Source organism: Streptomyces sp. NPDC027663 (assembly GCF_055566415.1).
Map to the genome: position 1 here is coordinate 1 of NZ_JBVHSK010000015.1, position 114665 is coordinate 114665.

Annotated in this window: 102 protein-coding genes, 2 tRNA genes and 2 pseudogenes (1 of these 106 running past the window's edge); 68 read left to right on the top strand and 38 right to left on the bottom strand. The window is 70.5% G+C overall.

What is annotated here, in order from left to right; genetic code table 11:
• Positions 1-610: 610 nt before the first annotated feature.
• Positions 611-1232, top strand: a pseudogene (locus ACZ4SF_RS30390) (LacI family DNA-binding transcriptional regulator); the annotation flags it as partial.
• Between the two features lie 607 nt (positions 1233-1839).
• Entirely contained in the window at positions 1840-2961 is a 1122-nt protein-coding gene (locus tag ACZ4SF_RS30395) for an SRA domain-containing endonuclease (RefSeq protein ID WP_468390554.1), read from the top strand.
• A gap of 65 nt (positions 2962-3026) precedes the next feature.
• On the opposite strand, the gene ACZ4SF_RS30400 is transcribed toward ACZ4SF_RS30395, so the two are convergent.
• Positions 3027-3833: a DUF6602 domain-containing protein gene (locus tag ACZ4SF_RS30400; RefSeq protein WP_468390557.1), complete on the bottom strand. Its 807-nt coding sequence runs from the start codon at positions 3831-3833 to the stop codon at positions 3027-3029.
• A gap of 406 nt (positions 3834-4239) precedes the next feature.
• On the opposite strand from ACZ4SF_RS30400, the gene ACZ4SF_RS30405 reads away from it, so the two are divergent.
• Entirely contained in the window at positions 4240-5211 is a 972-nt protein-coding gene (locus ACZ4SF_RS30405; protein WP_468390560.1) for a DNA cytosine methyltransferase, read from the top strand.
• Positions 5212-5295: 84 nt separating this feature from the next.
• Positions 5296-5709: a very short patch repair endonuclease gene (locus ACZ4SF_RS30410; RefSeq protein WP_468390948.1), complete on the top strand. Its 414-nt coding sequence runs from the start codon at positions 5296-5298 to the stop codon at positions 5707-5709.
• Positions 5710-5937: 228 nt separating this feature from the next.
• Here ACZ4SF_RS30410 and ACZ4SF_RS30415 read toward each other — a convergent pair whose 3' ends face one another.
• The 5 genes from ACZ4SF_RS30415 to ACZ4SF_RS30435 all read right to left on the bottom strand — a co-directional run bounded on the left by ACZ4SF_RS30415 (position 5938) and on the right by ACZ4SF_RS30435 (position 9078).
• Positions 5938-6876 (bottom strand): reverse transcriptase family protein, encoded by a 939-nt coding sequence (locus ACZ4SF_RS30415; RefSeq protein ID WP_468390563.1) that lies wholly within the window; start codon positions 6874-6876, stop codon positions 5938-5940.
• Positions 6877-7013: 137 nt separating this feature from the next.
• Entirely contained in the window at positions 7014-7703 is a 690-nt protein-coding gene (locus tag ACZ4SF_RS30420; RefSeq protein WP_468390566.1) for a hypothetical protein, read from the bottom strand.
• A 121-nt stretch (positions 7704-7824) separates the two neighbouring features.
• On the bottom strand, positions 7825-8217 hold the full coding sequence (locus ACZ4SF_RS30425; protein WP_468390569.1) for a hypothetical protein: 393 nt from the start codon (positions 8215-8217) through the stop codon (positions 7825-7827).
• A 100-nt stretch (positions 8218-8317) separates the two neighbouring features.
• Positions 8318-8539 carry an HNH endonuclease gene (locus tag ACZ4SF_RS30430; RefSeq protein WP_468390951.1) on the bottom strand — a complete coding sequence of 74 codons (222 nt, stop codon included), beginning with the start codon at positions 8537-8539 and terminating at the stop codon, positions 8318-8320.
• Positions 8461-9078: a YDG/SRA domain-containing protein gene (locus ACZ4SF_RS30435; RefSeq protein ID WP_468390572.1), complete on the bottom strand. Its 618-nt coding sequence runs from the start codon at positions 9076-9078 to the stop codon at positions 8461-8463. Before ACZ4SF_RS30435 ends, ACZ4SF_RS30430 begins: the two co-directional genes overlap by 79 nt.
• 194 nt (positions 9079-9272) lie before the next feature.
• Here ACZ4SF_RS30435 and ACZ4SF_RS30440 point away from each other — a divergent pair.
• Both ACZ4SF_RS30440 and ACZ4SF_RS30445 read left to right on the top strand, forming a co-directional pair.
• Positions 9273-9373: pseudogene (locus ACZ4SF_RS30440) on the top strand (helix-turn-helix domain-containing protein); the annotation flags it as partial.
• Positions 9371-9640, top strand: coding sequence for a hypothetical protein (locus tag ACZ4SF_RS30445; RefSeq protein ID WP_468390986.1), 270 nt, complete (start codon positions 9371-9373; stop codon positions 9638-9640). The pseudogene ACZ4SF_RS30440 and the gene ACZ4SF_RS30445, both read left to right, overlap by 3 nt.
• Before the next feature lie 733 nt (positions 9641-10373).
• On the opposite strand, the gene ACZ4SF_RS30450 is transcribed toward ACZ4SF_RS30445, so the two are convergent.
• Both ACZ4SF_RS30450 and ACZ4SF_RS30455 read right to left on the bottom strand, forming a co-directional pair.
• Positions 10374-11048 carry a YdcF family protein gene (locus tag ACZ4SF_RS30450; protein ID WP_468390575.1) on the bottom strand — a complete coding sequence of 225 codons (675 nt, stop codon included), beginning with the start codon at positions 11046-11048 and terminating at the stop codon, positions 10374-10376.
• Positions 11045-11839, bottom strand: coding sequence for a GntR family transcriptional regulator (locus ACZ4SF_RS30455; protein ID WP_468390577.1), 795 nt, complete (start codon positions 11837-11839; stop codon positions 11045-11047). The genes ACZ4SF_RS30450 and ACZ4SF_RS30455 overlap by 4 nt, the downstream gene beginning before the upstream one ends.
• Positions 11840-12290: 451 nt before the next feature.
• Here ACZ4SF_RS30455 and ACZ4SF_RS30460 point away from each other — a divergent pair, with 451 nt between their 5' ends.
• From ACZ4SF_RS30460 to ACZ4SF_RS30515, 12 genes are all read left to right on the top strand, one after another.
• Positions 12291-12557, top strand: coding sequence for a DUF6284 family protein (locus ACZ4SF_RS30460; protein ID WP_468390580.1), 267 nt, complete (start codon positions 12291-12293; stop codon positions 12555-12557).
• Complete coding sequence (locus ACZ4SF_RS30465) at positions 12554-12859, top strand: DUF6303 family protein (RefSeq protein WP_468390583.1); 306 nt, start codon at positions 12554-12556, stop codon at positions 12857-12859. Before ACZ4SF_RS30460 ends, ACZ4SF_RS30465 begins: the two co-directional genes overlap by 4 nt.
• Positions 12856-13857, top strand: a complete 1002-nt coding sequence (locus ACZ4SF_RS30470) for a DUF2637 domain-containing protein (protein WP_468390586.1) — start codon at positions 12856-12858, stop codon at positions 13855-13857. Before ACZ4SF_RS30465 ends, ACZ4SF_RS30470 begins: the two co-directional genes overlap by 4 nt.
• Positions 13854-14192: an RRQRL motif-containing zinc-binding protein gene (locus ACZ4SF_RS30475; RefSeq protein WP_468390589.1), complete on the top strand. Its 339-nt coding sequence runs from the start codon at positions 13854-13856 to the stop codon at positions 14190-14192. The genes ACZ4SF_RS30470 and ACZ4SF_RS30475 overlap by 4 nt, the downstream gene beginning before the upstream one ends.
• 27 nt (positions 14193-14219) lie before the next feature.
• Positions 14220-14720, top strand: coding sequence for a hypothetical protein (locus tag ACZ4SF_RS30480; RefSeq protein WP_468390592.1), 501 nt, complete (start codon positions 14220-14222; stop codon positions 14718-14720).
• Between the two features lie 19 nt (positions 14721-14739).
• Positions 14740-15258 (top strand): plasmid transfer protein TraA, encoded by a 519-nt coding sequence (traA, locus tag ACZ4SF_RS30485; RefSeq protein ID WP_468390595.1) that lies wholly within the window; start codon positions 14740-14742, stop codon positions 15256-15258.
• A gap of 13 nt (positions 15259-15271) precedes the next feature.
• Positions 15272-17317 carry a plasmid transfer protein TraB gene (gene traB, locus ACZ4SF_RS30490; protein ID WP_468390598.1) on the top strand — a complete coding sequence of 682 codons (2046 nt, stop codon included), beginning with the start codon at positions 15272-15274 and terminating at the stop codon, positions 17315-17317.
• Between the two features lie 167 nt (positions 17318-17484).
• Positions 17485-17943 (top strand): hypothetical protein, encoded by a 459-nt coding sequence (locus ACZ4SF_RS30495; protein WP_468390601.1) that lies wholly within the window; start codon positions 17485-17487, stop codon positions 17941-17943.
• Between the two features lie 90 nt (positions 17944-18033).
• Complete coding sequence (locus ACZ4SF_RS30500; RefSeq protein WP_468390604.1) at positions 18034-18903, top strand: bifunctional DNA primase/polymerase; 870 nt, start codon at positions 18034-18036, stop codon at positions 18901-18903.
• Positions 18904-18905: 2 nt separating this feature from the next.
• Complete coding sequence (locus tag ACZ4SF_RS30505) at positions 18906-20384, top strand: ATP-binding protein (RefSeq protein WP_468390607.1); 1479 nt, start codon at positions 18906-18908, stop codon at positions 20382-20384.
• 463 nt (positions 20385-20847) lie between these two features.
• Positions 20848-21186 carry a helix-turn-helix domain-containing protein gene (locus ACZ4SF_RS30510; RefSeq protein ID WP_468390608.1) on the top strand — a complete coding sequence of 113 codons (339 nt, stop codon included), beginning with the start codon at positions 20848-20850 and terminating at the stop codon, positions 21184-21186.
• Between the two features lie 57 nt (positions 21187-21243).
• Positions 21244-22752, top strand: a complete 1509-nt coding sequence (locus tag ACZ4SF_RS30515; protein WP_468390611.1) for a tyrosine-type recombinase/integrase — start codon at positions 21244-21246, stop codon at positions 22750-22752.
• A 120-nt stretch (positions 22753-22872) separates the two neighbouring features.
• Here the strand turns inward: ACZ4SF_RS30515 and ACZ4SF_RS30520 are convergent.
• The 3 genes from ACZ4SF_RS30520 to ACZ4SF_RS30530 form a co-directional block, all read right to left on the bottom strand.
• Positions 22873-22946 (bottom strand) — tRNA-Pro (locus ACZ4SF_RS30520).
• Positions 22947-23012: 66 nt separating this feature from the next.
• A complete protein-coding gene (locus ACZ4SF_RS30525) occupies positions 23013-23771 on the bottom strand; it encodes a Pr6Pr family membrane protein (protein ID WP_468390614.1) in 759 nt (252 codons plus the stop codon).
• 288 nt (positions 23772-24059) lie between these two features.
• Positions 24060-24986, bottom strand: a complete 927-nt coding sequence (locus ACZ4SF_RS30530) for a metallophosphoesterase (RefSeq protein WP_468390617.1) — start codon at positions 24984-24986, stop codon at positions 24060-24062.
• A 94-nt stretch (positions 24987-25080) separates the two neighbouring features.
• Here ACZ4SF_RS30530 and ACZ4SF_RS30535 point away from each other — a divergent pair, with 94 nt between their 5' ends.
• On the top strand, positions 25081-25548 hold the full coding sequence (locus ACZ4SF_RS30535; RefSeq protein ID WP_468390620.1) for a GatB/YqeY domain-containing protein: 468 nt from the start codon (positions 25081-25083) through the stop codon (positions 25546-25548).
• 161 nt (positions 25549-25709) lie between these two features.
• On the opposite strand, the gene ACZ4SF_RS30540 is transcribed toward ACZ4SF_RS30535, so the two are convergent.
• A complete protein-coding gene (locus ACZ4SF_RS30540; RefSeq protein WP_468390623.1) occupies positions 25710-28064 on the bottom strand; it encodes a transglycosylase domain-containing protein in 2355 nt (784 codons plus the stop codon).
• Between the two features lie 572 nt (positions 28065-28636).
• Here ACZ4SF_RS30540 and wblA point away from each other — a divergent pair.
• A complete protein-coding gene (wblA, locus tag ACZ4SF_RS30545) occupies positions 28637-28975 on the top strand; it encodes a transcriptional regulator WblA (protein ID WP_067116510.1) in 339 nt (112 codons plus the stop codon).
• Positions 28976-29141: 166 nt separating this feature from the next.
• Here the strand turns inward: wblA and bagB are convergent, their stop codons facing one another.
• Together bagB and bagA are read right to left on the bottom strand one after the other, a co-directional pair.
• Positions 29142-30548: an ATPase BagB gene (gene bagB / locus ACZ4SF_RS30550; RefSeq protein WP_468390626.1), complete on the bottom strand. Its 1407-nt coding sequence runs from the start codon at positions 30546-30548 to the stop codon at positions 29142-29144.
• Positions 30545-31522: an ATPase BagA gene (bagA, locus tag ACZ4SF_RS30555; protein ID WP_468390628.1), complete on the bottom strand. Its 978-nt coding sequence runs from the start codon at positions 31520-31522 to the stop codon at positions 30545-30547. The genes bagB and bagA overlap by 4 nt, the downstream gene beginning before the upstream one ends.
• A 106-nt stretch (positions 31523-31628) precedes the next feature.
• Here bagA and ACZ4SF_RS30560 point away from each other — a divergent pair, with 106 nt between their 5' ends.
• The 4 genes from ACZ4SF_RS30560 (at position 31629) to ACZ4SF_RS30575 (ending at position 34121) form a co-directional block, all read left to right on the top strand.
• Positions 31629-31790 (top strand): DUF4177 domain-containing protein, encoded by a 162-nt coding sequence (locus tag ACZ4SF_RS30560; RefSeq protein WP_003975360.1) that lies wholly within the window; start codon positions 31629-31631, stop codon positions 31788-31790.
• Positions 31787-32251: a RidA family protein gene (locus ACZ4SF_RS30565; protein ID WP_468390631.1), complete on the top strand. Its 465-nt coding sequence runs from the start codon at positions 31787-31789 to the stop codon at positions 32249-32251. Before ACZ4SF_RS30560 ends, ACZ4SF_RS30565 begins: the two co-directional genes overlap by 4 nt.
• A 65-nt stretch (positions 32252-32316) precedes the next feature.
• A complete protein-coding gene (locus ACZ4SF_RS30570) occupies positions 32317-33294 on the top strand; it encodes an NUDIX hydrolase (RefSeq protein WP_468390634.1) in 978 nt (325 codons plus the stop codon).
• Positions 33291-34121, top strand: coding sequence for an MBL fold metallo-hydrolase (locus ACZ4SF_RS30575; RefSeq protein WP_468390637.1), 831 nt, complete (start codon positions 33291-33293; stop codon positions 34119-34121). The genes ACZ4SF_RS30570 and ACZ4SF_RS30575 overlap by 4 nt, the downstream gene beginning before the upstream one ends.
• A gap of 109 nt (positions 34122-34230) precedes the next feature.
• Here the strand turns inward: ACZ4SF_RS30575 and ACZ4SF_RS30580 are convergent, their stop codons facing one another.
• A complete protein-coding gene (locus ACZ4SF_RS30580) occupies positions 34231-34905 on the bottom strand; it encodes a Crp/Fnr family transcriptional regulator (RefSeq protein ID WP_201841107.1) in 675 nt (224 codons plus the stop codon).
• A 342-nt stretch (positions 34906-35247) separates the two neighbouring features.
• On the opposite strand from ACZ4SF_RS30580, the gene nth reads away from it, so the two are divergent.
• The 3 genes from nth (at position 35248) to ACZ4SF_RS30595 (ending at position 38304) form a co-directional block, all read left to right on the top strand.
• Positions 35248-36258 carry an endonuclease III gene (nth, locus tag ACZ4SF_RS30585; protein ID WP_468390641.1) on the top strand — a complete coding sequence of 337 codons (1011 nt, stop codon included), beginning with the start codon at positions 35248-35250 and terminating at the stop codon, positions 36256-36258.
• A gap of 55 nt (positions 36259-36313) precedes the next feature.
• Positions 36314-37009 carry an NUDIX hydrolase gene (locus ACZ4SF_RS30590; RefSeq protein ID WP_468390644.1) on the top strand — a complete coding sequence of 232 codons (696 nt, stop codon included), beginning with the start codon at positions 36314-36316 and terminating at the stop codon, positions 37007-37009.
• A gap of 95 nt (positions 37010-37104) precedes the next feature.
• Positions 37105-38304, top strand: coding sequence for a MarP family serine protease (locus ACZ4SF_RS30595; RefSeq protein ID WP_468390647.1), 1200 nt, complete (start codon positions 37105-37107; stop codon positions 38302-38304).
• A gap of 127 nt (positions 38305-38431) precedes the next feature.
• Here the strand turns inward: ACZ4SF_RS30595 and ACZ4SF_RS30600 are convergent, their stop codons facing one another.
• From ACZ4SF_RS30600 to ACZ4SF_RS30625, 6 genes are all read right to left on the bottom strand, one after another.
• The gene (locus tag ACZ4SF_RS30600) at positions 38432-38611 is read right to left on the bottom strand and encodes a hypothetical protein (protein WP_468390650.1); all 180 of its coding nucleotides are present in this window, start codon (positions 38609-38611) and stop codon (positions 38432-38434) included.
• Between the two features lie 168 nt (positions 38612-38779).
• Positions 38780-39715 carry an alpha/beta fold hydrolase gene (locus ACZ4SF_RS30605; RefSeq protein ID WP_468390652.1) on the bottom strand — a complete coding sequence of 312 codons (936 nt, stop codon included), beginning with the start codon at positions 39713-39715 and terminating at the stop codon, positions 38780-38782.
• Complete coding sequence (locus tag ACZ4SF_RS30610; protein ID WP_468390655.1) at positions 39712-40200, bottom strand: phage holin family protein; 489 nt, start codon at positions 40198-40200, stop codon at positions 39712-39714. The genes ACZ4SF_RS30605 and ACZ4SF_RS30610 overlap by 4 nt, the downstream gene beginning before the upstream one ends.
• Before the next feature lie 183 nt (positions 40201-40383).
• On the bottom strand, positions 40384-41826 hold the full coding sequence (nhaA, locus tag ACZ4SF_RS30615; RefSeq protein ID WP_468390658.1) for a Na+/H+ antiporter NhaA: 1443 nt from the start codon (positions 41824-41826) through the stop codon (positions 40384-40386).
• A gap of 236 nt (positions 41827-42062) precedes the next feature.
• A complete protein-coding gene (acs, locus tag ACZ4SF_RS30620; protein ID WP_468390661.1) occupies positions 42063-44018 on the bottom strand; it encodes an acetate--CoA ligase in 1956 nt (651 codons plus the stop codon).
• A gap of 92 nt (positions 44019-44110) precedes the next feature.
• Entirely contained in the window at positions 44111-46477 is a 2367-nt protein-coding gene (locus tag ACZ4SF_RS30625; RefSeq protein ID WP_468390664.1) for a SulP family inorganic anion transporter, read from the bottom strand.
• A gap of 338 nt (positions 46478-46815) precedes the next feature.
• On the opposite strand from ACZ4SF_RS30625, the gene ACZ4SF_RS30630 reads away from it, so the two are divergent.
• Positions 46816-48078: a polysaccharide deacetylase family protein gene (locus tag ACZ4SF_RS30630; RefSeq protein ID WP_468390667.1), complete on the top strand. Its 1263-nt coding sequence runs from the start codon at positions 46816-46818 to the stop codon at positions 48076-48078.
• Positions 48079-48081: 3 nt separating this feature from the next.
• Here the strand turns inward: ACZ4SF_RS30630 and ACZ4SF_RS30635 are convergent, their stop codons facing one another.
• Positions 48082-49062, bottom strand: coding sequence for an ATP-binding protein (locus tag ACZ4SF_RS30635; protein ID WP_468390670.1), 981 nt, complete (start codon positions 49060-49062; stop codon positions 48082-48084).
• 101 nt (positions 49063-49163) lie between these two features.
• On the opposite strand from ACZ4SF_RS30635, the gene ACZ4SF_RS30640 reads away from it, so the two are divergent.
• Entirely contained in the window at positions 49164-50027 is an 864-nt protein-coding gene (locus ACZ4SF_RS30640) for a Fic family protein (protein WP_468390673.1), read from the top strand.
• Positions 50028-50359: 332 nt separating this feature from the next.
• Here ACZ4SF_RS30640 and ACZ4SF_RS30645 read toward each other — a convergent pair whose 3' ends face one another.
• Entirely contained in the window at positions 50360-51190 is an 831-nt protein-coding gene (locus ACZ4SF_RS30645) for an HAD family hydrolase (RefSeq protein WP_468390676.1), read from the bottom strand.
• Positions 51191-51779: 589 nt separating this feature from the next.
• Between ACZ4SF_RS30645 and ssd the strand changes: the two genes are divergently transcribed.
• The 7 genes from ssd to ACZ4SF_RS30680 all read left to right on the top strand — a co-directional run bounded on the left by ssd (position 51780) and on the right by ACZ4SF_RS30680 (position 57364).
• A complete protein-coding gene (gene ssd / locus ACZ4SF_RS30650) occupies positions 51780-52886 on the top strand; it encodes a septum site-determining protein Ssd (protein ID WP_468390679.1) in 1107 nt (368 codons plus the stop codon).
• Entirely contained in the window at positions 52883-54082 is a 1200-nt protein-coding gene (locus ACZ4SF_RS30655) for a TadA family conjugal transfer-associated ATPase (RefSeq protein ID WP_468390682.1), read from the top strand. The genes ssd and ACZ4SF_RS30655 overlap by 4 nt, the downstream gene beginning before the upstream one ends.
• Positions 54083-54135: 53 nt before the next feature.
• Positions 54136-54951: a type II secretion system F family protein gene (locus ACZ4SF_RS30660; RefSeq protein WP_468390954.1), complete on the top strand. Its 816-nt coding sequence runs from the start codon at positions 54136-54138 to the stop codon at positions 54949-54951.
• 155 nt (positions 54952-55106) lie between these two features.
• The gene (locus ACZ4SF_RS30665) at positions 55107-55886 is read left to right on the top strand and encodes a type II secretion system F family protein (RefSeq protein ID WP_468390685.1); all 780 of its coding nucleotides are present in this window, start codon (positions 55107-55109) and stop codon (positions 55884-55886) included.
• An 80-nt stretch (positions 55887-55966) separates the two neighbouring features.
• Positions 55967-56167 carry a DUF4244 domain-containing protein gene (locus ACZ4SF_RS30670; RefSeq protein ID WP_468390688.1) on the top strand — a complete coding sequence of 67 codons (201 nt, stop codon included), beginning with the start codon at positions 55967-55969 and terminating at the stop codon, positions 56165-56167.
• A gap of 25 nt (positions 56168-56192) precedes the next feature.
• Positions 56193-56531 carry a TadE family type IV pilus minor pilin gene (locus ACZ4SF_RS30675; RefSeq protein WP_468390957.1) on the top strand — a complete coding sequence of 113 codons (339 nt, stop codon included), beginning with the start codon at positions 56193-56195 and terminating at the stop codon, positions 56529-56531.
• Between the two features lie 407 nt (positions 56532-56938).
• Complete coding sequence (locus tag ACZ4SF_RS30680; protein WP_468390960.1) at positions 56939-57364, top strand: Rv3654c family TadE-like protein; 426 nt, start codon at positions 56939-56941, stop codon at positions 57362-57364.
• Here the strand turns inward: ACZ4SF_RS30680 and ACZ4SF_RS30685 are convergent.
• On the bottom strand, positions 57255-59783 hold the full coding sequence (locus ACZ4SF_RS30685; RefSeq protein ID WP_468390691.1) for a DEAD/DEAH box helicase: 2529 nt from the start codon (positions 59781-59783) through the stop codon (positions 57255-57257). The genes ACZ4SF_RS30680 and ACZ4SF_RS30685 overlap by 110 nt on opposite strands.
• Positions 59784-59864: 81 nt before the next feature.
• Between ACZ4SF_RS30685 and bldG the strand changes: the two genes are divergently transcribed.
• The 11 genes from bldG to ACZ4SF_RS30740 all read left to right on the top strand — a co-directional run bounded on the left by bldG (position 59865) and on the right by ACZ4SF_RS30740 (position 77168).
• Positions 59865-60206 carry an anti-sigma factor antagonist BldG gene (gene bldG, locus ACZ4SF_RS30690; RefSeq protein WP_010986038.1) on the top strand — a complete coding sequence of 114 codons (342 nt, stop codon included), beginning with the start codon at positions 59865-59867 and terminating at the stop codon, positions 60204-60206.
• A gap of 158 nt (positions 60207-60364) precedes the next feature.
• A complete protein-coding gene (locus ACZ4SF_RS30695; protein WP_468390694.1) occupies positions 60365-60796 on the top strand; it encodes an ATP-binding protein in 432 nt (143 codons plus the stop codon).
• 305 nt (positions 60797-61101) lie between these two features.
• The gene (locus tag ACZ4SF_RS30700) at positions 61102-63507 is read left to right on the top strand and encodes a sodium-translocating pyrophosphatase (protein WP_468390697.1); all 2406 of its coding nucleotides are present in this window, start codon (positions 61102-61104) and stop codon (positions 63505-63507) included.
• Between the two features lie 195 nt (positions 63508-63702).
• Positions 63703-64353, top strand: a complete 651-nt coding sequence (locus tag ACZ4SF_RS30705; protein ID WP_468390700.1) for a small secreted protein — start codon at positions 63703-63705, stop codon at positions 64351-64353.
• Positions 64354-64547: 194 nt separating this feature from the next.
• The gene (locus ACZ4SF_RS30710; protein ID WP_468390703.1) at positions 64548-66068 is read left to right on the top strand and encodes a DUF7059 domain-containing protein; all 1521 of its coding nucleotides are present in this window, start codon (positions 64548-64550) and stop codon (positions 66066-66068) included.
• A 390-nt stretch (positions 66069-66458) separates the two neighbouring features.
• Entirely contained in the window at positions 66459-66656 is a 198-nt protein-coding gene (locus ACZ4SF_RS30715; protein WP_468390706.1) for a hypothetical protein, read from the top strand.
• A 257-nt stretch (positions 66657-66913) separates the two neighbouring features.
• Positions 66914-69748, top strand: a complete 2835-nt coding sequence (gene topA, locus ACZ4SF_RS30720; RefSeq protein ID WP_468390709.1) for a type I DNA topoisomerase — start codon at positions 66914-66916, stop codon at positions 69746-69748.
• Between the two features lie 202 nt (positions 69749-69950).
• Entirely contained in the window at positions 69951-73514 is a 3564-nt protein-coding gene (tmk, locus tag ACZ4SF_RS30725) for a dTMP kinase (RefSeq protein WP_468390712.1), read from the top strand.
• Between the two features lie 535 nt (positions 73515-74049).
• On the top strand, positions 74050-75255 hold the full coding sequence (locus ACZ4SF_RS30730) for a DNA polymerase III subunit delta' (RefSeq protein WP_468390715.1): 1206 nt from the start codon (positions 74050-74052) through the stop codon (positions 75253-75255).
• A gap of 125 nt (positions 75256-75380) precedes the next feature.
• Positions 75381-76985, top strand: coding sequence for an alpha/beta hydrolase (locus ACZ4SF_RS30735; protein WP_468390963.1), 1605 nt, complete (start codon positions 75381-75383; stop codon positions 76983-76985).
• Positions 76986-77091: 106 nt separating this feature from the next.
• A tRNA-Thr gene (locus ACZ4SF_RS30740) sits at positions 77092-77168 on the top strand.
• 13 nt (positions 77169-77181) lie between these two features.
• Here ACZ4SF_RS30740 and ACZ4SF_RS30745 read toward each other — a convergent pair.
• Positions 77182-78987, bottom strand: a complete 1806-nt coding sequence (locus tag ACZ4SF_RS30745) for a SpoIIE family protein phosphatase (RefSeq protein WP_468390718.1) — start codon at positions 78985-78987, stop codon at positions 77182-77184.
• A 281-nt stretch (positions 78988-79268) separates the two neighbouring features.
• Here ACZ4SF_RS30745 and ACZ4SF_RS30750 point away from each other — a divergent pair, with 281 nt between their 5' ends.
• Together ACZ4SF_RS30750 and ACZ4SF_RS30755 are read left to right on the top strand one after the other, a co-directional pair.
• The gene (locus ACZ4SF_RS30750) at positions 79269-80162 is read left to right on the top strand and encodes a glycosyltransferase family 2 protein (RefSeq protein ID WP_468390721.1); all 894 of its coding nucleotides are present in this window, start codon (positions 79269-79271) and stop codon (positions 80160-80162) included.
• Positions 80163-80570: 408 nt separating this feature from the next.
• Positions 80571-83735: an AfsR/SARP family transcriptional regulator gene (locus ACZ4SF_RS30755; RefSeq protein WP_468390724.1), complete on the top strand. Its 3165-nt coding sequence runs from the start codon at positions 80571-80573 to the stop codon at positions 83733-83735.
• 19 nt (positions 83736-83754) lie between these two features.
• Here the strand turns inward: ACZ4SF_RS30755 and ACZ4SF_RS30760 are convergent, their stop codons facing one another.
• Together ACZ4SF_RS30760 and ACZ4SF_RS30765 are read right to left on the bottom strand one after the other, a co-directional pair.
• Entirely contained in the window at positions 83755-85443 is a 1689-nt protein-coding gene (locus ACZ4SF_RS30760) for a bifunctional 3'-5' exonuclease/DNA polymerase (RefSeq protein ID WP_468390727.1), read from the bottom strand.
• 63 nt (positions 85444-85506) lie between these two features.
• A complete protein-coding gene (locus ACZ4SF_RS30765; protein WP_468390729.1) occupies positions 85507-86253 on the bottom strand; it encodes a Clp protease N-terminal domain-containing protein in 747 nt (248 codons plus the stop codon).
• 194 nt (positions 86254-86447) lie between these two features.
• Between ACZ4SF_RS30765 and ACZ4SF_RS30770 the strand changes: the two genes are divergently transcribed.
• Positions 86448-87557, top strand: coding sequence for a DUF2786 domain-containing protein (locus ACZ4SF_RS30770; protein ID WP_468390732.1), 1110 nt, complete (start codon positions 86448-86450; stop codon positions 87555-87557).
• A 3-nt stretch (positions 87558-87560) separates the two neighbouring features.
• Here the strand turns inward: ACZ4SF_RS30770 and ACZ4SF_RS30775 are convergent, their stop codons facing one another.
• Together ACZ4SF_RS30775 and ACZ4SF_RS30780 are read right to left on the bottom strand one after the other, a co-directional pair.
• A complete protein-coding gene (locus tag ACZ4SF_RS30775; RefSeq protein WP_468390966.1) occupies positions 87561-88076 on the bottom strand; it encodes a DUF4232 domain-containing protein in 516 nt (171 codons plus the stop codon).
• 210 nt (positions 88077-88286) lie between these two features.
• A complete protein-coding gene (locus tag ACZ4SF_RS30780; RefSeq protein ID WP_468390735.1) occupies positions 88287-88769 on the bottom strand; it encodes a hypothetical protein in 483 nt (160 codons plus the stop codon).
• Positions 88770-89295: 526 nt separating this feature from the next.
• Here ACZ4SF_RS30780 and ACZ4SF_RS30785 point away from each other — a divergent pair.
• The 4 genes from ACZ4SF_RS30785 to ACZ4SF_RS30800 all read left to right on the top strand — a co-directional run bounded on the left by ACZ4SF_RS30785 (position 89296) and on the right by ACZ4SF_RS30800 (position 91079).
• Positions 89296-89670 (top strand): VOC family protein, encoded by a 375-nt coding sequence (locus ACZ4SF_RS30785; RefSeq protein WP_468390738.1) that lies wholly within the window; start codon positions 89296-89298, stop codon positions 89668-89670.
• 7 nt (positions 89671-89677) lie between these two features.
• Complete coding sequence (locus tag ACZ4SF_RS30790; protein ID WP_468390741.1) at positions 89678-90025, top strand: ArsR/SmtB family transcription factor; 348 nt, start codon at positions 89678-89680, stop codon at positions 90023-90025.
• A 152-nt stretch (positions 90026-90177) separates the two neighbouring features.
• A complete protein-coding gene (locus ACZ4SF_RS30795; RefSeq protein ID WP_468390969.1) occupies positions 90178-90663 on the top strand; it encodes an SRPBCC family protein in 486 nt (161 codons plus the stop codon).
• Positions 90664-90809: 146 nt separating this feature from the next.
• A complete protein-coding gene (locus tag ACZ4SF_RS30800) occupies positions 90810-91079 on the top strand; it encodes a DUF397 domain-containing protein (protein WP_468390744.1) in 270 nt (89 codons plus the stop codon).
• Between the two features lie 122 nt (positions 91080-91201).
• Here ACZ4SF_RS30800 and ACZ4SF_RS30805 read toward each other — a convergent pair whose 3' ends face one another.
• Positions 91202-91699, bottom strand: a complete 498-nt coding sequence (locus tag ACZ4SF_RS30805; protein WP_468390746.1) for an ATP-binding protein — start codon at positions 91697-91699, stop codon at positions 91202-91204.
• A gap of 343 nt (positions 91700-92042) precedes the next feature.
• Here ACZ4SF_RS30805 and ACZ4SF_RS30810 point away from each other — a divergent pair, with 343 nt between their 5' ends.
• The 6 genes from ACZ4SF_RS30810 (at position 92043) to ACZ4SF_RS30835 (ending at position 97600) form a co-directional block, all read left to right on the top strand.
• Positions 92043-92867, top strand: coding sequence for a helix-turn-helix domain-containing protein (locus ACZ4SF_RS30810; protein WP_468390972.1), 825 nt, complete (start codon positions 92043-92045; stop codon positions 92865-92867).
• 69 nt (positions 92868-92936) lie between these two features.
• Complete coding sequence (locus tag ACZ4SF_RS30815) at positions 92937-94397, top strand: aldehyde dehydrogenase family protein (RefSeq protein WP_468390749.1); 1461 nt, start codon at positions 92937-92939, stop codon at positions 94395-94397.
• Between the two features lie 140 nt (positions 94398-94537).
• Positions 94538-95077: a DinB family protein gene (locus ACZ4SF_RS30820; RefSeq protein WP_468390752.1), complete on the top strand. Its 540-nt coding sequence runs from the start codon at positions 94538-94540 to the stop codon at positions 95075-95077.
• Between the two features lie 51 nt (positions 95078-95128).
• Positions 95129-95770, top strand: coding sequence for a PadR family transcriptional regulator (locus tag ACZ4SF_RS30825; RefSeq protein ID WP_468390755.1), 642 nt, complete (start codon positions 95129-95131; stop codon positions 95768-95770).
• A 73-nt stretch (positions 95771-95843) separates the two neighbouring features.
• Positions 95844-96803 carry an ATP-binding cassette domain-containing protein gene (locus ACZ4SF_RS30830; RefSeq protein ID WP_468390758.1) on the top strand — a complete coding sequence of 320 codons (960 nt, stop codon included), beginning with the start codon at positions 95844-95846 and terminating at the stop codon, positions 96801-96803.
• A complete protein-coding gene (locus ACZ4SF_RS30835; RefSeq protein WP_468390761.1) occupies positions 96800-97600 on the top strand; it encodes an ABC transporter permease in 801 nt (266 codons plus the stop codon). The genes ACZ4SF_RS30830 and ACZ4SF_RS30835 overlap by 4 nt, the downstream gene beginning before the upstream one ends.
• Before the next feature lie 109 nt (positions 97601-97709).
• Here the strand turns inward: ACZ4SF_RS30835 and ACZ4SF_RS30840 are convergent, their stop codons facing one another.
• Together ACZ4SF_RS30840 and ACZ4SF_RS30845 are read right to left on the bottom strand one after the other, a co-directional pair.
• Complete coding sequence (locus ACZ4SF_RS30840) at positions 97710-99116, bottom strand: glutamate decarboxylase (RefSeq protein WP_468390764.1); 1407 nt, start codon at positions 99114-99116, stop codon at positions 97710-97712.
• Between the two features lie 28 nt (positions 99117-99144).
• Positions 99145-100431 carry an ion channel protein gene (locus ACZ4SF_RS30845; protein ID WP_468390767.1) on the bottom strand — a complete coding sequence of 429 codons (1287 nt, stop codon included), beginning with the start codon at positions 100429-100431 and terminating at the stop codon, positions 99145-99147.
• Between the two features lie 240 nt (positions 100432-100671).
• On the opposite strand from ACZ4SF_RS30845, the gene ACZ4SF_RS30850 reads away from it, so the two are divergent.
• Complete coding sequence (locus tag ACZ4SF_RS30850) at positions 100672-101436, top strand: MerR family transcriptional regulator (RefSeq protein WP_468390770.1); 765 nt, start codon at positions 100672-100674, stop codon at positions 101434-101436.
• 15 nt (positions 101437-101451) lie between these two features.
• Here ACZ4SF_RS30850 and ACZ4SF_RS30855 read toward each other — a convergent pair whose 3' ends face one another.
• Entirely contained in the window at positions 101452-101817 is a 366-nt protein-coding gene (locus ACZ4SF_RS30855) for a YbjQ family protein (RefSeq protein WP_468390773.1), read from the bottom strand.
• A gap of 147 nt (positions 101818-101964) precedes the next feature.
• On the opposite strand from ACZ4SF_RS30855, the gene ACZ4SF_RS30860 reads away from it, so the two are divergent.
• On the top strand, positions 101965-103008 hold the full coding sequence (locus ACZ4SF_RS30860; RefSeq protein ID WP_468390776.1) for a DedA family protein: 1044 nt from the start codon (positions 101965-101967) through the stop codon (positions 103006-103008).
• 89 nt (positions 103009-103097) lie between these two features.
• On the opposite strand, the gene ACZ4SF_RS30865 is transcribed toward ACZ4SF_RS30860, so the two are convergent.
• Both ACZ4SF_RS30865 and ACZ4SF_RS30870 read right to left on the bottom strand, forming a co-directional pair.
• Positions 103098-104753 (bottom strand): threonine/serine exporter family protein, encoded by a 1656-nt coding sequence (locus ACZ4SF_RS30865; RefSeq protein WP_468390779.1) that lies wholly within the window; start codon positions 104751-104753, stop codon positions 103098-103100.
• Positions 104754-104889: 136 nt separating this feature from the next.
• Positions 104890-105381: an inorganic diphosphatase gene (locus tag ACZ4SF_RS30870; protein ID WP_046730908.1), complete on the bottom strand. Its 492-nt coding sequence runs from the start codon at positions 105379-105381 to the stop codon at positions 104890-104892.
• A 79-nt stretch (positions 105382-105460) separates the two neighbouring features.
• Here ACZ4SF_RS30870 and dacB point away from each other — a divergent pair, with 79 nt between their 5' ends.
• From dacB to folE, 6 genes are all read left to right on the top strand, one after another.
• Complete coding sequence (gene dacB / locus ACZ4SF_RS30875; protein ID WP_468390782.1) at positions 105461-107104, top strand: D-alanyl-D-alanine carboxypeptidase/D-alanyl-D-alanine endopeptidase; 1644 nt, start codon at positions 105461-105463, stop codon at positions 107102-107104.
• Positions 107105-107194: 90 nt separating this feature from the next.
• Entirely contained in the window at positions 107195-108316 is a 1122-nt protein-coding gene (locus ACZ4SF_RS30880) for a zinc-dependent metalloprotease (RefSeq protein WP_468390785.1), read from the top strand.
• 202 nt (positions 108317-108518) lie between these two features.
• Entirely contained in the window at positions 108519-109577 is a 1059-nt protein-coding gene (tilS, locus tag ACZ4SF_RS30885) for a tRNA lysidine(34) synthetase TilS (RefSeq protein WP_468390788.1), read from the top strand.
• A gap of 86 nt (positions 109578-109663) precedes the next feature.
• The gene (gene hpt, locus ACZ4SF_RS30890; protein WP_030342680.1) at positions 109664-110224 is read left to right on the top strand and encodes a hypoxanthine phosphoribosyltransferase; all 561 of its coding nucleotides are present in this window, start codon (positions 109664-109666) and stop codon (positions 110222-110224) included.
• A gap of 195 nt (positions 110225-110419) precedes the next feature.
• A complete protein-coding gene (ftsH, locus tag ACZ4SF_RS30895) occupies positions 110420-112456 on the top strand; it encodes an ATP-dependent zinc metalloprotease FtsH (protein WP_468390791.1) in 2037 nt (678 codons plus the stop codon).
• Positions 112457-112590: 134 nt separating this feature from the next.
• Positions 112591-113196, top strand: a complete 606-nt coding sequence (gene folE / locus ACZ4SF_RS30900) for a GTP cyclohydrolase I FolE (protein WP_468390794.1) — start codon at positions 112591-112593, stop codon at positions 113194-113196.
• Positions 113197-113221: 25 nt separating this feature from the next.
• Here the strand turns inward: folE and ACZ4SF_RS30905 are convergent, their stop codons facing one another.
• The 3 genes from ACZ4SF_RS30905 to folB form a co-directional block, all read right to left on the bottom strand.
• The gene (locus tag ACZ4SF_RS30905; RefSeq protein WP_468390797.1) at positions 113222-113710 is read right to left on the bottom strand and encodes a DUF3180 domain-containing protein; all 489 of its coding nucleotides are present in this window, start codon (positions 113708-113710) and stop codon (positions 113222-113224) included.
• 81 nt (positions 113711-113791) lie between these two features.
• The gene (gene folK / locus ACZ4SF_RS30910; RefSeq protein WP_468390799.1) at positions 113792-114403 is read right to left on the bottom strand and encodes a 2-amino-4-hydroxy-6-hydroxymethyldihydropteridine diphosphokinase; all 612 of its coding nucleotides are present in this window, start codon (positions 114401-114403) and stop codon (positions 113792-113794) included.
• Positions 114400-114665, bottom strand: the 3' portion of a protein-coding gene (folB, locus tag ACZ4SF_RS30915; protein WP_468390802.1) for a dihydroneopterin aldolase. 94 nt of this gene lie beyond the right edge of the window; the window shows 266 of its 360 coding nt (coding positions 95-360); its start codon lies beyond the right edge, outside the window; its stop codon occupies positions 114400-114402. Before folB ends, folK begins: the two co-directional genes overlap by 4 nt.

Consider the following 114665-nt stretch of genomic DNA (forward strand, 5'->3'; position numbering starts at 1 on the left):
TAGCCACCATGCACAACCTCGCCATGGCAGGGTGAAACAGCAGGCCAGCTATCACCCAGACATGCCCGCCGCCAGGCCTTCTGCAACACCCTTTAGGCCGCACTCGACTTGCTGAGTTGACCCCGCCCGCCACAGAAAAGAAGAGCCCGGGGCCCTCTCTGTCAATGTAGGTCGATCCATTCATACTGGATGATTCATCGAGTCGAGGGCGGAGAAGGAGTAGTGCTCAGGTGGCCAGCACCAACGACCACGAGGCCCCGGATCCGCAGGTGGAAGCCCGTTCGATGGGACCGAGCCGGTGCTCGGCGGAGTACAAGGCGAGGATCCTGGCCGAGTACGAGAAGCGCTCGACCGGCAGGGCAAGGGAGCCCTGCTGCGTAGGGAAGGCCTGTACTCGTCGCTGATCTCGAACTGGAGGGAGCAATGCGACCAGGGGGCGAAGGCGGAGCACTCGCGGCGCCGGCCGGGCGGCCGAAGGCCGACCCGCGAGACAAGGAGATCGCTCGCCTCAAGGCCGAAAACGCCAGGTTGCAAGAGGACCTGGGCAAGGCCCGCACCGTCATCGAGGTGCAGGGAAAACTCTCCGCGCTGCTGGACCAGCTCGCCACGGCATGTCGGCGCAAAGCTGGTCGACGTCGCCCGCCGCGCTGAGGTCTCTGCGGCAACAGTCTCGAACGTGCTGAACCGTCCGGACATGGTCGCGGAGCGAACGCGGATCAAGGTGGAGACAGCCATCGCGGAACTCGGCTACGTCCGTGCCGGCCAGACGGGAGAGACGGCCGCGCACTGGCGCCGTACCGGTTTCGCGACCTGGCTGTTCCACCCGGCCACGACGGGGTGGTACCCGAAGAAGGCACCGCAGGAGGCGCGTCCTGTACCCGTGATGGCGCAGCCCTGGCCCGGGGTGCCGGCGCGAGGCCGGAACACCTCGGGCCGTGCGGACGCGTGCTGGCTGCCGATCGCACGGGGTCTCACTCCGCACGGGCTCAGGCACACCCATAAGACAGTCATGGAGGAACTCGGGACCCCGCCCAAACTCATGGATGAACGGCTGGGACACGAGGATGGCTCGGTGCAAGCCCGCTACTCGCACATCATGGCCCGGATGAGGAACCGGCTCATGGACGAACTGACCGAGCAGTGGGAGGGGGGCGTTGGCAGCACGGTCTGCCATGCACCTGCGGTCACCGGCCCGCGCGCTCGGTGCGCTGCTGGGAGCACATCAGGGGTGACGTTAGGGAGTTGGTTTCCTTGATCCACTCACCGTTCACTCCCCAGAAGTTCGGCTGAACGAGTCAGGGCAGGTTTCCCGTGGAAGGAAACCTGCCCTGACCTGGTGTTTCGGCTGTCGGGGTGGCGGGATTTGAACCCACGACCTCTTCGTCCCGAATTAGGCCCTGGAAGATCGCTGACCAGGTCTCCATGCCAAAAATGCAGGTCAGAGCGTTGGGATTTGTCGGTCTCTGTTGGCGCTCCAGGGTCTCAATCTCAAGATCATCTCCAGGATTTCTCCATGGACCTCCGTAGACGCCTGGCCAGTCCTTTCAGCTGCCATGCCGCGTGACACACGGCTCTGGAGTGATGTCCATCGACTTCCCCCGATCCGTCGTCAACGGTGACATTGAGGGGGCCACCGTACGGGCCGCACCCGGTCTCCCTGATCGGGGGCATCGAGAGCTCACCGGAAGACACATTTCCTGAAGCTCACAGGTTCGCGCCCCGTCGGCTGGGCCAGCTTCTCGACGTCTTGGGAGCACTGACATCGGGTGTGTGGACGGTGAGTTGGCCTCTCGGTGTGATACTGGTGGGGCTGTCAGTGCCGTCGCCTAGGGTCAACTCATGACCGCTAGCGTTGAAGTGATCAACCCCGGTGATGTCCGTACGCGGGCGCAGATTCGTGCAGTGTTCGGAGGGAGCCCGCAAGGCGGGATCTGCCCCTCGACGTCCAAACACAGTGTCAACGTCTACTCAGACCCGGACGTGGGCGAGCGAGTGGGCTACTACGACGGCTGGTTGGCCGAGGAGGACGAGCTGGGAGCCGTCTTCGAGTACACCGGCGCGGGCAAGTCCGGTGACCAGACCTTCGAAGGCACTGCTGGCACTGGGAACCGGGCGATCCTTCAGCACGCTGAGGAGGGCCGGGTGCTGCGAGTCTTCACGCGAGTAGGCAAGGTGCGGGGGAGCGCTACGAAGACACACCGGTACCTGGGGTCGTTCACGCTGGACAGCATGGAGCCCTACGTGTGGCGAAGGGTTCATGATGAGGGTGGCCGGGAACGCAATGTCATTGTCTTCCGGCTGCGTGCTGACGGTGACGTGCAGCGTGTCGAGCAGGATGTGATCCCTCCCGCTGAGAAGACCGTGGGCGAGTTCGTGCCGTTTCGGGCGGTCACTGCTGCAATGTTCCAGTCCGAGCCGGCGACCAGTGGCTCCTTGCCGCTTCCGAAGCAGCGCGTACGCAAGGGGCGCACCCCGCGAAAGCCTGCTCCCAACGCTGAGACCAGCGGTACCTTCGTGGTCCCTGAGGCCTTTGGCACTCATTTGAGTATCCGGGCTGCGACCGCCGCCACGGTAGCCATCCGTCATGAGGCTGAATTAACGCAGGCGTACAAGGCTCACCTGGATGCTGCCGGGCGACAGACCGGTGCCTACCAGATCAAGGTGAAGGGCCTCACTTCAACGCTCCGTGCGGACCTGTACGACGCCACGGCTCATGTGCTGTACGAGGCGAAGGGATCCAGCTCCCGGGAAGATGTGCGGATGGCTCTCGGTCAGATCCTGGACTACAGCCGCTACGTTGACATGCCTGAGCACGACGGTGAGCCCAAGCGGGTCGTCTTGTTGCCGGCCGCCCCTGCTCCTGACATGTACGCCCTCCTTGACCGGTACGACGTTGGGGTCGTGTATCGATCGGACGACGGTCGGTTCGTGGGAGATGCGGTTCCCAACCTCGGTCATTAGGCCGAGTTTCCCTGTGCCGCTCGGTCGTGAAGGATTGAGCAGCACAGGGACTCACTGCTTTTCGGCTAGATCGTCCAAGTCCTGCGACTCTTCCCCAGCGGTGTGGCTCCGGAGTAGGGGAGGAGATCGAGTGGATTCATCCATGCATCAGAGAAATGGATGTTGAGGTGAATTGCTAGAGGGAGAAGGATGTCTTGGTCGGGGTCGGCATCAATCTGAAAGAGCGACGCCCCGGCTGTCGGGGACCTGAAGAGTGCTCCAGTGCGTGGATCACCCCACTGGAGGTGCCCCTTCCCGATAACCCACACGCTGTCAGGCCACTCACTCGGGTGGCGACTCTGGCACCACTTCACTAAATGGTTTCCAATGGTTTCCAGGCGAAGACTTTTGAACGCAATAATCATGCCCGAGGTCGGGAAGTAGTTGTGTTTTTTTCCGTATGCCGTCGTAGTGCGGGGAATCACTCCGGAGATGGGGCGGTACGCAGTCTTGGGCATTCTGCGCAACTTGCTGATCTTTTCGCAGGCGTCAGTCAGTTGAGTTGCGTCCAAATTCGTTTTGACTTCGATCATTCCGTATACGCATTCATTTGGAATGATCCGGAAGCCTTGGAGGCTGGTGAATGGCGGGGTGCCGCGGTCGATAAGGATGATGTCAGACTGCGGTGAAACATCGCCGTTGGCTGCGATGACCTCTGCGTTATGTACCGCTTCGACGTGAGCCGGCAGGTAGCCAGAAAGAAATTGCTGGACAAGTAACTCGCGAGATGTTCCAGCCTCACCGTTATGATTGAAACTCTGCGACTGCTCAAAGTCGGCGTGCATTCTCTTTGCCACAGACCTGAGGATCTTTCCCAATTTTTCTGCAGTCATCCATGGATTATAAGTTGCTCCGGCTGGGTGTGGCGCTAGCTCCGGTGTTGGTTCGGCCCAAAATCAGGTCCCCAACCATGGCTTGTGCGAGCTTTTGCGGTTATCTAGGAGGTTTTGGTGTGAATTCGTGGAGATAGTCATCTCTCGACGTCTCCCGGGCCCGTAGACGGACTGGACCCCGGCTTCTTGGTCCCGTGAATCCGGTGTGCAACGGCCTGTGCATGCCTGCTTCATGGGTGAGACGAGGCGGCGCGCTCCTGACCTACTGGAGAGTGCTAGGCACTTCATCGGTCATAGGCGCAGCCTCCCAAGAGGCAATGACGCCGCCCCGAGCGGACCTGGTTGGACTTTCTTTCAACTACCCTGGTCGGGGGCGCCAGTTGGGGCGATCCGGGAGTGAGGGATCGTGGCAAGGTACGAGCTCGTTAACTTGTTTGCCGGGGCAGGCGGCCTGGAGCTGGCTGCTCGCGACTTGGGCGTGCCGGGAGTTGGCATCGAACTCGAAGCGAGTGTCTGCGCTACACGCCGCGCCGCGGGACTGGCAACGGAAGAGGGCGATGTTCTTACGTTCAAGCCCAGCGACTTTCCCTCCGCCAACGTCCTAGCAGGTGGACCGCCGTGCCAGACGTTCAGCCTCGCCGGCTCCGGAGCAGGGCGGCGCGCTCTCACGGAGGTGCTGCACTTCGTGCAGCGCATGGCGCTGGGTGAGGACGTTAGGGCGCCCTTGGCGCAGCTGGAGGACAAGCGCATGGGTCTGGTACTGGAGCCGCTCCGGTGGGCTCTCGCCGCGGTTGGTGGCGGCTACCCCTATGAAGCGGTTGTGCTGGAACAGGTGCCAGCTGTCTTGCCGGTCTGGCGTGCCGTGGGCGACGTGCTGTCCGGTAAGGGCTATTCGGTGGTGTCCGGCGTGTTGTTGAGAGCCGAGGAGTTTGGAGTCCCCCAGACGCGTCGCCGCGCTGTGCTGATCGCGCGTCGCCGCGGAACGGCAGCACTTCCCAAGGCAACGCACCAGCCGTATGGCAAGAATGCCTTCGCTGCTCCCGACCCTGCACTTCCGCCGTGCGTGACCATGGGCGAGGTACTGGACCGATCCGAACCGTTCTTCGTGACCGCCAACTACGGCATCGGTGGAGACCCGAGGACTCGCGGCCGGCGAACCTCCGCAGAGCCAGCTTTCACCGTCACCGGCAAGTTCTCCCGGTACAAGGTCACGACTGAAGACGGCACCACCCAAGAGCGGCTAACTCCCGCTGAGGCAGGTCGGCTTCAGAGCTTTCCGGCTGACTACCCCTGGACGGGCAAAGACACAGCCCAACAGATCGGCAACGCCACCCCGCCCCTGCTGGCTGCCCACATCCTCACCGCCGCGCTGGCTTGACGCCCCCTCGCCCGTACGCGCCCACCCCGGCAGAATGCCGATGTGACTCAAGGCATCCCTTCCTCCCCGGCTGTTTCCGCCCGCATGAGTCGCCAGGGCTCCCGCGACACCACTCCCGAGCTTGCGGTCCGACGCCTCCTGCACGCGGCGGGCCTGCGCTACCGGGTGAACGTTCCGGTCCCCGGCTTGCCCCGTCGCACGATCGACATCGTCTTCACCAAGAACAAGATCGCAGTCTTCATGGACGGCTGCTTCTGGCACGGCTGTCCCGAGCACGCAACACAACCGAAGGCAGACGCGGAGTGGTGGCGAGCCAAGCTGGACAAGAACATGGCTCGGGATGTCGAGACGACCGACCACCTGACGGCTGAGGGATGGACTGTCCTACGGTTTTGGGAGCACGAGTCTCCCGAGTGCGTTGCCGATCGGGTCGCCACTTGCGTAGCGGGGCGGAGAGATAGCCAGTCGCTCGAAGGGGTCAGGAGCAAGAAGTTCTGATCTGGGGGGTCTGGGGAGCTACCTACGAGGAGTCGAACCCGAGACCAACGCATTACGAGTTGTCCGATCTTGGTCCGGGATCGTCCACACTCATACGAAGCAGCAGCTCAGCAGCGACTTCGAACAGCGACGGAGCTATGCGGACAGCTACGGAAGAGGCGGCAACCGAGACCACAAGTGAGACCCGGACAACCGCCCGGTTCCGCAGCGCCCCCGGGGCTTCGGAGGCTAGAGGAGATCGTATATATCCTCATCCGGCTCCGGAACAAGCTCATCGAATGCCCGCAGTAGTGGGTAACCTACGTCTGGCTCGACTGCGGCGATATAGCATGCCCAGCCCAACAGACGACGCCGAAGCATCACCTCGTCCGCGCCGCCGAACTCTTTCATATAGGTGTAGTAACCGAATTTCGATATCACGTGCAAGATCCATCGCATCTTACGCTTTACCTGACGCGGGATCCGCGGCCCGTCCGATTCGCCGACATACAAACCGGTTACGTATTGCGGACCACCGCGGCGCATGAAAGCGGTTTTGCGCGTGTTCACCGACCAGCCGGCGTCGTCGAGGATTTGAGCGATATCCGCTGAATGGCGGTCAGTGACATCGCCAGAGAATGTTAGATCGTCCACATAACGTGTAAACGACAAGCCCTCTGACTGTGCATACTCGGCGAGGGATCGGTCAGTGCTCAGGAAGGCCAAATTAGACAAGAGGGGTGAAGTGCTAAGTCCGATTGGTAGCTTGCCGCCGATAGTGACGAGATTGACGGCAATGTCTGCGGCCTTCTCTTCGTAACCTTGCTCTCGCAACGTAGCCTTTATTGTTGCGGCGCCAATTGACGGAAAGAAATCCTCAAGATCCATGCGCAAAACGCACGGTTTTGCTAGGTGCTGACCGGCATTGCTGATCGTGGAACGCCCGCGAACAAATCCGTGAACATGGCTGGGCGGATCATACGAGAACAGGTGCAGAAAGCTTCGATGCAAATTCTTGCTAACGAAATCGAAGGGTGACTTCGGATTAAATACTTCTCGTATGCCGCCGTGCTTCTTGCGGTATATCCGCTGATCGTAGAACCGCCCGGCACCCGCAGGAACAGCCAAGGACAGCGCTTCTAGAATTTCGACCGATACGCCGGCTTGCTCCGCCAGGTCATCAACCAAGTATGGCACTGCCCCCCCCCTGTAATGGGACAAAAAGAGGTAGGGCCGCACTCCCATGCAAGGACTATCATGCAACGCACGCGAACTCGCGTACAACGTTGACCGCGACCCCACCTCGCCCGCAATTGTATCATACTTCAATGAAGTGGGTCCTTCCGGCTGGAGATGCGACCGTGCTCGAATGAATAGAGCATAGAAATGGACGGCTCGATCTCGCGGAATGCCCTATAGGCCCAGTCTTTCGGTTTTGTGGTGCAGCTCGCTTGGAGCCATCTACTTACTGCTGCCATGACATAGTCGATGATGGCCGTAGGCATGTAGTCCCTCTTGGCGACCATTGTGATCTTCATCTGCGGCAATGGTGTGACTTTGCCGATCGTTTTGTAGGCCTGCCTGGCGACGTTATCGGGAAGTCGGCGAATAATTGCCGCCATGCCCTCGCTCTGCTCTATGTAGCAAAGCAACTCAGATTCGTGGCGATGACGGATCAATAGATCACTCAGCAATTTCACATACATGGACTCGATCGCCCCGGATTCCGTGTCGCTAGGGGCACCCGTTCGATCGGTTACGACCATGTATGATCGAAAGAAGATGGTCCGCATGAGCTCTAGAAATGGACCGGAGACTTCTAGCGGATCGGTTGAGCTGTGAAAACCGTTCTTGCGAAACTCTTCGAAGCTGGGAAGTCCGACCAGGCTACTCTTCGCAGATAGCCTTTTATGCAAATCTCGAATCTTTCCCTCTATGTCATCTGCATCTTCACCGAGTTCAACCGCGCCGACGATCAGCGGCTGGGAGGTATTCCCGTTTCCTGACTCGTCCATAAATAGCTTCACCGCAAAGAGCCTTTCGTGAGGCCTGCCGCAAGGCCGTCAAGCCATCCGCGTCGTCGCGCTGGTAGCGACAGCCGCGAGAGTTGCACCTTCATCGGATACGGGACAACCCCTAGGCCGTTCCCCGTTGGCTCGGAACGGCCATGTATAGCTGTTGGAGTCCAAACAGACCGGCATGGAAGGCAGCCGCGATCTCGCGTGCCTTCTCCTCGCTCTCGATCGCCCTCATGGAGATGTAGTCAGCCGCAATGTTGGCCTGCGTCACTGTGCCAGCGAGTACCAATGCTTCAGCCGCGGACTGCAGGACTGCCACTGCCTGGTCCGGGATGGTGGGCCCGCTGCTGGCCATGGCGTCAAGCTCCACCTTCCAGCGCCGGCCCTGGCGAGCGATGCACACAAAGATCGCGTCGTTGGTCTTGGCGCTTCTGTAGGCCGCGTGGTGGGCTTCCGGTTTGGTGCAGTCGGGGATGAGTGCAGCTTGGAGAGGCATTCCAGGCGTCGGCATGCGCACATCGTCGCACGCGATTTTCCGCTTCCGACTCGATACGTGGAACACCTGGGGGAACAGACCAGATTCTGCCCGCGCGACTGACTGCGACCGTGGCCTACCGGCGCCAGCGTTCGCGGTGGTGACGGACGCACTCCAGGTCGATGGTGTGCCGCGGGTCGGTCCTCAGGGTGCCGGCAGGCTGGCCACCGCGGATCACCGAGAGGTCGTCTTCGATGACGATGGCGCCGGCGTCGAGCATCACGTGGCAGTTCGGACACAGGCACAGGACGTTGCCGGTGGTGTCCGGGCCGTTGTGAGGGGACCCGAGGGCTCGAATGTGAGCGCCTTCGCTGTAGCTACCGCCGGGACGTCGATTCGCAGGTCGCAGACTTGGCACCGGTTGTCGTGCCACGCTTTGACCTGTCGCTTCACGGCGCTACTTCGAACGATGCGCTGCACGGTCGAGGTGATACGTTCCGGGGTCTCGTTCCCCGTGACAGCGGCGGACTCCAACTCGGCGCGCGCGTGCGGGAGCTCCGGCTGCTGTGCCACCTGAGGTGTGGGGGTGTCGTCATAGGCTTCGAGGCGGAACTGCCAGATGAGGAAGCCGTCGATGCCGAGCTTGCTGCCGTAGCTGGTGACTCGATAGAGACCGTCGTACCGGTACCCAGCCGCCGGCGCGTATGGAGCATCACCCTGGTAGCCGCGCAGGACGCGGACGGGCAGTCCTTCGAGGTAGCTGGTCACGAGCGCCGCGTTACCGGAGTCGTCCAACGACTGGTCGCTCACCTGGTTGCCGGCGCCGTCCTGCCCGCCGTGGCCGGTGTAGACGATGACGTCCCCGTAGTCCTCGTCATCCTTGTAGCCGCCGGACACGACGATCGACTCTGCGCCAGTCCTCTTGATGAAGTAGGGGAAAGTCTTATCCCGCTGGGATGAGTCGCCGTGTGTCTTGTCTCGGTTGATGCTTGACGTTGTGGCTTCACCTGATGCTTGACACCGCTTGCCTCGGCTTGGCTGTGCGCGTCTGACAGGCGTGTGCAGGGAGGGCCGGGGCCGTGCTGGTGGAGTTGAACGTGGTCGAGCAGCGGTATCACGCGGTGATGGAGGTCGCCGCGGGGGTTCCGGTCACGCCATCGCGCGCCGCCTCGGTGTCCCCCATCGCACCGTGGCGCGCGACCTCGACGCCATCGAGGAGCCGCCCACGTCGGTAGATGCGCCACCGGCCGCGCCACCCGCTCCGGCCAGCGGCGCAACCCGCGCGCCGCGTCTCCTGTACGACCTCGACCCGGCACTCATCCAAGACATCAACGTCCTCACCGACGCGCGCACCGGCGCACTCATCGCGCCAGTGCGCCAGTACATCCGCGCCGCAGCTAACGGCCGTCGCGCCGCACTCGTCGACTTGGCTCACCGCGTCGCTACCGACGAGACCTAGACGTCGCTGCGCTCCGCCCGTTCGCCGGACGGAGCGCAGCACTGGCAAGGCACAGTCAGGCCGTGACGGACCCGCCCGCCGAGAGCCGCAGCCAGCGCGTTACGAGCAGGGGCAGGATGCTCCCTAGCACGGTCAACAGCGCCGCGAGTAGCTGCCCGTTTAGCCACGGAGCAAGCACCACGATGACGATCACAATCACAGGTGCTGGCCAGTACCGCACACGCCGACGACGCCTGCGAGGCTCTCGGTCACCGCACCCAGGAGAGTCAAATTCGGACACACGAGTCCCTTTCACACTTGCCGTACAGGACAGAGATGCCGGCGCCGGCGTCCGGGATAACTCTGCGCCTCATACGCGTTGGCTCTCGCTATTTGCGCCGATTTACTGAAGTTGTTCGCAACCTCCGGAAAAGTAGGGTATGGCGCACCGCCTGACCAGCGCGAACCCTTCGCGCCGTTACCAGCGCTAGCCCACATTTTTGGGGTACATGGTGCAGCCGTTCGCGATCAGCTACCCGGGTTCCGTCCGCATGTTGCGCCGTTACCTTTTCGCGATCTATGGTTGGCCGCGTCTTCGGCGTGCCCGCATACGGGCCGCGCGCACCAACGCGAACACTCCCGCGAGCGATCACACGCAGCGGCGGCGTTCGCATGTACCGCGCAACCATCACACCGCTCTCGCGTGTCACAACCCCCGAATCATCCGGATGCAGTCCTGCCGCCCACGCTGGCCTTACGCACCAGGACGGGCGGCAACATCGGCTGGCAGGAGTCGGCTGGTGAAGCCCTCCACACACAGCCGCTCGTAGGCGGCAACGACGGAATCCGGCACTTCCTGTTCGATGGCCAGACCCAAGCCGGGGAAGACGAGCACGCGTTGCAGGGCGCCCACGATCATGTCGATCACCATGTGAGCGTCTCCGATGGAGTCGGCGTACTCCTCCAAGTCCATCGGCGTGGACGCGCACACTACTTCGGTCTCGGGCCAGAGTTTCCGCATCATGGCGTACGAGCGTCGCTCTTCGTACGGCTTACTCACGAGCAGGACGGACGAGACCTTGACGCCGGCCTCTGCCAGCACCGCTTTCGTGAACTCGATATTTTCACCGGTGTTCGTCGCGCGCGGCTCAAGGAGTACGGCCGAAGCGGGCACGCCGCGCTCCAACGCTCGCTCGCGGTAGTGGACAGCCTCACCGCGCGGCATGCGGGCCCGAGTTGTGGGGCTGGTGGACCCGGTGAACACGATGACCGGCGCCATGCCTTGGTGATAGAGCTCCGCCGTCACGTCAGCCACCCCTAGATCGTGACTGCCCAGACCGACGGCCACCGAACAGGGCCGTGGGTCGTGGTGCATGCGGTGGTAGTCCCACAGAAGCCGGGCATCCGCCCACGCCTGTGCCGAGATCATTCCTGCCCCTTCTTCTCGTGTGCTGAGTCCGGAACCTTGAAGTCGTACTCCCACGCGAATCGAGAAGCCGAGTGGATGCCCACCGCGAACTCGACCACCGTGCCGTCTGCCGTGTACGTGGTCCTATGCAGCTCGACTACCGGTTCACCGGCGGGGAGCTGTAGGAGCTGTACTTCGTCAGCCGTGGGGTTGCGGGCGAACAGGGCCTCTCTCATGTGGTCGATCTCGTATCCGGCGTCGTAGAGGACCCGGTAGCCACCACCGCGGCCGGCAGGGCCCGGGGTCGGGTCGACAATGCGTGTTCCCTCGACGTGCTCCGGTCTGTAGTAGCTGGTCAGGGTGTGAGTCGGCTGCGTCCCCTCCTTCACGAGACGCGCTCGCGCGTACACCTCCGAGCCAACCGGGACGCCGAGCCCCTCCGCTACAAGGCTGTCCGCCTTGACGCGGCTCACCGTCTGCGTCTGCTCGTCGCGCTTGTACGCGCGACCCGATGCGACGCGGTCGGCAATGAAAGCGACCTCGTCGCCGTCGCGCCACTTCGCCTTGTCGTACCGCGCAATGCCGAGCCGCTTGAGCGGAGTACGCGGACGCACCACGGTGCCGTGTCCGCGCGTCGAGGTCACGAGGCCTTCAGCCTCCAGCGCCTTGTACGCCTTGTGGACGGTCTCCTTGGAGCCTTCCCCCGCCTCGACTAGGTCTCTGATCTGGGGCAACTGGGCGCCCGGCAGATACTCACCGCTCTTGATCTGCTCCGCGAACCTGTCCGCCAGGTCGCGCCACTTCGGTGCCACGCAGAACTCCTCTCAACGCGAACCAGTGAAGCACAGTCCTAGGACTGTTGACAGTCCTAGGACTGCATGTCATCGTCTCCTCAGGCCGCTCGCAGTCCTAGGACAGCGAGCCGGAAGGGGTCTTCTTTGGGCTGCCTTCAGGCCGTGCGGTTCCGGATAGCTCGCTTCCACATGGGGCCCTGAGCTGCTGGGTCCTTGACAACCTCACACAGGGAACAGCCGGTAACCCGTGGTCCGCCTGCCCGAAGGGGTCGGAAACAAGGCGGAAAAGACCGGCGTGCCCCGTACGGCAGCCCGACCGGTTCGAGTCCGGTCCGGGGCACTTCGGCCGCTACCCAGCGGTCGGGCCGCGTGAAAGCGCGGCATTCTCCCTCAACGGCGCGCACCCCCCGGAGGGGCAACTCCGAGGGGTGCTGTTCGGGCCGTTCCACCTCGAAAGGAACTCGACCCAATGGAGCACATCGTCACTGTTCAGGAGGCTGTTACCGCGTTCGCCGACTTCATGGAGCCGACGGATGCGGAGCTGGACGGGATCGAGCTGGAGATGCCCGCGATCCTGGCCGACGTCGAGCTGCTCGACGCGCAGATCATCACCCTTGACCGCACCCCGACCGAGCTGGACGCCCGGCGCATCCGCCGGAGCCGCCGCCGGGTGCTGGCGGCGCGTTGCGCGCTGGTCAACCGCATCGGGGACGAGAACCGGGACGGTGTGGCGTGAGGGAGCCGGAGAAAGCACGGGAGTTCACCGCGCAGATGTCCGTGCGGGATGGCCGCTGGTGGCTGTACGTCGTCCTGCTCGGCACGACGCAGCGGTGGCCCGAGTTCACGTTTGCTGGTCGACGGCGACCTGTACCGACGCTCACGGAGCGTTCACGGGCGCTCAACGTACTCGGGTTCGAACCGGTCGCGGGCAGTGAGTGGGCGTGGTCCGAGGACAGCGAGATTCCCGACGACCCCACCTCCCCGGTCGTTCTGATTGCCGCGATCCGGGTGCGTTCACGGACGGGGGTGGTCGCGTGAACGCCGAGCAGATCCGTTCAGCCGAGCGCGCGCTGTCGGCCGGCACGTGGCTGATCGTGGCGGGGGCGATGCTGTACTCGGTCCTCACTGTCACGCCGCTCGCGGCCCAGCACACGCCGGAGCGGTGGGACTGGACCGCCCCGATTCTGCCGCTTGTGGTTGATGCGGCGGTGGTCATCGTGGTCCGCCTGGACGCGGTACTCGCCCGGCTCGGCGGGCACGGCGGAGGGTGGCCCGTCGCGCTGCGGTGGATGACCGGCTGCATGACCCTGGCGCTCAATATTGCCGACTCGGCACTGAAAAACGACCTGGTAGGCGTGGCTGTGCATGCGGTCGCGCCGCTCCTGCTCATCGTCACTGCCGAGACCGGACTCGCCTACCGACGCTCTATCGCCGCCGCCGTGACGCGGCTGGAGACCGAGCAGCGCGCGGAGCGGGAAGCGCGTGAGCGGGCCGCGGTCGAGCGCCGTGAGGCAGCGGACCGACGGGCCCGTGAGGAGCGCGAGCACAAGGCCCTGTTGCTGCGTGAACAGCGTGAGCACGAGGCCCGGCTCGCCCGTGAACAGACCGAGCGCGAGGAAGCCGCCCGCCGTGCGGAGCGGGCCGAGCGGGAGGCGCGGGAGCGGGCGGAGCAAGAGGCTCGTGAACGCCGTGAGCGCGAGCGTGAACAGCAGCAGCGCGAGCGTGAACGCGTCGAACGGGAGGCCGCTCAGCGCCGTGAGCGTGAGCGGCTGGAGCGCGAGCAGGAAGCGCTCCGGCAGCGGCAGGAGCGGGCCGAGCGTGAACGCCGTGAACGCGCCGCGCTGCTGGCCGCCGGGCCGGTGAGTGAGAAGCTTCCTGAGGATCGGGCCCGCGTCGTGGTGCATGCGGCATTCGGTGAGGGCCTGCCGGTGCGAGCGGCTGCGGAGCTGTGCGGCTGGTCGGTTGGCTGGGTCTCCGCCCGCTACCAGGAACACCGCGACGGCGCCGGACTCGTGCTTGAAAGCGCGTCGTCGTGAGCGCGCTGCCCGTCTACCGCTGGCGGCTCGCCCCCGAAGGTTTAGCCACGCGCCGGCAGCTCCGTGCAATGGGGCTGCGACCAGGTGGTCAGGACGTGGCCGCCGAACTCCAGCGCCCCCGTCGACGGCGGGGCCCGCTGGTCGCCTACCTCTATCGCGTCGACCGCGCCCGGCCGGTTCGCCCGATGACCGCGGCCCGCGCTGCGGCACTGGCCAAGGCTAACCGCGCCCGACGCACCTGCCCTGCCTGCCGGCGTGACGCCGGATACGTCATCCCCGCCGCGCTCGGCACCTGCGTGCCTTGCGCCTACCCCGAAGAACAGCGCGCCGCCTGATCCCTTCACCTTCCTGGGAGTACTGCTGTGTCCAGTCGTACCCGTACTCGCGGCGTGAAGACAGCCGCGGGCATCCACACCGTCCGTATCCCGCGCCAGCGCGGTCGCCGCGCCACACAGCCCTTCGTGGTCGTCATCCCCGAAAGCCCGTCCCTGACCCGTGAAGCATTCGGCTTCCTGGGGCGGATGCTGTGGCGCTTCCGCGTCGTTCTCGCCCCCACCAGCCTGGGCCTGCTCGCCCTCGCCGTGACCGCAATCCTGCACACGATCGCCTGGTGGTCCGGTCTGCTGCTCGCCCCGCTGGCCGCTCTGCCGGTGCTGTGGCTGCTCGTCATGCAGCGCCGCCGCCCCGCCCGCGCCTCGGTGCTCGCCTGGCGCGCTGGGCTGACCGTCCTGACCACCGTCGCCCTCGCCTGGGCAGCACTCGCCGCCGGGTTCGGGCCGCTGGCCGGCCCGCTGGAGCTGATCTGGCTCCTGCTCTGGCTGACCGCGCAGACCGCCTGGCTCATCGTCCGCCGCTCACACTGACCCGAAGGGAAGTCGTCTGATGGCAACCGCCCACGCCGCGCCCGGCGCTGGAGCCAACGGCTCCCAGGCCAAGAGCGCGATGAACAGCAAGACCTGGTTCGCGCCCGGCTTCACCGTCAACATCAACGCCAACAAGACCAACACCGGCGTGTCCGCCGCCACGAACGGCACGGGCGGCGGCGGGCAGGTGCTGCTGCCGGCGCCGGAGTTCACCTCTCCGGCCCAGGTCCGCGAGTACTGCAACAGCCTGCGCGCCTCGGCGGTGACGCTGTCCATCGAGGTGGCCATGGCCTCCGAGATCCTCAAGGGCGTCCTGGCCGCCGTGCCGGACCCGGAGGGTCGGCCGTTCGGCTCCCGTGCCCGTGCGTCGAAGGTGGCCCGCAAGATGCAGAAGTCCGCCGACGCCCTGCGGGACGCCGCGAAGAACGCCGCCGCCTGCTACTCGACCTTCCAGCAGGAGTACGAGGAAGAGATCAACCGCGTCCGTCACCGTGCCCGCAGGCCGCAGCAGCCGGTCATCAACTGGGCCCAGCAGTAAAGGGAGGTTCGTGATGGTCGAGCGCAGCGCACAGCGGCAGGTTGCTGAGCTGCTCGAACTCCAGCTGCAGGGCGGCTCGGACGCGGGCGGGGTCGGCAGGTACCTGCTGCACCGAGCCAAGCCCCACCTGCCCCCGTGGCTGGGCTGGGTCGGCACCGGTGTGGCCGGAGCTCTTGGCAACTGGCGGTGGGCCGACAGCGCCGCCGCCGGCGTCGGCCTCACCCTCGCCTCCGTCGCCCTGACGGGGGCGACGTGGTGGGCGGGCAAATCGACCAGCCAGCAGCGGCGCCTGCACTCCGCCATCACCGTGGCCGCAGGCTCCGCCTGGCTGACCGCCGCCTGCCTCGCCGGGCCCACGGCCCATCCGGTCGGGGACCTGTACCTTATGGGCGGCCCGGCACTCGCCCTGTCGTGGAACATCCGCATGGTCCTGCGGCAGAACACCGACCCTGCTGGCGAAGGCTCCGACAAGGGGCTGCTGGAGAAGGTCGGTCTGGCCCGCGCGCAGCTCGGGGCGGCGAAGGTCGAGCCGAACCGGGTCACCGCCCCGCTCGCGGTGGAGGCCGGGGAGCAGACCAACGACGACGTGGCCAAGAGCCTGGGCCGGATCGCCTCCGCCTTGGACCTGCCCACGTCCGCCGTCCGCTACAACCCCGACCCCGGCTCCTCGCGTCGCGGGGAGCTGGTCATCGTCCCTGAGGACATGCTCGCCGAGGTGGTGGAGTGGGAGGGACCGTCGAACCTGGGCGGATCGATCGCCGAACCCCTGGTCATCGGCCGCTACGACGACGGCTCCCCGCTCGTGATGTGGCTGCCCGGTGACCCGGATACGGGCCGCAACTCCACCCACGGCCTGATCGCTGGCGGCACGGGGTCGGGCAAGGGCGAGACCGCCCTGAACCTGCTCACGGAAATCCTGTCCCGCAGGGACGTGATCGTGTGGTTCTCCGACCCCAAGGCGTTCCAGGACTTCGCCCCGCTGCGGCCGGGCCTGGACTGGGCCGCCGAGGGCGGAACCCCAACGGAGGTCATGGTGGCCGCCGTCGAAGCGGTCATCCCCGCCCGCACGCGGTGGCTGGGTACCCACGGCTACCGGCAGTGGGTACCCCAGGCCGCCGAGCAGCAGACCAGCAGAGAGCACACCTGCAGCTCCGACGGGCGGGCGTGCGGCTGCGCGGGGATGCCGTTCCTGGTCACCTGGTTCGAGGAAGCCGCCAACACCCTGCGCAAGATGGGCGACGACGCCTTCACGGGCATCGCCCAGGAAGCCCGGTCGGCGGGCGTCTCCCTGGTCGTCTCGCTTCAGCGGCCGTCCTACGACCAGATGTCCACCTCCACCCGCGCTTCCCTCCCCTCCGTCATCGCGCTCGGCTGCGACCCGCGCGACGAAGGATTCGTCCTGCCGGACGAGGTCCTGGCGGCGGGGGCGCATCCGGGAGCGTGGGGAAACCGGCGGCCCGGCTACTGCTACGTCGTCTCCCCCGGCATCCCCGAAGACCGCTACGCCTCCCCGGCCCGCACCTTCCGCTTCAGCCACCGGGCCACGAACGTCATGGAGCTGCTGGCCCAGTGGGCGCAGCGCAACGGCGCCACCGCTGACCCGATCACCGCCGGCGCCGCCTCCAGCGTCGCCGGACGGGCCTACACCGGTCGGGCCGTGCCCGGCGTCGAGCAGCCCGCGCAGCTCCGCGCGGTCAGGGAGGACGACGACATGGACGACCCCGGTCTGCTGGTGGACCCCGAGGACACCGACATCGACCCCGAAGCCGACCTCCCCGGCTCCGAGCAGGGCGACGACACCCCGATCTTCGGACAGGACACCGGCCGCAAGCCCTCCCCCGAGGAAGCCCGACGCCTGTTCGCACAAGCGCTGGAGGAGTTCGAGCGCGAGGGACGGATGATCGTCGGTCCGGTCGACTTCAAGAACTGGTGCGAGCGCAACAACCTCTCCCGCCCCTGGGTCTCCGCTCAGCTCAAGGAGGCCTACAGGCAGGGCCGTCTCGAAGCGACGAACCAGACCGGCCGGTGGCGCATCGTCCCCGCCCTGACGGCCGCCTGACGCCTGACACCGTCACACCCCGCCTGACACCCAAACCCCTAGGCAAACCCGGTGTCAGAAACGCGTGACGCCCCCCTCGTGACACCCCTGACACCCGCCTGACACCCGCGCGGGCCCCACCACGCACGCCCGTGCACGGGCCCGCGCCTCACCCGGAGGAACGTGTCATGCCCCACCCCGAGCAGCCCACCGCCCTCATCACCCACCACCCCGCAGCCCTCACCCCGTACGAGCCGACCGCCACCGCGATCGAGCTGTCCCAAGAGCGGGGGCCGGTGGTGTGGGTGCCCGATGCCTACGGCCGCATGGTCCCCATGCCCAAGCACCTCGCCCCGCCCCCAATGCCCATGCCCGAACCGCGCGACCTGACCCCGCTGCCCCTGCTCGATCCGATCGCGCAGCGCCTCCTCGCCGCCGGCATCGGCGGTGGCGCCCTCGCGGCCGGCGTCGGCTACGGCGCCGCCGAAGTCATCGACGCCGCCACCGGCTTCGGCTCCGGCGTCCTGTTCTGGCTCGCCGTCATCGTCCTCGCCCTCCGTACCCCCAGCCGCGCCATCACTCAAGGGGCCGGGACCACGGTCAACATCCGCAAGGCCGTGATCAAGCGCAGCTACTTCTACGGCTAGCAACGCCAAGGGCGGCCCCCACCTCTCGCCAAAGAACGCGGGGCCGCACTTGCCATCCAGCACTCTCGCAAAGAACTGGAGACATTCAGGATGACCCAAGCCACCGACATTCTGCGAGTGCTCGCCCCGACCAGCCACCTGCGCATCGCGCTGTACCTCGCGGCGGCCGGCGTGCCGGTGCTGCCCCTGCGGGCGGGAAAGGTGCCGTTCGGCAACTGCCCGGCATGCGCCCGAAACGCGTGCGGAGGTCGGCCGAACATGAAAACGCCGGGCCCCTGCGCCTGCCCGGCGCCCTGCCACGGCTGGGCCGCCGCCACCACCGACCCTCACATCATCAACTCATCGGCGTGGGCGCGGGCCTGGTCCGGAGCAGCAGCGGTGGCCTACCACCCCGGCGGCGCCGGCCTCACCATCGTGGACCTCGACAACCCGGCCGCCGTCGCCTGGGCTCGCGAGACACTACCGGCCACCCAGACCGTGCCCACCACGCGCGGAGAACACTGGATCTACCGGGGCGTGATGCAGTCCGCCAACGGCGTACGGGACGGCGTCGACATCAAGTCCACGATGGCCTACGCCCGGTGGCTCGGACCCGGCACCGGCACCATCATGGCGCTGCCGGGGGTCGTGCGCGCGCTGGCCATGAAGGAACCCGCCACGTTCCGCCCGACGCTGCGTCCCATCGCCGTGCCCGCGCAGCCCGGGGAGTGCCGTCACCGCACGCCCGCCTACCTGGAACGCGGGATCGCCATGGCCGAACAGCGCATCACCGAGGCCCGCAGCGCCATCCACACCACCGTCTACCGCACCTTCCTCGCGGTGCTGTCGACGCACGGCCGGTGCGGCTGCCTCACCGAGGCGCACATCTCGCGGCTGTTCACCGCCGCTCAGGCCAAGGGCGAATCGCCTCGGCACTGCACCGACGCGTGGACCAACGCCCGCACCGCACTGGGGATGTAGCCATGTCCGAGGACGAGAAGACCCCGGCCCGCCAGATCATCACCGACTACGCACAAGCGCACTTCCGCTACTTCCGCACCATCGACGGCACCGTCTACGCGCAGAAGAACGGCCACCCCGTCGCCCGGCCCATCCGCTCCCAGGGCACGACCGGGAGTCACCGGCAAGAACTCATGGTCGGCCTCTTCAAGGACGGGATCGGCGTGTTCAACGGCACGGCACTCAAGGAGGCGTTGGACTTGATCGAAGCACTCGCCCTGACCGAGGACGTACAGCCCACCCACATCCGCGTCGCCCCCGGATTCGACGGCGCGACCTGGCTCGACCTGGGCCGCACCGACGGCAAGTCCGTCCGCATCCACCCCACCGGCTGGGACATCCTCACCCCCGACCCGCAGGAAGTCTGCTGGCGGCGCACCCAGCTCACCGGCGAACTCCCCCTGCCCGCCCGGGACACCGACGGCAAGGGCATCGACCTCCTGCTCCGCCTGTGCAACTTCGCCAGCGCCGAGACCGAGTGCCTGGCCCTCGCCTGGCTCATCGGCTGCCTGGAGCCGTCCATGCCCGTCCCCGCCCCCTTCCTCACCGGCCCCCAGGGGGCGGGCAAGTCCACCGGCGGCCGGATGCTCGTGCGGGTCATCGAGGGCATGAGTGGCGACCTGCGCAGGGCGCCGAAGGACGAGGAGAACATGATCACGGCCGTCGCCGCCGGATGGGTCACCGCCCTGGACAACCTCTCCCATCTGCCCCCGGACCTGTCCGACCTCATGTGCTGCATCGTCACCGGCGCCGAAAGCATCAAGCGCGCGCTGTTCACCGACGGCGACGTCGTCCGCTCCCGCTACCGGCGCCCCATGCTCCTGACCGGCATCGACGTCGGCGTCATCCGCCCCGACCTCGCCGAACGCCTCCTCCCGCTCCGTCTCGTGCGGCCCCGCGTGCGACGCACCGAGGCAGAACTGTGGGCGGAGTACGCGGAGATCCTCCCCGTCGTTCTCGGCTCCCTGCTGGACCTGACGGTCAAGGTGCGGGCCGCCCAGGCGGACACCCCCACCGACCTACGGATGGCCGACTTCGCCCACCTGTGCGCGCAACTCGACGCGGCTACCGGCTTCGGCTCGCTGGCCGCGTACCGGGCCAGCCTCGACGACCTCAACGACGACGTCATCGAGGGTGACCTGTTGGCTCAGACGGTCCTGAAGCACGCCGCGGGGCTGGAGGCAGGCGCGGAAGTCCGCATGACGTCCTCGGAGTGGCTGCACTGCCTCACCACCCTCTACAGCGGCGAGGAGTGCCGCCCCCTGCCCAAGGGCTGGCCCACCACCGGCAAGGTCCTCTCCGACCGGCTCAAGCGCCTCCAGCCGACCCTCGCCGCCCGCGGCGTCCTCATCGACTGGGGCCGCACCAGCTCCGCCCGCTACATCGAGATGACCCGCTGCCCCGCGACAACGCTCCCGCACGAGCAGGAAGCAGCGTTCTGAGCCGCGCCACCCGGCGCCGCACCGAACAAGCAAGAGGAGCACCTCCCGGCCCGCCGCGGTGCTCCTCTTGTTGTTCCGGCGGCCGTGCCGCCGCTGCACAAGTCGTGCCGCGAAGCGGCTCCTTCTTCACGCCCTGAGCCGCACCAAACCACCACAGACACCACCCCTCTCTCTGTCCTAAGAGAAGAGACGCTGCGTCACCCACGTCACCACGGACCAAAAAACGGGCCCTGGCCTGCGACTAGATCGGTGACGCACATGACCGACACCAGCGTCATTCCGCGTCACCCGCGTCACAGATGACAGAACCCCGCCACGCCCTGTGACACGTCCCCAGCAGCCCGCGTCACCACATAACCGCAGGTCAGAGTGACAAATGACGTGCGTGACGCGATGACGCAGAAATCTGCACCTCGGACAGATCCGGGGAGTCGGAACCCTGGAAGTGAGCCCAAGAGGAGACATGAAAGTGCGTCAGAAGGTCACTGACTTGCCTCAGCTCTACTCCGCTGCGGATGTTGCCCAAGCTCTCCGGTGCTCCGAGTGGTGGGTGAAGGAACAGGCCCGCAAGGGACGCATTCCCTTCACCAAGCCCGGAGGTAGCTACCGGTTCACGGCTGAGCACGTTACGGAGATCACGCGCATCTTCGAGAGCCGTCCCACCGAAAGCCGCAGTGCTGCCGTGCCTGTCTCACAAGCGCCGCGCCGCCGGGCGGCCACAACAGCGGTGTCCGTCACCCCACTGAAGGCAAGGACCCCGCGCAGGGCACGACACGGCCAACCGCGGTCCACCGCAGCATGATTCCGTGCGCCGCCCGGCCCTCCAGACGGGCGGCGCCCCGCCGATAGGGAGAGCAAGTTGGGTTACGCCGAGAACCTCGGCAGCTACTGGCGCGGCCGGTACAAGCTCGCGCCCGGCAAGTACGCCACTGTGCGCGATGCTGATGGTGACGCCATCCGCTTCCGGACCAAGGCAGCGGCAAAAAAGGCAGCGGACGCCGAAGAAGCGAAGCTGTTGGCCGGAACGAAGAAGGCGCCTCCTGAGCGGATCACTTTTGGCGCCTATGTGAACCGCTGGTACGCCGCCCAGGACTTGGCGGCGTCCACCATGCAGAACTACCGGCGGCACATCGAAGAGCACTTGCTCCCTGCATTTGAGGATTTCGCCATCGCCGACATCCTGAGCACCGACATTGCCGCTTGGGAGAAGCGCGAACGCGCCGTTCCCTACGCTGCTACCAGCGTCAAGACATGGCGGGCGACGCTGCACCTGATCCTTGCCGACGCCGTTGACGAGGGGCTGCGCGATTCCAACCCGGCAACCAAGCGGCGAGGACGAGGGAAGCGCGCCGGTCGCTCGCGCAACCGTGGTCCGGAGAAGGCGGTGACGACAGCACTGGGCATTCTGCTGCTCGCTGAGCGGATGGCGCTGCTGTCTGGCCGGGACGATGAGTTCGTTGGCGGCATCCTCAAGGGCTACACGGGCATGCGCTGGGGCGAGATCGTTGGCCTTGAGGCCGAGTACGTCCGGCCGAAGAGCATTCGCGTGGAGTGGCAGCTCTACGAGCTGGATACCGGCGAACTGCACCGTTGCCCGCCCAAGGACGACTCTTACCGGGACATCGACGCTCCGGATTTCCTCGCCGCACTCGTTGCGGGCCACATTGCCCGGACGAAGCCGAAGCCTTGCGAGTGCCACGGCCTGGCCTACGTCTTCCGTGGTCACGGCGCTGCCAACGGCTCGGCGAGTCGCCCGGGAGCGAAGCTGGTCGACGTGGCTCGCCGCGCCGGCGTCTCGACAGGCACGGTCTCCAACGTCCTCAACCGCCCGGACGCTGTGGCGGAGCCCACTCGGCTGAAGGTGCTGGAGGCCATTACCGATCTCGGCTACGTCCGTAACGCGGGATCGGGGGAGTCGGCAGCGCACTGGCGGCGCTCCGGATTCGCCACCTGGCTCTTTCGACCGGCAGCCACGGGGCGGTACCCCGGGCGCGGCAATCAGGAGGAGCACCCTGTGCCGGTGGTCGCTGAGCCGTGGCCCGGGATTCCGGCCCGTGGGCGAGGAGCCTCCAAGCGGGCTGAGGCGTGCTGGGTGCCGATCGCTCCGGGCCTGACCCCGCACGGGCTGCGCCATACGCACAAGACCCTGATGAGAGAGGTGGGGACCCCGCCAAAGCTCATGGACGAACGCATGGGGCACGAGGACGGCTCTGTGCAGTCCCGCTATGACCACATCACGCCCCGGATGCGGCAGGCGCTGATGATCGCGCTTACCGGGATGTGGGAGGAGGCGTTGGACGCGCGTCGGGCGATGAGCCCCGGCTCGCCCGTGGCTGCTCTGGATGCGCTGCTGAGAGCCCGCGGGTAGGCACTGGCCTGGAGACGAATTTCCAAGATCTTCTCCAGGATTTCTCCAGAGAGCCCCATGGAAGCAGGTCAAGGCCACCTACTAGTCACTAGTAGGTGGCCTTGACCTGGTACTTCACTGTCGGGGTGGCGGGATTTGAACCCACGACCTCTTCGTCCCGAACGAAGCGCGCTGCCAAGCTGCGCTACACCCCGATGTCGCTGCTTCTCGCGGCGACGACGTTTACTTTAGCCCACCGGTGGCTGTAGGCGAAATCCGGTTTAGCGGCGGTGGCGGGACGGGCCCGGGCGCGTGTGGTCCAGGGCCACCAGGAGGACGGCCAGGGCGTACATCGCGAGGCCCAGGAGGAGGGCGTTGGCCAGGCTGCTGCGGTAGCCGTGGGCGGCCACGTCCAGGAAGGGGTAGAGGTAGCGGGACGGGCTGGACCGGGGGATGAAGGTCGCGCGGGCCAGGGTGAAGACCAGGTAGGCCATGGGGTAGAGCAGCCAGGCCGCGGCTTGCCGCAGGCGTAGGCGGGCCGCGGGGGTGAGGAGGAGCCAGTCCAGTACGACCGCCGCCGGGACCAGGACGTGGAGGACCTGGAGTGCCGCCCACTGGGCGTGCCAGCGTTCCGGGGCCGTCGTCGCTCCGGTCATGGAGAACGGGGGCGTCGTGTGGTCCAGGAGCAGGTGGTAGACCAGGGCCGTGATCACGGCGTAGAGGAGCGTGGCGCCTGTCATGGCGGACGGGAGCGGGCGGCGGGCCCGCCAGGCGCGCCGCGCCGACATGAGCATGACTATGGCTACCAGGGCGTTGGTCTGGACGCTGAAGTAGCTCAGGGCGAGGGCCGGGCTGCTCAGCAGCAGTTCCAGGGCGACGCCGCCGGCCGCCGTCACGGCGATCAGGAGGCGGCACACCGCGGTCAGGGGGCGCGGCATCGGGGGCACCACCGCCGTGGCCGGCACCGGTGCGGGCAGCAGCAAGGGCGGACCGGGGACCGCGGGCAGGTCCGGGATCTCCCTGGGTATCGGAGCCGTCATGCTCCCCACGCTAGGAAGGGGGGAGGCGGGCAGCCATGTGGGTTGGGCCAGGCGGGTTACGGCCGGACGGGATGCGGCCGACCGGATTACGGCCAGGTGGGATACGGCCGGCCGCATCCCGCCAGGTGGGTCACGGCCGACCGGGTTGTGGTTCGGGTGAGGTCACGGGCGGCCGGGTCGCGGCCAAGCGGGATACGGCCGACCGGGTCACGGCCGACCGGGTGACGGCCGGCCGTCACCGGCGTGCAGGCCCCGCTGCCCCTGCCCCCCCCCCGCTGCCCCTGCCCCCTACTCCCTCCCCACCAACGTCAGCAACGTCGCCTCCGGCGGGCAGGCGAACCTCACCGGGGTGTAGCGGTTCGTGCCGCAGCCGGCCGAGACGTGGAGGTAGGACGTGTGGCCCTCGGAGGTGTGCGTGGAGAGGCCCTTCACGCGGTCCGTGTCGATGTCGCAGTTGGTGACCAGGGCCCCGTAGAAGGGGATGCACAGCTGGCCGCCGTGGGTGTGGCCGGCCAGGATCAGGGGGTAGGCGTCCGCCGTGAACGCGTCCAGCACCCGCAGATAGGGGGCGTGGACGACGCCGAGCGAGAGGTCGTACGACTCGGAGGGGCCCCCGGCCACCCGGGCGTAGCGGTCGCGCTTGATGTGGGGGTCGTCCAGGCCGGTCAGCTCGATGGAGACGCCCTCGATCTTCAGAGCCCCGCGCGTGTTCGTCAGGTTCAGCCAGCCCGCCGCGTCGAAGCCGTCCCGCAGGTCCTCCCACGGGTTGTGGATCGCGCCGACCGCCGGCGGGTTGCCGTTCAGGCCGTGGCGTCCGCTCGCCTTCTCCAGCAGATAGCGGGCGGGGTTGCGGAGCTTGGGGCCGTAGTAGTCGTTGGAACCGAAGACGTACGCACCGGGGAACTCCATCAGGGGGCCGAGCGCGTCCAGGACCTCGGGGACGCCCTCCGGGTCCGACAGGTTGTCACCCGTGTTGATCACGAAGTCCGGGCGCAGGCCGGCCAGCGACTGCAGCCAGCGCTGCTTCTTGCGCTGCCCGCTCACCATGTGGATGTCGGAGACCTGCAGGACGCGCAGCGGGCGCATGCCCGGGGGCAGGACGGGGACGGTGACCCGTCGCAGGCGGAAGGAGCGGGCCTCGAAACCCGCCGCATACACCAGGCCGGCGGCGCCGGCCGCCACGATTCCCAGGGGTACTCCGTATCGCGCGCGCATGTGTCCATCGTGTCAGACCCGTTGACCGCCGTGAGAAGGGCCGCCGGATAAATGAGCGGGCACAGCCGGTGGTACACCTGCGACAATCGTGGCCATGACCACCTCGCTCAAGTCGAAGCTGCACGCCGACCTCAACGCCGCGATCAAGGAGCGCGACGAGCTGCGCTCCTCGACGCTGCGGCTGACGCTCGCCGCGATCACCAAGGAGGAGGTCGCGGGCAAGGAGAAGCGGGAACTCTCCGACGACGAGGTCCTCAAGGTGATCACCCGTGAGGCGAAGAAGCGCCGTGAGGCGGCCGACGCCTTCGCGCAGGGTGGTCGTGCCGAGCAGGCCGAGCGGGAGAAGGCGGAGGGCGAGGTGCTCGCCGGGTACCTGCCCAAGCAGCTGTCCGACGAGGACCTGGACGCGATCGTCGCCCAGGCCGTGGAGGAGGCCAGGGCGGCCGGCGCCGAGGGGCCGCGTGCCATGGGCGCCGTCATGAAGATCGTGAACCCGAAGGTGGCCGGCCAGGCCGAGGGCGGCCGGGTCGCCGCCGCGGTGAAGAAGCTCCTGCAGGGCTGAAGCGGCTACTGCTTGCTGCAGCCGACGGCCACGCCTGCTGGCGCCGAAGGGCCACGCCCACCGCTGCCGGTACGGCTGCACGGTTGGCACGGCCACGGGGCCGCACCCCCCTCCGTGGGAGGTGCGGCCCCGCTGTCGTATCGCCGTTCGGCGGGAACTCGCTAGCCCCGGCCGCCACCGTTGCCGGTGCCGTTGTTGCCGCCGTTCCCCTGGCCCTGGATGAAGTTCTCGGGGATGGAGAACGTCGGAGTCGGGAACGTGCCGCCGATGTCGCCGCCGGTCACGCCGCCCGGCGTGCCGCCGCCGGGGGTGCCGCCGTCACCGGTGCCGCCGTCCGTCAGACCGCCGATCAGCCCCCCGATCACCTGTCCCGGGTCCCCGTTGGTCCCGCCGTTCTCCCCCCGGTCGCCTTTTCCCGGATCATCCCCCTCGTGGGTGTCGTCCGGGAGGTCGACCAGGTTGAACTCGGGTCCGGGCTTGCCCTCCAGCGCGCCGTTCATCATGTCGCGCCAGATCGGGCCCGGGACCTGGCCGCCGTACACCTTGGCGTGTCCGACGCCGCCGATGGTGATGTTGACCATCCGGCGCTTGTGCTGCGGGTCGCCGACCCACACCGCGCCCGCCATGTTCGGGGTGTAGCCGACGAACCAGGCCGCGAAGCGCTCGTCCGTCGTACCCGTCTTGCCTGCGCTCGCGCGGCTGTCGAGACCGGCCTCCTGGCCCGTGCCGTCCTCGACCACGCCCTTGAGGAGCGTGCTGATCGTGTCGGCGGTGTTCTGCGACATCGCTCGCGAGCAGGTCGACTTCGGCACCTCCAGCGACTTCTGCTCGCTGCCGACCTTCCGGCTGATCGAGTCGATGGCGACCGGGGTGCAGTACATCCCGCGCGAGGCGAAGGCGGCGTACGCGCTCGCCATCGTCAGCGGGGACATCTCCTGGGTGCCGAGCGCGATCGAGGGAGCCTGGTCGATCTTGCGGCCGTCGGCGCGTGCCACGCCCATCTTCTTCGCCATGTCGATGACCGGGCAGATGCCGATGTCGCTGATCAGCTGCACGTAGTAGGTGTTGACCGACTTCGCGGTCGCCTCCTCCATGCCGTACGGGCCGTGCTCCGACTCGTTCTCGTTCTTCAGCTTCTCCGGCTTGTTCGGGTTGTTCCGCCAGGTCTTGCCGTTGCAGGCGGCGACCGGGCTCGGGTAGGGCATCTCGTACGGCGACGAGTACTCCTGCCCCGGGGACTTGCCGCCCTCGATGGCCGCCGCGGCGACGATCGGCTTGAACGTCGAACCGGGCTGGTAGCCCGCGCCGCCGCCCATGTCCTGGTTCACGGACAGGTTGATCGTCGTCTCGTGGTTCTTGGTGTTCACGCCGTACGGACGCGACTGGCCCATGGCGAGGATCTTGCCGGTGCCCGGCTCGACGATGGTCGCGGCGGTGGCCACGGCGTCGCTCTTGTAGACGTGCTCCTTTATCGACGCCTGCGCGGACCGCTGGGCCTGGGGGTCGAGCGTCGTACGGATCGTCAGACCGCCCTGGTTCCAGAGCTTGGCCCGCTCCTCCTTGGTCTTGCCGAAGACCGGGTCGGTCAGGAGGATGTCGCGGACGTAGTCACAGAAGAAGCCGGCGCCCTTCGCCGCGGTGATGCAGCCGTTCTTGGGGCGGCTGGTGTGCAGGCCGAGCGGCTTCTCCTTGGCCTGGTCGGCCTCCCGCTGGGAGATGTCGCCGAGTTCCGCCATGCGCTGCAGCACGATGTTGCGCCGCTTGGTGGCCTCCGCCTCGTCGTTGACGGGGTCGTAGCGGCTCGGGGACTGCACGATGCCGGCCAGCAGCGCGGACTGCTGCAGGTTCAGGTCCTTGGCGTGCTTGGAGAAGTAGCGCTGGGAGGCCGCCTCGACGCCGTAGGCCTGCTCGCCGAAGAAGGTGATGTTCAGGTAGTTCTCGAGGATCTTCTTCTTGCCGAGCTTGTCCTCGATCTGGATCGCGTACTTCAGTTCGCGGATCTTGCGGCCGAGGGTCTGCTGGGTGGCCTCGGCGACCTTCGTGGGGTCGTCGCCGGCCTCCTCGATGAAGTAGTTCTTCACGAGCTGCTGGGTGAGCGTGGAGGCGCCCTGGGCGACCCCGCCCTCCTGCGCGTTCTTGTTCAGGGCACGCAGCACGCCCTTGAGGTCGACCGCACCGTGCTTGTAGAAGCGCGAGTCCTCGATGGCGACGATCGCCTTCTGCATGTACGGCGAGATGTCCTTGAGCTCGACCACCGTACGGTTGCGGGAGTAGACGGCCGCGATCTGGTTGCCCTGGTTGTCCAGGATCGTGGTGCGCTGGCTCAGCTGGGGACTCTTCAGGTTGGCCGGGATCTCGTCGAATCCCTTCACCGAGCCCTTGGCCGCAAGGCCCAGCACGCCGGCCGCGGGCAGTGCGATGCCCGCCATGACGGCACCGGCGAGCACACTGACACCGAGGAACTTGGCGGCCTGCTGCATGGGCGACAGACCACCGCCCGAGCGCTTCTTTGGCATGGGGGCAGCCTAATCCGTACTGTTGAGCGTTCCGAGGGAGCGACTGCTTCTCGGGATGTTCCGAATGCCGGATCGTGACGTACCGCCCGGGAGCGGCCGGGTCTGCCGGTCCGCGTCACGGCATGGCATGGCATGGCGTGGCAAAGAGAACGTCTACGTTCCCATTCGCCGGACACGCGCGCAGGCCTTGGCCTAAGCTGCTCTCAACTGTCACAGCAGTGCGGTCACGTATCTATACGTCCGGCGACCCCGAATCGTTCCGGATGTAGCCCGGAAATCACGGGAGACGTGCCCGTTTCCTGAGGGGGACGTGTCCGAATCCGCCTCGTGTGTCGCCTGGCGCCCGGTGTGACGCACCACAGCTGTCCCGGTTTGCCGGGATGGTCACGCATGTCGCCAGCTCACTCCCGCGGGTGATCTGCCGCTTACCCATAGTCCGTTCGGGCCATTCAAGATTGGGCCCGAAGGGGGTGTTGCGCTGTCCCCACCTTCCGTAACGTCCTCAACTGGCGGCGGTGAATATGCCGCTGCCGCCGTGGGGGAGCCTCGATTCGGGAGAGGACGGCGCCGGTATGGGCTGGGTAACCGACTGGAGTGCGCAGGCTGCCTGCCGCACTACCGATCCGGATGAACTGTTCGTTCAGGGAGCAGCGCAGAACAGGGCCAAAGCGGTGTGCACCGGATGCCCGGTACGCACCGAGTGTCTGGCAGACGCGCTGGACAACCGCGTCGAATTCGGCGTGTGGGGAGGCATGACGGAGCGGGAGCGCCGCGCACTGCTGCGCCGGCGGCCCACCGTGACCTCGTGGCGCAGGCTGCTGGAAACCGCCCGCTCGGAGTACGAGCGTGGCGCCGGCATCGTGCCACTCGACAGCGACGAGGTGTACGAGAACTACGCGGCGGTGAGCTGAGGGCACCGCCCTCCGGCACACCCCAGGGGCACATTGCTCCGGCCTGGTCCCACCAGAGCCCGGCCGCCTCGCCACTTCCGGCCAGTCGCCCGCGCCGCGTGCGGACGCCCGCCGTATGCGCCCACGTGTGCCGTGTGCGGCGTGCCCACGTGTGCCGTGTGCGTGCCTACGTGTGGTCCGGCCGCCCGGCCGTGAGTCTGTCCCCGATGTCGCGCAGGCCCGCGAGGTCGTGGACGTCGCCGGGCAGTGCGGGCACTTCGACCACCGCCACCTCGGGGTGGCGGGCGGTGAAGCGATCCCGCGTGCGCTGCTCGCGCGAGAGCAGCTGCATGCGCTCGGCGTGCAGCCTCAGCAGGCCCGCGGTGAGCTGGTCGACAGAGCGCTCCGCGTCGGCGGGGGAGCCTTCCTCGCTCGCAGCGGCTGCGTCCTCGGATGCGGGAGGTTGTGAACTGCCGTACGTGTCGGGAGAGTTACGAAGTCCAGCTTTCCCGTCCCCCTGATCCACAATGCGGGGGTCCTCAAGATTTTCCGCGGCGGCGAGCGCCCGCTCGGCCGACAGCCGGCCGGCGCCACTGCCGTGGACCCGATTGAGCACCAGGCCCACCAACGGCATGTCCTCCGCGGCCAGCCGCTCCACGAAGTAGGCGGCCTCGCGCAGCGCGTCCCGCTCCGGGGCGGCCACCACCAGGAACGCGGTGCCGGGAGCCTGGAGCAGTTTGTAGGTGGCGTCCGCGCGCGTACGGAAACCGCCGAACGTGGTGTCCATGGCGGCCACGAAGGTCTGTACGTCCTTCAGCAGCTGACCGCCCAGCAGCTTGCCCAGTGTGCCGGTCATCATCGACATGCCGACGTTCAGGAAGGCCATGCCCGCGCGCCCGCCCAGCTTGGCGGGGGCGGTGAGCAGGCGGATCAGCCGGCCGTCCAGGAAGGACCCGAGCCGCTTGGGCGCGTCCAGGAAGTCCAGCGCGGAGCGGGACGGCGGGGTGTCGACCACGATCAGGTCCCACTCGTCCTTGGCCCGCAGCTGGCCCAGCTTCTCCATCGCCATGTACTCCTGCGTGCCCGCGAAGCCCGCCGAGAGTGACTGGTAGAAGGGGTTCGCCAGGATGGTGGCCGCCCGCTCGCGGTCCGCGTGTGCCTCGACGACCTCGTCGAAGGTGCGCTTCATGTCGAGCATCATGGCGTGCAGCTCGCCGCCCGATCGTCGCCCGTCACCGTCCCCGGCCGAGTCGCTGCGCGATGCGGCGCCCTGGTCCTCGATGCCCTTCACCTTGCGCGGCACGTTGTCGAGGGAGTCGATGCCCATCGACTGGGCCAGCCGCCTGGCCGGGTCGATGGTCAGCACGACCACCTTGCGGCCCCGCTCAGCCGCCCGCAGGCCGAGGGCCGCCGCGGTCGTCGTCTTGCCGACCCCGCCCGAGCCGCAGCACACCACGATCCGCGTCTTCGGATCGTCCAGCAGCGCGTCGATGTCGAGCACGCGCGCGGGGGACAGCCGACGGACCGTCTCCTGTGCCTCGGCCGTCTCCGGCCCCTCGGGCGCCTCCCGCGCCTGTGCCCGGTCCGGACTCATGTCAACCCCTGCTTCCGCAGCTCGGTGGCAAGTTCGTACAGGCCCGCGAGGTCCATGCCCTCGGCGAGCAGCGGCAGTTCGTGCAACGGCAGTCCCAGCTCGCCGAGGACTGCGCGCTGCTCCTGTTCCAGCGCGTACCGCTCGGCGTACTCGGCGGCCTGGGCCAGCAGCGGGTCGACCAGTTTCTCGGCGTTCCCGCCCCGCCGTGCCCCGCCCAGACCGGCGGCCGAGAGCGCCTGCGCAACCGATGAACGTCCCACGGTCCGTACGAGTTCCAGGTCGGCCGCGTCCAACACCTCCGGACGGACCATGTTCACGATGACCCGGCCCACCGGCAGCCGGGCCGCGTGCAGTTCCGCGATGCCGTCGGCGGTCTCCTGGACCGGCATCTCCTCCAGCAGCGTCACCAGATGCACCGCCGTCTCGGGCGACTTCAGCACCCTCATGACCGCCTGGGCCTGATTGTGTATCGGGCCGATCTTCGCGAGGCCCGCCACCTCGTCGTTCACGTTCAGGAAACGGGTGATGCGGCCGGTCGGCGGGGCGTCCATGACGACGTAGTCGTACGCGAACTTCCCCGACCGGTCCCTGCGGCGCACCGCCTCGCACGCCTTGCCGGTCAGCAGGACGTCCCTGAGACCGGGCGCGATGGTGGTGGCGAAGTCGATCGCGCCGAGCTTTCTCAGCGCCCGGCCCGCGCCACCGAGCTTGTAGAACATCTGGAGGTAGTCCAAAAGGGCCAGTTCGGGATCGATGGCGAGGGCGTACACCTCACCGCCGCCCGGCGCGACCGCGATCTTCCGCTCCTCGTAAGGGAGCGCCTCCGTCTCGAAGAGCTGTGCGATGCCCTGCCGGCCCTCGACCTCGACGAGAAGCGTCCGCTTCCCCTCGGTCGCGAGGGCCAGCGCGAGGGCGGCGGCGACCGTCGTCTTTCCGGTCCCGCCCTTGCCGCTGACGACCTGGAGCCTGCTCACGTCTTCGAGACTAACCAGTCCGGCCGACAGTCACGCGGGAGGCTGTGGATAACACCGGTCGTAGTCGGCCACCTGTACCGTGCGTCACAGCAGCTACAGTCGGCTCATGACCAAGTGGGAATACGCAACCGTGCCGCTGCTCGTCCATGCCACGAAGCAGATTCTGGACACCTGGGGCGAGGACGGCTGGGAGCTCGTCCAGGTCGTGCCCGGGCCCAACAACCCCGAGCAGCTGGTGGCCTACCTGAAGCGGGAGAAGCAGGCGTGAGCGCGGTCGAGACCAGGCTGGCCGAACTGGGCCTGACCCTGCCGGAGGTCGTACCGCCGCTGGCCTCGTACCAGCCGGCCGTGCAGTCCGGTGTGTACGTCTACACCGCCGGCCAGCTGCCGATGGTGGAGGGCAAGCTGCCGGTCACCGGCAAGGTGGGCGCCGAGGTCACGCCGGAGGAGGCCAAGGAGCTGGCCCGCACCTGCGCGCTGAACGCCCTGGCCGCCGTGAAGTCCGTCGTCGGTGACCTGGACCGCATCGCGCGCGTGGTGAAGGTCGTCGGCTTCGTCGCCTCGGCGTCCGACTTCACCGGGCAGCCGGGCGTCGTCAACGGCGCCAGCGAGCTGCTCGGCGAGGTTCTCGGCGACAAGGGCGTGCACGCCCGCAGCGCGGTCGGCGTCGCGGTGCTGCCGCTGGACGCCCCGGTCGAGGTCGAGATCCAGGTCGAGCTGGCCCAGTAGCCCCCGCCGGGGCCCTGACCTCGGTACCTCTCGAACATTCGCCCTACACGGGATAGCCTCCGGCCATGGCGAACGGTCAGTGGTACCCCCCGGAGTGGCCGGACCGCATCCGCGCGCTCGCGGACGGCACTCTCACCCCGGTGTCCCCTCGGCGTGCGGCCACGGTGCTGCTCCTGAAGGACACCCCCTCCGGTCCGGTCGTCCACATGCTGCGCAGACGCGCCTCCATGGCCTTCGCCGGAGGCGCATACGCGTACCCGGGGGGCGGTGTCGACCCCCGGGACGACGACCGCCAGGTCCGCTGGACCGGCCCCACGCGCGCGTGGTGGGCGCAGCGGCTCGGCGTCGACGAGGCGGGCGCCCAGGCGATCGTCTGCGCCGCCGTGCGGGAGACGTACGAGGAGGCGGGCGTGCTGCTCGCCGGGCCGGACCCGGAGTCGGTCGTCGGCGACACCACCGGTGACGACTGGGAGGCCGAGCGCGCCGCCCTGGTCGCGCGCGAGCTGTCCTTCGCCGAGTTCCTGGACCGGCGCGGCCTGGTGCTGCGCTCGGACCTGCTGGGCGCCTGGACCCGCTGGATCACCCCGGAGTTCGAGGCCCGCCGCTACGACACCTGGTTCTTCGTGGCCGCCCTTCCCGAGGGACAGCGCACCAGAAACGCTTCCACGGAGGCCGACCGAACGGTGTGGATCCGCCCCGGGGAGGCCGCTGCCGGCTACGACAAGGGCGAGCTGCTGATGATGCCGCCCACGGTCGCCACCCTGCGCCAGCTGCTGCCGTACGCCACCGCCGCCGACGCGCTGGCCGCCGCGCCCGCGCGCGACATGACGCCGGTGCTGGCCCGCGCCCACCTCCAGGACGGCGAGATCGTCCTGTCCTGGCCGGGGCACGACGAGTTCACCAAGCACGTCCCGACCGCGGGGACGACTGCGGGGACGGCCGGGGAGACGGTCACGGAGACGACTGCGGGGACGACCGAGGAGAGGATCGCCCGGACGACTGCCGGGACGACTGCCGGGACGACTGGGGGAGGCCCCGCATGACCGACGCAGCTGCCCTGCCGGGCCAGCCCCGGGGCGGAGTCCTCTCGGGCCCGGCCACCGAACGGGCCGTCAACGTCCTCGCGCCCAACGCCTCCGTGATGACCCTGGACGGCACCAACACCTGGATCGTCGCCGAGCCCGACTCCGCCCTGGCCGTGGTGATCGACCCGGGCCCACTGGACGACGGCCATCTGCGCAACGTGGTGGACACGGCCGAGAAGGCCGGCAAGCGCATAGCCCTGACCCTGCTCACCCACGGCCACCCGGACCACGCCGAGGGCGCCGCCCGGTTCGCCGAACTGACCGGTACGCGCGTGCGTGCCCTCGACCCGGCGCTGCGGCTCGGCGACGAGGGACTGGCCGCCGGGGACGTCGTCTCCGTCGGCGGCCTGGAACTGCGGGTCGTACCGACGCCGGGGCACACCGCGGACTCGCTGTCCTTCCATCTCCCGGCCGACCGGGCGGTGCTGACCGGCGACACCGTCCTGGGCCGCGGTACGACGGTCGTGGCGCATCCCGACGGCCGCCTCGGGGACTATCTGGACTCCCTGCGCCGCCTGAGGTCCCTCACCGTCGACGACGGCGTGCACACCGTCCTGCCGGGTCACGGCCCGGTCCTGGAGGACGCCCAGGGAGCCGTCGAGTTCTACCTCGCCCACCGCGCCCACCGGCTCGCCCAGGTGGAGACCGCGGTCGAGAACGGCCACCGCACCCCCGCCGAGGTCGTCGCCCACGTCTATGCCGACGTGGACCGCTCCCTGTGGCCGGCGGCGGAACTGTCGGTACGGGCCCAGCTCGACTACCTCAGCGAGCACGGGCTGATCTAGTCCGGGCGGCGTGCGCGGACCTCACGCCGGGAGGCACAGGAACGCCCCGTCCGGCGTCGCGAGGCGAGGCCGGAGCGGGGCTCTCGGGGGCGCGAGCCCCCAGGGTGGGTCAGCGCGACCTCTTGGCCAGCCGCTCCACGTCCAGCAGGATCACGGCCCGCGCCTCCAGGCGGAGCCACCCGCGCTGGGCGAAGTCCGCGAGCGCCTTGTTCACGGTCTCGCGAGAGGCGCCGACCAGCTGGGCCAGCTCCTCCTGCGTGAGGTCGTGGACGACGTGGATGCCCTCTTCGGACTGCACGCCGAAGCGGCGCGAGAGGTCCAGCAGCGCCCGCGCCACGCGGCCCGGGACGTCGGAGAAGACCAGGTCGGACATGGCGTCGTTGGTCTTGCGCAGACGGCGGGCCACAGCGCGCAGCAGAGCGCCGGCCACCTCGGGGCGGGCGTTGAGCCAGGGCTGGAGGTCGCCGTGGCCCAGGGCGAGCAGCTTGACCTCGGTCAGCGCGGTCGCGGTGGCCGTACGGGGGCCCGGGTCGAACAGCGACAGTTCGCCGATCAGCTCGCCGGGGCCGACGACGGCGAGCATGTTCTCGCGTCCGTCGGGCGAGGTGCGGTGCAGCTTGACCTTGCCCTCGGTGACGACGTACAGCCGGTCGCCGGGGTCGCCCTCGTGGAACAGGGAATCGCCGCGTGCGAGGGTCACCTCACCCATGGAGGCGCGAAGCTCCGCGGCCTGCTCGTCGTCGAGAGCCGCGAAGAGCGGGTTGCGCCGCAGAACGTCGTCCACGAGTTCTCTCCTTGTCGACCTGCTCAGGGGATCTTGCTCCCCCGGTGTGCCAAGGGACCGTGTTCCCCGTTTTGCCGGACGGTCCAAACAGTGTGATCTGTCACAAGGATGCCGCACAGGTGTCCCGGGGTAAGCGTCAGGGGTCCAATCGGGGGCCGGTATCCCGGGTCCGGGGCGGATGCGGGTGCCTGGCTCTAGGCTGGCCGGGTGTCCAAAACGCCGGTGAGAGCACAGGCCAAGGGGGCTGGGCGGGTGGTTGTACGTCGCGATTCCGCTGTGGGCGAACACTTTGCTGGAGGAAGTAATAATACGGGCAAATCGGCTAAAAAGACTGCCGCTGCCGTGAAGAAGGCTGCGCCCGGCAAGGCGGTCACCGAGAAGTCCGCGCCCGCAGCAGCGGTCGGCAAGAAGGCGGCACCCGCCGAGGCGGTCGGCAGGAAGGCCGTGCCCGCCAAGGCCGCCGCCAAGAAGACCGTGCCCGGCAAGGCCACGCCCGCCAAGAAGGCCACGCCCGGCAAGAAGGCCACGCCCGGCAAGAAGGCGGCTCCGGTCGAGAAGATCGCCGTCGAGCCCCCCACCGGCGAGTCCCGTACCGCCCTGGTCCGCCGCGCCCGCCGCATCAACCGCGAGCTGGCGGAGGTGTACCCGTACGCCCACCCCGAGCTGGACTTCGAGAACCCCTTCCAGCTGCTGGTCGCCACCGTGCTGTCGGCCCAGACCACCGACCTGCGCGTCAACCAGACCACCCCGGCGCTCTTCGCCAGGTACCCCGCCCCCGAGGACCTCGCCGCCGCCGATCCGGAGGAGGTCGAGGAGATCCTGCGGCCCTGCGGCTTCTTCCGGGCCAAGACCAAGTCGGTCATAGGGCTGTCCAAGGCCCTCGCCGAGGACTTCGGCGGCGAGGTGCCCGGCAGGCTCGAGGACCTCGTCAAGCTGCCCGGCGTCGGCCGCAAGACGGCCTTCGTCGTCCTCGGCAACGCCTTCGGCCGGCCCGGGATCACCGTGGACACGCACTTCCAGCGGCTGGTCCGGCGCTGGAAGTGGACCGGCGAGACCGACCCCGACCGGATCGAGGCCGCCATCGGCGCGCTGTTCCCGAAGAGCGACTGGACCGACCTCTCCCACCACGTGATCTGGCACGGCCGCCGGATCTGCCATGCCCGCAAGCCCGCCTGCGGCGCCTGCCCCATCGCCCCGCTCTGCCCGGCCTACGGCGAGGGCGAGACCGACCCGGAGAAGGCGAAGAAGCTGCTGAAGTACGAGAAGGGCGGCTTCCCGGGGCAGCGCCTGAAGCCCCCGCAGGCCTACCTCGACGCAGGCGGCAAGGCGGCACCGCCACTGGGGGCCGCGTGACGGAACGATCTCGGGGTTCCCAGGCGTTGGAGAGGGCAGAGCGACGGGGGTGGCGATGACGAGGGCCAGTGACACACAGGGCGGTCCGGTGGCGCTCAGCAAAGAAGGGCTGCCGGAGTGGCTGGAGCCCGTCGCGGGCGCCGCCGAGACGGTCCAGCCGCTCCAGCTGAGCCGCTTCCTGCCGCCGGAGAACGGTTCGGGGCGGCAGTCCGCCGTGCTCATCCTGTTCGGCGAGGGCGCGCGCGGCCCCGAGCTGCTGCTCATGGAGCGCGCGGGCTCCCTGCGCTCGCACGCCGGGCAGCCGTCCTTCCCTGGCGGCGCGCTCGACCCGGAGGACGGCGATCCGCAGGGCGACGGCCCGCTGCGGGCCGCGCTGCGCGAGGCCGAGGAGGAGACCGGGCTCGACCCCTCCGGCGTGCAGCTCTTCGGCGTGCTGCCCCGGCTCTACATCCCGGTCAGCGGCTTCGTCGTCTCCCCCGTGCTGGGCTGGTGGCGCAGACCGAGTCCGGTCGGGGTGGTCGACCCGAACGAGACCGCGCGGGTCTTCACCGTCCCCGTGGCGGATCTCACGGACCCCGCCAACCGCGCCACCGCCGTGCACCCCAGCGGCCACCGGGGTCCGGCATTTCTGGTCGAATCGGCCCTGGTCTGGGGCTTTACGGCCGGAGTGATCGACCGCCTGCTCCACTTCGCGGGCTGGGAGCGCCCCTGGGACCGCCGGAAGCAGGTCCCGCTCGACTGGCACGCATGACAGGGTGATCCCCGTGCGTGTTGTCCGGGGGACGAACCCCCGCACCCCCCGGCGGGGCCGCGGGGGACCGGAGTGAGTAGGCGAGGCCTGAAGCGGTGAACGTGCTGGACATCCTGTTGCTGGTCGCGGCCGTGTGGTTTGCGGTGGTGGGCTATCGCCAGGGCTTCGTCGTCGGCATCCTGTCGGTGATCGGGTTCCTGGGCGGCGGTCTCGTCGCCGTGTACACGCTGCCCGTGATCTGGGACGCCATGACCGGCAAGGCGGAGGTCGGCACCACCGCTGCCGTCGTGGCCGTGGTCGTCGTCATCGTCTGCGCCTCCGTGGGCCAGGCCCTGACCACCCACCTCGGCAACAAGCTGCGCCGGCACATCACCTGGTCCCCGGCCCGCGCCCTGGACGCCACCGGCGGCGCGCTGGTCAACGTCGTCGCGATGCTGCTGGTCGCCTGGCTGATCGGCTCCGCCCTGGCCGGCACCACCCTGCCGACCCTCGGCAAGGAGGTCCGCGGCTCCAAGGTGCTCCTCGGGGTGTCCCGAGCGCTGCCCGCCCAGGCCGACACCTGGTTCGCGGACTTCTCCTCGGTGCTTGCGCAGAACGGTTTCCCGCAGGTCTTCAGCCCGTTCTCCAACGAGCCGATCAAGGACGTCCGGCCGCCGGACCCGGCCCTCGCGCGCAGCGCGGTCGCCGTCCGCGCCCAGCGCTCCATCGTCAAGGTCACCGGCACCGCCCAGAGCTGCGGCAAGGTCCTGGAGGGCACCGGCTTCGTCTTCGCCGACCGCCGGGTGATGACCAACGCGCACGTGGTCGGTGGCGTCGACGCGCCGAGCGTGCAGATAGGCGGGGAGGGCCGCAAGTACGCCGCGAAGGTCGTCCTCTACGACTGGAAGCGCGACATCGCCGTACTCGACGTACCGGACCTGAAGGCCAACGCCCTGAGGTTCACCGGCCAGGACGCGACCGGCGGCGACGGCGCGATCGTCGCGGGCTTCCCGGAGAACGGCTCGTACGACGTGCGCGCCGCCCGGGTACGTGGCCGCATCGTGGCCAACGGCCCGGACATCTACCACCGCAGCACGGTCCGCCGCGACGTCTACTCCCTGTACGCGACCGTCCGCCAGGGCAACTCCGGCGGCCCGCTGCTCACCCCGGACGGCAAGGTGTACGGCGTGGTGTTCGCCAAGTCGCTCGACGACGCGGACACCGGCTACGCGCTGACGGCGGACGAGATCCGGCCCGACATCGACAAGGGGCGTACGGCGAACGAGCAGGTGGGCACGGACAGCTGCGCCCTGTAGTGCGCGCGGGCGTGCCCGGCCGCTGCAAGGTGCGCGGGGGTGCCCGGCCGTTGTGACGCGTGCTGGTGTGCCCGGCCGCTGTGGCGTGCGCGGAGGTGTCCGGCCGCGGTGGCGTGTGCCGCGGCGCTCAGCCGCGCGGATGACGCAGGCGTACCGAGACCCAGCGGGCCCGGCGGCGCAGGATGCGCGGAATTCCCACCCGCAGGTCCGCTTCCGCGAGCTGCGGGGTGCCTCGCTGAGGCGTGCTCAGGCTCGAGGCCGAGCGGCGGTTGCGGGGTGCGTCACTGTAGTCGTGCGTCCAGCCCATACCCCGACGTGTGCCCCCGCCCCAAGGTCGATAACCGCCTGCGCGCCCCCCAATTGGCCTATGCGGCGGGCATGTGGCCGTTCGGGGGACAAGTGTTCAGGAACCGGGTGCTCCACGCTTCGATCCGTCACCGTACGGTCACACGTCCGGGTGGTGCTCATCGCATGGTCACCGGTCCGGCTCGGGATCCTTCAGCCAGTTGATCAGCTCCGTGGAGAAGACCGCCGGGTCCTCCTCGTGCGGGAAGTGACCGAGACCGTCGAACAGCCGCCAGCGGTACGGCGCTTCGACGTACTCGCCCGAACCGGCCGCGCTGCGCGTGCGGGTGACCGGGTCCAGCGAGCCGTGCAGGTGCAGCGTCGGCACCCGCACCGGACGCTTCATCCTGCGGTAGAACTGCACGCCGTCCGGGCGCGCAAGCGAGCGCACCAGCCAGCGGTACGGCTCGATCGCGCAATGTGCGGTGGACGGGATGCACATGGCCCGCTGGTACGCCTCCACGGCCGTGTCCTCGGGCAGCCGCGGCCCGGACCAGTCCCGGATCAGCCGGCCCACCAGCGCACCGTCGTCCGCGGTCAGTTGACGCTCCGGCAGCCACGGCCGCTGGAAGCCCCAGATGTAGGAGTTGGCGGCGGTCTGGCGGGCGTCCCTGAGCATCGCCGCGCGCCAGCGCCGCGGGTGAGGCATCGACACCACGGCGAGGCGCCGGACGAGCTTGGGCCGCATGGCCGCCGCCGTCCACGCCAGATAGCCGCCGAGGTCGTGCCCGACCAGCGCGGCGTCCGGCTCGCCCAGCGAACGGATCACACCGGTGACGTCCAGCGCGAGGTTGGCGGGGTCGTACCCGCGGGGCGTGCGGTCGCTGCCGCCGACGCCCCGCAGGTCCATCGCCACCGCCCGGTAGCCCGCGTCGGCGAGCGCGGTCAGCTGGTGCCGCCAGGTCCACCAGAACTGCGGAAACCCGTGCAGCAGCAGCACCAGGGGGCCGTCGCCGAGTTCGGCGATGTGGAAGCGAGCGCCGTTGGCGGCGACATCCCGGTGCGTGACCGGCTTCCCGTCCGGCAGGTCGATCCGGACGGGCGAAAGTGCGGCTGGGTCCGTCATGACGACGAGCGTGCCACAGCCTCGATGGCCGCGGGGCCGCGGTCCTCGGGCAGCTCCGGGCGCGGATGCGGCTTGGCGTTCTGCAGGACGTTCGCCGACTCCTTCATCGAGGCCGCCACCTTCTGCGGGCCCTGGCTCTCCTTGGTCTTCTTCGCGAACGCCACGCCGATGAGCCCGAGGACTCCGGCGACCAGCACGTTGGCCGCGAACGACAGCAGGAAGCAGACCGCCAGGTTCCAGCCGGTCCAGGTGCGGATGCCGTACGCCAGGGCGAAGTTGAGCATCGGCAGGGAGAACACCAGCACCGCGCCCGCCAGCGAGAAGGCGCCGCCGCTCGCCGCGCCGCGCTTCACGTCCTGCTTCAGCTGGGCCTTGGCCAGTGCGATCTCGTCGTGCACCAGCGCCGACAATTCGGTCGTCGCCGAGGCGAACAGCTGGCCGATGCTGCGTTCGGCGCCGACCGGGCTGCCGTCGGGTGCGCTCATCGCGTTCTCCCTTAGAGGTCTCTCGTGCCGCAAATGTGCTGTTCTGGTGAGTCGTGACGCTCGTACGACCCTTTGTCCGGCCGGCGTGCTCGCACCGCCGTCCGTCCGGCCGTCGTACCCGGGTGGCCGTCCGTCCGGCCATGGTGCTCGTTCGGCCGTCTTGTTTTGTACCGTCTCGTCAGATCATGCCGGACGGTCGCCCTCCTCGCCTGCCCCGCCCGGTACTTCCGCAAGCCCGTGGCGCGCTTCGGCCGCCCGCTCGGCGGCGAGACGCCGGTGTTCGGCGGCCTTGCGCTCGTGGATCTCGGCCATGCGCAGGTGGTACGCGGGGTCGTCCTGTTCGTAGACGTCCGGGATGCCGTCGAGGTCCTCGTCGCGTTCCTCTTCCTCGCACAGCTTGCGGTATCTGACGTTGCGTAGCTTCAGCAGGACCGTCGCACACACCGCCGCGATCAGCGACCCGGAGAGGACGGCCGCCTTCACCTCGTCCGTCAGCACGGCGTCGCCCGCGAAGGCCAGCTCGCCGATGAGCAGCGAGACGGTGAAGCCGATCCCGGCGAGCGACGCCACGGCGAAGACGTCGGCCCACTCCAGTTTCTCGCTGAGCTGTGCACGGGTGAAGCGGACCGCCAGCCAGGCGCCGCCGAAGACGCCGGCCGTCTTGCCCACGACGAGGCCGAGCACGACGCCGAGCGTCTCCGGCGTGGTGAAGACGTCCGCGAGTGCCCCGCCGGATATCGACACACCGGCGCTGAACAGTGCGAACAGCGGTACGGCGAGCCCGGCCGACAGCGGCCGCACCAGGTGCTCGATGTGCTCGCCCGGCGAGTGCTCCTCGCCCTCCCGGGTGGTACAGCGCAGCATCAGGCCCATCGCCACGCCGGCGATGGTGGCATGCACACCGCTGTTGAACATCAGGGCCCAGATGACGAGGGCGAGCGGTATGTACACGTACCAGCCGCGCACCCCCTTGCGCAGCAGCAGCCAGAAGACCACGAGGCCTGCGGCGGCTCCGCCGAGCGCGGCCAGGTTCAGCCGGTCGGTGAAGAAGACCGCGATGATCAGGATCGCGAAGAGGTCGTCGACGACGGCGAGGGTGAGCAGGAAGGCACGCAGGGCGCTGGGCAGCGAGGTGCCGATGACCGCGAGCACGGCGAGCGCGAAGGCGATGTCGGTGGCGGTGGGCACCGCCCAGCCCTGGGTGGAGCCGCCGCCGGTGAGGCTGGTCAGGGTGTAGACGAGCGCCGGTACGGCCATCCCGCACAGCGCCGCCACGACGGGCAGCACGGCCGCCTTCGGGTCGCTCAGGTCGCCTGCGACCAGTTCGCGTTTGAGTTCGATGCCGGCAACGAAGAAGAACACGGCGAGGAGGCCGTCGGCGGCCCAGTGGGCGACGGAGAGGTCCAGGCCGAGAGCGCCGGGGCCGAAAGAGAAGTGGCTGACGCTCGCGTAGCTGTCGTGCAGGGCGGGAACGTTTGCCCACACCAGCGCCGCCACGGCGGCGAGCAGCAGCAGGACGCCGCCGATGGTCTCGGTGCGCAGTGCGTCCGCGACGAACGTCCGCTCGGGCAGCGACAGGCGTCCCAGCAGCTTGCGGGCGGCTGTGCGGGTGCGGGGCGCGGTCACGGCAGACCTCCGGCGGGTAGGCGGAACTCACATGCCGACCAGACTTCCCGGCGCACCTGTGTCATCGCGTCACGGACGCTTTGCTTAGTTTACCTAAAAGGGGCGTCGGCCGGATCCGCTGAACCTCACGGTAGGCGCAGACGGGGCACCCGGCGCGTTCGCCGGGTGCCCCCTGGAATGCCGCTCAGTCTTTCCGGGCGCTCAGTCCGTCGGAGCGCTCAGTCCTCGCTAGGCATTCAGTCCTCGCTGGGCGCGGCCGGGAGCTTGGCCTGGATGAAGTCCATGACCGTGGAGTCGGTCAGCGTCGTGACGTCGCCGAGCCGGCGGTTCTCGGCCACATCGCGCAGCAGGCGGCGCATGATCTTGCCGGAGCGGGTCTTCGGCAGCTCCGCCACCGGCAGGATCCGCTTGGGCTTGGCGATCGGGCCGAGCGTGGCGCCCACGTGGTTGCGCAGATCGCCGATGAGCGCGTCGTCCTCCGAGGCCGTGCCCCGCAGGATGACGAACGCGACGATGGCCTGACCGGTGGTCTCGTCGGCGGCGCCGACGACGGCCGCCTCGGCGACCGACGGATGGGAGACGAGCGCCGACTCCACCTCGGTGGTGGAGATGTTGTGCCCGGAGACCAGCATCACGTCGTCCACCCGGCCCAGCAGCCAGATGTCCCCGTCGTCGTCCTTCTTCGCCCCGTCACCGGCGAAGTACTTGCCCTCGAAGCGGGACCAGTACGTGTCGATGAACCGCTGGTCGTCGCCCCAGATCGTGCGCAGCATCGACGGCCACGGCTCGGTCAGCACCAGGTAGCCGCCACCGCCGTCGGGCACCTCGTTCGCCTCGTCGTCGACGACGGTCGCGCTGATGCCGGGCAGTGAACGCTGCGCCGAACCGGGCTTCGCCTCGGTGACGCCGGGCAGCGGCGAGATCATCATGGCGCCGGTCTCGGTCTGCCACCAGGTGTCCACGACGGGTGTCCGGTCGGCGCCGATGTGCTTCCGGTACCAGATCCAGGCCTCGGGGTTGATCGGCTCGCCGACCGAGCCCAGGACACGCAGGCTGCTCAGGTCGAACTTGGCGGGGATGTCGTCGCCCCACTTCATGAACGTCCGGATCGCGGTCGGCGCGGTGTAGAGGATCGTGACCTTGTACTTCTGCACGATCTCCCAGAACCGGCCCTGGTGCGGGGTGTCCGGCGTGCCCTCGTACATGACCTGCGTGGCGCCGTTGGCCAGCGGGCCGTAGACGATGTACGAGTGCCCGGTGACCCAGCCGACGTCGGCGGTGCACCAGTAGACGTCCGTCTCCGGCTTGAGGTCGAACACCGCCCAGTGGGTGTAGGCCGCCTGGGTGAGGTAGCCGCCGGAGGTGTGCAGGATGCCCTTCGGCTTCCCCGTCGTGCCGGAGGTGTAGAGGATGAACAGCGGGTGCTCCGCCTCGAACGCCTCTGGGGTGTGCTCGGCCGACTGGCGCCCGACCAGTTCGTGCCACCACACGTCCCGCTCGCCGTTCCAGACCACTTCCTGCCCGGTCCGGCGCACCACGAGCACGTGCTCGACGTTGCCCGCCTTCTCGGCCGCCTCGTCCACGGCCGGCTTGAGCGCGGACGGCTTGCCTCGCCGGTAGCCGCCGTCGGCGGTGATGACGACCTTCGCGTCCGCGTCCTGGATGCGGGTCGCGAGCGCGTCCGCCGAGAAGCCGCCGAAGACGACCGAGTGCGCGGCACCGATACGGGCCGAGGCCAGCATCGCGATCGCGGTCTCCGGGATCATCGGCATGTAGATGGCGACCCGGTCGCCCTTCTGCACGCCCAGCTCCAGCAGCGCGTTGGCGGCCTTGGAGACCTCGTCCTTCAGCTCCGCGTAGGTGATCGCGCGGCTGTCGCCCGGCTCACCCTCGAAGTGGATGGCGACGCGGTCCCCGTGTCCGGCCTCCACATGCCGGTCCACGCAGTTGTACGCGACGTTCAGCTCGCCGTCCTTGAACCACTTCGCGAACGGCGGGTTCGACCAGTCCAGCGTCTCGGTCGGTTCCTTGGCCCAGGTCAGCCGGCGGGCCTGCTCGGCCCAGAAGCCGAGCCTGTCAGCCTTGGCCTGTTCGTACGCCTCCGCGGTGACGTTGGCGTGCGCGGCCAGGTCGGCGGGGGGCGCGAACCTGCGTTCTTCCTTGAGCAGGTTGGCCAGGCTCTCGTTGCTCACGACATCTCCCATTCCAAGGGTGTCCGTTGTGTCCCAGGCCACAGCTCATCAGACGCGGGGGGCCGATGACAAGGGTCGGCCGAAAAATTGGTTTAGACCTGTCTGGGACCGCTTGCACGCACCCCTCCGCGCTCCTCCTCACCTCCGTCCACGCCCTCCGGGGCGCTTCCGGTCGCGGACCCCGTGACGCTTTCGAACACCGTTGCTCCTTCCGTCTCCGCGAGCAGGTACGCCTGTGCCTCGCCCACGTGGAAATACATGCCGTGCAGCTCCAGTTCGCCCTCGGCCAGTGCCCGTTCGACCGGTCCGTGGCTCCGCAGATGTGCCAGCTGCTGGACCACGTTGGTCAGGCACAGCCGCTCCACCGCGTCCGCGGGCTCCCGCCCGGCCAGCCGGGCCCGGCCGTGGTGGTCGCAGCCCGTCCGCGCCAGACTCGGCAGTCCGTGCCGCAGCCACCGCTGCAGTGGGCCGCCCCCGTGCCCGGCGCCGCTCGTCAGCAGCGCCTGCATCGCCCCGCACCCGGAGTGACCGCACACCGTGATGGAGCGCACCCCGAGCACGTCCACCGCGTATTCGATGGCGGCGGCCACCGAGTCGTCGCCGTGCTCCTCGCCTGCCGGCGGCACCAGGTTGCCGATGTTGCGGACGACGAACAGGTCGCCGGGACCACTGGCGGTGATCATCGACGTGACGAGCCGGGAATCGGCGCAGGTGAGGAAGAGCTGGGACGGACGCTGGCCCTCCCGGGCGAGCCGCGCCAGTTCCTCCCGTACCAGCGGCGCCGTGTTCCGCTGGAACGAGCTGATGCCGCGGGCCAGTTCATGGGCCGCCTCCCGTCCTGCGGGGGCGTCGGGGGAGCCGGCGAAGCAGGACTGGTGGTTGCGCCAGGGCGTCCAGGGGCCGCACCGGCACTCGGCCGCGGGAACCTGCCCGGCGGTCCGGATTCCGCCGCGCCGGCCCGCCAGCTCGGCCGTGCCTCCTCGCGCGGTGTGGCTGCTTCGCCAGTCCTGCAGTGACTCGTACGCCGCGTGGTCCATGAACGACCCGTCCAACTCCACGGCGGCGTGGGCGCCTTGGGGTACGAGATGCAGGGCTCTGCTGAGCCGGGGCACCGCGAGGAAGGTCAGCTGGCCTCGGACGCGTACATGATGGACTCCTTCCTTCTCCTCGTGAGTGATACGGGTGCGGGTGAGGCGGTGCAGGGCGACGGCGACCGCCACGGCGACCCCGAGGAGCACGCCCTCCAGGACGCCGAGGAACACCACACCGAGTGTGGTCGCGGCGTAGACCAGCACTTCGCGGTGGCGCGTCACCGTGCGGATGTGGTGCAGGGACACCATCTGGATGCCGACGGCCATCACCAGGGCGGCGAGGGAGGCGAGCGGGATCTCCTCCAGGATCGGGACCATCAGCAGCGCGGCGACTACTACGAGAACGCCGTGCAGCATCGTGGAGTTCCGGCTCACCGCACCGGAATTCACATTCGCGGTACTGCGCACCGCCACCCCCGCGACCGGCAGCCCGCCGAGCGACCCGGACACGATGTTGGCGGCGCCCTGGCCCAGCAGCTCGCGGTCCAGGTCGGAGCGGCCGACGCGGGACTGCGGGCCGGGGCGGGCGGCGAGCAGCTTGTCCACGGCCACCGCGCCGAGCAGCGACTGGACGCTGCACACCAGGGTGGTGGTGAGCACGGCGGCGACGACGCCGGACACGGGGCCCTCGGGCAGCCCGGCCAGGGCGTGACTGCGCCAGGACGGCAGGTCGACCCGGGGCAGGGACAGGCCGGCGAGGGCGGCGGTCGCGGTGGCCCCGGCGACGGCGACGAGCGCGGCCGGCACGGTGCGCAGCAGCCGTCCCGCCCGGCCCGGCAGGCGGGGCCAGGCCAGCAGCAGGGCCAGGGTCAGCGCGCTCATCGACACGGCGGCCGGGTGCAGGTCGGCCAACTGGGCGGGCAGGGCACGCAGGTTGGCCAGGACGGAGCTGTCCGGGCTGCCGCCGAGGACGATGTGCAACTGGGCCACGGCGATGGTGATGCCGATGCCGGCGAGCATGCCGTGCACCACGGCCGGACTGACCGCCAGCGCACCGCGCGCCACCCGCAGACAGCCGAGGCCGAGCTGGGCCAGACCGGCGAGGACCGTGATGCCGCAGGTGGTCCGCCAGCCGTAACGGTGGATCAGGTCGGCGGTGACCACGGTCAGCCCGGCGGCGGGGCCGCTGACCTGCAAGGGGCAGCCGCCGAGCCGGCCGGCGACGATTCCGCCGACCGCGGCCGCGACGAGGCCTGCCTGGAGCGGGGCGCCGGTGGCGAGGGCGATGCCGAGGGAGAGGGGGAGGGCGATCAGGAAGACCGCGACGGCCGCCGACAGGTCGGCGCCCTCGACGGGAAAGCGGCCGGTCTTCGGCGCGGGGGTGTGCGGCGGGTGGGGGTGGGTGTGCGGGGGTGCGCAGGCGGACATGTTCCCGTCTCCTCCGGGGCGGCGCGGTCGCGGACTGGGTGGAACCCGCGGTGGTGGGGCGGGGCTCGGTCGCGGCCGTGGGTCACGGCGTGCAGTGGCGGGATGGATCACGTTCGGTAAAAGAACCGTAATCCAGAGTAAAGGCAAAGCATAGTTTTTCGGGGCAAATGGGTAGGCACGTCGCCCTCCTGGGTGAAGCGGTCATTTCATCGGCTTGTCGTACTAATTCCTTCTCGGTCCCGTGCGACCTTGGCGGCGCTGTCGGGACAAGCCCGGCACATCACCTGAAACGGCCCTCGTCAGTGCTTGCTTGAGAGAAGGAAGAAGGTGGGCGGAACATGGCCGCCACCCAGAGGATCGCCGTCGGCGCCATGGTCGCCGCGGCCTGTGCGGCGTCGCTCGCCGGTTGCTCGACCGGCTCCGACGGCACCAAGGAAGGGGCGTCCGGCCCGCAACAGGGAGCACCGGCGCCGGGGAGTGTCTTCCGGCCGATCGGCGACGGATCGACCGCCTACACCGGCTCCCAGCCGCATCTGCCCGTCCCCGAGCGGCTGAACCCCGGTCAAAAACCACCGCAGTTCGTCGTGTTCTCCTGGGACGGAGCGGGCGAGGACAGTCAGCGGCTGTTCTCGCACTTCCGCAAGGTCTCCCGGGAGAACCACGCGACCATGACGTACTTCCTCAGCGGCGTGTACATGCTGCCGGAGGAGAAACGTGACCTCTACAAGCCGCCGCAGCACTCCCCGGGCCGCTCCGACATCGGCTTCAACGACGAGGAGGGCATCGCCGACACTCTTGAGCAGGTACGGCAGGCCTGGCTGGAGGGTGACGAGATCGGTACCCACTTCAACGGCCACTTCTGCGGGCCCGACGGCGGGGTCGGCACCTGGTCGGTGGACGAGTGGAAGAGCGAGATCGCCCAGGCCAAGAAGTTCGTGAAGTCCTGGAAGACCAACTCCGGGCTGCAGGCCGCTCCGCTGCCCTTCGACTACGACAAGGAACTGATCGGCGGCCGCACCCCTTGCCTGGAAGGGCAGAAGAACTTCACGAAGGCCGCCCGGCAGCTGGGCTTCCGCTACGACTCCAGCGGGGTCGACGACCAGGTGTGGCCCGAGAAGAAGCGAGGCCTGTGGGATCTGTCGATGCAACTGGTGCCGTTCCCCGGCCACACCTATGAGCAGCTGACCATGGACTACAACTTCATGGTCAACCAGTCCGGCACCGAGACCCAGGGCGACCCCGACATGTTCGACTACTGGGGCGACCAGATGCGCGACGGTCTCCTCAAGGGCTTCTACCGGGCCTATGACGGCAACCGTGCGCCCCTGATCATCGGCAACCACTTCGAGTCCTGGAACGGCGGCACCTACATGCGTGCCGTCGAAGACGTGGTGAAGGAGGTCTGCGGCAAGCCCGACGTGCGCTGTGTCTCCTTCCGTCAGCTGGCCGACTGGCTGGACGCCCAGGACCCGCACGTCCTGGCGAAGCTGCGCACCCTGAACGTGGGCGAGGCACCCCGGCAGGGCTGGGCGTCCTTCCTGTCCGGCCGCCCGGCACCGGCGCCCAGGGGAGTGCCCGGGGCGCCGGCGGGCAAGCCGTAGGCGTCAGGCGGGGGTTGCGACACTCTCGCCGAGCAGGAACCCGGGGTCGACCTGCGCCGCCAGGTCGGCCCCGGTGCGCTCGTTGCCCCAGGACTCGGCGTTCTTCAGGTGGAAGTGCACCATCTGGCGGGTGTAGCGCTCCCAGTCGCGCCGCTCGTGGGTGGCGTCCGCCGCGGCCCGCATGGTCTGCAGAGCCTGGGCGTTGGCCTCTTCCAGGAGATCGAACCGGGGCGGGCGGCCCTTCTCCATGGCGCGCACCCAGTCCGAGCGCCCGACCGTCACGAGCAGGTCGTCTCCCACCTCCGCGCGCAGGAAGTCGATGTCGTCCTGTTCCTGGATCTTGTTGCCGACGACCTTCAGGGCGACGCCGAAGTCGCGGGCGTACTCCTTGTACTGGCGATAGACGGAGACCCCCTTCCGGGTCGGCTCGGCGACGAGGAACGTCATGTCGAAGCGGGTGAACATGCCGGAGGCGAAGGAGTCCGAACCGGCCGTCATGTCGACCACGACGTACTCGTCGGGGCCGTCGACGAGGTGGTTCAGGAACAGCTCCACCGCTCCGGTCTTGGAGTGGTAGCAGGCGACCCCCAGGTCGGCGTCCGTGAAGGAGCCCGTGACCATCAAACGGACGGCGCCGCCGTCGAGTTCCACCGGACGCGCACAGGCGTCGTAGACCGGGTTGGGCTCCCGCACCTGCACCAGCCGCGAGCCCTCGCCGGGCGGGGTCGTCTTGATCATCGTCGCGGCGGAGGCGATGCGCGGGTTGGTGCCGCGCAGGTAGTCCTTGATCAGAGGCAGTCGCTCGCCCATGGCGGGCAGCGCCGCGGCCTCCGCCTCCTGGAGGCCGAGGGCGGGGCCGAGGTGCTGGTTGATGTCCGCGTCGATGGCGACCACCGGGGCCCCGGCCGCCGCGAGGTGGCGGATGAAGAGGGAGGAGAGCGTGGTCTTGCCACTGCCGCCCTTCCCGACGAAAGCAATTTTCATGTTCACCAAGGGTAGTGGTGTGATAGCTGTACGTGTCACACCAGAGTGAAGAAGACCACTCCTTCGTGGGGTCGGCCGACGGGATGCGTAGGGTCGTACTCATGAGTACGACAGGCGCGACCGCCGAGCCTCCCCACAGCTCTCGCCCGAGCTCGAACAGCGGGGACCCCCTTGCGGCCCTGGGCTCGCTGCCCGGGGTGGCCGAGTCCGTGGAGTCCGTGCGCAAGGCCGTGGACCGGGTCTACGGGCACCGGATCATGCGCCGGCGCAGCAACGCGATCACCTCCGAGGCGGCCCTGCGCGGCGCCCGTGGCTCGGCCGCGCTGTCGGACGCCGACTGGGCCCTGGAGGAGGTGCGGCGGCGCACCGACTTCAGTGTCGACCCCGAGGCCCGCGTCGTGGGGGCGGCCCTGCGGCTCACCGCCGAGGCGGGACAGCTGTTGTCCATCTGGCGTCAGTCGCCTCTGCGGGTGCTGGCCCGGCTGCATCTGGTGGCGGCGGCGGGCAAGGACGAGCAGATCGGCAGGCCGCGTCAGGCGGGCGAGGCGGTGGACGAGCCGCTGGTCGAGCTGCCGCTGCCGGGCGCCGAGGAGGTCTCGGGCCGGCTGGAGGGCCTCGCGGACCTGATCATCGCCGGCACCTCCGCGCCCGCCCTGGTGACGGCCGCCGTGGTGCACGGCGAGCTGCTGGCGCTGCGCCCCTTCGCGTCCCATAACGGCCTGGTGGCGCGCGCCGCCGAGCGCATCGTGCTGATCGGCAGCGGCCTGGACCCCAAGGCGATCTGCCCGGCCGAGGTCGGCCACGCCGAACTGGGCCGCGCCTCCTACCTGGCCGCGCTGGACGGATACGTCTCCGGCACCCCTGAGGGCATGGCGGCCTGGATCGCGCACTGCGGCCGGGCGATCGAGCTGGGCGTGCGCGAGTCGACGGCGGTGTGCGAGGCCCTGCAGCGCGGCGCCGCCTGAGGAAGGGCCCCGCAAACGGGTTGCGGCGGTACGAGTATTCGTACCGCCGCTGGCATGTTCACCCGGTTACCAGGCGTCCTCGATATGTTGCCCATCAGGTCGGGATGCTTTGCCCGTCACCTGGTGCGGCTGGCCCGTAATCGACGGGTCGACGTCGCGTGGGTGCCCGATGTTCATGCTGGGTCCGTGGGCCATTTGCGTAGGTAGGGGATCCTCTCGGATGTCCTCTGGTCTCGCGGGCCTAAGTTCTTTGTACCGCGGGCAGGGGGCAAGCGGAACCCCTGCCCGCACTTCTTTACTTTCGGCTGCAAACGGGTCGAAACGGGCGCCGGTCAGACGGTGCTGCGGCGCTTGCTGGCGTACCAGACGAGGCCGGCGGTCGCCGCCGCCGCTCCTATGGCCGCCGCCGCGACCAGTGCTGGGCGCGGCGGGACGGAGAGGGTGGGCAGTCGTTTTTTGAGCGGGACCGGGTGACGGAACTCGAGAACCGGCCACCCGCGCGCGAGTGCCTCGCGGCGCAGCGTGCGGTCGGGGTTCACGGCGTGCGGGTGCCCGACCGTCCGGAGCATCGGCAGGTCGGTCGCCGAGTCGCTGTAGGCGTAGCAGCGGCCGAGGTCGTAGCCCTCGGACGCGGCCAGCTCCCGGATGGCCTCGGCCTTGGTCGGGCCGTAGGCGTAGTACTCCACCTCTCCGGTGAAGCAGCCGTCGTCGCCGACGACCATGCGGGTGGCCACCACTCGGTCGGCGCCCAGCAGCTCGCCGACCGGCTCGACGACCTCGGCGCCCGAGGTGGACACGATCACCACGTCCCGGCCGGCCGTGTGGTGCTCCTCGATGAGGGAGGCGGCCTCGTCGTAGATGATCGGGTCGATCAGCTCGTGCAGTGTCTCGGCGACGATCTCGCGCACCTGCTGGACGTTCCAGCCGCGGCACAGTGCGGACAGATACTCGCGCATGCGCTCCATCTGGTCGTGGTCCAGGCCGCCGGCCAGGAAGACGAACTGGGCATATGCGGTACGCAGCGCAGCCCTGCGGTTGATCAGCCCGCCTTGGTAGAAGGACTTGCTGAAGGTGAGCGTGCTCGACTTCGCAATGACCGTCTTGTCCAGGTCGAAGAAGGCTGCTGCGCGAGGCAAGGAGTGGTTTTCCACGCCCTTGAGCATAGGCGCCCACCATTCGGCGTAAGGTGGGGCGCGTGGGTTTGCCTGAGAGGGCTCTCGGGTACACCATGGAAGTCACGGATCGTTCGCGACCGTGCTAACCCGGCCCGACTCCTCCCCCCCCGAGTCGGCCGTGGGGACGACCCCCGCTCTCCCCCCCGGCGGGGGTCGTCGCATGTCCGGACGGCTTTTCGCTCTTCCTCTTACTCCTCACACGGCCCTGCGGCCGGCTGAGCGCCGCAGCGGGCTGCGTCTCGTCATGCCCATGATTGATTACCTTGCGTAATCAGAGGACTGCTCTGCGGAAGTCGCACGCGGATGAGTACAGGGTCACCGGTATGGGTGACGGAGATATTCACAGGGCCTGGCTTGTCCACAGTTTTCAACCAAGATCCACATTATTTCGCGGATCGCTGCACCGTGATTCCAGCGCGCTCCGGCCGGCGAGTTCATGGCCGGTTCCGATTGCCGAAGCGCGTATGGCCGGTTCCTATCGGCCGTTCATATGGAAGCCGCTTGCCGGTTCTTCACATCTTTGGGAATCGCGGGGCCGCAGGGTCTGCGCGGCCCACGCAGCGAAGGGGGAACACCCGTGACCGGAACCGTCACCCACGACCCGCCGCCCGGCACCGGAGACCGGCCCGGACGGCCGCTCATCGTGACCGAGGACGCCGTGATCCTGGACGATCTGCTGCGCCTGTGCGCCGCGGCGGGAGCCACACCCGAGGTCCGTCACGGCGTACCGGAATCCGGGGACGACTGGCAGGCCGCCCCGCTCGTGCTGGTCGGTGACGACGCCGTTCCCCGGGTGCGCGGGGCAGCGCGCCGGCCCGGGGTGGTGCTGATCGGCCGGGATCAGGACGACTCGGGGGTGTGGAAACGAGCCGTCGAGATCGGCGCCGACCACGTCCTGATGCTCCCCGACGGCGAGCAGTGGCTGGTCGACCGCATCGCCGACGTCGCCGAGGGGATCGGCCGCCCCGCTCTCACCGTCGGAGTGATCGGCGGACGGGGCGGAGCCGGCGCGTCCACGCTCGCGTGCGCGCTCGCCGTCACCTCGGCGCGTGAGGGGCTGCGCACTCTCCTGGTGGACGCCGATCCGCTCGGCGGCGGACTCGACGTACTCCTCGGCGGCGAGAGTGCCGAAGGTCTGCGCTGGCCGGCCTTCGCCGCCTCCCGTGGCCGGGTGGGCGGCGGCGCCCTGGAGGAGTCGCTGCCCCGACTGCACTCCCTTCGCGTGCTCAGCTGGGACCGCGGCGACTGTGTGGCCGTTCCGGCCCCGGCGGTGCGTGCGGTGCTGGCCGCCGCCCGGCGGCGCGGCGGCACCGTCGTGGTCGACCTGCCCCGCCGTCTGGACGACGGAGTCGCCGAAGCCCTCGCCCAGCTCGACCTGGCCCTGCTCGTCGTCCCCGCCGAACTGCGCGCGGTCGCCGCCGCCGGGCGGGTCGCCTCCGCCGTCGGCATGGTCGTGCGCGACCTGCGGGTGGCGGTCCGCGGGCCGTACGCCCCCGGCCTCGACGACCAGGAGGTGGCACGGCTGCTCGGCTTGCCGCTGGCCGGCGAGGTGCCCGTCGAACTGCCGCTGCTGCGGCCCCTGGGCGGCGCCAAACCACCGGCCGGCACCGGTCGCGGCCCGCTCGCCCGCTTCTGCCTGAACTTCTGGGAGCGCGCGCTGGTCGAGGCGGGAGGCGCGCGATGACCCTGCCCGGCCTCGACCGGACCGACGGCGCGGCCCTGCTCGACGGCGTCCGCCGCTGGCTCGCCGAGAGCGGCGCCGAACCCACCCCCGCGCGCGTGGCCCAGGCCCTGCGCGAACAGGGCCGGGTGCTCGGCGACGCCGAAGTCCTCGGCGCGGCGGAGCACCTGCGGTCCGAACTCGTCGGCACCGGCCCCCTGGAACCGCTGCTCGCCGACCCGGAGGTGACCGACGTCCTGGTCTCCGCCCCGGACCGGGTGTGGGTGGACCGCGGCGGCGGTCTGGAGCTGACCCCGGTCACCTTCCCCGACGCGGCGGCCGTACGACGCCTCGCGCAGCGGCTGGCCGCCGTGGCCGGACGCCGGCTGGACGACGCCCGGCCGTGGGCGGACGCCCGGCTGCCCGACGGTACCCGGCTGCACGCGGTGCTGCCCCCGGTCGCCGTCGGCTGCACCTGCCTGGCCCTGCGGGTGGTACGGCCCAGGGCCTTCACCGTCGAGGAACTGGTCGCAGCCGGCACAGTGCCGCCCGGCGGCGACCGGATCCTACGGGCGCTTGTCACGGCCCGGCTGTCCTTCCTCGTCAGCGGTGGCACCGGAAGTGGCAAGACGACCCTGCTCAGCGCCCTGCTGGGGCTCGTCGGACCGGGCGAGCGGATCGTGCTCGCCGAGGACTCGGCCGAGCTGCGACCGGACCACCCGCACGTCGTCCGGCTGGAGACCCGGCCCGCCAACCAGGAGGGCGCCGGCCTGGTCACCCTGGAGGACCTCGTGCGGCAGGCCCTGCGAATGAGGCCGGACAGGCTCGTCGTGGGCGAGGTGCGCGGGCCCGAGGTCGTGCATCTGCTCGCTGCCCTCAACACGGGCCACGAGGGCGGCTGTTGCACGGTTCACGCCAATGCCGCCGCGGATGTACCGGCTCGGCTCGAGGCGCTGGCCACGGCCGCCGGGCTGGACCGGGCCGCGCTGCACAGCCAGTTGGCGGCTGCCCTCTGCGTGGTGGTGCATCTCGTACGTGACCGGTCCGGGCGGCGCCGGATCGCCGAGGTGCATGTCCTGGAGCGGGCCGCCGACGGGCTGGTGCGGACGGTGCCGGCTCTGCGGTGGGGCGAGCGGGCGTTCGTGCCGGAGCAGGGGTGGGAGCGGTTGCGGCAACTGCTCGGTGCGGCCGACGGGCCCGGAGACGAGTGGGAGAGGTGAACGAAGTGAGCGGTGAGACGTCGACGGGAGCCGCGCTGCTCTGTCTCGGCGCGATGGTCTGGCTGCTGGGCGGGCGGCACTACGGGATGCGGCGGGCACGGCTGCTGCTCGCCGGCGGTGGAGCGGTGGTACCCGGGCCGCCTGCCTGGGAGCACGCTCTCGCCGAACTGCGGCGGGTGCGCGGGCGCTGCGGAGCCGAATGGTGGGTGCTCGTCGCCGGACTGGTGATCGGCCTGCTGGGCGCCTCGGTGATTCCGGTTGCCGCGGGGGCGGCCGGAGTACCGGTGCTGCGGCGGATGCGGCTGACCCGGCGGGCCCGGCACACCCGGGAACGGCGGACGGACGCGGTGATCGCCCTGTGCGGGGCGCTCGCCGGGGAGGTGCGTGCGGGACGGCAGCCCGGTGAGGCGCTGCTGCAGGCCGCGCGGGACTCGGACGGACTCGGTGACGCGCAGGCGGCCGTGGTCGCGGCGGCGCGGTTCGGCGGAGACGTGTCCGGCGCGCTTGCCGCGGCGGCCCGGCAGCCGGGCGCAGAGGGCCTGCTCGGGCTCGCCGCGTGCTGGCGGGTCGCCGTGGACCAGGGCGCCGGACTCGCCGCCGGACTGGACCGGCTGGACGGAGCCCTGCGTGCCGAGCGGGACCAGCGTGCCGATCTGCGCGCCCAGCTGGCGGGCGCCCGCGCCACCGCGGTCCTGCTCGCCGCGCTGCCCGCCCTCGGCCTGCTCCTCGGCGCGGCCATGGGGGCCGATCCGCTGCGGGTCCTGCTGCACAGCGGGGCCGGGCTCGGCTGCCTGGTGGCCGGGGCGGTGTTCGAGGGTGCGGGGATGTGGTGGGCCGTGCGGATCGTGCGGGCGGCGGAGGGGGTGTGAGCGGTGGTGGGGCGCGGGCGCAGGGGGTGACGGCGTGGGCGGCGGAGGGGCGAGGCGTCGGTGCGGGCGAGGGGCGTCGATGTGGTGGTCGGTGTGGTGGTCGGTGTGGTCGTGATGTGGCGGACAGTCCGAATGATGCGGAAAGGGCAGCGGGTATGAGCGGGGAAGTCGTCCACAGGCTGGGGATGGCCGGGATCGTGGTGCTGGTTCTCGGCTGGGGTGTCCGGCGGCTGGATCTGGCGCGGCGACGGCGTCGGGCGCGGCGCCGGGTGGCCGAGCTGTTGGGCCTCGAAGTGCCCGTGGCCAGGGCTCTGTTCACGGTTCCCGGCGCCGTGCGGCGGTGGTTGCCGCCGGCCGGTGCGGCCCTCGGCGCATGGGTGCTGGTCGGCGGGCTCACCGGGGTTCTGCTGGGGCTTGGTACGGGCGCGGCGCTGGGCTGGTGGCGGAGTCGCCAGGCTCCGGCGGGGGAGGCGGCGGTGGTCGACACCGCCGAGGCGGCGCGCCAGCTCCCGCTGGCCGCCGACCTGCTGGCCGCCTGCATCGCAGCCGGTGCCGCACCGGTGACCGCCGCCCACGCGGTGGGAGAGGCCCTCGGCGGACCCGTCGGGCATGCGCTCGCGCGGGGTACGGCGGAGACCCGGCTCGGCGGTGAACCGGCGGACGCCTGGCGGAGCTTGGCCGCGCTGCCGGGCGCCGCCGCCCTGGCACGGCTGCTGGAGCGGGCCGACGAGTCCGGGCTGCCCGCGGCCGGCCCGGTGGCCCGCCTCGCCTCGGACGCGCGTGCGGAGTGGGCCCGTACCGCGACGGTCCGGGCGCGGCGGGCGGCCGTGCTCATCTCCGCGCCGGTCGGACTGTGTTTCCTGCCCGCCTTCATCGCGCTCGGTGTGCTGCCCGTCGTGATCGGACTGGCAGGCGGGGTGATCGGAGGGAGGTGAGGCGGACGGGAGCAGACCAGCAGGCAGACGGCAGGTAAGTGCCGGAATCGACAACAGACCTAAACCTCACGGGGGTTGATATGTGCAGGAAGATCAGGGAAGCGGCGCTGCGGCTGCGCAGGGCATGCCGTCAGGACGCCGGAATGGTGACGTCCGAGTACGCGATGGGCATCATCGCGGCCGTCGGGTTCGCGTTGCTGCTCTACGAGGTCGTCACCAGCGGCCAGGTCCGGGCGGAACTGCAGGCCATCGTGAAGAAGGCCCTCAGTGCGCGCATGTGACCGGCGGGACGGGGACCGCGGGTTCGTGACCGCGGAGGCGGCCGTGGTGCTGTCCGTGCTGGTGGCGTTCACCATGTCGCTGGTCTGGGGGCTGCTCGTGGTGGCGGCGCAGATCCAGTGCGTGGACGCCGCCCGCGCGGGCGCCCGGGCCGCGGCCCGGCAGGATCCGGCCGATGCCGTGGTGGCGGTGGCCCGGGAGGCGGCGCCGCGTGGAGCGCGGGTGACCCTCGCGCGCCAGGGTGACCGGGTCCGGGTCACGGTGGTGGCCAGACCGCCGGTGCTGAGCGGGCTGCCGTTCGAGGTGCGGGAGGAGGCCGTGGCGCTCGCCGAGGACACGGTGGGGGCTGAGGGAGGCGGTCCATGAGGCACCTGGGTGAGTCGGGTGGCAGGTGGGGCTCCGCGGCGCCTGAGAGCGACGGAGGAGGGGCCGTGAGGCGCTGGGGCGAGTCGGGTGGCAGGCGGGGCTCTGCGGCGCCTGAGAGCGACGGAGGAGGGGCCGTGGGGCGCCTGGGCGGGTCGGCGAGCAGTCGGACTCGAAGACGGGCAGGCGGGCCCGTGCGGCGCCGGGGCGAACCGGAGGGGAAGCCGGCCGTGAGGCCTCGGAGCGACTCGGAGGACTGGCCGGCTTCGAGGAGTCGGAGTGAGCTGGAGGACGGCCGGAGGCGTTCCGACCGGCGACCACAGGCCGGCCGTGGGTGTCACGAGAAGGCGCGGGATGGCAGGCGGCGGGGCCCGGAGCGGGGGCCGGGCACCGACCGGGGGTCGGCCACCATCTGGAGTCTGGGGGCCATCGCCGTGCTGTGCGTGGTGTTCGGCGCCGTGCTCGCCCTCGGGCAGGCCGTCGTCGTCCGGCACCGGGCGGCCGGGGGCGCGGATCTCGCGGCGCTCGCGGCGGCGGACCACTGGGCAGAGGGCGTCGCGGCGGCCTGCGCCCGGGCCGAGGAGCTGGCGGCGGCCCAGGGCGTGCGGATGGTGCGCTGCGCGATCGTGGGCGAGACCTCCGAGGTGACGGCGGCCGCCGGAAGAGGGCCGTTCGTGGCGGAGGTGCGGGCGAGAGCAGGGCCGGCAGGGCCCGTGGTGCCGCCGCTCAAGGACGAGGCGCCCGCCCCGGAGCCGATTCCGCCCGCCCCGGATCCGACTCCTCCGCCGGCCGGTCCTCCGGCTTCTCCTGCGGTGCGCCCCGCAACAGCACCGTGAGGAGCCGTACCGCGCCCCTCTTGTGCAGCGGGTCGTTGCCGTTGCCGCACTTGGGGGACTGGATGCAGGACGGGCAGCCCGCCTCGCACTCGCAGGAGGCGATGGCCTCACGGGTGGCGGCGAGCCAGGCGCGGGCGGTGTGGAAGGCGCGCTCGGCGAAGCCCGCGCCGCCGGGATGGCCGTCGTAGACGAAGACCGTCGGGAGGAGCGTGTCGGGGTGCAGGGGCACGGAGACGCCGCCGATGTCCCAGCGGTCGCAGGTCGCGAAGAGGGGCAGCATGCCGATCGAGGCGTGCTCGGCGGCGTGCAGGGAGCCGCCGAGGATCTCCGGGATGATCCGGGCCTCGTCCAACTGGTCCTCGGTGACCGTCCACCACACCGCGCGCGTGCGCAGGGTACGAGGAGGGAGGTCGAGTTTCGTCTCACCCAGGACCTCACCGGTGATGAGGCGTCTGCGGAGGAAGGAGACCACCTGGTTGGTGACCTCGACGGAGCCGTAGCACAGGCGGCCGGCACCCCAAGGGATCTCGGTGTCCGTCTCCAGGACGGAGATGGACGTGGTGTCACGGGCGACCGTCGAGTACGGCGGGTCGGCCTGCTCGACCAGGGCCACCGAGTCCTCCAGGTCCAGCCGGCGCACCAGGTAGGTGCGGCCCTGGTGCAGATGGACCGCGCCCTCGTGGACCGTGGAGTGCGCGGCGGCCGCGTCGACCGTGCCGAGCAGGCGGCCCGTGTCGGCTTCCACGACCTGCACCGGACGCCCGCCGGTCCCGCGGATGTCGGTGAGGTCGGCGGCCCGCTCCCGGCGCGTCCAGTGCCAGGCCCGCGTCCGCCGGCGCAGCAGCTTCGCGGCCTCCAGCTGCGGCAGCACGTCCGCACAGGCGGGACCGAAGAGGTCCAGGTCCTCCTCGGTCAGCGGGATCTCCGCGGCGGCGGCACAGAGGTGCGGGGCGAGGACGTACGGGTTGTCGGGGTCCAGGACCGTCGATTCCACCGGTTGGTCGAACAGGGCCTCGGGATGGTGGACGAGGAAGGTGTCCAACGGGTCGTCGCGGGCGACCAGGACCGCGAGGGCACCCTGGCCGGAGCGGCCCGCGCGGCCCGCCTGCTGCCACAGGGAGGCCCGCGTGCCGGGGTAGCCGGCGATCACGACCGCGTCCAGGCCGGAGACGTCCACACCCAGTTCCAGGGCCGTCGTGGCGGCGAGGCCGAGGAGTTCCCCGGAGTGCAGGGCGCGTTCCAGGGCGCGGCGTTCCTCGGGGAGGTAGCCGCCGCGGTAGGCCGCGACACGCCGGACCAGGGAGCGGTCGACCTCGGCGAGTTTCTCCTGGGCGATCACCGAGATCAGCTCGGCGCCTCGCCGGGAGCGTACGAAGGCGACCGAGCGGACGCCCTGCACGGTCAGGTCGGTCAGCAGGTCGGCGGTCTCGGCGGTGGCGGTACGCCGAACGGGTGCACCCTTCTCGCCCTGCAGTTCGGTGAGCGGGGGCTCCCAGAGGGCGAAGACGAGTTCCCCGCGCGGGGAGGCGTCGTCGGCGACCTCCACGACCGGCAGGCCGGTCAGCCGGCGGGCGGCGACCGCGGGCTCGGCGGATGTCGCCGAGGCCAGCAGGAACACCGGGGAGGAGCCGTACCGGGCGCACAGGCGGCGCAGGCGGCGCAGCACCTGGGCGACGTGCGAGCCGAAGACACCGCGGTAGGTGTGGCACTCGTCGATGACGACGTACTCGAGCGACTTCAGGAAGGAGGACCAGCGCGGGTGGGACGGGAGTATCCCGCGGTGCAGCATGTCCGGGTTGGTGAGGACGTAGTTGGCGTACTGGCGGATCCACTCGCGTTCCTCGAACGGAGTGTCGCCGTCGTACACGGCCGGCCGTACGGACGTGCCGAGAGGTTGTGAAAGTTCCTTCACCGAACGGCACTGGTCCGCCGCAAGCGCCTTGGTGGGGGCCAGGTAGAGGGCGGTGGTGCCGCGGCCGTTCGGGGCCTCGGAGCCGTCCAGAAGGGTGGACAGGACGGGGACGAGGTAGGCGAGGGACTTTCCGGAGGCGGTGCCGGTGGCGACGACCACCGAGTCGCCGTCCAAGGCGTGCTCGGCGGCCAGTGCCTGGTGCGCCCAGGGGTGCTCGATGCCGCATGCCTGCACGGCTGCGATCACTTCGGACCGAATCCGATCAGGCCAGACGGCATGGCGGCCCGTGCGGGGGGGCAAGTGCTCCGTATGAGTGATGCGCGCAGACCGGCTCGGCCCGGAGGCGAGCCGGTCCAGAACGGTGCCCGGGGACGGGCGGAACGCCGGGTTCGCCTGGGATCGATCGGGTCGGTGATTCTTGGCCATCGGCACCGAGTGTGTCACCGGCGTGACGGACAATGGAGCCAAGGCGTCGTGCACGCCTGCCGGTAAGTGATTGAATGCCATCGCGGCTGGCGATGCGTCCCGGGGGCCGCAAGCCGAGGTGCCCGAGGGGCGACCGCTCGATAGCAAGGTGCTGGAGGATCCGTGGACCTGTCCCTGTCGACCCGTACCGTCGGCGATCGTACGGTCGTCGAGGTCGGTGGCGAAATCGATGTATACACCGCGCCCAAGCTGCGCGAGCAGCTGGTCGAGCTGGTGAACGACGGCAATTTCCATCTCGTCGTCGACATGGAGGGCGTGGACTTCCTCGACTCCACCGGGCTCGGCGTGCTGGTCGGCGGCCTGAAGCGAGTGCGTGCCCACGAGGGCTCGTTGCGCCTGGTCTGCAACCAGGAGCGCATTCTCAAGATCTTCCGCATCACCGGCCTCACCAAGGTGTTCCCGATCCACACCTCGGTCGAGGAAGCGGTGGCGGCCACCGACTGACGACGGACCGCTCGCCGGCGCCGGGCTCCCGCGGGGGCCCGGCCGCCGGACGGTCCCGTCCGGGCCGTGACCGGTGCCGGGCACAGAACTACACCAGGGGGTGCGGGCGCTCGGCGGCCCCGCCCCCGACCGCACGCCCGTAGTCGCGAGGGGGATGCATGGCCACCGTCGAACTCCGCTTCAGCGCGCTGCCCGAGCACGTCAGGACCGCCCGGCTGGTGGCGGCAGCGGTGGCGCGCAGGGCCGGAGTGGACGAGGCCGTCCTGGACGAGGTCCGGCTCGCCGTGGGCGAGGCATGCTCCCGCGCCGTCGGGCTGCACCAGCTCAGCGGTGTCACGGAGCCTGTGAAGGTGGCGCTGATCGAAGAGGAGAAACAGTTCTCCATCGAGGTCGGCGACGAGGCCCCGCACGCCACTCCGGGCGACACGCCCGGCGCCGGACAGGACGGCGACGCCGAGGTCGAGGAGGACGAGATGGGCCTCGCGGTCATCAGCGGCCTCGTCGACGACGTGGAGGTCAGCACCGGGCCGAACGGTGGCCTGATCCGCATGACCTGGCCGACCACTCCGTCGGCCACGGCACTCGTCTGAGCCGGCGCGCAGTCTTCGCGCACTCTTCGCAAGGGCCCTGCTGAGCAGGGCCTTTGTCGTATTTACGGAGGCCCTCGCGAATTCGTGAAGGAATTCACGATCAATAGCCTGATAATTTGATCAAGCGCCAATTCGACCGTCAATGCCTTTGAGGCATTACCTCTTTCGGGTTCTGTGGCGCCCCCCGATCATTTGCTGAAGAGCACGAGAAGGCTGATTCCGTTTACCGTCCCCTGTTTAGATCACTCGCGGCTACCTACAATCCGTCCACATCTTGAGCTCAGCCCAAGCGTCAAGGAGGACGAATGGCGGGGCTTTCTACCCCCTATCAGTCGGGTCACCCCACATCCCTCGCAGCCGCGGTCCTGACCGACGACAATCGGATCATCGTGGCCGTCATCGCGGCGGTCGCCCTGGCCGCTCTGGTGGTCGCCGGGATCCTGGTGCGTCAGGTGCTGGCGGCCGGCGAGGGCACCGACAGCATGAAACGGATCGCCGAGGCGGTCCAGGAAGGCGCCAAGGCGTATCTCGCCCGGCAGTTGCGCACGCTCGGCGTATTCGCCGTCGTCGTGTTCTTCCTGCTCATGCTGCTGCCCGCAGACGACTGGAACCAACGTGCCGGACGGTCTGTGTTCTTCCTGATCGGAGCGGTGTTCTCGGCGGCCACCGGCTATATCGGCATGTGGCTCGCCGTGCGCAGCAATGTGCGGGTCGCCGCGGCGGCCCGGGAAGCCACTCCAGCGGAAGGTGAACCGCAAAAAGATCTCACCACCGTCTCGCACACCGCAATGAAGATCGCATTTCGCACGGGCGGCGTCGTCGGCATGTTCACGGTGGGCCTCGGCCTGCTGGGCGCCTCCTGTGTGGTGCTGGTGTACGCGGCCGATGCTCCGAAGGTGCTCGAGGGCTTCGGCCTCGGCGCCGCCCTGATCGCCATGTTCATGCGTGTGGGCGGCGGCATCTTCACCAAGGCCGCCGACGTCGGCGCCGACCTGGTCGGCAAGGTCGAACAGGGCATTCCGGAAGACGACCCGCGCAATGCCGCGACCATCGCCGACAACGTGGGCGACAACGTCGGCGACTGCGCGGGCATGGCGGCCGACCTCTTCGAGTCGTACGCCGTGACCCTGGTGGCCGCGCTGATCCTCGGCAAGGCCGCATTCGGCGACTCCGGTCTGGCGTTCCCGCTGCTGGTACCCGCCATCGGCGTGATCACGGCGATGATCGGCATCTTCGCTGTCGCCCCGCGGCGCACCGACCGCAGCGGCATGACGGCGATCAACCGCGGTTTCTTCATCTCCGCGGTGATCTCCCTGGCGCTGGTCGCGGTCGCGGTCTTCGTCTACCTGCCGTCGACGTACTCCGCCCTGGACGGTGTCACCGACGCGGCGATCAGGAGCAAGGACGGCGACCCGCGGATCCTCGCGCTGGTCGCGGTGGCCATCGGCATCCTGCTCGCCGCGGTCATCCAGCAGCTGACCGGCTACTTCACCGAGACCAGCCGCCGCCCGGTCCGGGACATCGGCAAGACGTCCCTCACAGGTCCCGCCACGGTCGTCCTCGCCGGCATCTCCGTCGGCCTGGAGTCGGCCGTCTACACCGCGCTGCTCATCGGACTCAGCGTGTACGGCGCGTTCCTGCTCGGCGGTACGTCGATCATGCTGGCGCTGTTCGCGGTGGCGCTGGCCGGCACCGGCCTGCTCACCACGGTCGGCGTGATCGTCGCCATGGACACCTTCGGGCCGGTCTCCGACAACGCGCAGGGCATCGCCGAGATGTCCGGCGACGTCCAGGGCGCGGGCGCCCAGGTGCTCACCAACCTGGACGCGGTCGGCAACACCACCAAGGCCATCACCAAGGGCATCGCGATCGCCACCGCCGTCCTCGCGGCGTCGGCGCTGTTCGGTTCGTACCGCGACGCGATCACCACCAACGTGCAGGAGGTCGGCGCGAAGCTGACCGGGCCGGGTTCGCCGATGAGCCTGTCGATGGACATCTCGCAGCCCAACAACCTCGTCGGCCTCATCGCGGGCGCCGCGGTCGTCTTCCTGTTCTCCGGACTGGCCATCAACGCCGTGTCCCGGTCGGCGGGTTCGGTGGTCTTCGAGGTGCGGCGGCAGTTCCGCGAGAAGCCCGGGATCATGGACTTCACCGAGAAGCCCGAGTACGGCAAGGTCGTCGACATCTGCACCAAGGACGCCCTGCGGGAGCTGGCCACGCCGGGTCTGCTCGCCGTCATGGCGCCGATCTTCATCGGCTTCACCCTCGGCGTCGGCGCGCTCGGCTCCTACCTCGCCGGAGCGATCGGCGCGGGCACGCTGATGGCGGTGTTCCTGGCCAACTCCGGTGGCGCCTGGGACAACGCCAAGAAGCTGGTGGAGGACGGTCACCACGGAGGCAAGGGCAGTGAGGCCCACGCGGCCACGGTGATCGGCGACACGGTCGGCGACCCCTTCAAGGACACCGCCGGACCGGCGATCAACCCGCTGCTGAAGGTCATGAACCTGGTCTCGCTGCTCATCGCACCGGCAGTGATCAAGTTCTCCTACGGCAACGACAAGAACCTCGGCCTGCGGATCGGGATCGCGATCCTCGCGCTGCTGGTGATCGTCGTCTCGGTGTACGTCTCCAAGCGGCGCGGGATCGCCGTCGGGGACGAGGAGAGCGCCGAGCGGGTCACCAACTCGCCCGACGCGGCGGTGGTTTCGTAGGACTGGTCGACAAGGCCTGGTCAACAGGCGGGCGGGCGGCGCGTACTGACGTGCCGCCTGCCCGCTTCCTTGTGTGCGCCTGCCCCCGTCGTGAGCCTTCTCTCCCATGGTGCGAAAGTTCACAAAATCGGACTTGTAGGCCATTAGGCGAGGGGGCGAGTCCGTTCGCCGTGTAGATTCCGGGGGCCGAGAGCCATGGAAGGGACCGATCCGGTGAACAAGAAGCTCGCGGCCGCACTGTCCGGCGGTGCGGTACTGGTAGTGGCGTTGTCGGGCTGCAGCAGCAGCAGCAGCAGTAGCAGCGAGGACAAGGGGCCCGACCCCAAGCTGGTGGCCTGGGCCAAGACGGTGTGCGATGCGGTGCCCGCGCAGGACGCGAAGATCAAGGCGGCGAACGCGGCGATCAGCACGACGGCCGCCGACACCGCCAAGCCCGAGACGCTGCAGAAGACGGACTCGCAGGCCTTCCAGGACATGGCCGACGGCTACAAGGCGATCGCCGCCGCCATCAGCGGTGCCGGCACGCCTCCCGGCGTCGAGGGCGGTGCAAAGCGGCAGCAGGACGTGGTGAAGAACCTCAACAGCCTCGCCGACTCCTACGCCGGCCTGAAGAAGCAGGTCGACGGGCTGAACACCAAGGACCAGGGGAAGTTCGCCGCCGGTCTGCGCGATGTCGCCACGCAGATGACGGAGCTGGAGAAGCAGCACAAGAGCGGCGTCGAGGCGCTGAAGAACCTGCAGCAGGGCGAGGTCAAGGACGCCATCGCCGAGCAGGCCAGCTGCAGGAAGGTGGCGTCCTCGGCCGCGCCTTCGGCGGGCGCGACGGCCGGTTCCGCCCAGGGCTGAGCCCGGCCGAGTCCGGCGTGTCCTCGGCCGCGCCTTCGGCGGGCGCGACGGCCGGTTCCACGCAGGGCTGAGCCAGGCCGAGTCCGTTCGGCCCGCGCCCCCTGCAACGGTCGTCCGACGGCCAGGTTCCTACGGCCCGGCCGACGGGTCCGCTCAGGCCGCCTCCGAGCGGCCCCGCGGGCCACAATGGGGGCGTGACTGACTCCGGACTCGCCCCCCTGCCCGCATCCGACCGGCCGGACATCGCCGCGCGCCTGCGGGACGCGCTGCTGGCCGCCTCCTTCTCCGCCGACGGGCTGCTCGACCTGCTCGGTGCTCCCGCCTACGCGGCGCTGGCCCGCAGCGAGACCGTGCCCGCCCTGCGGGCGACCCGTGGCGACACGCCGCTGGAGACGCTGGTACGGCTGTTCCTGCTCCAGCAACCGGTGCCCCACGCGCGCGTGGCGGCCGTTCTGCCGGTCGAGGAGGCGCTGGAGGCCGGCTGGCTCACGCGCGTGGGCGGCGACGAGGTGGCCGCGACCGTGGACGTACGGCCCTACGGCGGTCCCGGCGGTGAGGACTGGTTCATCGTCTCCGACCTCGGCTGCGCGGTCGGCGGCGCCGGTGGCATCGGGCAGCGCGACGAGGGTGTCGTCCTGGGCGTCGGCGGCGCCTCCACCACCCTTGCCGGCATCACCGTGCGTACGCCCGTCTCCTCCGCCCTGGACCTCGGCACAGGCTCCGGCATCCAGGCGCTGCACGCCGCCCAGCACGCCACGCGCGTGACGGCGACCGACGTCAACCCGCGCGCGCTGCACATCACGGCGCTCACGCTGGCGCTCTCCGGCGCACCCACCGCCGATCTGCGCGAGGGGTCGCTGTTCGGGCCCGTCCGGGACGACGAGACCTTCGACCTGATCGTGTCCAACCCGCCGTTCGTGATCTCTCCGGGCGCCCGGCTGACGTACCGGGACGGTGGCATGGGCGGGGACGATCTGTGCCGCTCGCTCGTTCAGCAGGCGGGGGAACGGCTGAACGAGGGCGGGTTCGCGCAGTTCCTCGCGAACTGGCAGCACGTGGCGGGGGAGGACTGGCAGGACAGACTCAGGTCATGGGTGCCGCGCGGGTGCGATGCCTGGATCGTGCAGCGCGAGGTGCAGGACGTCACGCAGTACGCCGAGCTGTGGCTGAGGGACGCCGGGGACCATCGCGGGGACCCGGCGGAGTACCAGGCGCGGTACGACGCCTGGCTCGACGAGTTCGAGGCGCGCAAGGTCAAGGCGGTCGGCTTCGGCTGGATCACGCTGCGCCGGACCGGGGCCGCCGAACCCTCCGTCACGGTGGAGGAGTGGCCGCACCCGGTCGAGCAGCCCCTCGGGGAGACGATCCGGGCGCACTTCGAGCGCCTCGACTATCTCCGGGGCAGCGACGACGCGGCGCTGCTGGACGGCCACTTCAAGCTCGTCGCCGAGGTGGTCCAGGAGCAGGTCGGTCTGCCCGGCGCCGAGGACCCGGAGCACGTGGTGCTGCGTCAGCACCGCGGGATGCGCCGGGCGACGAAGGTGGACACGGTCGGTGCCGGGTTCGCGGGCGTGTGCGACGGCACGCTGAGCGCGGGCCGGATCCTGGACGCCATCGCGCAGCTCGTCGGCGAGGACCCCGTGCTGCTCCGCGACCGGACGCCCGCACAGATCCGGCTGCTGGTGGAGCAGGGCTTCCTGGAGCCGGCGCGCTGAGCGGGGCGCCTGCGGGCGGGAGCGCGGGATGAGGGGGCGGCGCCGGACAGGTGCCGTACCCCGGGTCCCTCTGCCGCCGTAGAGGTGATCGGGCGCAGAGGTGATGGGGCCGGCCTTCGGTGGCGGCACGAGCTTCGGCGGATGCGGGCGGGACGGTGCCCGGGACGGACGGCGGCGAACGGCGGCGACCACGGTGCGGGCCCGCACGGGGAGCGGTGAGCGGAAATCGGCCGGAAAAAATATGCGCGCCGGATTCGAGTCCATGTTTTCCGAACACATGTTCGGCAGCTCCGCGGCCTTCCGTTCACCCTGATGTCGCTTCCCGGTCTCCCGCGCGTGGCACCCTCCGGGCGCTGGGCGGGGCGGACGACAGGGAAGGGTGGACGGGCGATGGAGAGCGGGCCGGCGATCTTCGCGGGATTGGTGTTCGCCCTGTTCGGAGCGGCTCTGGTGGCCTGGACCGGGACGCGCGTGCGGCGCGGGGAACCGGTGGCCCACGGTGTGAGTCGGGTCGCATCGGCCACCTTTGCGAGCGTGGCCGGGGCGGCTGCTCTGGCCCTCGGTGTGTACTGCCTGACGCGCCTGTGACGACGGCCGGAGCCGTGTTCCCGGGGTAAGGGGAGTGTCATGCTCCGGACAGGAGCGCACGGGCTGCGCGGCACTCCGGGCGGCAGGAATGGCGGTAGTCGGGTTACCGTTCGAGTGGCCGTTGTGGGCTTTTCCCGTTTGACACGGGGGCGGGATGTAGCGTCACACTCCGCAGCGTCACACGAGCCAGTAGTACGCCGCGACCCCGGGACGAAGGCCTGGGGAGGCCCCAGCGTCGACCGGAGAGAAGAGCCAAGTTGTCCCCGACCAGCGAGACCGCACAGGGCGGCCGCCGACTCGTCATCGTCGAGTCGCCTGCCAAGGCGAAGACGATCAAGGGCTACCTCGGCCCCGGCTACATCGTCGAGGCGAGCGTCGGGCACATCCGCGACCTTCCCAACGGCGCCGCGGAGGTGCCGGAGAAGTACACCGGCGAGGTCCGCCGCCTCGGTGTGGACGTCGAACACGACTTCCAGCCGATCTATGTGGTCAACGCCGACAAGAAGGCCCAGGTCAAGAAGCTCAAGGACCTGCTGAAGGAATCCGACGAGCTGTTCCTCGCCACCGATGAGGACCGGGAGGGCGAGGCGATCGCCTGGCACCTCCAGGAGGTCCTCAAGCCGAAGATCCCCGTCAAGCGGATGGTCTTCCACGAGATCACCAAGGACGCGATCCGCGAGGCCGTCGCCAACCCGCGCCAGCTCAACCAGAAGCTGGTCGACGCCCAGGAGACCCGCCGCATCCTCGACCGCCTCTACGGCTACGAGGTCTCCCCGGTGCTGTGGAAGAAGGTCATGCCCCGGCTGTCGGCCGGCCGCGTGCAGTCCGTCGCCACCCGGCTCGTGGTGGAGCGGGAACGCGAGCGCATGGCTTTTCGTTCTGCCGAGTACTGGGACCTGACGGGCACCTTCGCGACCGGCCGCGCGGGAGACTCGTCGGACCCGTCGTCTCTGATCGCCCGTCTGCAGACCGTCGACGGCAGGCGGGTCGCGCAGGGCCGCGACTTCGACTCCCTCGGACAGATCAAGAGCGCGAACACCCTCCATCTCGACGAGGCGACCGCCCGCGCCCTCGCCGCAGCCCTGGAGAACACCCGCTTCTCCGTGCGCTCCGTCGAGTCCAAGCCGTACCGCCGCTCGCCGTACGCCCCGTTCCGTACGACGACGCTGCAGCAGGAGGCGAGCCGCAAGCTCGGCTTCGGCGCGAAGGCGACCATGCAGATCGCGCAGAAGCTGTACGAGAACGGCTACATCACGTACATGCGTACGGACTCCACGACGCTGAGCGACACGGCGATCGCGGCGGCCCGCGCGCAGGTCACGCAGCTGTACGGCGCCGACTACCTGCCGCCGCAGCCGCGCACCTACGCCGCCAAGGTCAAGAACGCGCAGGAGGCGCACGAGGCGATCCGTCCGTCGGGTGATCGTTTCCGCACGCCCGCGGAGACTGGTCTGACCGGCGACCAGTTCAAGCTCTACGAGCTGATCTGGAAGCGGACCGTCGCCTCCCAGATGAAGGACGCGACCGGTAACTCCGTCACCGTGAAGATCGGTGGCGCCGCCGCCGACGGCCGGGACGTCGAGTTCAGCGCGTCCGGCAAGACGATCACCTTCCACGGCTTCCTGAAGGCCTATGTCGAGGGTGCCGACGACCCGAACGCGGAGCTGGACGACCGCGAGCGCCGGCTGCCGCAGGTCGCCGAGGGCGACGCGCTGTCCGCCGAGGAGATCACGGTCGACGGCCACGCCACCAAGCCCCCGGCCCGCTACACCGAGGCCTCCCTGGTCAAGGAGCTGGAAGAGCGCGAGATCGGCCGCCCGTCGACGTACGCGTCGATCATCGGCACGATCCTCGACCGCGGCTACGTCTTCAAGAAGGGCACGGCACTCGTCCCGTCCTTCCTGTCGTTCGCCGTCGTGAACCTGCTGGAGAAGCACTTCGGGCGGCTCGTCGACTACGACTTCACCGCCAAGATGGAGGACGACCTCGACCGCATCGCGGCGGGGGAGGCCAAGGCCGTTCCGTGGCTGAAGCGCTTCTACTTCGGCGAGGGCCACGACGGCGTCGGCAGCGCCGCGGAGGCCGGCAACGGCGACGGGGACCACCTCGGCGGCCTCAAGGAGCTGGTGACCGACCTGGGCGCGATCGACGCGCGCGAGGTGTCGTCGTTCCCGGTGGGCAACCAGATCGTGCTCCGCGTCGGCCGCTACGGGCCGTACATCGAGCGCGGCGAGAAGGACAGCGAGCAGCACCAGCGCGCCGACATCCCCGACGACCTGGCGCCCGACGAGCTGAGCGTCGAGCTGGCCGAGGAGCTGCTGGCCAAGCCCAGCGGCGACTTCGAGCTGGGCACCGACCCGGCCACCGGCCACACGATCGTCGCCAAGGACGGCCGCTACGGCCCGTACGTGACGGAGATCCTCCCCGAGGGCACGCCGAAGACAGGCAAGAACGCGGTCAAGCCGCGGACAGCCTCCCTCTTCAAGTCCATGGCGCTCGACACGGTCACGCTCGAGGACGCGCTGCGGCTGATGTCGCTGCCGCGGATCGTCGGCACCGATGCCGAGGGTGTGGAGATCACGGCGCAGAACGGCCGGTACGGCCCGTACCTGAAGAAGGGCACGGACTCGCGCTCGCTGCAGTCCGAGGACCAGCTCTTCACGATCACGCTGGAGGAGGCGCAGGCCATCTACGCCCAGCCGAAGCAGCGTGGCCGGGCCGCGGCCAAGCCGCCGCTGAAGGAGCTGGGCGAGGACCCGGTCTCCGGCAAGCCGGTCGTGGTCAAGGACGGCCGCTTCGGCCCGTACGTCACCGACGGCGAGACCAACGCCACCCTCCGCTCGGGTGACAGCGTCGAAACGATCACTCCGGAACGTGGCTTCGAACTGCTCGCCGAGAAGCGCGCGAAGGGCCCGGCCAAGAAGACCGCGAAGAAGGCGGTGGCCAAGAAGACCGCGCCGGCGAAGAAGACCGCCGCCAAGAAGACGGCCGCGAAGAAGACGACGGCTGCCGCGAAGAAGACGACCGCCAAGAAGACCACTGCGAAGAAGACGACGGCGTCCAAGGCGACGGCTTCCGGCGCGGAGGACTGACGCCCCGTCGGCTCGCGGCCCGCGGCTTCGCGAAACGTACGCCCCGGCGACACTTCGGTGTGCCGGGGCGTACGCACGTCCGCACACGCCGGATGTGCTGTCAGCGCCTGCGCCCGTCCGCACACGCCGGATGCGCGGTCAGCGCCTGCGCCCGTGCGGACGCGCGAGGTGTGCTGTCAGCGCCTGCGGATAGGCTGAACGCATGACGCGAGCCGAGCAGCCAACGGCCCACCCCACAGCACCGGACGACGCCCTGGTCGCGGATTCCCGCGAGCGCGCCGTCCGTTCCCTGCTGCGCCGCCCCCAGTTGCGGCGCCTGTGGAGCGCGCAACTGGTGAGCGGTGTCGGCGACACCCTCTCCCTGCTGGTGCTGGTCCTCCTGGTACTCCAGGCGGCGATCGCCGAGGGGGCGTTCGGAGGTGGCTACCGAGGCGTCGCGTTCGCAGTGGCGACGGTCTTCGCCGCTCGCGTCCTCGCGGCGCTGCTCTTCGGCGCGGTCCTCCTCGGCCCGCTCAGCTCGCTCACTGCTCCGGAAGGCCCCCTCGACCGCCGCTGGACGATGGTCGGCGCCGACGGCGTGCGCGCCGCGCTGCTGATCGTCGCGCCCCTGTGGATCGACTGGACCCCGGACGACGCGCTCGCCGTCCTGCTGGTCACCGCCTTCGTCACCGGTGTCGCCGAGCGGCTGTGGACGGTGTGCCGGGAGAGCGCCGCCCCCGCCCTGCTGCCGGCCCCGCCGCCGGAGGGCGCGACGGTACGACCGCTGCCGGACCACCTGGACGCCCTGCGCCGCCTCTCGCTGCGGACGACCTTCCTCGCTGTCCCGCTGGCCGCCGCCGCGCTGGTCGTCGCCGCCCTGCTGAACAACCTGCTGGGCACCGGCGTGGCCTGGTTCGACCAGCACCAGGCGGCCCTCGGGTCGTATGTGGCGGCGGGCCTGTTCGCCGCCTCCCTGTCCGTGCTGATCTACCTGGAGCTGCCCGACACGCGCACCCCGCGCGCGCGGTCCCCGCTGGAGGGCCTGCGACGCCCGCGCACGGGCGCCGGCGTCGACAAGGGCCGTACGGGGGCCGTCCCGCTGCTCGTCCCGGCCTGCGCCGGGGTCGCCGGCGCGATCGCGGCGGCCGTCTCCGTGTGCGTGCTGCACGCCAAGGACCTGGGCGGCGGCCCGGTGCTGTACGGCCTGCTGGTGCTGGGCCTGACCGGCGGCGTCGCCGTCGGCATCCGTACGGCACCCGCTCTGCTGCCCTCCCTCTCACGCCGCCGTCTGCTGGCCCTCGCGATCGCCTTCACCGGGGTAGCGCTGCTGGTCGGCGGCTTGGTCCCGGATGTCACCACGGTGCTGCTGATCGTCACGCTGGCCGGCGCCGGCGCGGGTGTGGCCGCCAACACCGGGCACACCCTGCTCGACCAGGAGACCGAGGACTACCGCCGGGCGCGCACCACCGAGCACCTGCACGCCGTGGTGCGGGTCTTCATAGCGCTCGGCGCCCTGATCGCGCCCCTGGTCGCGGCGCTGATCGGCCCGCACCGGCTGGAGAACGGCAAGTTCGTCTTCGCACACGGCGGCGCGGCCTTCACCCTGATGCTGGTCGGCGCGCTGCTGCTGCCCGTGGCCGCACTGGTGCTCGCCAAGGTCGACGACCGGTCCGGGGTGCCGCTGCGCCAGGACCTCAGGGACGCCCTGATGGGCGGCGACGACCCGGTCCAGGAACCGGCCGCGAAGGGCTTCTTCATCGCCCTGGAGGGCGGCGACGGCGCCGGCAAGTCCACCCAGGCCGAGGCCCTCGCCGAGTGGATCCGCGGCAAGGGCCACGAGGTCGTGCTCACCCGCGAGCCCGGCGCCACCCCGGTCGGCAAGCGGCTGCGCTCGATCCTGCTGGACGTGTCCTCGGCGGGCCTGTCGCACCGCGCGGAGGCGCTGCTGTACGCGGCCGACCGCGCCGAGCACGTCGACACGGTCGTACGCCCCGCGCTGGAGCGCGGCGCGGTGGTGATCTCCGACCGCTACATCGACTCCTCCGTCGCCTACCAGGGCGCCGGCCGCGATCTGTCGCCCACCGAGATCGCCCGCATCAACCGCTGGGCCACCGACGGGCTGGTCCCGCACCTCACCGTCCTGCTCGACGTCTCGCCGGAGACCGCCCGCGAGCGGTTCACCGAGGCGCCGGACCGGCTGGAGTCGGAGCCCGCGGAGTTCCACGCGCGCGTGCGGTCCGGCTTCCTCACGCTGGCCGCCGCCGACCCCGGCCGCTACCTCGTCGTGGACGCCGGACAGGAGCCCGAGTCCGTCACGACCGTGATCCGGCACCGGCTCGACACCGTGCTGCCCCTGTCCGAGGCCGAGATCAAGGCTCAGGAGGAGGCGCGGCGTAAGGCCGAGGAGGAGGCCCGCCGCAAGGCCGAGGAAGAGGCCGCCCGTAAGGCCGAGGAGGAGCGGCTGGAGCGCGAGCGCCAGGAGCAGCTCGCCAAGCTGCGCGCCGAGGAGGAGGAGCGCAAGCGGCGCGAGCTGGAAGAAGCGCAGCGGCGCGAGGCGGAACGGCAGGCGGAGGAGGCCCGGCAGCGGGCCGAGGAAGCACGCCGGCGCGCTGAGGAGGAGCGGCAGCGGCTGCTCGCCGAGGAGAAGGCACGCGCCGAGGAGGAAGCCCGCCGCAAGGCCGAGGAGGAGCGGCGCCGCAAGCAGGCCGAGGAAGAGGCCCGCCGCCGCGCCGAGGAAGAGGCACGGCAGGCCCGGCTGCGCGCCGAGGAGGAGGTCCGCCGCCTGGAGGCGCAGCGCAAGGCAGAGGAGGCGTTGCTGCGGGCGGAGGAGGCCCGCCGGCAGGCCGCCGAGGCCGCGGCAGCGGCCGACGCGGCGGCCCGCAGGCCCAGCGCACCCCGGCCGAACGCGCCGGGTGTGGCGGCCGACGCGATCACGGTCCCCACGCCGGTGGTGTCCCTGGGCAAGGATGCGCCGGGCGCGGATGCACGGGGTACGGGCCCTTCCAGCACGGACGTACGGGGTACGGGTGCTGCTGGCACGGACGCGCGAGGTGCGGGGACTTCCGGCACGGACGCGTGGCGTACGGACGCCCCTGGCGCGGACGTGTGGGGTGCGGACACCGCCGGCACGGACGCGCGGAGTGCGGACTCGCAGGGCACGGACGAGACGACGGTGCTGCGCCGGGTGCGCGACGAGCGTCGCGGTCACGCCGCCGACGCCCATGGTTCCGCCGCCGACGCCCGCAACTTCGACGCCGACTCCGAGCTGACCGCCGAGCTGCCGCAACCACCCGCGCAGCCCGGGCCGGCGGACGAGACGGCCGTGCTGCCACCGGTGACTCCGGGCGCGGCGGACGAGACGGCCGTGCTGCCGCCGGTGTCCGCCGAGGAGACGGCTGTACTGCCCCCGGTGTCCGCCGAGCACACGGCCGAGCTGCCGGCGGTGGCGCCCGGCGCCGCCGACGAGACCGCGGTCCTGCCTCCGGTGCGGAACGACGATCCGGCGGACCGCGTGCCGCCCGGCTTCTTCCGGGAGGAGCGGGACCAGCGCGGCGAGCGGGGTGAGAGGCCGGCCACGGGCCCGGACGGCTTCGAGGCCACACGTGAGATGCCCCAGCTCGACGCCGACGGCACGCCGCGCCGCCGGCCCCGCCCCGACTGGGCCGAGGAGACCCCGCTGGACGACCTGCCGTCACTGGCCGACGAACTGCTGGGTTCCTACGACGAGCAGGAGGACGGCGACCAGGAGCAGGGCCGCAAGGGCCGCGGCCGGGGCCGCCGCGGCTGAGGCCGGGTCGGCTTCCTGGGACGGCGGGACCGGTACCGCCCGTGCGACGGTGCGGGCGGCGCCCCTGACAGTGCTCGCGGTTCGCGGCCCACCGGCCGCCTGTCGCCGTCGTCCTCCGGCGTTCCCGGGTGCCGGTCGGTGCTGTCTTCCGGCGTCCCGTCGGCTGCCGCCCGGCATCGTCTTCCCGCGCTCCGGTTCGCTGCCGGTCGGTGCCGTGCCTACCGCGTTCCCGCAGGCTGCAGGGGGCTGCCGAGCTGTGGCGTCACCCGCGCCTCTGCCCCCTGCCGCGCCCGACGAACGAGCCGCCGCCGCTCCTTGCCCCTCGCCACTGCGCCCGACGAACGAGCCGTCGCCGCTCCTCGCCCCACGCCACTGCGCCCGACGTCAGTGCTCACCGACCACCGCCGCCCCCCATGTCGGCGCTCACCGACCACCGCCCCGACGTCAGTGCTCACCGACCACCGCCCCCGATGTCAGTGCTCACCCGCACAATGGATGGCGGAATGCGGAACGTGACGGAAGGGCGGCGTGACCCATGACCGTGTGGGACGACCTCGTCGGGCAGGAGAAGGTGAGCGCGGTGCTCGATGCCGCCGCGCGGGACGCCGACGCCCTGGTCACGGCCGCCGCGGCGGACGCGCCGCGGCCCGAGGCGTCGAAGATGACGCACGCCTGGCTGTTCACGGGCCCGCCCGGCGCGGGGCGGAACCAGGCGGCGCGCGCGTTCGCCGCGGCCCTGCAGTGCGTGAGCCCCGACCGCGCCCTCGGCGGAACCCCCGGCTGCGGCTTCTGCGACGGCTGCCACACCGCCTTGCTCGGCACGCATGCGGACGTCACGACGGTCGCCGCGGTGGGCGCGGAAATCCTGGTCAAGGACATGCGGGACACGGTCCGCAAGTCGTTCACCGCCCCGGCGAACGGCCGCTGGCAGATCATCCTGGTCGAGGACGCCGAGCGGCTGAACGAGAAGTCGGCCAACGCCGTCCTGAAGGCCGTGGAGGAACCCGCCCCGCGGACCGTCTGGCTGCTGTGCGCCCCTTCCATCGAGGACGTTCTGCCCACGATCCGCTCCCGCTGCCGCCACCTGAACCTCAGCACGCCGTCGGTGGACGCCGTCGCCGACATGCTCGTACGCCGTGACGGCATCGAACCCGAGGTCGCCGCGGCCGCCGCCCGCGCCACACAGGGGCATGTCGACCGCGCCCGGCGTCTGGCCACCGATGCGGCCGCCCGGGAGCGCCGTGCGGCCGTGCTGAAGCTGCCGCTGCGGCTGGACGAGGTGGGCGCGTGCCTCAAGGCCGCGCAGGAACTGGTCGACGCGGCGGCCGAGGACGCCAAGCAGCTCGCCGAGGAGATGGACGGCAAGGAGACGGAGGAGCTGAAGGCGGCGCTGGGCGCGGCTCAGGGCGGCCGGCTGCCGCGGGGCACGGCGGGCGTGATGAAGGACCTCGAGGACATGCAGAAGCGCCGCAGAACCCGTACACAGCGGGACAGCCTCGACATCGCCCTCGGGGACCTGACCGCCTTCTACCGTGACGTCCTCGCCCTCCAGCTCGGCACGCGCGTGGCGCTCGCCAACGCCGATGCCGAGGACGCCCTGGAACGGCTGGCCCGCGCTGCCACCCCGGAGTCGACCCTTCGCCGTATCGAGGCGATCGCGGCGTGCAGGGACGCCCTGGACCGCAATGTGGCTCCGCTGCTGGCCGTGGAGGCGATGACGATGGCCCTGCGGGCGGGGTGACAACCAGCGGGGGGAGGCTTGGGGGGCGGCATGGGGGGAGGCAGGAGTTCTCGGCGATGTCCCTCGTACGAGCCAAGAAGTCGACGTATCGCACCCAGTTCGTCGCTCAGCGTTACGCTCGCCTGATGTACACCAGGCCATCCCCCCGCCGGACCCGCAGCCTCCGCCTCCGGACGACGGCCCGCCGCACGGCCACCGTCCTCGCGGCCGGCGCCCTGCTCCTGACCGCCTGTTCCTCCGGGAGTTCCACCACCTCGGCGAGCGGCACGGTGGACGCGGCGCTGGCCGCGCTGCCGCACTCGACGCCCTCGGGACTGTTGCCGTACTACAGCCAGCGGCTGCAATGGCGCGATTGTGGTGTCCCCGGCTTCCAGTGCACGACGATGAAGGCCCCGCTGGACTACGCCGATCCCGAGGGCGCCTCCGTCCGGCTCGCCGTCGCGCGCAAGAAGGCCACCGGGAAGGACAAGCCGCTCGGTTCGCTGCTGGTCAACCCGGGTGGTCCGGGCGGTTCGGCGGTCGGCTATCTCCAGGAGTACGCGGGCATCGGCTACCCGGAGGAGGTCCGCGCCCGGTACGACATGGTGGCCGTGGACCCGCGGGGCGTCGCCCGCAGTGAGCCCGTCGAGTGCCTCGACGGGCGGCAGATGGACGCGTACACGCAGACGGACGCGACCCCCGACGATGCGCGGGAGCGGGACGCGCTGGTCGCGGCGGACCGGAAGTTCGCGGAGAGCTGCGGGGCGCACTCGGCGCGGCTGCTGCGGCACGTCTCCACCGCCGAGGCGGCCCGGGACATGGACATCCTGCGGGCGCTGCTCGGCGATCCGAAACTGAACTACGTCGGCGCGTCGTACGGCACGCTCCTCGGGGCGACGTACGCCGGGCTGTTCCCCGAGCGGGTCGGCCGGATGGTCCTGGACGGTGCGATGGACCCCTCCCTCGACGCCCGCAGGCTGAACCTGGACCAGACCGCCGGCTTCGAGACGGCGTTCCAGGCGTTCGCGAAGGACTGCGTACGGCACTCCGACTGCCCGCTCGGCGGGAAGGGCACGACGCCGGAGCAGGTCGGCGACCACCTGAAGGCGTTCTTCCGGCAGCTGGACGCCCATCCCGTCCCGGCCGGCGACGCGGACGGCCGCAAACTGGGGGAGGCGCTGGCCACCACCGGCGTGATCGCCGCGATGTACGACGAGGGGTCCTGGCAGGAACTGCGCGAGGCGCTGACCTCCGCGATGAAGGAGAACGACGGCGCCGCTCTCCTGGCCCTCGCCGACGGCTACTACGAGCGGGACGCGAAGGGTGACTACAGCAACCTGATGATGGCCAACGCCGCCGTCAACTGCCTGGACCTGCCGCCCGCCTTCACCGGCCCCGAGGAGGTGGAGAAGGCGCTGCCCGAGTTCGAGAAGGCGTCCCCGGTCTTCGGACCGGGCCTGGCCTGGGCCGCGCTGAACTGCACGTACTGGCCGGTGCGGGCGACGGGTGAGCCGCACCGCATCGAGGCGAAGGGAGCGGCACCGATCGTGGTGGTCGGCACGACCCGCGACCCTGCGACGCCGTACCGCTGGGCGCAGTCCCTGGCCCGCCAGCTCTCCTCGGCCCGCCTGCTGACGTACGACGGCGACGGCCACACCGCCTACGTCCGCGGCAGCGCCTGCATCGACACGGCGATCAACACCTACCTGCTCGACGGCACCCCGCCGCCGAGGGGAAAGCGCTGCTCCTAGCCCTGCCGCCCGCCCCGGAGCCCCCGGCCCGGGGCGGGTACGAAGCACCACCGGAAACTGTGTAGACTTACCGACGTTGCTGATCGCACCATGGTGTGGGCAGCGCGCCGCTTTAGCTCAGATGGCCAGAGCAACGCACTCGTAATGCGTAGGTCTCGGGTTCGAATCCCGAAAGCGGCTCCATCGAAACCCCAGGTCAGACTCTTTCTGACCTGGGGTTTCTTGTGTCCGTCGGTTGCCGGCGGCGGCGGGCCGCGAGAAGGGCGATGTCGTCGTCGCACATGCCGCTGGTCAGCTCGGTCAGCAGGGTGTCGAGCAGGTGCTCCAGTGAGTCGTCGGCTGACAGGCCCAGGGTGGTGAGGACGCGGACGGAGTCGTCGATGTCCACGCCCCGCTGTTCCACGAGACCGTCCGTGTAGAGCAGGAGTACGGAGCCCGGCTCGAATGCGAACGTTGTCATCTCGTAGTCGCCGAGTTCCGTGCCGATGGGCGGGCCGGCCGGAAGGTGCATGAGGCCGGTGCTGCCGTTGGGACGGATGACGAGGGGCGGCAGATGGCCGGCCGTGGCCGCGGTGCAGGTGCCGGCCTCGATGTCCAGGAGGACGAGCAGACAGGTGGCGACTCGGTCCAGACCGATGCGCGCGGCCCTGCGGTCCGCTTCGGAGAGCATGGCGTCCACGGGGAGTCCGGAGGCGGCGACGGTGCGCAGGACCGAGCGGTACTGGCTCATGGCCACCGCGGCCTGGAAGCCGTGCCCCATCACATCGCCCATGACCAGCAGGGTGCGGCAGTCCGGGAGTGCGATGGAGTCGTACCAGTCGCCGCCGACGAGGGCGCTGCGGCCGGACGGCAGATAGCGGGTGGCCACCTCGACCGTGGGGTGCGGCCGGTCGGGTTCGGACAGCAGAGCGCGCTGCAGTTCCAGCGTCATCGTGTGCTCGTGGCTGTAGCGGTGGGCGCTGTCGATGGAGACGGCCGCCCGCGCGGCAACGCCCTGCGCGGTCAGGATGTCGTCGTCGCTGAAGGCGGGGGACGCCCCCGTCCGCATCAGCATGACGATGCCGACGCTGCGGCCGGCTGTCGGCAGGGGAACGATGAGCACCGAGTGGACCCCGGCCGTCCGCAGGATCCGAACGCGTTCGAGATCCACGACGGCCCGCTGGAGCAGCTCGTCCGAGGCCCTGTTGCCCAGCCAGGGCCGTCCGCTGTCGATGCAGCGCCGTGCCGCCGAACCACGTGGCAGGTCCAGGTACGGTTTCGTCCCGCCCAGCTCGCCCAGGTGCCGTTCCAGTTCCGGCGGCGTCGACAGCTTCATCTTGCGCAGCCGGACCATGCCGGGAGGTGGCGGGGGTGCCCCGAAGAACTCCTGCTCGACGATTCCGACCGCGGCGATGTCGGCGAGCGAAGGGGCGAGGAAGTCGGCCAGTTCGGCGCAGGTGGATTCGACGTCGAGAGCGGTGCCGACACGGGTGGCCGCGGCGTCCAGGAGGGCCAGCCGCTGGTGGGCGTCCTCCAGGTCGTCCAGGTACTGGCGCAGGTTGCTGGCCTCGACCGCGATCCCGCACACGCCGATGACATGCCCGTGCACCTCCAGTCGGTGGAAGACGGCGCGCCAGAGTCTTCGCCCCACGGGGGAGGGGACGCGGGTGGTGCCGGTCAGGGCCACTTCACGGGGCTGACCGTCGGCGAGTACCTCGATCAGGATGTCGTCGGGGGTCTGCACGTCCGGCAGCACCTCTCCGAGCGTCCTGCCGAGGAATGCGGCGGCGGGGACTCCCGACACCCGGGACCAGGCGGGGTTGACGTAGAGGTAGCGCAGGTGACGGTCGAGGATGACCACGGGGGCCGAGGTTCCCTCGATGATCCCGCGCAGGAATCCGCACTCGCACGCCGCTCGGAAGCCGTCGACCGACGGGAGGAAGGGTTCGGTGCCCAGGGTTCGCGGCGCGTGGGCCTGGGCTTCGGGAAAGAGCCACGACGGCGGGGGTCGTTCAGCATTCACCGTCTTCTCCAGCTGTCCGGGCAGGTCGGGCCACTTTCCCATCCTGTGGGGAGGCCGGATGTGCCGCATCTCGGCCGCAAGCAGGATCGCGGATACCGCCGGCCCGCCGGTGCGCGCCCATCCGGTGCACCGCAGGCAAAGGCGCGGGCAAACCGGGACAAAGGACCGGCAAGGTGAATGGGAGTCATCCGGATTCGCTGGTCCGGGGCAACATCTTGGTGAACGGTGAGCGCCGTGCGGTCAGGGTGCGGTGTCGTCGTCGGCCGGACGGGGTGAGGGACATGGCGGAGCCGAGGGTCGCCGTCGCCGTGGTGACCATGGGCTTCCGGCCCGACGAGGTCGACGCCCTGCTGAAGTCCGTGGCCGGGCAGGACCTCGCCCCGGCCCGCATCGTGATCGTCGGCAACGGCTGCCGGCTGCCCGAGTTCGCCCGCCGGCTCTCCCTGCCCGGTGAGGTCGCCACCGTCGAACTGGAGGAGAACCTCGGCTGCCCGGGCGGCCGGAACGTCGCCCTCGCCCGGCTGCGGGAGTTCGGGGACGTCGACGTCGTCGTGGAACTGGACGACGACGGACTGCTCGTCGACCCCGATGTGCTGCGGCGCGTGCGCGATCTGTACGCCGCCGATCCCCGCCTCGGCATCGTCGCCTTCCGCATCGCCGACGAACACGGGGAGACCCGGCAGCGGCACGTGCCCCGGGTGGGCAGGTCCGATCCGATGCGCGGCGGGTACGTCACCGGGTTCCTCGGCGGCGGGCACGCGCTGCGCATGCGGATGCTGGCCGAGACCGGGGACTGGCCCGCCGAGTTCTTCTTCGCGCACGAGGAGATCGACCTCGCCTGGCGGGCCGCCGACGCCGGCTGGAGGATCCTCTACGCGCCCGAGCTGCTGCTCCGGCACCCCCGGACGTCACCGGCCCGGCACGCCATCTACTACCGCGTCAACGCCCGCAACCGCGTCTGGCTCGTCCGTCGCCGGCTGCCGCTGCCGCTCGTCGTGGTGCACCTCGGGGTGTGGATGCTCCTCACGCTCGCCCGCACCCGCTCCCTGGCGGGGCTGAAGGCGTGGTGCGGCGGATTCGCGGAGGGGCTGCGGGAACCGGCCGGTGAGCGGCGGCCGATGCGCTGGCGGACGGTGTGGCGGCTCACCCGGCTCGGGCGTCCGCCGGTGATCTGAACGACGTGTGACGGTCGCGGGTACGGGACGGGGCCCCGGTCGTTCACCTCCGCCGACCGGGGCCCTGCACGTCCCCGGACCCAGCCTGCGGCGACACTCCCCCGAGTTACGCGACATACGCGCGCGCCGTAGGGCCGGATCCGATGGAATGATCACATCAGGATTCGCCAACGGATCGCTAACATGTGGCCAACGGTTCGTCGTCAGGTTGCGGACCAGTTGGCCGGAAGTCGTCCGGCGGCAACGGAAACAGCCCGGAGAACGGGCGGTTCCGGCGTCGGAGCGGCAGGCAGAAGGTGGCGGGAATCCGTTGTGGACAGGGCGGAATTCCGCCAGACAACGGCGGGCACACGCCCGCCGCGGAGCACGGTCGGCCCCGACCGCGCGGGAAGGCAGTGGAGCGGCGTGATGCGGCGGTGCGAGCTGCGCTTCGGACTGCTGGGACCGCCGGTCCTCTACGACCGACCACCGTACGGAATTTCGTACAACCCCTCCCACGGTGCCTCCGGCGGCTCCTCGCCCGGCAGTTCGTCCGGCCAGGCGGGCGACGACACCTCCGACAACGGCCTCCGGGCCATCGGCAGCCCCAAGGTCCGCGCCCTGCTCGCCGCACTGCTGCTGGAGCCAGGGCGGGTCGTGTCGGTCGAGTCGCTGAAGGACGCACTGTGGGGTGGGGCGCCGCCCGTCTCCGCGCAGGCCTCCCTGCACAACCACGTCACCCGGCTGCGCCGGCTCCTGGACGACCCCGAGCGGCTCAGGGCCGTACCGCCGGGCTATGTGCTGCGCGTCGAGCACGGCGAGCTGGACGTGCACGTCTTCGATGCCCGGGTCACCGAGGCGCGGGGCGCGCACGCCCGGCGGGACTGGCCGGGCGTCGTCCGTGCCTGCACCGCCGCGCTCGCGCTCTGGCGCGGCACCCCGCTCAGCGGGCTCCCCGCCGACCTCGGCGGCTATGCCCTCGTGCAGCGCCTGGAGGAGGCCCGGCTGCTCCTGCTGGAGTGGCGCTACGACGCCGAACTCGCCCTGGGCGGCGCACGGCTGGCTGCGCTCGTGCCCGAGCTGGCGGCCCTGGTCGCCGAGTATCCGCTGCGCGAGGCGTACCACCGGCAGCTGATGCTCGTCCTGCACCGCACCGGCCGTCAGGCGGAGGCTCTCGCCGTCCACCGTGATCTGCGTGCCCGCCTGGTGGAGGAGCTGGGTATCGAACCGGGTCCGGCGGTCCGCGAGGCGCATGTCGAGGTGCTGCGGGGGAGCGGCGAAGGACGGCAGCGGCGGGAGGGTGAGCACCGTGCTCCGTCGCCGGCGGGCCGTGGCGGTCAACAGCTGTCGGGGGAAAGCCCCTTGGGCGGATCCGGCAGCGGTGAGGCGGCTCCTGCCGCCGTGCGTGACGGTGACGGGTCTGCCGTAACCCCTCGGCCGGCCCAGCTCCCGGCCCCGCCGGCCCACTTCACCGGCCGTGGCGATGTGCGCCGGGCGCTGCGGCACGCGCTGACCGAGCCGCCCGCTCCGGGGCCCGCCGTGGCTGTGATCAGCGGTATGGCGGGCGTGGGCAAGAGCGCCTTGGCGCTGCATGTCGCCCACGAGCTGAGGGAACGTTTCACTGACGGGCAGCTCTACGTCAACCTGCACGGCGCCACCCCTGGCATGACCCCGCTGACCGCCGGGCAGGCGCTCGCCGCGCTGCTGCGGGATCTGGGTGCCGAGCCCCGGAACATCCCGGAACACCCGGACGCCGCCGCCGCGTTGCTCCGCTCGCTGCTCGCGCCCGCCCGTGTCCTGCTGGTGCTGGACGACGCTGCGAACGCGGCTCAGGTACGGCCCCTGCTGCCGGGCGGACCGGGCTGCGCGGTGATCGTCACCAGCCGCTCGCCGCTGACCGCGCTCGACGGCGCCCGGCGCTTCCCGTTGTCTCCGCTGACCGGCGAGGACAGCGCGGCCCTGCTACGCGCGGTGAGCGGACGCGAGGGCCTGGACGCCGGCCACGCGCTGGTCGAGCTGACCGGTCGGCTGCCGCTGGCGCTGCGCGTGGTCGCCGCCCGGCTCGCCGCCCGCCGCGCCCTCACCCCGGACGTCCTGGCCGGCCAACTGGCCGAAACCGGCGGACGATTGCACCACCTGGAATACGACGACCTGAGCGTCCGGCGTTCCCTGGCCGTCGCCCATGACGCGCTCGCCGCCGCCGAGCGCGAGGCCGACCGGGATGCGGCCCTCGCCCTGCGCCACATCGGCGCGCTCGACCTGCCGACCTACGGCGCCCCGCTGATCGCCCGCCTCACCGGCACCGACGAACGCCGTGCCGAGGCCGCCCTGGACCGCCTGGTCGACGTCGCCCTCCTCGAGGAGACGGCCTACGGCCGCTATGCCCCCCACGACCTGGTCCGCGACTTCGCCCGCGAACTGGCCGGCTCTCACCCGGCGCCCGCCGCCACCCGGATCACCGGCACCCCCGACCGCACCGCCCTGCGCTGGTACGCCGCCGTCGCCGAGCGGGTGCTGACGGCGGTCGTGGAGCCCGGGCTCGACCACGACGACCGGCAGCAGCCGACCTCCGCGCAGCCGGCGGAGCACGCGGCGGACGTGGCGGCCCTGGCCCCCTTCGAGTCGGCCGAGGAGGCGTTCGCCTGGGGCGAGGTGGAACTGGAGAACGTCGTCGCCCTGGTGGCACGGAACGACGGCACCGACGACCGGCCCACGGCAGCCGCCCTCTCTGCGCTGGTGCGCCTGCTCTTCCCATATGTGCAGCGCAGCGGCCGGGTCGCCGAGATGGAGGCGCTGGGGGAGGCCGCGCTCGGCGCCGCGCGGCGGCTCGGGGATCCCGAGGCCGAGGCGTACGCGCTCGGTGATCTCGCGGGCCTGCACTTCCTGACCGGCCGGCAGAACGACGCCCTCGTCCTCACCGACCGTGCCCTCGCGATCTGGCGGCGGCTCGGCGCGCTCTCCCGGATCCGGCGCTGCCTGAACAACCGCGGGCTGCTGCTGGAGGGGCTCGGGCGCTACGAGGAGTCGGAGAAGGCGCTGCGGCAGAGCCTCGGGTACTCCCGCCTGCTGGACGACCCCTACGGCGAAGCCGTCACCCACAGCCACCTCGGCAACCTCTACGAGCACACCGACCCGCGCGCCGCCATCGAGCAGCACCGGCGCTCGCTGACGATCGGGGACACGATCGGCGCGGTCATCGTGCAGCACTCGGCCCACTGCAACATCGGCTACGCGCAGCTCGCCCTCGGCGAACCGGCCGCCGCCGCCCGGCACTTCGAGGAGAGCCTGCGCATCCTGGGAGGCCGCGGCGACTGGCACGGGGAGTCCCAGACCCGGCTCGGCCTGATCCGCGCGCTGCGCCGGCTGGGGCGGACCGAGCGGGCGGCCGGCGAGTGCGCCGAGCTGCTGCGCCGCGCCGACGCCCGCGCCGACCGCTACATGGGCGGGCTGGCGCTGCACCAGCGCGGGCTGCTGCTGCACGCGCAGGGGCGGCGGACGGAGGCGTACGACGCCTGGCGGGCGGCACTCACGGCGCTCGACGGCACGGACGAACAGGCGCTCCTGGCAGAGCTGCGCGGGCTCGTGGAGTGCTGAGCAGGCCCCGCGGAGCAGTTCACTTGGCGTCGGCATAGCACTCCACCACCGCCGTCGTGAACGGGAACCGCACCGGTGTCTCGCCGAAGGTCAGCCGGCCGGCGAGGACGGCCGACTCACGGATGGCCGCAGCCACGGTGTCGGCCTCCTCCGCAGGGCAGTGCACGATCACCTCGTCGTGCTGGAAGAAGACCAGCTCGGCCCTCAGCTCCGCGCACGCCCGGCGAAGCGCGGCGAGCAGCAGCAGCGCCCAGTCGGCGGCGCTGCCCTGTACGACGAAGTTCCGCGCGAAACGGCCTCGCGCGCGGGAGTTCGTGGAGGCGTACCCGGGGGTCCAGCCGGTCTGGCTCTCCGGTTCGTCCTCGCCGACCGGGATGCCCGCCTCCTCCGCCGCGTCCTCTCCCGCGCCGGCGGCCGGCGGGCAGGTGCGGCCCAGCCAGGTGCGTACCAGCCGGCCCTCCTCGCCCGCGCGGGCCGCGTCGTCGACATAGGCGACGGCCGTCGGGAAACGGCGGCGGAGCGCGGCCAGGTTCTTCAGGCCGTCGCCGGAGGTCTGGCCGTAGACCGCGCCGAGCACGGCGATCTTGGCCTGGTTCCGGTCGCCGGAGAAGGCGCGGTCGGAGACGGCCTGGTAGAGGTCGCTCTCGCGGCCGGCGACCTCCATCAGGCCGGGGTCGCGGGAGATCGCGGCGAGCACGCGCGGCTCCATCTGGTCGGCGTCGGCCACCACGAGCCGCCAGCCGGGGTCGGCGACCACGGCCCGCCGGATGACCTTGGGGATCTGCAGTGCGCCCCCGCCGTTGGTCACCCAGCGCCCGGTGACCGTGCCGCCGGCGAGGAACTCGGGGCGGAAGCGGCCGTCGCGCACCCAGTCCTGCAGCCAGGACCAGCCGTGGGCCACCCAGATGCGATACAGCTTCTTGTACTCCAGGAGGGGCTCGACGGCCGGGTGGTCGACGGAGCGGATCTCCCAGCGGCGGGTCGACTTCACCTTGATCCCGGCCTGCGCGAAGGCCTTGATCACGTCGGCGGGCAGGTCCGGCCGCACCCGGCGGCCGAAGGCCGCGGACACCTCGTCGGCCAGCTCGGCCAGACGGCGCGGCTCGCCGCCGCCCGCGTACCGCTCGCCGAGCAGGCCGTGCAGCAGCTCGCGGTGGACCTCGGCGCTCCAGGGCAGGCCCGCGTGGTTCATCTCGGCGGCCACCAGCATCCCGGCCGACTCGGCGGCGGTCAGCAGCCGCATCCGGTCGGGGTGGGCGGTCTTCTCGTGCCGCCGCAGCTGGTCGGCGTAGACCGCGAGCAGGTCCGGCAGGGGCAGGCGGGTGCCGGCCGGCTCGAACAGCGGGGACTGGGCGCCCGGTGCAGCCGCGCGCTGCGGCGGGTCGGGTGGGACCGGGCCGCCGCGGAGGCGGGCCAGAGCCGCGGCGGCCGAGCGTGGCTCGCCGTACCGGCCCTCGTGGCCCAGCAGGAGTGTCTCGGCGTCCTCGATGTCGTAGCACCGCTCCACTCGCACCCCCGTGGCGAGCAGACGCGGGTAGACCTCGGCGGTCGACCGCCACACCCAGCGCGTGACCTCCGGGCGGCTCCGGACCGCCCCGGCGGGATCGCTCTCCCGCCGCACCGGACCGGTGGGCAGCCCGTCCGGGCCGAGGGGGGCGACGTCCACGCCACCGTCCTCGGCCGGTGCGAGCGCCCACCGGTCGGTCATGACTGCGAGTGTGGCAGGGGGGTCTGACAATCGCGCCGACCTGCGGTTTCGCCTCTCGGAGCGCTACTTCTCGGCGCCGCCGGCCTCGGGCTTCTGCTCCAGCAGCATCGCCAGCACCCTGCTGACGTACTCCTCGGTGGCCGCCTTGGTGATGCCGAGACCGCTGAGGACGCCCCGACCGTTCTCGTGCTCCAGCAGGGCCAGCAGGATGTGTTCGGTGCCGATGTGGTCGTGGCCGAGACGCAGGGCCTCACGGAAGGTCAGTTCCAGGGCCTTCTTGGCCTCCGGGCCGTAGGGGACGAGGTCGGGGACGTCGTCCGCGGCGGGCGGCAGCGCGGCGGTCGCGGCCTGGCGTACGGCGTCCAGCAGGACGCCCTGTCCGGTGATCGCCTTCGCGGCAAGGCCCTGCGGCTCGGCCAGCAGCCCGAGGACCAGGTGCTCGGGGCGGCCCTCGGCGTTGCGGGCGGCCAGCGCCTCGTTGTGCGCGGCCATGACCACGTTCCGCGCGCGCGGGGTGTACCGGCTGAAGCCCTGGCCGGGGTCCGGGTCGGTGGACTCCTTGGGCACGAAGCGCTTCTGCGCCGCCTGCCGGGTCACGCCCATGCTCCGTCCGATGTCGGTCCAGGACGCTCCCGAGCGCCGGGCCTGGTCGACGAAGTGCCCGATGAGATGGTCGGCCACGTCACCGAGGTGATCGGCGGCGATCACCGCGTCTTCGAGCTGTTCGAGGGGTTCGGTGTGCACCTTCTTGATCGCCTCGATGAGGTCGTCGAGGCGTACGGATGCCGTGATGTTCGGGTTGGTCACCATGGTGTCAACCGTAGGTTGCGGCCCTGTCACTGTCAACCAATGGTTGACAGTGGCGCACCTCCGCTCGAAAGCCCTCGGCTGTACGGCCGACGGCCCCGCCGTCCGGCCGTTGCCCCGCCCGCCATCCGATCCAGTTGTCCACAGGCTGTGGACGAGCCGCCCGGCTGTCGGTGCCGCATGGCACGATCGACGGCGTGACCAGCAATGCCAGCACCGTCGAGCGGGCCTTCCGGGCTGCCCTCTACGACGACACAGACACCGGCCTGGACACGGGCGCCTCCCTGCTCGCCGCCGATCCGGCCGCCGACGCCGAACTCGCGCGGCGGGGCGAGGACTTCGTCGCGACGGCCTGGCAGCGTGGCTGGCAGCCCGCCGACGTCGTACGGCTGGTGCGGCGCGAGCTGGACGAGGCGCACGCAGGCCTGGCCGCCGCGCTGATCCGGGCCCAGGCCGGGCGGGACCGCCCGCGCGGGCGCCGCTGGACCGACCAGCTGGCCGCGCTGCCCATGGACTCCGGGCGCACGGCCGACCGCTTTTCGCACGCCACGGCCGCCCTGGACCTGTACCGGCTGCTGCTGCGCCTGCCAGCGCTCGAGCCCTTGGAGGACGAGCCCCGCCGCGCCCACGGCCCCGGCGCCTCCCGCATGCTCGCCCGCATCCGCGCGCTGCTCGCCAAGGCCGAGGCGACCAGCTACCCGGAGGAGGCGGAGGCGCTCAGTGCGAAGGCGCAGGAGCTGATGGCCCGGCACAGCGTGGACGAGGCACTGCTCGCCGCAGAGGCCCCCGCCCCGGACGCGCCCGGCGCCTGCCGCATCGGGGTCGAGCCGCCGTACGAACAGGCCAAAGCGGTCCTGCTGGACGCGGTGGCCACGGCGAACCACTGCCGCGCGGTGTGGAACGAACCGCTCGGCTTCTCCACGGTCGTCGGCTTCGAGGCGGACCTGGAGTCGGTCGAACTGCTCTACACCTCGCTGCTGGTGCAGGCCACGCATGCGATGACCACAGCGGAGGCTGCCCAGCGGGCCGGCGGCCGCAAGCGGACCAAGACCTTCCGGCAGTCGTTCCTCGCGGCGTACGCGCACCGCGTCGGCGACCGGCTCGCCGCTGCGGCCGAGACCCAGGTGACCCAGGACCTGCTGCCGGTGCTGGCCACGCGCGAGACAGCCGTCACGGGCCGGCTGGAACGCATGTTCCCGGATACCACCACCACCCGGCTGCGCGGCGTCAGCGACGCGGCGGGCTGGACCGAGGGGGCCCGGGCAGCGGACCGGGCGCAGGTCAGAGCCCGCCCGCGGCTGGAGTGAGGGTCAGTCTCCGACCTGCTGGAAGGCGCTGACGGAGGCGTCCGGCCCGCTCCCGTCGGCCTTGCCGGCGACCGGGCCGTACGACCACGGGAAGCTGCGGGTGGTGTCGGAGCCGGGCAGGCTGATCTTCACGGTCTTCGCCGCCACGGTGGTCTTGTCGCCGTCCTTGCCGCGCACGTAGCTGATGGAGAAGGACGCGGAGTCGCCCTTGGCGAGCTTCAGCTGCTGCGCCTTCGCGCCCGTGAGGACGGGCACGGCGGTGTCGGCGGCGCCGCTGTTCAGGGAGACGTGCGGGAAGTGGTCCAGGGTGCAGGGGGCGCTCTGGTTGGTGATGCTGACGGGGATCTCGCCGGTGTCCCCGGCGGCCGGTGCCACGCTCGCCGACCCGATCTGCACCGAGACCCCGCCGATCTCGCAGGCCGAGCCGGCGCTGTCCCCGTTCTTGCTCCCGCCGTCGTCGCAGGCGGTCAGCAGCAGGGCGGCGGCGAGGGCGGTGACGGTGAGCGGAATGGCGCGCATGAGCAGGTCCCTGTCCACGTGATGACGGTGCCCCTGCATCATGGCCCCTGCGTCCGGGGCCCGCTCGCGCGCCCTCCGCAGCGGCGGCCGCGACCGGTGTGCCCGCCGGCCGGCCACAGCGGCCGGTGCGCGGCCTGCCCGCCCCTCCGTCGTCACCGTCCGGCGCGCTCCCACGGCTCCCGGGAATTCACTGCTTCAGGTGGCTCGGATTCACTGTTTCAGGTGGCTCGGAAACCCCGACGGCAGTTTCCCGCCCTCGGCTTTGGTGTACGTCTCCTGGCCGGCCTTGCCCGACCAGGTCACCTTGAGGGTCTTGTCGGTCACCGAGTCCACCATGCCGGTGGCCCGGTCCTTGCTGCCGTCGGCGCAGGTCAGGTGGATCATCTGCATGCCGTCCTCGGTGCCCGCCGTCCCGCTGCACATGCTCCCGCCGGTCGCGAGGATGCCGGCCTGCTTCCCGTTGATCACCAGGGCCACGATCTTGCCGTCGGCGGTGGTGATCCAGCTGCCCTGGAGCACGGCGGACGCGCCGCCGGATGCGGAGGGGGAAGCCGACGAGACCGGAGGGGTGCTCGCGCTCGGCGCGGGGGAGGAGCCGTCCCCGTCCCCGGAGCCGTCGCCGCTGCACGCCGTCAGCGCCAGCACGCCCGCCAGCCCGGCGCCCAGTGCCGCCACCCGCGTCCGCCGCCGCACCCTGACCACAGCAGTCCCCGGGGCGGTCGCGGGAGCCCCAGCCGGAACCCCAGCCGGGATGACACCCCGACCTTCACCCGGAATGCCACCCGAACCCCCGCCCGGGGCCACACCCGTAGCCCCGGCCGGCGCTGCGGCCGGAACAGCCCCTGAGGCCGTGGCCGGTGCGGCAGCCGAAGCAGTAGAAGCATTCGAAGCACTCGCAGTAGTCACCGGAAGCTCCCGAGCGGTAGCGGCCGGCCGCCCTCGCCGGACGGCACGCAGCGCAAGCTACCAGCAGTTACAGGAGGACTTCCGTACGCCTGGCAAGAAACCCCGGTGGACCTGCTCGCGCAGCCGACTTGTTCTTGTACGGGCTTGTGCGGGCTGCACGCCGAGGCGCGCAGAGCGTCGGCAGCGACTGCCGGCACGGGACGTCAGGAACGCCTGGGCCCGCCCCCCTGCCCTTCAACAGCAGGTGAACGACTATAGGTAGGAGTTCTCCTACGATTGACGCGTAGGAGAACCCCTACCTATTCTCATCGTCATGACCATCACGCATGCCTCATTCGTCACCCTTCCCGTCTCCGACCAGGACCGCGCCCTGCGCTTCTACACGGACGTCCTCGGCATGGAGGCGGTCGCCGACCGGGACATGCCCCAGGGCCGCTGGCTGCAGGTGGCTCCCGCGGGCGCACAGACCGTCTTCACGCTCTCCGGGCCGGGCATGGGCGGTTTCGAGCCCGGCTCGGCGCGGGGGATCATGTTGGTCACGACCGACGTCGACGCGGACTGCGCCCGGCTCGCCGCGGCCGGCATCCCGGTACAGGGGCCGGACGAACTCCCGTGGGGGCGTATGGCCTCCTTCACGGACCCCGACGGCAACGGTCTGATGCTGCTGACGGAGAAGGAAGGCTTCTGACCGCTTCATGAACGGGACGGGTACCGCCGCCGAGGACCGCGTCTTCGCCGCGCTGGCCAACGCCACGCGCCGCGAGGTGCTGCGGCTGCTGCGCGAGCGCGGCCCGCAGCCCGTGCAGGCCCTGGCCGAGCACTTCGACATGCGCCGCCCGAGTCTCTCGGAACACCTCAAGGTGCTCCGGGAGGCCGGACTCGTCTCCGAACAGCGCTCCGGCCGGCAGCGCATCTACCGCCTCGAGGCGGCCCCGCTCGCCGACGTGCAGGACTGGCTCCATCCGTACGAGCGGTTCTGGCGCGACCGGCTGACCGGCCTCGGCGCCCTGCTCGACCGCATGCCCGACGATGACCAGCCATGAGCCCCGCCCGTGAACCCGACCCGGCCATGACCCCCGACCCCGACCCCGAGCCCGTCCCGGCCCCGAGTCCCGGCCCCGAACCCGACGCGGCCCCGAGTCCCGGCCCCGAACCCGGCCCGACCTCGAGTCCCGACCCCGAACCCGGCCCGGCCATGAGCCCCGACCCCGGACACGGTCTCGAACCCGGTTCCGACGACCTGACCACCCTCCGGGTCGACCAGTTCTTCCCGCACCCGCCCGCCAAGGTCTGGCGGGCCCTCACCGAGCCCGAACTGCTCGCCGGCTGGCAGATGCCCGGCGCCGAGGACTTCCGGCTCCAGGTCGGCCACCGGTACCGGTTGACCTCCGTCCCGCGTCCCAACTCCCGTTTCTCCGGAGTCGTAGAGGTCGAGGTGCTGGCCTACGTCACGGAGCGGATGCTGTCCCTCCGCTGGGCGGATGCCGATCCGGCCAACCCCGCCGACTGGACCATCACCTGGACCCTGGAACAGGAAGGGCGCGGTACGCGTCTCTTCCTAGTGCACGAGGGATTCGATCCGGACGATCCGGCTCAGATGATGGCGCGCACGATCATGGGCGGGGGCTGGAGAGCGCATGTCCTGCCTGCTCTGGGGCAGGCGCTGGAACGGCTTGGGTAAAGCGGACGCCAAAGCTGTAACCGCGGAACCACCCCCCGTGCACGTGCATCTGCTCATGCAACTGCACGTGAACAGAGCTATGATCCGGGTCAGTTGACTACAGCATCTATGGCCACACCAGCCAGTGCACCACCGGGGAGCGACCTGTGGACCGCGACGTTGACGGCGTGTACGGGGGGTACGACGTGTACAACGGCATGGCTGCCACGCAACTGGGCGGCGTGGCCTGGCAGAAGAGCAGGCACAGCAACTCGCAGGGCTCCTGCGTGGAGTTCGCGCGGCTGCCGGGGGGTGAGGTCGCCGTGCGCAACTCGCGTTTCCCGGACGGGCCGGCGCTCGTCTACACGCGTGCGGAGATCGAGGCGATGCTCCTCGGGATCAAGGACGGCGAGTTCGATCACCTGATAGCCGGCTGAGGGCGGCGCGCCCGTTGTGGGACCGCGCTGGCAACGATGTCGGGGGCGCTCGCTTCGGGAACCGGGCGTACGCGAGGGGTGTACGCGCGTAGACACCGGGCGTCCGTAGGTGCCGTCCCCGCTCAGCCGGTCGTCCGGAGGCGGAACAGCGCCCAGACCACCTTGCCGTCGAGCGTGCCGGCGAGCGGATGCCAGCCCCAGCTGTCGGCGAAGGAGTCGACCAGGAACAGCCCGCGGCCCGACTCGGCGGAGAAGTCGTCCGAGTCCCGCGGGACCGGGGTCTCGTGGCTCGGGTCGCGGACCGCACACACCAGCCGCTCGCTCCAGCGCATCAGATGCAGCCGCACGCACGGGTTCTGCTCTCCGCTGCGGCTCTCGGTGGCCGGCACCGCGTGGCGCAGGGCGTTGGTGACGAGTTCGGACACGACGAGGCATATGTCATCGAAGCGGTCGCCGACGTCCCACTTGTCCAGGGTGTCGCGGGTGAAGCGCCGGGCCTCGCGCACCGCCTCGAAGCGGGCGGGCAGTGCACAGGAGGCGGCATCGGACACGGCCGCGGGATCCAGCGGCGGAAGGCCCTGCCGTAACGGCTTGAGCATGGTCGATCCATTCGTCCCCATGCGAGGCACTCCCGGGAATTCGCGGTCGTTGCGATGCAGCGGTGGCGCGGCACCATGGTTTCGGAAGCGCCGAGCAGATGCAAGGGCAGATGCACGTGCACGCGACCGAAATGGGGTTGCCCGTACCGCTTCTTGGCCATTTTTTCTGCCAACTTGACGACGGTTCTCGTCAGAGGTCCGTACCTCTGACGGTCCGGACCCGGCAGAAACGGCCGAGGTCTTTCCGTTTCCGTAACCGTACGAGTACTGCTCGAAGTGTTTTAGTGGCAGACTGCGGGCCCAAAGACGGTTGGGGAGGCTGGCGAACGTGAGCGCGGGAGAGCCCGGATCGGTGGTGCGGCGGATGCTGCTCGGCTCGCAACTCAGGCGACTGCGTGAAGCGCGGGGGGTCACGCGTGAGGCGGCGGGGTACTCGATCCGTGCCTCCGAGTCGAAGATCAGCCGGATGGAGCTGGGCCGGGTGAGCTTCAAGACCAGGGACGTCGAAGACCTGTTGACGCTCTACGGCATCTCGGACGAGGCGGAGCGCGAGTCGCTCCTCTCCCTCGCCCGGGAGGCCAACGTGGCGGGCTGGTGGCACAGCTACACCGACGTCCTGCCCAGCTGGTTCCCCACCTACGTGGGCCTGGAGGGCGCCGCCTCCCTCATCCGCGTGTACGAGGTGCAGTTCGTGCACGGCCTGCTGCAGACAGAGGAGTACGCCCGCGCGGTGGTCCGGCGCGGCATGAAGGGCGCGAGCGTCGCCGACGTCGAACGCCGGGTCGCGCTGCGCCTGGAGCGGCAGAAGTACCTGCTCTCCGGCAACGCCCCCGAGTTCCACATCGTCCTGGACGAGGCCGCCCTGCGCCGCCCCTACGGTGACCGCCAGGTCATGCGCGGCCAGCTCCAGCATCTGATCGACATCTCCGAGCGCTCCAACGTACGGCTGCAGGTCATGCCGTTCAGCTTCGGCGGTCACTCCGGCGAGAGCGGTGCCTTCACCATCCTCAGCTTCCCTGACGCGGACCTGTCCGACGTGGTCTACCTGGAGCAGCTGACCAGCGCGCTCTACCTGGACAAGCGCGAGGACGTCGCCCAGTACGAGCAGGCCCTGAAGGAGCTGCAGCAGGACAGCCCGGGCCCGGACGAGAGCCGGGATCTTCTCCGAGGACTTCTTCAACTCTCTTGATGCGCAAGTACGATGACGTGCGATCAGACCGTGACCGGGATCTGGCTCCGCTAGTGATTGAGGGATCACATGTCGTCCTACTTCAGCGACCTGGCCCAGCAGTACATCGACGGTGAATGGCGACCGGGCACCGGCTCCTGGGACGTCATCGACTTCAACCCCTACGACGACGAGAAGCTGGCCTCGATCACGGTGGCCACGGTCGACGAGGTGGACCAGGCCTACCGTGCGGCCGCCCGCGCCCAGAAGGAGTGGGCCGGGACCAACCCCTACGCCCGGCGCGCGGTCATCGAGCGGGCACTCAGACTGATAGAGGACCGCGAGCAGGAGATAGCCGACCTGATCATCGCGGAACTGGGCGGCACCCGCGTGAAGGCCGGCTTCGAACTCCACCTCGCCAAGGAGTTCCTGCGCGAGTCGGTCCACCTCGCGCTGCGCCCCGAGGGCAAGATCCTGCCCTCCCCGGCCGACGGCAAGGAGAACCGTGTCTACCGGGTGCCGGTCGGCGTCGTGGGCGTGATCAGCCCCTTCAACTTCCCCTTCCTGCTGTCGCTGAAGTCGGTCGCCCCGGCCCTCGCGCTCGGCAACGGCGTGGTGCTCAAGCCGCACCAGAACACCCCGATCGCCGGCGGCACCCTGATCGCGAAGATCTTCGAGGAGGCCGGGCTGCCGGGTGGACTGCTCAACGTCGTCGTCACCGACATCGCCGAGATCGGCGACGCGTTCATAGAGCACCCGGTCCCCAAGGTCATCTCCTTCACCGGTTCGGACAGGATCGGCCGGCACGTCGCCACCGTCTGCGCCAGGAACTTCAAGCGCTCGGTCCTCGAACTGGGCGGCAACAGCGCGCTGGTGGTGCTGGACGACGCCGACGTCGACTACGCGGTGGACGCGGCGGTCTTCAGCCGGTTCGTGCACCAGGGCCAGGTCTGCATGGCCGCCAACCGGGTCCTGGTGGACCGTTCCCTCGCGGACGAGTTCACCGAGAAGTTCGCCGCCAAGGTCCGCACCCTCACGGTCGGCGACCCGCGCGACCCGCAGACCGTGATCGGCCCGGTGATCAACTCGACACAGGCCAACGCCATCGCGGGCGCCGTGGAGCAGGCGCTCGCCGAGGGTGCCACCGCCCTGGTGCACGGCGGCGCGACCGGCAACCTGGTCGAGCCCACGGTGCTGACCGGTATCCCCGCCGACTCCGCCCTGCTGCAGCAGGAGGTCTTCGGCCCGGTCGTCTTCCTCGTCCCGTTCGACGGCGAGGAGGACGCGGTCCGGATCGTCAACGACACCCCGTACGGCCTCAGCGGCGCCGTCCACACGGGTGACATCGAGCGTGGCGTGGCCTTCGCCAAGCGGATCGACACCGGCATGTTCCACGTGAACGACGGCACCGTGCACGACGAGCCGATCGTGCCCTTCGGCGGCGAGAAGCACTCCGGCCTCGGCCGCCTCAACGGCGAGACGACGCTGGAGGCCTTCACCACGGTCAAGTGGATCTCCGTGCAGCACGGTCGCAGCGGATTCCCGTTCTAGCCGGTTTTTTCGGTGGCACCGGGGCCAATGCGGACAGCAGCTGACCGCATTGGCCCGTAGCTTTTTCCGTGCCGGGGAAAACGGCCCCGGCAACGGCGAACGGCCCGACGAGGCGAACGCCCGACGAAAGGCGGCAGACCATGGTCATGCACGTTCCGGGGGAGGCGAAGGGTGACGAGCGAGGAGCGCTGCTCGCGTTCATCGAGGAGCAGCGGGGCGGGATCCGCCGGGCGCTGCTCGGACTGACCGAGGAGCAGGCCCGTTCCCGCCCCAGCGCCAGCGAACTGTCCCTGGGCGGCCTGCTCAAGCACGTCGCCGAGGTGGAGCAGGGCTGGCTCGCCCGGGCCAGGCAGGAGCCGCCGCGGGTGAAGCGGGACGAGTCGAACTGGCACGAGACCTTCCAGCTGGTCGGAGACGAGACGGTCGCCTCGCAGCTGGCGTACTGGGAGCAGGTGGCCGCCGAGACGGAGAAGTTCATCCGCTCCGCGCCCAGCCTGGACGACACCTTCCCGCTGCCGCCGGACCCGTGGTTCCCGCCGGAGAGCCGTGTCTCGCTGCGCTGGCTGTGTCTGCACCTGATCCGCGAGACGGCCCGGCACGCCGGCCACGCCGACATCATCCGCGAGTCCCTGGACGGGAAGACGGCGTTCGAACTGGTGGCCCTGGAGCAGGGCGGCTGACCGGTGGGCCCGGGGGCGGGCGGGCCGTCGTACGGCAATAACCTGGACGGCATGTCAGCGATCCGTCTCCTCGTGCTCGGCGCGGTCCGCCAGCACGGGCGGGCCCACGGCTACCAGGTCCGCAACGACCTGGAGTACTGGGGCGCGCACGAGTGGTCCCACGCCAAGCCGGGCTCCATCTACCACGCCCTGAAGCAGATGGCCCGGCAGGGACTGCTGCACGCGCACGAGATCGCGCCGTCCACGGCCGGGGGACCGCCGCGCACCGAGTACGAGATCACGGACCGCGGCGAGGACGAGTTCTTCCGGCTGCTGCGCGAGTCCCTGATCGCCTACGACCAGAAGATGGACATCCAGTCGGCGGCCATCGGCTTCCTGGTCGAGCTGCCCCGCGCCGAGGCGCTGGAGCTGCTCCGGGAGCGGATCCGCCGGATCGGCCGGTGGCGGGCCGCCGTCACCGAGCACTACGTCCCCGAGGACGGACCGGAGCAGCTCGGTCACATCGGCGAGATCATGAACCTCTGGATCCACACCGCCGACTCCGACGAGGCCTGGACCCAGGGGCTGATCGACCGCCTGGAGGCGGGCGCCTACACCTTCGCGGGCGAGGGCGAGCCGTTCGTCGGCGTGCTCACCGAGGGGCAGGAGAACCCGTACGCCTCGGGGACGCGGCATCCCGGAGACGACCACTAATCAAGTTTGACCAATTCCTCGCCCGGCGTTACCTTGGGCGCTTAGTCAAACTTGACTAATGCTGAGGAGCGGCATGGCCGAAACGACGATCACCGTCTCAGGCGTACGCAAGACCTACGGCAGCAGGCACGCCCTCGACGGGCTCGACCTGGAGGTCCCCCGGGGCACCGTGTACGCGGTGCTCGGCCCGAACGGAGCGGGCAAGACCACCCTCGTGCGCATCCTGTCCACCCTGCTCAGGCCCGACGCCGGCCGCGTGGAGGTCGCCGGGCACGACGTACTGACCGAAGTCCGCGCGGTTCGCCGCCGCATCGGCCTGCTCGGCCAGCACGCGGCCCTGGACGAACAGCTGGACGGCCGGCAGAACCTGGAGATGTTCGCCCGCCTGCACCACCTCGGCGCCCGCCACGCGCGCGTGCGCGCCACGGAACTCCTGGAGCGCTTCGACCTCACCGGCACCGGCCGCACCCCGGTCGCCCGCTACAGCGGCGGCATGCGCCGCCGCCTCGACCTCGCCGCCTCCCTGATCACCGACCCCGAGGTGCTGTTCCTCGACGAGCCCACCACCGGCCTCGACCCCCGTGGCCGTGCCGAGGTCTGGTCCTCGGTCCGCTCCCTGGTCGACGGCGGTACGACGGTCCTGCTGACCACCCAGTACCTGGAGGAGGCCGACCAGCTCGCCCACCGCATCGCCTTCGTCGACCAGGGCCGGGTCGTCGCCGACGGCACCCCGGACGAGCTGAAGTCCCTCACCGGCGGCGACCGCATCGACATCGTCCTGCGCGACGCCCGCCGGCTCGGGGAGGCCGTAGCCCTGCTGCGGCTCCCGGGTCTGCGCGCCGACGCCGACCGCCGGCTGCTCAGCGCCCCGGTCACCGACCGCATGGCCGCGCTCACCCGTGCCGTTCACGCCCTGCAGGCGGCCGGTGTCGAGGCCGCCGACATCGCCCTGCGCCGCCCCACCCTGGACGAGGTCTTCCTGCACCTCACCGGCGGCGACCGGGACGAGGACCGAGCCGAGGAGGCCGCATGAGCACCTACGTCCTGACCGACTCCTGGACCATGACCCGGCGGGAACTCGCCCACTGGGCACGGCGGCCCGGACAGGCTCTGGTCGGGCTGGTCTTCCCGGTGATGCTGCTGCTGATGTTCGGCTACCTGGTCGGCGGCGGCCGCGGCGTCACCGGCCCCTACCTCGACTTCCTGGTGCCCGGCATGCTGGTGCTCACCATGGCCTTCGGCCTGGAGAGCACCATGCTCGCGGTCACCCAGGACCTCGACCGTGGGGTGATCGACCGGTTCCGCTCCCTTCCCATGGCCGACGGGGCGGTCCTGGCGGGCCGTGCGGTCGCCGACCTGCTCCAGTCGGCCGTCGCCCTGGTCCTGCTGACCGGGGTGGCGTACGCACTGGGCTGGCGGACGGACGGAGGCCCCGGCGCCCTCCTGGCCGCCGCCGGCCTGCTCCTGCTGCTCCGTACGGCGATGCTCTGGATCGGCATCCACCTCGCCCTGGTCGCCGGGCGGCCCGAGATGGTGCAGGCCGTGCAGATCCTCGTCTGGCCGGCCGGTTTCCTCTCCAACGCCTTCGCCGTGCCGAAGACCATGCCCGACTGGCTGGGCACGGCCGTCCAGTGGAACCCGTTGTCCCAGACGGCGACGGCCGTACGGCACCTGCTGGGCGCCCCCGGCGGCGAACCGGGGCACGCCTGGCCGGCCGTCCTGTGGCCGCTCGCCCTGCTGGCGGTGTTCTTCACGCTCGCGGTACGGAAGTTCACGCGGCTGGGCCACCAGGGTGCGCGGCACCGGGCCCGATCGGGCCCGGTGCAGTGACGGGCGGTGCCCACGACCCTGTCGCGCCGAGCACGACCGCCCGCTCGAGTTCGCCGTGCGCTCCCCCTCGCCTGATCCGACGCCGGCACCGGGGCCGTGACGACACCCCCTAGTGGTGGAACCCGGTGGCCGCCCCCTTGTCCCGGGTCACGGGATGCGGCTGCCGCCGCAGCTCGGGCAGCAGCCGGGTCAGGTCGGCCAGGAACAGGTCGGCCAGGTCGTGGGAGAAGCCGTTGCGGCACACGATCCGCAGCACGGACAGGTCCTCCCGGTTGGCCGGGAAGGTGTACGCGGGCACCAGCCAGCCGCTCTCGCGCAGCCGCCGGGAGACGTCGAAGACGTCGTACGACGTGACGTCGTCGGCCGTGGTGAACGCGAACACCGGCAGCTGGTCCCCGTGCGTGAGCAGCCGGAAGTCGCCGAGCGCCGCGATCCGGCCGGCGAGCGAGACCGCGACGTCCCGGGTCGACTGCTGTACCGCCCTGAAGCCTTCGCGGCCCAGCCGCAGGAACGTGTAGTACTGGGCGACCACCTGGGCGCCGGGGCGGGAGAAGTTGAGCGCGAAGGTCGGCATGTCCCCGCCCAGGTAGTTGACCCGGAAGACCAGTTCCTCGGGCAGCGCCTCCTTGTCCCGCCACAGCGCCCAGCCGACCCCCGGATAGACCAGCCCGTACTTGTGCCCGGAGGTGTTGATCGACGCCACCCGCGGCAGCCGGAAGTCCCACAGCAGGTCCTGGTCCAGGAAGGGCGCCACCATGCCGCCGGAGGCTCCGTCCACGTGTACCGGCACATCGAGGCCGGTGCGCTCCTGGAGGGCGTCCAGGGCCGCGCACAGCTCGGCGATCGGCTCGTAGGACCCGTCGAAGGTCGAGCCGAGGACACCGACCACCCCGATGGTGTTCTCGTCGCACAGCTCCGCGGCGGCCTGCGGGGCCAGGTGGAAGCGGTCGCCCTCCATGGGGACCAGCCGGGCCTCCACCTCCCAGAAGTTGCAGAACTTCTCCCAGCACACCTGCACGTTGACGCCCATGACGAGATTGGGCCGCGCGCCCGGGTAGCGGTCGGCGTTCCGCTGCGCCCAGCGCCGCTTCAGCGCCATGCCGGCGAGCATGCACGCCTCGCTGGACCCGGTCGTCGAGCAGCCCACGGCCGCCGCCGGGTCCGGGGCGTTCCACAGGTCGGCGAGCATCGCCACGCAGCGCCGCTCCAGCTCGGCCGTGCGCGGGTACTCGTCCTTGTCGATCATGTTCTTGTCCCGGCACTCCGCCATCAGCACCCCGGCCTGGGGTTCCATCCAGGTGGTGACGAAGGTGGCCAGGTTCAGCCGGGAGTTGCCGTCCAGCATCAGTTCGTCGTGCACCAGCTGGTACGCCGTGGACGGCGACAGCGGGGAGTCCGGGAGCCGGTGCGTGGGCGGCGCCTCGGCCATGCCGCCGACGGGGTTGGCCTCCCCGAAGAACGGGTTGACCGACATCGCCCGCTCCTCGTGCTTGCCGGAACCTTTGTGCAGAGCCATGGGTTTGCCTCCAGAGGAGAGAGGGGGGTCAGCGGACCGGGGTGCCGTCCGGGCGCAGTTGCATCTGAGGGCGGCCCGTCACCAGCAGCCAGGCGGGCAGCGAGGCGATGCACAGCAGGGCGAGGATCCCGGCCGAGTCGATCAGCACGGCGGCGGTGAACAGGCTCACCCAGCCCTGCCGGGTGATCGCCAGGAGCATGCCCAGCACGCCTGCCGCAACGCCCGCCGCGGGATGCACGCCCGGGACGAGAGCATGGGCGCACAGGCCCAGGGCGGTGCCGGCGAAGACCCCCGGGAAGATCCGGCCGCCCCGGAAGCCGCAGGACGCGGCGACGAGCAGTGCGGCCAGCTTCACCACCGTCATCGTGGCGAACTGCCCGGCCGACCAGCCCTCCGGGTCACGGGCCAGCTCATCGATCTCCGACAGTCCCTTGAACAGCGTCAGATGTCCGCCCAGGGCCGCCAGGGCACCCAGGACGACCCCGCCCGCCGGGAGCATCAGCATCGGGTGCCGCAGCCGCCGGAAGCCCGCGTGGACGTAGGGGAAGGCGCTGACGGCGCACATGCCGAGCAGCGCGGCCGCCGAGGCGACCACGACGGCCGCGATGAGGTCTCCCCAGCGGAGATGGCCCAGGGGCGGCAGATCCAGGTCGAAGGCGGGGTGGGACACCAGGGTGGTCGTCACCGCCCCGCACGCACCGGCGGCCAGCGGCGCGAACAGGTTGTCCCACAGCCTGCCCTGCATCGGCCGTCCGGCCAGCGCCTCGGAGATGACCAGCGCCGCCGCCACCGGAGTGCCGAACAGCGCGCCGAGCGTCGCCGCCTCGGCGAGCACCGGCCACAGCCTGCCGGGCGTCCGGGGCAGCAGACGTCCGCCGAGCCAGGCCGCGAGTCCCACGTTCACGGCGATGACGGGGTTCTCCGGGCCGAGACTCGGGCCGCCGGCCAGCATCAGCCCGGTGGCGAGCACTAGGCCGGGCAGCACCGCCGGGGGCATGACCGGGGCGTCCAGGCCGATGGTGGCCGGATCGGGACCCGCGTGCCCGGGGACCTTCCAGACGACCAGCCCGACGGCGATCCCGGTCGCGACGAGCATCGCGAACATCCACAGCACCGAGTAGCGGCCCACACCGAGCGCATCCGGCAGCGCCCCCCACAGCACGTGCTGGAGCCGCTCCGCCGCGGTGCTCACCCCGATGAGGACCAGGCTCGCGACCACGCCCACGGCGGCGGCGGGCAGGATGAACGGCAGCAGGGCCCGCGCCGGGGCCGTCGGCGCGCTCGGGGGCGCCTGCTGGGTCGTGTCCTGGGGCACGGGCTCACCATAAGCGGACAAAACACACCCATCATCCCGAATGGGTGCGGCTCGCACCGCCTGTTGGACCGGCCCGCACCGCCTGTTGGACCGGCCCGCACCGCCTGTTGGACCGGCTCGCACCGCCCGTGGGCCGGTTTGCACCGCCCGCGGACCGGTTTGCCTCGTCGGCGGACCGGCTTGCACCTCACGCGGCGTGAGGCCTCAGCGTGGAAGGCGTACCGACCGAAGGAGCGGAAAGTGAGCTACTCCGTGGGAGAGGTCGCGGGGTTCGCCGGCATCACGGTGCGCACCCTGCACCACTACGACGGGATCGGCCTGCTCGTGCCCGGCGAGCGGACGTACGCCGGCCACCGGCGCTACACCGACGCCGACCTCGACCGGCTCCAGCAGATCCTGTTCTACCGGGAACTCGGCTTCCCGCTCGACGAGGTCGCGGTCCTGCTCGACGACCCGGCCGCGGACCCGCGGGCCCACCTGCGCCGCCAGCACGACCTGCTGACCGCCCGGATCGAGAAGCTGCAGAAGATGGCCGCGGCCGTGGAGCACGCCATGGAGGCACAGAAGATGGGCATCAACCTCACGCCGGAGGAGAAGTTCGAGGTCTTCGGCGACCACGACCCGGAGCAGTACGCCGACGAGGTCCGGGAGCGCTGGGGCGACACCGAGGCCTACCGGCAGTCGCAGCAGCGGACCGCCTCGTACACCAAGGAGGACTGGAAGCGGATCAACGGCGAGATGGACGCGATCCACCGCCGGATGGCCGACCTGCTCGCCGAGGGTGTGCCCGCGGTCTCCGAGGCGGCCATGGACGTCGCCGAGGATCACCGCCGGTTCATCACGGGCGCGTACTACGACTGCTCGCACGAGCTGCACTCGTGCCTCGGTGAGATGTACGTCGCCGACGAGCGCTTCACCGCGACGTACGAGGCCATCCGGCCCGGCCTGGCGGTGTACATGCGGGACGCGATCGTGGCGAACGGGGCCCGGCACACCACGCCCTGACGTCCTGGCCCGGGCTCACTCCCGGGCCAGGACCACCGCCGTGCCGTAGGCGCACACCTCGGTGCCCACGTCCGCGGCCTCCGTCACGTCGAACCGGAACGCCAGCACTCCGTTGGCCCCACGCGCGCGTGCCTGCTCCACCAGGCGCTCCATGGCCTGGTTGCGGGTCTGCACGAGCGTCTTGGTGAGCCCTTTCAGCTCGCCGCCGATCATCGACTTCAGTCCGGCGCCGATCTGGCTGCCGAGGTGCCGCGAGCGCACGGTGAGTCCGAACACCTCGCCGATCACCGTCTGCACCCGGTGGCCGGGCACGTCGTTCGTCGTCACGACCAGCACGTCCGGCTCGGGCCCCTGGCCGCCGCCGTAGTCTTCGAGTCCCATGAGTCACAGCTTTGTCCCGGTCCCCGCACCGTGCATCCTGGAGGCACCGGTGGAACCCGGGGCGGTCACATCACGTTGGTAGCTTTGTGCGGCACCATCGACGCCCAGCCGCCGCAGCCGCCTTCACCCGTCAGGAGCCCGGACCACGTGATGACACTCGCCCTCGGCCCGAGCTGGCTCGATCCCAACTATCTGCTCGACACGTACAGCATCTGGGGCCTGCTGCTCATCGTCTTCGCCGAGTCCGGCCTGCTCATCGGATTCTTCCTGCCGGGTGACTCGCTCCTGTTCACCTGCGGTCTGCTGATCACCTCGCACCAGCTGGACTTCCCGCTGTGGGGCGCGATCGCCCTGATCTGCGTCGCCGCGATCCTCGGTGACCAGGCGGGCTACATGTTCGGCAAGAAGGTCGGACCGTCCCTGTTCAACCGCCCGGACTCACGGCTGTTCAAGCAGGAGAACGTCACCAAGGCGCACGAGTTCTTCGAGAAGTACGGCCCCAAGTCCCTGGTCCTCGCCCGCTTCGTGCCGATCGTGCGCACGTTCACGCCGATCATCGCGGGCGTCAGCGGCATGAAGTACCGCTCGTTCCTGATCTTCAACGTGATCGGCGGCATCCTCTGGGGCGCGGGAGTCACCCTGCTGGGCTCCTGGCTCGGCAAGCACGACGTCGTCAAGAACCACATCGAGGCGATCCTCATCCTGATCGTCCTCGTCTCCGTGATCCCCATCGCGATCGAGTTCCTCCGGGCCCGCGGCAAGAACAAGAAGGCCGCATCCGCCCGGCCGGAGACCCCGCAGCAGCAATCCCCGCAGCAGTCCCCGTACCAGCAGGCGCAGTACCAGCAGCCCCCGGTCATGGACGACGCCACGACCCGTCTGCGCCGCATCGAGCCGGAGCAGCCGTACGGGCAGCACCAGGAGCAGCAGGAGTACTGGAACCAGGGCGGCCACGACAACCAGCACTACGACCAGCAGCAGTACCACCAGCAGTACCCGCAGGAGCAGTACCCGCAGCAGTACGAGCAGCACCCGCAGCAGCCGTATCAGCAGGAGCAGCACCCGCAGCCGTATCAGCAGGAGCAGCACCCGCAGCCGTATCAGCAGGAGCAGCACCCGCAGCAGTACGAGCAGCAGCCGCAGCAGCAGTACGACCGGAACGGCTACCCGTACGACCACCGCCGGCAGTAGCAGGGGCGGGCGGGGAGCCGCGCGAGAGGTCGCCGAGGACGCGCGTCCGGCCACGGCGGATGCCACCACGGAGCCGGACGGCGCCCCTCTCAGAATCCCCTGGTCCGCTTCGCGGCCCGGCGCTTCCCGGCCGAGCCGACCCGCAGGAACAGCCGGGAGATCTCCGACCCCAGGTTGACCCCGATGGCGATGGCCATGGCCAGCGACGCGGCCTTGGCCAGCGACACCAGCCCTTTGTCCACCTCGTTCTGCGCGATGGACAGCAGCCCGAAATAGGTCGCCGAACCGGGCAGCAGGGGCCCGATCGCCGCCGTCGTGTACGGCAGCGCCGACGCGAACCGGTACCGCGACAGAAGCTGCCCGAACAGGCCCACGAGCCCCGCCGCGACCGCCGTGGACGCCACCGGCGAGATGTCGCCGACGTAGTGCATCGCCCCGTACACGGACCAGGCGACGCCTCCGTTGAGGGTCACCCACAGCACGGTTGAACGTTCCTGCTGGAGCAGCACCGCGAAGGTCAGCGACAGCAGCATCGAGGCCACGATCTGGATCAGCGGCCGCTCGGAGATGCCGAGGGCCGCGTCCGGGTTCAGCTTGCCGCCGACTTTCACGCCGAAGTACAGGACCACCAGCACCCCGGCGACGATGCCGACGAAGAAGTACATGACCTCCAGCAGACGTGCGGACGCGGTGATGTAGAAGCCCGTCAGGCCGTCCTGCACGCCCGCGACCAGCGCCCGCCCCGGCAGCAGCGCGAACAGTCCACCGGTGACCACCGCCGACGCCTTCAGATCCACGTCGGCCAGCGCGAACGCCACCCCGATCGCGGCGGGCGGCATCGCGGCCACCGTGAACTGGTAGAACTCCGGCAGTCCGCGCCCGGCGCACAGCCATGCCAGCCGGTCGCCGAGCATGGCGCCCAGGGCTGCCGCGACGAACACGATCAGATCGCCGCCGACCAGTATCGAGGCCGCACCGGCCAGCAGCCCGCTCGCCAGGGTCAGCGCCCAGCCGGGGTAGGGGTGCCGGTTGCGGCGGATCTCCGCCAGCCGCCGGTAGGCCTCCTCCAGGGAGACATGCGTCTCCGGGTCGGTCAGGTCGTCCACCAGCCGGAACACGGCCGCGAGCCGCGTGTAGTCGGTGCCCCGCCGCCGTACCGTCCGGGACGCCGTCACCGGGTCCTCCACCAGTGACGGCTGGTGCGAGATCGACAGCAGCGTGAAGGTGACGTTCGGCTCGCACCGGTCCAGGCCGTAGGACCGGCACACCGCGAACATCGCGGCCTCCACGTCCTCCGCGCCCTCGCCGCCGGCCAGCAGCAGCTCGCCGATACGCAGGGTCAGGTCGAGCACGCGCGGGACGGCCGGACCACCCTCCTCCACGCGCTGCACCGGTTCCGGCGCGGGCCGCTCGGCCACCGGCATCCGCAGCATCGTGCGCATCCGGTCCTGCCAGGGCGCGTCCTTGACCAGGCTGACCAGCGGCACCCCGGTGGCCGGCGTGAACGCGGCCGGGGCGCTCCTGCTGCTGTAGGTGCTCGGCCTGCTGAACGCCGATCCCTCCGGCTCGGCACTCGGCGGCTGCGGCGCCTGGAGTCCCTCCGGCACCGCGAACTCGGACGTCGTCTCCGGCTCACCGCCGGGCCTGGGGACATCGAGCCCCACGGGAACGGCGAACTCGGACGTGATCTCCGGGTCGTACCTCGCCTCGTCGGACCGGGGCTTGCGGTCCTCCGCCTCCATCACCTCGCACCGCTCCCTGAACGACACCTTCCGTAAGCCTCAGTATGCGCACACGTACCCCCACCGGCCGCATGTGTGCAGACAAGCGAGCGGGCCGCACGCGCACGCGTACGACCCGCTCGGCGAAGAACCGGGGTGGTCAGTGACCGCCCTGCTCCTTGAAGCGCTTGTACGACCGCTCGATCTCCACCTCGGCGTCCGTGCGGCCCACCCAGTTGGCACCCTCGACCGACTTGCCGGGCTCGAGGTCCTTGTACACCTCGAAGAAGTGCTGGATCTCCAGGCGGTCGAACTCGGACACGTGGTGGATGTCGCGCAGGTGCTCCACGCGCGGGTCGGTGGCCGGAACGCACAGCAGCTTGTCGTCGCCGCCCGCCTCGTCCGTCATGCGGAACATGCCGATCGCGCGGCACTTGATCAGGCAGCCCGGGAAGGTCGGCTCGTCCAGGATGACCAGCGCGTCCAGCGGGTCGCCGTCCTCGCCGAGGGTGTTCTCGACGAAGCCGTAGTCGGTCGGGTAGGCGGTCGAGGTGAAGAGGCGACGGTCCAGGCGGATCCGGCCGGTCTCGTGGTCCACCTCGTACTTGTTCCGCGAACCCTTAGGGATCTCGATCGTGACGTCGAACTCCACCGGTGGCTCCTCCATGATCAACACATAGTTCTGGTGGTTAAGTGTCCCTCACGCAGGTGTGTGATCGCGAAAGGGGCTGGTGGTCGTGCCAGAGCTGAGGCCTTGGCGAGCCGCGAGACCGCAGGTGGTGCGGATCGCGAACGCCGTACGACCGCGTCTGGGCCGCGCCGTGACGGCCGTCGGGCCAAAGGTCGCGCGAGTGGCGAAGGCCGTCCGGCCTGCGCACCTCCCCCGTCTCCCCCGTCCGCGGACCGTCAGGACCTGGCAGTACACCGCGGGCGCCGCCACCGCCGGCCTGGCGCTGGCCGCCGGCGTGGTGACCGTGGCCGGTCCCTGGGACGCCAACGGTCAGCGTACGGCCGAGCGGGACCGGGCCGCCGCCCTGGAGCGGTCAGGTGGCGCAGATCACGGCTCCGGCACGGCAGCGGCGGCACCCAGGCCCGCACCGAGCGCCGCGCCGGTCCTGACGGGTCTGGGCGGCACCACCGGCGCCGTGGGCACCAAGCAGGCCGCCCCGGACGCGAAGGCCCTCACGGACCTCCTGGGGCCCCTCCTGGACGCTCCCGCGCTCGGCGAGACCCGTGCCGCCGCCGTCGTCGACGTCGCGACCGGCGAGCGCCTGTACGACGCCGGCGCCGGCAAGGCCCTCACCCCCGCCTCCACCACCAAGATCGCCACTGCCGTCGCCGCCCTGTCCGCCCTCGGCCCCGACCACCGCCTCACCACCCGCGCCGCCCTCGAACCCGACACCGGGGAACTCGTCCTGGTCGGCGGCGGCGACCCGACCCTCACCGCGCGCCCGAAGGACAAGGGCACCTCTTCCGGCGAAGCCGGGAACGGGGGAGACCGGGCGAGCCTGCGCGTGCTGGCGGCCGGTACCGCCAAGGCCCTGCAGAAGCGGGGCATTCACAAGATCACTCTCTCCTACGACACCACCCTCTACACCGGCCCCGCCCTGCACCCCATCGGGAGCGACGAGAACCTCGCCCCCGTCAGCGCCCTGACCGCCGACGAAGGCCGCACCGACGACTCCACCAGCGGCACGGCGATCCGCGTGACCGATCCTGCGGCCGACGCGGCGGCCAAGTTCGCGACCTTCCTCGAGGACGCCGGCATCACCACCACACCGCCCGGCCCCTCCAAGGCCACCACGCGCGCGCAGACCCTCGCCACCGTCTCCTCACCCCCGCTGTCCGCCCTGGTCGAACGCATGCTCACGGAAAGCGACAACGACATCGCCGAGGCCCTGGCCCGCCACACGGCCCTCGCGAGCGGCGAACCCGCGAGCTTCGACGGTGGCGCCAAGGCCATCGCCACCCAGCTGCGCAAGCTCGGCCTGCCCATGTCCGGCGCCGTGTTCCACGACGGCAGCGGCCTCGACCGCGACGACCGGCTGACCGCCGGCCTCCTCACCGCCCTCCTGGTCAAGGCGGGCGACCCCGGCCGTCCTGGCCTCCGCCCGGCCCTCACCGGCCTGCCCGTGGCCGGCTTCACCGGCACTCTGAGCACCCGCTACACCGACGGCGCCTCAGGCCTCGTACGCGCCAAGACCGGCACCCTGAGCGGCGTCAACACCCTGGCGGGCACGGTCGTCGACCGGGACGGCCGCCTTCTGGCCTTCGCCTTCCTCACCTCGGACACGTCGAAGACCCCGAACGCCCTGGAGGCCCGGGCGGCACTGGACCGAGCGGCGACAGCACTGGCGGGGTGCGGCTGCCGGTGACCGCGTGCGAGGCCGACGGTGCCGTGACCGCAGCGGTGCCGGTCTCCCACGCCCTGCCCCGACCCGCAGCGCTCACGTACGGTTGACAACATGACGAGCTTCGGTGGCACCGCATCTCCCGGGATGGTCGACTGGAACCTCGCGGTGGCAACCGCGACACGGCTCGTACGACCCGGCCCCGAGGTCAGCCGCGACGAGGCCAGGTCCGTCGTCGCGGAACTGCGCCGGCACGCGAAGGCCTCGGAGGAACACGTCCGGGGCTTCACTCGTATGGGCACCGGGGAGATCCACGACACCCCCGTCCTCGTCGTCGACCGCCCCGGCTGGGTCCGGGCCAACGTCGCCGGCTTCCGGGAGATCCTCAGGCCGCTCCTGGAGAAGATGCAGGAACGGCGCGGCAACAACCCGGGCAGCGCCGTCCTCGGCGCCGTCGGCGGCAAGGTCACCGGCGTGGAACTCGGCATGCTCCTGTCGTTCCTGTCCTCCCGCGTCCTCGGCCAGTACGAGACCTTCGCCCCCGCCTCCCGCGACCTCCCCGCGGGCGAGAACGGCGGCGGCCGGCTGCTGCTCGTCGCACCCAACATCGTCCACGTGGAACGCGAACTCGACGTCGAGCCGCACGACTTCCGCCTGTGGGTGTGCCTGCACGAGGAGACCCACCGCACCCAGTTCACCGCCGTGCCCTGGCTGCGCGACCACCTCGAGGGCGAAATCCAGTCGTTCTTGGCGGAGACCGACGTCGACCCGATGACCTTCCTGGAGCGCATCCGGGAAGCCGCCCAGTCCCTGGCCGGCGGCCGTCCCGAGGGTGAGGAGGAGGACGGCGGGCGCTCCTTCGTGGAGTTGGTGCAGACCCCCGCCCAGCGCGAGATCCTCGGCCGGCTCACCGCCGTGATGTCCCTCCTGGAGGGCCACGCCGACTACGTCATGGACGGCGTCGGCCCGAGCGTCGTACCGACCGTCGCCGAGATCCGCGAGAAGTTCCAGCAGCGCCGCGCCAAGGGTGCCTCCCGGCTGGACATGGCCCTGCGCAAGCTGCTCGGTCTGGATGCCAAACTGAGGCAGTACCGGGACGGCGAACGCTTCGTCAGGGCCGTCGTGGAGCAGGCCGGCATCGACGGGTTCAACCGCGTGTGGACCTCGCCCAACACCCTTCCCACCAAGGCGGAGATCGCCAAACCGGCGGACTGGGTCGCGCGGGTGCACCGCTAGGCCGAGTCGTGAACCGCCCCGGGAAGGCGTGAAACGAATCCGGCCGACGGCAGGCGAACGCCCCTCCAATCACCCGTCCGAGGGACCGTGAGCCATGCGTAGGCGTGCAATGCTCGGGGAACGGCCCGCTTCTGTCACCATCTACACACTCTGCGTGACCGGCTCGGGCTCACCCCCCGAAACTTCATGAAGGGAACCGGACATGGGTCCCCATCCTGCGGTCGCGGCGATACGCCTGGCGGTTCGCCGCGTCCTCCACGACATCCTGAACGACCATCAGACCTCCGGCGGGCTCACGGGGCGACCGGCCCCGGGCGCGCACCCGGACCGCGCGGCCGAGCGGCCCCCCTCTCCGCTCGTCCTCGTCGCATGCTCCGGCGGCGCCGATTCCATGGCCCTCGCCTCCGCCCTCGCCTTCGAGGCCCCCAAGCTCGGCGTCCGTGCCGGCGGGGTCACCGTCGACCACGGCCTCCAGCCCGGCTCCGACCTGCGCGCCGACGAGGTCACCCTGAGACTGCGTGAGCTGGGCCTCGACCCCGTGGTGTCCGTCGCCGTGACCGTCGGCCGGGAGGGCGGCCCCGAGGCCGCCGCCCGCGACGCCCGCTACGCCGCCCTGGACGCCATCGCCGAACGCCACGGTGCCACCGCCGTCCTGCTCGGCCACACCCGCGACGACCAGGCCGAGACGGTCCTGCTCGGCCTCGCCCGTGGCTCCGGCATCCGCTCCCTGTCCGGCATGGCCGCGGTCTCGGGGGCCGGCGGCCGCTACCGGCGCCCCTTCCTCCACCTCGACCGGCAGACCGCCCGCAGGGCCTGCATGGTCCAGGCCCTGCCCGTCTGGGACGACCCGCACAACGCCGATCCCGCCTACACCCGCTCCCGGCTCCGGCACGAGGGCCTGCCCGCCCTGGAGAAGGCGCTCGGCAAGGGCGTGGTGGAGGCGCTCGCCCGCACCGCCCAGCTCTCCCGCGACGACGCCGACGCCCTGGACACCTGGGCCAGCCAGGCCGAGGCCTCGGTACGGGACGCCACCGGCCTGCTGGAGTGCGCCAAGCTGTACGCCCTCCCGCCCGCCGTGCGCCGCCGGATCCTGCGCCGCGCGGCCATCGAGGCCGGCGCCCCGGCCGGCTCGTTGTTCGCCCGCCACATCGAGGAAGTCGACCGTCTGATCACCGGCTGGCGCGGTCAGGGAGCCATCAATCTCCCCGGCAAAGTCGTGGCCCAGCGGCAGGGTGGCAGACTGGTGATTCGGCAAGGCTGAATCCGACCCCTCCCGGAGTGATCCTCCGGCGGGCCGGGCAGCCGGAGGCCGTGCATGCGGCCGTAAGTGCGGGACGACCGAAAGTGATGCGGGTGGACGCGAAAGACATGGGTGCCGACCTCCAGCAGGTGCTCATCACCAAGGAAGAGATCGACGCGAAGCTGGCCGAGCTGGCCGCGAAGATCGACGCGGAGTACGCGGGGAAGGATCTGCTGATCGTCGGCGTCCTCAAGGGCGCCGTGATGGTCATGGCCGACCTCGCGCGGGCGCTGTCCACCCCCGTCACCATGGACTGGATGGCCGTGTCCTCCTACGGCGCCGGCACCCAGTCCTCCGGTGTCGTGCGCATCCTCAAGGACCTCGACACCGACATCAAGGGCAGGCACGTCCTGATCGTCGAGGACATCATCGACTCCGGCCTGACCCTGTCCTGGCTGATCAACAACCTCGGCTCCCGCGAGCCCGCCTCCCTCAAGGTGTGCACGCTGCTGCGCAAGCCGGACGCCGCCAAGGTCGCCATCGACGTGGAGTGGGTCGGCTTCGACATCCCGAACGAGTTCGTCGTCGGCTACGGCCTCGACTACGCCGAGAAGTACCGCAACCTGCCGTTCGTCGGTACGCTCGCGCCTCACGTCTACGGCGGCTGAGCCACTCGGCCCAAGCCCGGTAGGACGATCGGGAACCCCAGCGGGTTCCGTTCCGTTGGAGCATGCAGAGACGGGTTTCCCAGCCGTCGAAACGGCTCCGTGCGGCTTCGGGCAACAATGCTGGGGTACCGTCAGAAGAACTGTCTAATCAAACTCACTATGGCAGGAGGGACGGGGCGGCACCGCTCCGTATGGATGGACGTGAAGCGATACTTCCGTGGGCCGGTCATGTGGATCGTGCTGGCCGTCCTTGCCGTGGTCGTGTTGATGCAGGTCGTCGGCTCGTCCGGCGGCTACAAGACGGTGGACACAGGCCAGGTCGTGGCGGCGATCAACGCCAACAAGGTCGAGTCGGCCAAACTCACCACCGGTGACGAGCAGAGCATCAAGGTCACGCTCAAGGACGGCGTCAAGGTCGAGGGCAGCTCGAAGATCCAGGCGAGCTACATCGGCGACCAGGGCGTCACCATCGCCGGCCAGTTGCAGAACAAGTACGAGGACAAGCAGATCCCGGACGGCTACACGGTCTCGCCGTCCAAGCAGAACCCGTTCCTCGGCGTTCTGCTCTCCCTGCTGCCCTTCGTCCTGATCGTGGTCGTCTTCCTGTTCCTGATGAATCAGATGCAGGGCGGCGGCTCCCGGGTCATGAACTTCGGCAAGTCCAAGGCCAAGCTCATCACCAAGGACACCCCCAAGACGACCTTCTCCGACGTCGCCGGCTGCGACGAGGCCGTGGAGGAACTCCAGGAGATCAAGGAGTTCCTCCAGGAGCCGGCCAAGTTCCAGGCCGTCGGCGCCAAGATCCCCAAGGGCGTGCTGCTCTACGGCCGCCCCGGTACCGGCAAGACGCTCCTCGCGCGCGCCGTCGCCGGCGAGGCGGGGGTCCCCTTCTACTCGATCTCCGGTTCCGACTTCGTCGAGATGTTCGTCGGTGTCGGTGCCTCCCGAGTCCGTGACCTGTTCGAGCAGGCCAAGGCGAACGCCCCGGCGATCGTCTTCGTCGACGAGATCGACGCGGTCGGCCGGCACCGCGGCGCCGGCCTCGGCGGCGGTCACGACGAGCGCGAGCAGACCCTGAACCAGCTGCTCGTCGAGATGGACGGCTTCGACGTCAAGGGCGGTGTGATCCTGATCGCCGCCACCAACCGCCCGGACATCCTCGACCCGGCGCTGCTGCGTCCCGGCCGCTTCGACCGCCAGATCGCGGTCGACCCGCCGGACCTGCAGGGCCGCATGGAGATCCTCAAGGTCCACCAGAAGGGCAAGCCGGTCGCGCCCGACGTCGACCTGTCCGCCGTCGCCCGCCGTACCCCGGGCATGACGGGTGCCGACCTCGCCAACGTCCTGAACGAGGCAGCACTTCTGACCGCCCGCGGCGACCAGAAGCTGATCGACAACAGGGCGCTGGACGAGGCGATCGACCGCGTGGTCGCGGGCCCGCAGAAGCGGACCCGGATCATGTCGGACAAGGAGAAGAAGATCACCGCGTACCACGAGGGCGGTCACGCCCTGGTCGCGGCGGCTTCGCCGAACGCCGACCCGGTCCACAAGATCACGATCCTGTCCCGTGGCCGTGCCCTCGGCTACACGATGGTCCTGCCGGACGAGGACAAGTACTCGACCACGCGCAACGAGATGCTCGACCAGCTCGCCTACATGCTGGGCGGCCGCGCGGCCGAGGAACTGGTCTTCCACGACCCGACCACCGGCGCCGCCAACGACATCGAGAAGGCCACCAACCTGGCCCGCGCGATGGTCACGCAGTACGGCATGACCGAGCGGCTCGGTGCGATCAAGTTCGGCGGCGACAACAGCGAGCCCTTCCTCGGCCGTGAGATGGCTCACCAGCGCGACTACTCGGAAGAGGTCGCCGCGCTGGTCGACGAAGAGGTCAAGAAGCTCATCGAGACCGCGCACAACGAGGCCTGGGAGATCCTGGTCGAGAACCGCGACGTGCTCGACAACCTGGTCCTGCAGCTGCTGGAGAAGGAGACGCTGGGCAAGGAGGAGATCGCCGAGATCTTCGCCCCCATCGTCAAGCGCCCGCCGCGGCCCGCCTGGACCGGCTCCTCCCGCCGCACCCCGTCCACCCGACCGCCGGTGCTCTCCCCCAAGGAGCTGGCACTGACCAACGGTGCGAACGGCTCGACGGCGGCGATCAGCACGGCCAAGTCCACCGCCACCGAGTCCGCTCCGGTCACGGAGGCCCCGGAGGACCGCTCCGAAGGCTGAGCGTGTCACGGCCGACAGGGCCGGAATGTATGCCGCGCCCCCCAGGTTCTACGCTGGGGGGCGCGGCATTTTCGAATGACCGCAGGAAGAACGCGTGACCGCCCACGCGCGAAGGCTCAGGAACGAGGAACCAGATGACGGACCCCGTGACGCTCGACGGCGAAGGCACCATCGGCGAGTTCGACGAGAAGCGTGCCGAGAACGCTGTGCGGGAGTTGCTGATCGCGGTCGGCGAAGACCCGGACCGTGAGGGGCTGCTGGAGACGCCGGCGCGGGTGGCGCGTGCGTACAGGGAGATCTTCGCCGGCCTGTGGCAGAAGCCCGAGGACGTCCTGACCACGACGTTCGACCTGGGACACGACGAGATGGTCCTGGTGAAGGACATCGAGGTCTACTCGACCTGCGAGCACCATCTGGTGCCGTTCCGGGGCGTCGCCCACGTGGGCTACATCCCGTCCGAGGCCGGCAAGATCACCGGCCTGTCCAAGCTGGCCCGGCTGGTCGACGTGTACGCCCGCCGTCCGCAGGTGCAGGAACGCCTCACCACACAGATCGCGGACTCCCTGATGCAGATCCTGGAACCGCGCGGGGTCATCGTGGTCGTCGAGTGCGAGCACATGTGCATGTCCATGCGCGGCATCCGCAAGCCGGGCGCGAAGACCATAACGTCCGCCGTGCGCGGTCAGCTGCGGGACGCCGCGACCCGGAACGAGGCGATGAGCCTCATCATGGCGCGCTGACCGGACCGCCGAGCGGCGCCGGCGGTCAGGCCGCCGGCTCCGCCCCGGTGTGGTTCTGGTCGTCGTCCTCGGGGAGCTTGCAGACGCGCTCCAGGAACAGGGCCGCAACTATCACGCCGAGCCCGGCCAGGACCGAGAAGCCGGCGTAGATCGCCTGGTCGCGGCGGGCCGGGATGTCCAGCAGCTCCAGCAGGAAGACGCCCGCGCCGCCGTACATGCCGGCGACGAGGGCCGCGACCAGGGCGCTGGCCTGGCCGAAGACGACCGCCCGGGCGGCCATCAGCGGATCGACGCCCTTTGCGCCGGGCCGGCGCTCGCGCTGAGCCTTGAAGCGGGCGCGCAGTGAGAGCGCCGTCGACAGCAGGACCACCGCGATCAGTGCGAGCACGACGGGGGCGGCCAGAGGGACGCTGGGGAGGGTCCCGATCGAGTTCCAGAGGCGGGCGCCCGCCCAGGACAGGACGCCGGCCACGACGAAGACGCCGGCCAGCACCCTGATGCGCAGCTCTCTCACGGTGTCCCTTCAGTTCCCCCGGACTGTCCCGGTGTGTGGTCGTCGTGGCGTCTCTGTCGTGACCCGCCTCGACCTTAACGACTACTCGGGCAGCCGGAGTTCCAGGTCCTTGCGGGCCTCCACACCTTCACGGGTGACGACCGACAGCAGTTCGGCCACCGTCCCGCGGCCCGGGAGCTGCGCCTGGGGGTCCACGTCGTGCCAGGGGGCGAGCACGAAGGCGCGCTCGTGGGCACGCGGGTGGGGGAGGGTGAGATGCGGGTCGTCGGAGGTGACGTTGGCGTAGGCGACGATGTCGACGTCCAGTGTGCGCGGGCCCCAGCGCTCGTCCCGGACCCGGTTGAAGGCCTCCTCGACCGCGTGCGCCCGCTCCAGCAGGGAGGCGGGGGGCAGCGTCGTCTTCAGGACCACGACCGCGTTGAAGTACGACGGCTGGCTGCCGGGCTCGACGCCCCAGGGCTCGGTCTCGTACACCGGGGAGACGCCCTTCACGCGGACACCCGGGGTGTCCTCGAGGGCGTCGACGGCACCCTGGAGGGTCTCCAGGCGGTTGCCGAGGTTGGAGCCGATGGAGATGACGGCCCACTGAGGGTTGTGCAGGGTCGTGTCGGCGGCGTCCACCTGCTCGACGACGGCGGCGGGCACCGGCTGGACGGTCGGGTCGCTGTGACCCTGGCTGAAAGGTCGGGTCATACTCGGCTCCGGATGATGGTGACGGTCACGTCGTCGAAGGGGACGGTGATCGGCGCGTCCGGCTTGTGGACGCAGACCTCGACCTGCTGAACCCCTTCGTGCTTCAGGCAGGTCTGGGCGATGCGCTCGGCCAGCGTCTCGATGAGGTTCACCGGCTCGCCCTCGACCTCGGCCACGACCTCTTCGGCCACGATGCCGTAGTGCACGGTCTTCGTCAGGTCGTCGTCCGCCGCGGCCGGCCGGGTGTCCAGGCCCAGGACGA

Excerpts from the sequence above, each read along its gene's own strand:
- ACZ4SF_RS30395 (WP_468390554.1), top strand. The coding sequence starts at position 1,840 with ATGACCGCTAGCGTTGAAGTGATCAACCCCGGTGATGTCCGTACGCGG.
- ACZ4SF_RS30400 (WP_468390557.1), bottom strand. The coding sequence starts at position 3,833 with ATGACTGCAGAAAAATTGGGAAAGATCCTCAGGTCTGTGGCAAAGAGA.
- ACZ4SF_RS30410 (WP_468390948.1), top strand. The coding sequence starts at position 5,296 with ATGAGTCGCCAGGGCTCCCGCGACACCACTCCCGAGCTTGCGGTCCGA.
- ACZ4SF_RS30420 (WP_468390566.1), bottom strand. The coding sequence starts at position 7,703 with ATGGACGAGTCAGGAAACGGGAATACCTCCCAGCCGCTGATCGTCGGC.
- ACZ4SF_RS30425 (WP_468390569.1), bottom strand. The coding sequence starts at position 8,217 with ATGCCGACGCCTGGAATGCCTCTCCAAGCTGCACTCATCCCCGACTGC.
- ACZ4SF_RS30450 (WP_468390575.1), bottom strand. The coding sequence starts at position 11,048 with ATGATCTCGGCACAGGCGTGGGCGGATGCCCGGCTTCTGTGGGACTAC.
- ACZ4SF_RS30460 (WP_468390580.1), top strand. The coding sequence starts at position 12,291 with ATGGAGCACATCGTCACTGTTCAGGAGGCTGTTACCGCGTTCGCCGAC.
- traA (WP_468390595.1), top strand. The coding sequence starts at position 14,740 with ATGGCAACCGCCCACGCCGCGCCCGGCGCTGGAGCCAACGGCTCCCAG.
- traB (WP_468390598.1), top strand. The coding sequence starts at position 15,272 with ATGGTCGAGCGCAGCGCACAGCGGCAGGTTGCTGAGCTGCTCGAACTC.
- ACZ4SF_RS30495 (WP_468390601.1), top strand. The coding sequence starts at position 17,485 with ATGCCCCACCCCGAGCAGCCCACCGCCCTCATCACCCACCACCCCGCA.
- ACZ4SF_RS30500 (WP_468390604.1), top strand. The coding sequence starts at position 18,034 with ATGACCCAAGCCACCGACATTCTGCGAGTGCTCGCCCCGACCAGCCAC.
- ACZ4SF_RS30505 (WP_468390607.1), top strand. The coding sequence starts at position 18,906 with ATGTCCGAGGACGAGAAGACCCCGGCCCGCCAGATCATCACCGACTAC.
- ACZ4SF_RS30510 (WP_468390608.1), top strand. The coding sequence starts at position 20,848 with ATGAAAGTGCGTCAGAAGGTCACTGACTTGCCTCAGCTCTACTCCGCT.
- ACZ4SF_RS30525 (WP_468390614.1), bottom strand. The coding sequence starts at position 23,771 with ATGACGGCTCCGATACCCAGGGAGATCCCGGACCTGCCCGCGGTCCCC.
- ACZ4SF_RS30530 (WP_468390617.1), bottom strand. The coding sequence starts at position 24,986 with ATGCGCGCGCGATACGGAGTACCCCTGGGAATCGTGGCGGCCGGCGCC.
- ACZ4SF_RS30535 (WP_468390620.1), top strand. The coding sequence starts at position 25,081 with ATGACCACCTCGCTCAAGTCGAAGCTGCACGCCGACCTCAACGCCGCG.
- ACZ4SF_RS30540 (WP_468390623.1), bottom strand. The coding sequence starts at position 28,064 with ATGCCAAAGAAGCGCTCGGGCGGTGGTCTGTCGCCCATGCAGCAGGCC.
- wblA (WP_067116510.1), top strand. The coding sequence starts at position 28,637 with ATGGGCTGGGTAACCGACTGGAGTGCGCAGGCTGCCTGCCGCACTACC.
- bagB (WP_468390626.1), bottom strand. The coding sequence starts at position 30,548 with ATGAGTCCGGACCGGGCACAGGCGCGGGAGGCGCCCGAGGGGCCGGAG.
- ACZ4SF_RS30560 (WP_003975360.1), top strand. The coding sequence starts at position 31,629 with ATGACCAAGTGGGAATACGCAACCGTGCCGCTGCTCGTCCATGCCACG.
- ACZ4SF_RS30570 (WP_468390634.1), top strand. The coding sequence starts at position 32,317 with ATGGCGAACGGTCAGTGGTACCCCCCGGAGTGGCCGGACCGCATCCGC.
- ACZ4SF_RS30575 (WP_468390637.1), top strand. The coding sequence starts at position 33,291 with ATGACCGACGCAGCTGCCCTGCCGGGCCAGCCCCGGGGCGGAGTCCTC.
- ACZ4SF_RS30590 (WP_468390644.1), top strand. The coding sequence starts at position 36,314 with ATGACGAGGGCCAGTGACACACAGGGCGGTCCGGTGGCGCTCAGCAAA.
- ACZ4SF_RS30600 (WP_468390650.1), bottom strand. The coding sequence starts at position 38,611 with ATGGGCTGGACGCACGACTACAGTGACGCACCCCGCAACCGCCGCTCG.
- ACZ4SF_RS30605 (WP_468390652.1), bottom strand. The coding sequence starts at position 39,715 with ATGACGGACCCAGCCGCACTTTCGCCCGTCCGGATCGACCTGCCGGAC.
- ACZ4SF_RS30610 (WP_468390655.1), bottom strand. The coding sequence starts at position 40,200 with ATGAGCGCACCCGACGGCAGCCCGGTCGGCGCCGAACGCAGCATCGGC.
- ACZ4SF_RS30625 (WP_468390664.1), bottom strand. The coding sequence starts at position 46,477 with ATGTCCGCCTGCGCACCCCCGCACACCCACCCCCACCCGCCGCACACC.
- ACZ4SF_RS30630 (WP_468390667.1), top strand. The coding sequence starts at position 46,816 with ATGGCCGCCACCCAGAGGATCGCCGTCGGCGCCATGGTCGCCGCGGCC.
- ACZ4SF_RS30635 (WP_468390670.1), bottom strand. The coding sequence starts at position 49,062 with ATGAAAATTGCTTTCGTCGGGAAGGGCGGCAGTGGCAAGACCACGCTC.
- ACZ4SF_RS30640 (WP_468390673.1), top strand. The coding sequence starts at position 49,164 with ATGAGTACGACAGGCGCGACCGCCGAGCCTCCCCACAGCTCTCGCCCG.
- ACZ4SF_RS30645 (WP_468390676.1), bottom strand. The coding sequence starts at position 51,190 with ATGCTCAAGGGCGTGGAAAACCACTCCTTGCCTCGCGCAGCAGCCTTC.
- ACZ4SF_RS30655 (WP_468390682.1), top strand. The coding sequence starts at position 52,883 with ATGACCCTGCCCGGCCTCGACCGGACCGACGGCGCGGCCCTGCTCGAC.
- ACZ4SF_RS30660 (WP_468390954.1), top strand. The coding sequence starts at position 54,136 with ATGGTCTGGCTGCTGGGCGGGCGGCACTACGGGATGCGGCGGGCACGG.
- ACZ4SF_RS30665 (WP_468390685.1), top strand. The coding sequence starts at position 55,107 with ATGAGCGGGGAAGTCGTCCACAGGCTGGGGATGGCCGGGATCGTGGTG.
- ACZ4SF_RS30670 (WP_468390688.1), top strand. The coding sequence starts at position 55,967 with ATGTGCAGGAAGATCAGGGAAGCGGCGCTGCGGCTGCGCAGGGCATGC.
- ACZ4SF_RS30685 (WP_468390691.1), bottom strand. The coding sequence starts at position 59,783 with ATGGCATTCAATCACTTACCGGCAGGCGTGCACGACGCCTTGGCTCCA.
- ACZ4SF_RS30695 (WP_468390694.1), top strand. The coding sequence starts at position 60,365 with ATGGCCACCGTCGAACTCCGCTTCAGCGCGCTGCCCGAGCACGTCAGG.
- ACZ4SF_RS30700 (WP_468390697.1), top strand. The coding sequence starts at position 61,102 with ATGGCGGGGCTTTCTACCCCCTATCAGTCGGGTCACCCCACATCCCTC.
- ACZ4SF_RS30705 (WP_468390700.1), top strand. The coding sequence starts at position 63,703 with ATGGAAGGGACCGATCCGGTGAACAAGAAGCTCGCGGCCGCACTGTCC.
- ACZ4SF_RS30715 (WP_468390706.1), top strand. The coding sequence starts at position 66,459 with ATGGAGAGCGGGCCGGCGATCTTCGCGGGATTGGTGTTCGCCCTGTTC.
- tmk (WP_468390712.1), top strand. The coding sequence starts at position 69,951 with ATGACGCGAGCCGAGCAGCCAACGGCCCACCCCACAGCACCGGACGAC.
- ACZ4SF_RS30730 (WP_468390715.1), top strand. The coding sequence starts at position 74,050 with ATGACCGTGTGGGACGACCTCGTCGGGCAGGAGAAGGTGAGCGCGGTG.
- ACZ4SF_RS30735 (WP_468390963.1), top strand. The coding sequence starts at position 75,381 with ATGTACACCAGGCCATCCCCCCGCCGGACCCGCAGCCTCCGCCTCCGG.
- ACZ4SF_RS30750 (WP_468390721.1), top strand. The coding sequence starts at position 79,269 with ATGGCGGAGCCGAGGGTCGCCGTCGCCGTGGTGACCATGGGCTTCCGG.
- ACZ4SF_RS30755 (WP_468390724.1), top strand. The coding sequence starts at position 80,571 with ATGCGGCGGTGCGAGCTGCGCTTCGGACTGCTGGGACCGCCGGTCCTC.
- ACZ4SF_RS30760 (WP_468390727.1), bottom strand. The coding sequence starts at position 85,443 with ATGACCGACCGGTGGGCGCTCGCACCGGCCGAGGACGGTGGCGTGGAC.
- ACZ4SF_RS30765 (WP_468390729.1), bottom strand. The coding sequence starts at position 86,253 with ATGGTGACCAACCCGAACATCACGGCATCCGTACGCCTCGACGACCTC.
- ACZ4SF_RS30775 (WP_468390966.1), bottom strand. The coding sequence starts at position 88,076 with ATGCGCGCCATTCCGCTCACCGTCACCGCCCTCGCCGCCGCCCTGCTG.
- ACZ4SF_RS30785 (WP_468390738.1), top strand. The coding sequence starts at position 89,296 with ATGACCATCACGCATGCCTCATTCGTCACCCTTCCCGTCTCCGACCAG.
- ACZ4SF_RS30790 (WP_468390741.1), top strand. The coding sequence starts at position 89,678 with ATGAACGGGACGGGTACCGCCGCCGAGGACCGCGTCTTCGCCGCGCTG.
- ACZ4SF_RS30795 (WP_468390969.1), top strand. The coding sequence starts at position 90,178 with ATGAGCCCCGACCCCGGACACGGTCTCGAACCCGGTTCCGACGACCTG.
- ACZ4SF_RS30805 (WP_468390746.1), bottom strand. The coding sequence starts at position 91,699 with ATGGGGACGAATGGATCGACCATGCTCAAGCCGTTACGGCAGGGCCTT.
- ACZ4SF_RS30810 (WP_468390972.1), top strand. The coding sequence starts at position 92,043 with ATGCTGCTCGGCTCGCAACTCAGGCGACTGCGTGAAGCGCGGGGGGTC.
- ACZ4SF_RS30815 (WP_468390749.1), top strand. The coding sequence starts at position 92,937 with ATGTCGTCCTACTTCAGCGACCTGGCCCAGCAGTACATCGACGGTGAA.
- ACZ4SF_RS30820 (WP_468390752.1), top strand. The coding sequence starts at position 94,538 with ATGGTCATGCACGTTCCGGGGGAGGCGAAGGGTGACGAGCGAGGAGCG.
- ACZ4SF_RS30825 (WP_468390755.1), top strand. The coding sequence starts at position 95,129 with ATGTCAGCGATCCGTCTCCTCGTGCTCGGCGCGGTCCGCCAGCACGGG.
- ACZ4SF_RS30830 (WP_468390758.1), top strand. The coding sequence starts at position 95,844 with ATGGCCGAAACGACGATCACCGTCTCAGGCGTACGCAAGACCTACGGC.
- ACZ4SF_RS30835 (WP_468390761.1), top strand. The coding sequence starts at position 96,800 with ATGAGCACCTACGTCCTGACCGACTCCTGGACCATGACCCGGCGGGAA.
- ACZ4SF_RS30840 (WP_468390764.1), bottom strand. The coding sequence starts at position 99,116 with ATGGCTCTGCACAAAGGTTCCGGCAAGCACGAGGAGCGGGCGATGTCG.
- ACZ4SF_RS30855 (WP_468390773.1), bottom strand. The coding sequence starts at position 101,817 with ATGGGACTCGAAGACTACGGCGGCGGCCAGGGGCCCGAGCCGGACGTG.
- ACZ4SF_RS30880 (WP_468390785.1), top strand. The coding sequence starts at position 107,195 with ATGACGAGCTTCGGTGGCACCGCATCTCCCGGGATGGTCGACTGGAAC.
- tilS (WP_468390788.1), top strand. The coding sequence starts at position 108,519 with ATGGGTCCCCATCCTGCGGTCGCGGCGATACGCCTGGCGGTTCGCCGC.
- hpt (WP_030342680.1), top strand. The coding sequence starts at position 109,664 with ATGCGGGTGGACGCGAAAGACATGGGTGCCGACCTCCAGCAGGTGCTC.
- ftsH (WP_468390791.1), top strand. The coding sequence starts at position 110,420 with ATGGACGTGAAGCGATACTTCCGTGGGCCGGTCATGTGGATCGTGCTG.
- folE (WP_468390794.1), top strand. The coding sequence starts at position 112,591 with ATGACGGACCCCGTGACGCTCGACGGCGAAGGCACCATCGGCGAGTTC.
- folK (WP_468390799.1), bottom strand. The coding sequence starts at position 114,403 with ATGACCCGACCTTTCAGCCAGGGTCACAGCGACCCGACCGTCCAGCCG.